Source organism: Pseudoxanthomonas suwonensis 11-1, assembly GCF_000185965.1.
Taxonomy (GTDB): domain Bacteria; phylum Pseudomonadota; class Gammaproteobacteria; order Xanthomonadales; family Xanthomonadaceae; genus Pseudoxanthomonas; species Pseudoxanthomonas suwonensis_A.
Map to the genome: position 1 here is coordinate 1,390,872 of NC_014924.1, position 114,681 is coordinate 1,505,552.

General features: G+C 69.9%; 89 protein-coding genes, 9 tRNA genes, 3 rRNA genes and 3 pseudogenes (2 of these 104 running past the window's edge). 59 read left to right on the forward strand and 45 right to left on the reverse strand.

From position 1 onward, the window contains the following. A protein-coding gene (ccmA, locus tag PSESU_RS06380; protein ID WP_013534949.1) for a heme ABC exporter ATP-binding protein CcmA crosses the window boundary here: on the reverse strand, window positions 1-493 show its 5' portion. The gene continues 146 nt to the left of window position 1, outside the view; only the first 493 of its 639 coding nucleotides appear in the window; the start codon lies at window positions 491-493; its stop codon lies beyond the left edge, outside the window. A gap of 271 nt (window positions 494-764) precedes the next feature. Beyond that, entirely contained in the window at window positions 765-1,262 is a 498-nt protein-coding gene (locus PSESU_RS06385) for a DUF3293 domain-containing protein (RefSeq protein ID WP_013534950.1), read from the reverse strand. Window positions 1,263-1,328: 66 nt separating this feature from the next. Here PSESU_RS06385 and PSESU_RS06390 point away from each other — a divergent pair, with 66 nt between their 5' ends. From PSESU_RS06390 to PSESU_RS06400, 3 genes are all read left to right on the forward strand, one after another. After that, window positions 1,329-2,486, forward strand: a complete 1,158-nt coding sequence (locus PSESU_RS06390; protein WP_013534951.1) for a pyridoxal phosphate-dependent aminotransferase — start codon at window positions 1,329-1,331, stop codon at window positions 2,484-2,486. 123 nt (window positions 2,487-2,609) lie between these two features. Continuing rightward, entirely contained in the window at window positions 2,610-3,419 is an 810-nt protein-coding gene (locus tag PSESU_RS06395) for an amidohydrolase (RefSeq protein ID WP_013534952.1), read from the forward strand. Between the two features lie 89 nt (window positions 3,420-3,508). Next, a complete protein-coding gene (locus PSESU_RS06400) occupies window positions 3,509-3,961 on the forward strand; it encodes a hypothetical protein (protein ID WP_041764584.1) in 453 nt (150 codons plus the stop codon). A 442-nt stretch (window positions 3,962-4,403) separates the two neighbouring features. On the opposite strand, the gene rluB is transcribed toward PSESU_RS06400, so the two are convergent. The 3 genes and pseudogenes from rluB to PSESU_RS06415 all read right to left on the reverse strand — a co-directional run bounded on the left by rluB (window position 4,404) and on the right by PSESU_RS06415 (window position 7,705). Further along, window positions 4,404-5,933 (reverse strand): 23S rRNA pseudouridine(2605) synthase RluB, encoded by a 1,530-nt coding sequence (gene rluB, locus PSESU_RS06405; RefSeq protein WP_013534954.1) that lies wholly within the window; start codon window positions 5,931-5,933, stop codon window positions 4,404-4,406. Window positions 5,934-5,958: 25 nt separating this feature from the next. Further along, window positions 5,959-6,750 (reverse strand): annotated as a pseudogene (gene scpB / locus PSESU_RS06410) (SMC-Scp complex subunit ScpB); the annotation flags it as partial. Window positions 6,751-6,787: 37 nt separating this feature from the next. Next, window positions 6,788-7,705 carry a segregation and condensation protein A gene (locus PSESU_RS06415; protein WP_013534956.1) on the reverse strand — a complete coding sequence of 306 codons (918 nt, stop codon included), beginning with the start codon at window positions 7,703-7,705 and terminating at the stop codon, window positions 6,788-6,790. Between the two features lie 402 nt (window positions 7,706-8,107). Here PSESU_RS06415 and PSESU_RS06420 point away from each other — a divergent pair, with 402 nt between their 5' ends. From PSESU_RS06420 to PSESU_RS06455, 8 genes are all read left to right on the forward strand, one after another. After that, complete coding sequence (locus tag PSESU_RS06420) at window positions 8,108-8,407, forward strand: YciI family protein (protein ID WP_013534957.1); 300 nt, start codon at window positions 8,108-8,110, stop codon at window positions 8,405-8,407. A 100-nt stretch (window positions 8,408-8,507) separates the two neighbouring features. Continuing rightward, window positions 8,508-9,578, forward strand: a complete 1,071-nt coding sequence (locus PSESU_RS06425) for a LacI family DNA-binding transcriptional regulator (RefSeq protein WP_013534958.1) — start codon at window positions 8,508-8,510, stop codon at window positions 9,576-9,578. A gap of 32 nt (window positions 9,579-9,610) precedes the next feature. Continuing rightward, window positions 9,611-12,577 carry a TonB-dependent receptor domain-containing protein gene (locus PSESU_RS06430; protein ID WP_013534959.1) on the forward strand — a complete coding sequence of 989 codons (2,967 nt, stop codon included), beginning with the start codon at window positions 9,611-9,613 and terminating at the stop codon, window positions 12,575-12,577. A 97-nt stretch (window positions 12,578-12,674) separates the two neighbouring features. Beyond that, the gene (locus PSESU_RS06435; RefSeq protein WP_013534960.1) at window positions 12,675-14,330 is read left to right on the forward strand and encodes a glucoamylase family protein; all 1,656 of its coding nucleotides are present in this window, start codon (window positions 12,675-12,677) and stop codon (window positions 14,328-14,330) included. Then, on the forward strand, window positions 14,330-15,619 hold the full coding sequence (locus PSESU_RS06440; RefSeq protein WP_013534961.1) for a sugar ABC transporter substrate-binding protein: 1,290 nt from the start codon (window positions 14,330-14,332) through the stop codon (window positions 15,617-15,619). The genes PSESU_RS06435 and PSESU_RS06440 overlap by 1 nt, the downstream gene beginning before the upstream one ends. After that, window positions 15,616-16,494: a carbohydrate ABC transporter permease gene (locus tag PSESU_RS06445; protein WP_013534962.1), complete on the forward strand. Its 879-nt coding sequence runs from the start codon at window positions 15,616-15,618 to the stop codon at window positions 16,492-16,494. The genes PSESU_RS06440 and PSESU_RS06445 overlap by 4 nt, the downstream gene beginning before the upstream one ends. A 14-nt stretch (window positions 16,495-16,508) precedes the next feature. Beyond that, window positions 16,509-17,345, forward strand: coding sequence for a carbohydrate ABC transporter permease (locus PSESU_RS06450; RefSeq protein ID WP_041764588.1), 837 nt, complete (start codon window positions 16,509-16,511; stop codon window positions 17,343-17,345). A gap of 206 nt (window positions 17,346-17,551) precedes the next feature. Then, on the forward strand, window positions 17,552-20,659 hold the full coding sequence (locus tag PSESU_RS06455; protein ID WP_041764591.1) for a discoidin domain-containing protein: 3,108 nt from the start codon (window positions 17,552-17,554) through the stop codon (window positions 20,657-20,659). A gap of 273 nt (window positions 20,660-20,932) precedes the next feature. On the opposite strand, the gene eda is transcribed toward PSESU_RS06455, so the two are convergent. The 5 genes from eda to zwf form a co-directional block, all read right to left on the reverse strand. Continuing rightward, window positions 20,933-21,592, reverse strand: a complete 660-nt coding sequence (gene eda, locus PSESU_RS06460) for a bifunctional 4-hydroxy-2-oxoglutarate aldolase/2-dehydro-3-deoxy-phosphogluconate aldolase (RefSeq protein WP_013534965.1) — start codon at window positions 21,590-21,592, stop codon at window positions 20,933-20,935. A 90-nt stretch (window positions 21,593-21,682) separates the two neighbouring features. Then, on the reverse strand, window positions 21,683-23,596 hold the full coding sequence (edd, locus tag PSESU_RS06465; protein WP_013534966.1) for a phosphogluconate dehydratase: 1,914 nt from the start codon (window positions 23,594-23,596) through the stop codon (window positions 21,683-21,685). Between the two features lie 118 nt (window positions 23,597-23,714). Next, window positions 23,715-24,428, reverse strand: a complete 714-nt coding sequence (gene pgl / locus PSESU_RS06470; protein ID WP_013534967.1) for a 6-phosphogluconolactonase — start codon at window positions 24,426-24,428, stop codon at window positions 23,715-23,717. Then, entirely contained in the window at window positions 24,425-25,417 is a 993-nt protein-coding gene (glk, locus tag PSESU_RS06475) for a glucokinase (RefSeq protein WP_013534968.1), read from the reverse strand. The genes pgl and glk overlap by 4 nt, the downstream gene beginning before the upstream one ends. 2 nt (window positions 25,418-25,419) lie before the next feature. After that, window positions 25,420-26,865, reverse strand: a complete 1,446-nt coding sequence (gene zwf / locus PSESU_RS06480; RefSeq protein ID WP_013534969.1) for a glucose-6-phosphate dehydrogenase — start codon at window positions 26,863-26,865, stop codon at window positions 25,420-25,422. A 346-nt stretch (window positions 26,866-27,211) separates the two neighbouring features. On the opposite strand from zwf, the gene PSESU_RS06485 reads away from it, so the two are divergent. Further along, the gene (locus PSESU_RS06485) at window positions 27,212-28,291 is read left to right on the forward strand and encodes an ABC transporter ATP-binding protein (protein ID WP_013534970.1); all 1,080 of its coding nucleotides are present in this window, start codon (window positions 27,212-27,214) and stop codon (window positions 28,289-28,291) included. A gap of 12 nt (window positions 28,292-28,303) precedes the next feature. Here PSESU_RS06485 and PSESU_RS06490 read toward each other — a convergent pair whose 3' ends face one another. Further along, window positions 28,304-29,107, reverse strand: coding sequence for a YgfZ/GcvT domain-containing protein (locus PSESU_RS06490; RefSeq protein ID WP_013534971.1), 804 nt, complete (start codon window positions 29,105-29,107; stop codon window positions 28,304-28,306). 110 nt (window positions 29,108-29,217) lie between these two features. Here PSESU_RS06490 and PSESU_RS15870 point away from each other — a divergent pair, with 110 nt between their 5' ends. The 11 genes from PSESU_RS15870 to PSESU_RS06540 all read left to right on the forward strand — a co-directional run bounded on the left by PSESU_RS15870 (window position 29,218) and on the right by PSESU_RS06540 (window position 39,534). Beyond that, window positions 29,218-29,388, forward strand: a complete 171-nt coding sequence (locus PSESU_RS15870) for a DUF1674 domain-containing protein (RefSeq protein WP_013534972.1) — start codon at window positions 29,218-29,220, stop codon at window positions 29,386-29,388. A gap of 65 nt (window positions 29,389-29,453) precedes the next feature. Then, window positions 29,454-29,846 (forward strand): succinate dehydrogenase, cytochrome b556 subunit, encoded by a 393-nt coding sequence (gene sdhC, locus PSESU_RS06495; RefSeq protein WP_013534973.1) that lies wholly within the window; start codon window positions 29,454-29,456, stop codon window positions 29,844-29,846. Continuing rightward, entirely contained in the window at window positions 29,843-30,226 is a 384-nt protein-coding gene (gene sdhD / locus PSESU_RS06500) for a succinate dehydrogenase, hydrophobic membrane anchor protein (RefSeq protein WP_013534974.1), read from the forward strand. The genes sdhC and sdhD overlap by 4 nt, the downstream gene beginning before the upstream one ends. A gap of 22 nt (window positions 30,227-30,248) precedes the next feature. Beyond that, window positions 30,249-32,042 (forward strand): succinate dehydrogenase flavoprotein subunit, encoded by a 1,794-nt coding sequence (sdhA, locus tag PSESU_RS06505; RefSeq protein ID WP_013534975.1) that lies wholly within the window; start codon window positions 30,249-30,251, stop codon window positions 32,040-32,042. 22 nt (window positions 32,043-32,064) lie between these two features. Continuing rightward, the gene (locus tag PSESU_RS06510; RefSeq protein WP_013534976.1) at window positions 32,065-32,850 is read left to right on the forward strand and encodes a succinate dehydrogenase iron-sulfur subunit; all 786 of its coding nucleotides are present in this window, start codon (window positions 32,065-32,067) and stop codon (window positions 32,848-32,850) included. Window positions 32,851-34,199: 1,349 nt separating this feature from the next. Next, a 16S ribosomal RNA gene (locus tag PSESU_RS06515) occupies window positions 34,200-35,743 on the forward strand. Window positions 35,744-35,838: 95 nt separating this feature from the next. Beyond that, window positions 35,839-35,914, forward strand: a tRNA-Ala gene (locus PSESU_RS06520). 18 nt (window positions 35,915-35,932) lie between these two features. Then, window positions 35,933-36,009, forward strand: a tRNA-Ile gene (locus PSESU_RS06525). A gap of 222 nt (window positions 36,010-36,231) precedes the next feature. Continuing rightward, window positions 36,232-39,107, forward strand: a 23S ribosomal RNA gene (locus PSESU_RS06530). 126 nt (window positions 39,108-39,233) lie between these two features. After that, window positions 39,234-39,347 (forward strand): 5S ribosomal RNA (gene rrf, locus PSESU_RS06535). The 16S, 23S and 5S rRNA genes sit together here with 3 tRNA genes alongside, the layout of an rRNA operon. 110 nt (window positions 39,348-39,457) lie before the next feature. After that, a tRNA-Met gene (locus PSESU_RS06540) sits at window positions 39,458-39,534 on the forward strand. 450 nt (window positions 39,535-39,984) lie between these two features. On the opposite strand, the pseudogene PSESU_RS06545 reads toward PSESU_RS06540, so the two are convergent. From PSESU_RS06545 to cyoA, 9 genes and pseudogenes are all read right to left on the reverse strand, one after another. Then, window positions 39,985-40,964: pseudogene (locus PSESU_RS06545) on the reverse strand (IS3 family transposase); the annotation flags it as partial. Then, a pseudogene (locus PSESU_RS16125) lies at window positions 40,956-41,339 on the reverse strand (integrase core domain-containing protein); the annotation flags it as partial. The pseudogenes PSESU_RS16125 and PSESU_RS06545, both read right to left, overlap by 9 nt. A 129-nt stretch (window positions 41,340-41,468) precedes the next feature. Further along, a complete protein-coding gene (locus PSESU_RS06555; protein ID WP_041763946.1) occupies window positions 41,469-42,017 on the reverse strand; it encodes a response regulator transcription factor in 549 nt (182 codons plus the stop codon). Continuing rightward, window positions 42,010-43,386 (reverse strand): ATP-binding protein, encoded by a 1,377-nt coding sequence (locus PSESU_RS06560; RefSeq protein ID WP_013534979.1) that lies wholly within the window; start codon window positions 43,384-43,386, stop codon window positions 42,010-42,012. The genes PSESU_RS06555 and PSESU_RS06560 overlap by 8 nt, the downstream gene beginning before the upstream one ends. Beyond that, on the reverse strand, window positions 43,343-44,158 hold the full coding sequence (locus PSESU_RS06565; RefSeq protein ID WP_013534980.1) for an SURF1 family protein: 816 nt from the start codon (window positions 44,156-44,158) through the stop codon (window positions 43,343-43,345). Before PSESU_RS06565 ends, PSESU_RS06560 begins: the two co-directional genes overlap by 44 nt. A gap of 63 nt (window positions 44,159-44,221) precedes the next feature. After that, on the reverse strand, window positions 44,222-44,641 hold the full coding sequence (cyoD, locus tag PSESU_RS06570) for a cytochrome o ubiquinol oxidase subunit IV (RefSeq protein ID WP_013534981.1): 420 nt from the start codon (window positions 44,639-44,641) through the stop codon (window positions 44,222-44,224). Next, complete coding sequence (gene cyoC / locus PSESU_RS06575) at window positions 44,638-45,273, reverse strand: cytochrome o ubiquinol oxidase subunit III (protein ID WP_013534982.1); 636 nt, start codon at window positions 45,271-45,273, stop codon at window positions 44,638-44,640. The genes cyoD and cyoC overlap by 4 nt, the downstream gene beginning before the upstream one ends. Further along, window positions 45,266-47,242 carry a cytochrome o ubiquinol oxidase subunit I gene (cyoB, locus tag PSESU_RS06580; RefSeq protein ID WP_041763948.1) on the reverse strand — a complete coding sequence of 659 codons (1,977 nt, stop codon included), beginning with the start codon at window positions 47,240-47,242 and terminating at the stop codon, window positions 45,266-45,268. Before cyoB ends, cyoC begins: the two co-directional genes overlap by 8 nt. 99 nt (window positions 47,243-47,341) lie before the next feature. After that, window positions 47,342-48,400: a ubiquinol oxidase subunit II gene (cyoA, locus tag PSESU_RS06585; RefSeq protein ID WP_013534984.1), complete on the reverse strand. Its 1,059-nt coding sequence runs from the start codon at window positions 48,398-48,400 to the stop codon at window positions 47,342-47,344. A 201-nt stretch (window positions 48,401-48,601) separates the two neighbouring features. On the opposite strand from cyoA, the gene PSESU_RS06590 reads away from it, so the two are divergent. From PSESU_RS06590 to lolD, 5 genes are all read left to right on the forward strand, one after another. After that, complete coding sequence (locus PSESU_RS06590) at window positions 48,602-49,933, forward strand: MFS transporter (RefSeq protein ID WP_013534985.1); 1,332 nt, start codon at window positions 48,602-48,604, stop codon at window positions 49,931-49,933. A gap of 151 nt (window positions 49,934-50,084) precedes the next feature. Further along, window positions 50,085-50,282: a succinate dehydrogenase assembly factor 2 gene (locus tag PSESU_RS06595; protein ID WP_233275280.1), complete on the forward strand. Its 198-nt coding sequence runs from the start codon at window positions 50,085-50,087 to the stop codon at window positions 50,280-50,282. Then, the gene (locus PSESU_RS06600) at window positions 50,233-50,682 is read left to right on the forward strand and encodes a protein YgfX (RefSeq protein ID WP_013534987.1); all 450 of its coding nucleotides are present in this window, start codon (window positions 50,233-50,235) and stop codon (window positions 50,680-50,682) included. Before PSESU_RS06595 ends, PSESU_RS06600 begins: the two co-directional genes overlap by 50 nt. A 41-nt stretch (window positions 50,683-50,723) precedes the next feature. After that, window positions 50,724-51,965: a lipoprotein-releasing ABC transporter permease subunit gene (locus tag PSESU_RS06605; protein ID WP_013534988.1), complete on the forward strand. Its 1,242-nt coding sequence runs from the start codon at window positions 50,724-50,726 to the stop codon at window positions 51,963-51,965. Next, window positions 51,958-52,665, forward strand: a complete 708-nt coding sequence (gene lolD, locus PSESU_RS06610) for a lipoprotein-releasing ABC transporter ATP-binding protein LolD (protein ID WP_013534989.1) — start codon at window positions 51,958-51,960, stop codon at window positions 52,663-52,665. The genes PSESU_RS06605 and lolD overlap by 8 nt, the downstream gene beginning before the upstream one ends. A 41-nt stretch (window positions 52,666-52,706) precedes the next feature. Here the strand turns inward: lolD and PSESU_RS06615 are convergent, their stop codons facing one another. After that, window positions 52,707-53,000, reverse strand: coding sequence for a SelT/SelW/SelH family protein (locus PSESU_RS06615; RefSeq protein ID WP_013534990.1), 294 nt, complete (start codon window positions 52,998-53,000; stop codon window positions 52,707-52,709). Window positions 53,001-53,240: 240 nt separating this feature from the next. Between PSESU_RS06615 and PSESU_RS06620 the strand changes: the two genes are divergently transcribed. The 13 genes from PSESU_RS06620 (at window position 53,241) to PSESU_RS06680 (ending at window position 65,313) form a co-directional block, all read left to right on the forward strand. After that, window positions 53,241-55,568, forward strand: coding sequence for a DNA internalization-related competence protein ComEC/Rec2 (locus PSESU_RS06620; protein ID WP_013534991.1), 2,328 nt, complete (start codon window positions 53,241-53,243; stop codon window positions 55,566-55,568). Window positions 55,569-55,689: 121 nt separating this feature from the next. Continuing rightward, on the forward strand, window positions 55,690-56,352 hold the full coding sequence (locus PSESU_RS06625) for a MotA/TolQ/ExbB proton channel family protein (RefSeq protein WP_013534992.1): 663 nt from the start codon (window positions 55,690-55,692) through the stop codon (window positions 56,350-56,352). A 9-nt stretch (window positions 56,353-56,361) separates the two neighbouring features. Continuing rightward, entirely contained in the window at window positions 56,362-56,781 is a 420-nt protein-coding gene (locus tag PSESU_RS06630; protein WP_013534993.1) for an ExbD/TolR family protein, read from the forward strand. After that, window positions 56,778-58,526, forward strand: coding sequence for a lipid A export permease/ATP-binding protein MsbA (gene msbA / locus PSESU_RS06635; RefSeq protein ID WP_013534994.1), 1,749 nt, complete (start codon window positions 56,778-56,780; stop codon window positions 58,524-58,526). Before PSESU_RS06630 ends, msbA begins: the two co-directional genes overlap by 4 nt. A 70-nt stretch (window positions 58,527-58,596) precedes the next feature. Continuing rightward, window positions 58,597-59,652, forward strand: a complete 1,056-nt coding sequence (gene lpxK / locus PSESU_RS06640) for a tetraacyldisaccharide 4'-kinase (RefSeq protein ID WP_013534995.1) — start codon at window positions 58,597-58,599, stop codon at window positions 59,650-59,652. A gap of 70 nt (window positions 59,653-59,722) precedes the next feature. Then, entirely contained in the window at window positions 59,723-60,499 is a 777-nt protein-coding gene (kdsB, locus tag PSESU_RS06645; protein ID WP_013534996.1) for a 3-deoxy-manno-octulosonate cytidylyltransferase, read from the forward strand. Then, a complete protein-coding gene (locus tag PSESU_RS06650; RefSeq protein ID WP_013534997.1) occupies window positions 60,496-60,993 on the forward strand; it encodes a low molecular weight protein-tyrosine-phosphatase in 498 nt (165 codons plus the stop codon). Before kdsB ends, PSESU_RS06650 begins: the two co-directional genes overlap by 4 nt. Further along, entirely contained in the window at window positions 60,990-62,399 is a 1,410-nt protein-coding gene (locus PSESU_RS06655; protein ID WP_013534998.1) for a redoxin domain-containing protein, read from the forward strand. The genes PSESU_RS06650 and PSESU_RS06655 overlap by 4 nt, the downstream gene beginning before the upstream one ends. Continuing rightward, complete coding sequence (gene uvrC / locus PSESU_RS06660; protein ID WP_013534999.1) at window positions 62,396-64,276, forward strand: excinuclease ABC subunit UvrC; 1,881 nt, start codon at window positions 62,396-62,398, stop codon at window positions 64,274-64,276. The genes PSESU_RS06655 and uvrC overlap by 4 nt, the downstream gene beginning before the upstream one ends. Next, entirely contained in the window at window positions 64,276-64,908 is a 633-nt protein-coding gene (gene pgsA, locus PSESU_RS06665) for a CDP-diacylglycerol--glycerol-3-phosphate 3-phosphatidyltransferase (RefSeq protein WP_013535000.1), read from the forward strand. Before uvrC ends, pgsA begins: the two co-directional genes overlap by 1 nt. A gap of 37 nt (window positions 64,909-64,945) precedes the next feature. After that, window positions 64,946-65,021: transfer RNA gene (locus tag PSESU_RS06670), tRNA-Gly, on the forward strand. A gap of 117 nt (window positions 65,022-65,138) precedes the next feature. Further along, window positions 65,139-65,212 (forward strand) — tRNA-Cys (locus tag PSESU_RS06675). A 25-nt stretch (window positions 65,213-65,237) separates the two neighbouring features. Then, window positions 65,238-65,313, forward strand: a tRNA-Gly gene (locus PSESU_RS06680). A 105-nt stretch (window positions 65,314-65,418) separates the two neighbouring features. On the opposite strand, the gene PSESU_RS06685 is transcribed toward PSESU_RS06680, so the two are convergent. Then, a complete protein-coding gene (locus PSESU_RS06685; RefSeq protein ID WP_013535001.1) occupies window positions 65,419-66,471 on the reverse strand; it encodes a LacI family DNA-binding transcriptional regulator in 1,053 nt (350 codons plus the stop codon). A gap of 74 nt (window positions 66,472-66,545) precedes the next feature. On the opposite strand from PSESU_RS06685, the gene PSESU_RS06690 reads away from it, so the two are divergent. The 8 genes from PSESU_RS06690 (at window position 66,546) to PSESU_RS06725 (ending at window position 78,770) form a co-directional block, all read left to right on the forward strand. Then, window positions 66,546-66,632: transfer RNA gene (locus tag PSESU_RS06690), tRNA-Leu, on the forward strand. Window positions 66,633-66,652: 20 nt separating this feature from the next. After that, on the forward strand, window positions 66,653-67,951 hold the full coding sequence (locus PSESU_RS06695; RefSeq protein ID WP_013535002.1) for a nucleotide sugar dehydrogenase: 1,299 nt from the start codon (window positions 66,653-66,655) through the stop codon (window positions 67,949-67,951). A 66-nt stretch (window positions 67,952-68,017) separates the two neighbouring features. Further along, complete coding sequence (locus PSESU_RS06700; protein WP_013535003.1) at window positions 68,018-69,643, forward strand: FMN-binding glutamate synthase family protein; 1,626 nt, start codon at window positions 68,018-68,020, stop codon at window positions 69,641-69,643. A 98-nt stretch (window positions 69,644-69,741) separates the two neighbouring features. Continuing rightward, window positions 69,742-69,816, forward strand: a tRNA-Val gene (locus tag PSESU_RS06705). 132 nt (window positions 69,817-69,948) lie between these two features. Next, on the forward strand, window positions 69,949-71,775 hold the full coding sequence (locus PSESU_RS06710; protein ID WP_013535004.1) for a sensor histidine kinase: 1,827 nt from the start codon (window positions 69,949-69,951) through the stop codon (window positions 71,773-71,775). Continuing rightward, on the forward strand, window positions 71,772-72,215 hold the full coding sequence (locus PSESU_RS06715; RefSeq protein WP_013535005.1) for a response regulator: 444 nt from the start codon (window positions 71,772-71,774) through the stop codon (window positions 72,213-72,215). Before PSESU_RS06710 ends, PSESU_RS06715 begins: the two co-directional genes overlap by 4 nt. 4 nt (window positions 72,216-72,219) lie before the next feature. Further along, the gene (locus PSESU_RS06720; protein WP_013535006.1) at window positions 72,220-73,731 is read left to right on the forward strand and encodes an ATP-binding protein; all 1,512 of its coding nucleotides are present in this window, start codon (window positions 72,220-72,222) and stop codon (window positions 73,729-73,731) included. A gap of 83 nt (window positions 73,732-73,814) precedes the next feature. After that, window positions 73,815-78,770 (forward strand): alpha-2-macroglobulin family protein, encoded by a 4,956-nt coding sequence (locus tag PSESU_RS06725; RefSeq protein ID WP_013535007.1) that lies wholly within the window; start codon window positions 73,815-73,817, stop codon window positions 78,768-78,770. Window positions 78,771-78,845: 75 nt separating this feature from the next. On the opposite strand, the gene PSESU_RS06730 is transcribed toward PSESU_RS06725, so the two are convergent. From PSESU_RS06730 to PSESU_RS06750, 5 genes are all read right to left on the reverse strand, one after another. Beyond that, window positions 78,846-79,052, reverse strand: coding sequence for a cold-shock protein (locus PSESU_RS06730; protein ID WP_013535008.1), 207 nt, complete (start codon window positions 79,050-79,052; stop codon window positions 78,846-78,848). Between the two features lie 122 nt (window positions 79,053-79,174). Beyond that, complete coding sequence (locus tag PSESU_RS06735; protein ID WP_013535009.1) at window positions 79,175-79,918, reverse strand: S-methyl-5'-thioinosine phosphorylase; 744 nt, start codon at window positions 79,916-79,918, stop codon at window positions 79,175-79,177. Window positions 79,919-79,922: 4 nt separating this feature from the next. Then, window positions 79,923-80,510, reverse strand: coding sequence for a hypoxanthine-guanine phosphoribosyltransferase (locus PSESU_RS06740; protein ID WP_013535010.1), 588 nt, complete (start codon window positions 80,508-80,510; stop codon window positions 79,923-79,925). Window positions 80,511-80,552: 42 nt separating this feature from the next. Beyond that, on the reverse strand, window positions 80,553-81,551 hold the full coding sequence (gene nagZ, locus PSESU_RS06745; protein WP_013535011.1) for a beta-N-acetylhexosaminidase: 999 nt from the start codon (window positions 81,549-81,551) through the stop codon (window positions 80,553-80,555). Between the two features lie 88 nt (window positions 81,552-81,639). Continuing rightward, window positions 81,640-82,155 (reverse strand): CYTH domain-containing protein, encoded by a 516-nt coding sequence (locus PSESU_RS06750; RefSeq protein WP_013535012.1) that lies wholly within the window; start codon window positions 82,153-82,155, stop codon window positions 81,640-81,642. A 144-nt stretch (window positions 82,156-82,299) separates the two neighbouring features. Between PSESU_RS06750 and PSESU_RS06755 the strand changes: the two genes are divergently transcribed. Both PSESU_RS06755 and PSESU_RS06760 read left to right on the forward strand, forming a co-directional pair. Continuing rightward, on the forward strand, window positions 82,300-84,366 hold the full coding sequence (locus tag PSESU_RS06755; RefSeq protein WP_013535013.1) for a GGDEF/EAL domain-containing response regulator: 2,067 nt from the start codon (window positions 82,300-82,302) through the stop codon (window positions 84,364-84,366). A gap of 55 nt (window positions 84,367-84,421) precedes the next feature. Further along, the gene (locus PSESU_RS06760; RefSeq protein ID WP_013535014.1) at window positions 84,422-86,056 is read left to right on the forward strand and encodes an acyl-CoA dehydrogenase family protein; all 1,635 of its coding nucleotides are present in this window, start codon (window positions 84,422-84,424) and stop codon (window positions 86,054-86,056) included. A 15-nt stretch (window positions 86,057-86,071) separates the two neighbouring features. On the opposite strand, the gene PSESU_RS06765 is transcribed toward PSESU_RS06760, so the two are convergent. The 4 genes from PSESU_RS06765 to PSESU_RS06780 are packed head-to-tail and all read right to left on the reverse strand — an operon-like array spanning window position 86,072 to window position 90,056. Then, window positions 86,072-87,835 carry an ABC transporter transmembrane domain-containing protein gene (locus tag PSESU_RS06765; protein WP_013535015.1) on the reverse strand — a complete coding sequence of 588 codons (1,764 nt, stop codon included), beginning with the start codon at window positions 87,833-87,835 and terminating at the stop codon, window positions 86,072-86,074. Next, the gene (locus PSESU_RS06770; protein ID WP_013535016.1) at window positions 87,832-88,437 is read right to left on the reverse strand and encodes an IMPACT family protein; all 606 of its coding nucleotides are present in this window, start codon (window positions 88,435-88,437) and stop codon (window positions 87,832-87,834) included. Before PSESU_RS06770 ends, PSESU_RS06765 begins: the two co-directional genes overlap by 4 nt. Before the next feature lie 33 nt (window positions 88,438-88,470). Next, window positions 88,471-89,502: a hypothetical protein gene (locus PSESU_RS06775; RefSeq protein WP_013535017.1), complete on the reverse strand. Its 1,032-nt coding sequence runs from the start codon at window positions 89,500-89,502 to the stop codon at window positions 88,471-88,473. Next, the gene (locus tag PSESU_RS06780; RefSeq protein ID WP_013535018.1) at window positions 89,499-90,056 is read right to left on the reverse strand and encodes an RNA polymerase sigma factor; all 558 of its coding nucleotides are present in this window, start codon (window positions 90,054-90,056) and stop codon (window positions 89,499-89,501) included. Before PSESU_RS06780 ends, PSESU_RS06775 begins: the two co-directional genes overlap by 4 nt. A 180-nt stretch (window positions 90,057-90,236) precedes the next feature. Here PSESU_RS06780 and PSESU_RS06785 point away from each other — a divergent pair, with 180 nt between their 5' ends. After that, the gene (locus tag PSESU_RS06785) at window positions 90,237-93,128 is read left to right on the forward strand and encodes an EAL domain-containing protein (RefSeq protein ID WP_233275259.1); all 2,892 of its coding nucleotides are present in this window, start codon (window positions 90,237-90,239) and stop codon (window positions 93,126-93,128) included. A 6-nt stretch (window positions 93,129-93,134) separates the two neighbouring features. Here the strand turns inward: PSESU_RS06785 and PSESU_RS06790 are convergent, their stop codons facing one another. After that, window positions 93,135-94,562 carry an aldehyde dehydrogenase family protein gene (locus tag PSESU_RS06790; protein ID WP_013535020.1) on the reverse strand — a complete coding sequence of 476 codons (1,428 nt, stop codon included), beginning with the start codon at window positions 94,560-94,562 and terminating at the stop codon, window positions 93,135-93,137. 135 nt (window positions 94,563-94,697) lie between these two features. Here PSESU_RS06790 and ispG point away from each other — a divergent pair, with 135 nt between their 5' ends. Both ispG and PSESU_RS06800 read left to right on the forward strand, forming a co-directional pair. Further along, window positions 94,698-95,966, forward strand: a complete 1,269-nt coding sequence (gene ispG / locus PSESU_RS06795; protein ID WP_013535021.1) for a flavodoxin-dependent (E)-4-hydroxy-3-methylbut-2-enyl-diphosphate synthase — start codon at window positions 94,698-94,700, stop codon at window positions 95,964-95,966. Further along, entirely contained in the window at window positions 95,947-96,645 is a 699-nt protein-coding gene (locus PSESU_RS06800; RefSeq protein WP_013535022.1) for a phosphatase PAP2 family protein, read from the forward strand. The genes ispG and PSESU_RS06800 overlap by 20 nt, the downstream gene beginning before the upstream one ends. A gap of 1 nt (window position 96,646) precedes the next feature. On the opposite strand, the gene PSESU_RS06805 is transcribed toward PSESU_RS06800, so the two are convergent. From PSESU_RS06805 to rnd, 7 genes are all read right to left on the reverse strand, one after another. Continuing rightward, window positions 96,647-97,759: an SGNH/GDSL hydrolase family protein gene (locus PSESU_RS06805; protein ID WP_013535023.1), complete on the reverse strand. Its 1,113-nt coding sequence runs from the start codon at window positions 97,757-97,759 to the stop codon at window positions 96,647-96,649. Window positions 97,760-97,853: 94 nt separating this feature from the next. After that, window positions 97,854-97,929 (reverse strand) — tRNA-Ala (locus PSESU_RS06810). 88 nt (window positions 97,930-98,017) lie between these two features. Next, window positions 98,018-98,647, reverse strand: a complete 630-nt coding sequence (locus PSESU_RS06815) for a DUF2894 domain-containing protein (RefSeq protein ID WP_013535024.1) — start codon at window positions 98,645-98,647, stop codon at window positions 98,018-98,020. Further along, on the reverse strand, window positions 98,637-99,287 hold the full coding sequence (locus tag PSESU_RS06820) for an OmpA family protein (RefSeq protein ID WP_013535025.1): 651 nt from the start codon (window positions 99,285-99,287) through the stop codon (window positions 98,637-98,639). The genes PSESU_RS06815 and PSESU_RS06820 overlap by 11 nt, the downstream gene beginning before the upstream one ends. Next, on the reverse strand, window positions 99,284-101,362 hold the full coding sequence (locus PSESU_RS06825) for a DUF802 domain-containing protein (RefSeq protein ID WP_013535026.1): 2,079 nt from the start codon (window positions 101,360-101,362) through the stop codon (window positions 99,284-99,286). The genes PSESU_RS06820 and PSESU_RS06825 overlap by 4 nt, the downstream gene beginning before the upstream one ends. Further along, on the reverse strand, window positions 101,343-102,053 hold the full coding sequence (locus tag PSESU_RS06830; RefSeq protein WP_013535027.1) for a DUF3348 domain-containing protein: 711 nt from the start codon (window positions 102,051-102,053) through the stop codon (window positions 101,343-101,345). Before PSESU_RS06830 ends, PSESU_RS06825 begins: the two co-directional genes overlap by 20 nt. A 211-nt stretch (window positions 102,054-102,264) precedes the next feature. Next, window positions 102,265-103,359, reverse strand: a complete 1,095-nt coding sequence (gene rnd, locus PSESU_RS06835) for a ribonuclease D (RefSeq protein WP_013535028.1) — start codon at window positions 103,357-103,359, stop codon at window positions 102,265-102,267. A 99-nt stretch (window positions 103,360-103,458) separates the two neighbouring features. On the opposite strand from rnd, the gene PSESU_RS06840 reads away from it, so the two are divergent. Together PSESU_RS06840 and PSESU_RS06845 are read left to right on the forward strand one after the other, a co-directional pair. Then, window positions 103,459-105,333, forward strand: a complete 1,875-nt coding sequence (locus PSESU_RS06840) for a formylglycine-generating enzyme family protein (RefSeq protein WP_013535029.1) — start codon at window positions 103,459-103,461, stop codon at window positions 105,331-105,333. A gap of 19 nt (window positions 105,334-105,352) precedes the next feature. Continuing rightward, a complete protein-coding gene (locus PSESU_RS06845) occupies window positions 105,353-106,240 on the forward strand; it encodes a M48 family metallopeptidase (RefSeq protein ID WP_013535030.1) in 888 nt (295 codons plus the stop codon). 18 nt (window positions 106,241-106,258) lie between these two features. Here the strand turns inward: PSESU_RS06845 and phaR are convergent, their stop codons facing one another. From phaR to gluQRS, 3 genes are all read right to left on the reverse strand, one after another. Further along, the gene (gene phaR / locus PSESU_RS06850; RefSeq protein ID WP_013535031.1) at window positions 106,259-106,756 is read right to left on the reverse strand and encodes a polyhydroxyalkanoate synthesis repressor PhaR; all 498 of its coding nucleotides are present in this window, start codon (window positions 106,754-106,756) and stop codon (window positions 106,259-106,261) included. A gap of 87 nt (window positions 106,757-106,843) precedes the next feature. Beyond that, the gene (locus tag PSESU_RS06855; RefSeq protein WP_013535032.1) at window positions 106,844-107,584 is read right to left on the reverse strand and encodes a beta-ketoacyl-ACP reductase; all 741 of its coding nucleotides are present in this window, start codon (window positions 107,582-107,584) and stop codon (window positions 106,844-106,846) included. Between the two features lie 20 nt (window positions 107,585-107,604). After that, window positions 107,605-108,528 carry a tRNA glutamyl-Q(34) synthetase GluQRS gene (gene gluQRS, locus PSESU_RS06860; RefSeq protein WP_013535033.1) on the reverse strand — a complete coding sequence of 308 codons (924 nt, stop codon included), beginning with the start codon at window positions 108,526-108,528 and terminating at the stop codon, window positions 107,605-107,607. Window positions 108,529-108,620: 92 nt separating this feature from the next. Here gluQRS and htpX point away from each other — a divergent pair, with 92 nt between their 5' ends. Then, window positions 108,621-109,496, forward strand: a complete 876-nt coding sequence (gene htpX, locus PSESU_RS06865; protein WP_013535034.1) for a protease HtpX — start codon at window positions 108,621-108,623, stop codon at window positions 109,494-109,496. Between the two features lie 66 nt (window positions 109,497-109,562). Here htpX and PSESU_RS15665 read toward each other — a convergent pair whose 3' ends face one another. From PSESU_RS15665 to PSESU_RS06880, 3 genes are all read right to left on the reverse strand, one after another. Continuing rightward, on the reverse strand, window positions 109,563-110,009 hold the full coding sequence (locus PSESU_RS15665; protein ID WP_013535035.1) for an MliC family protein: 447 nt from the start codon (window positions 110,007-110,009) through the stop codon (window positions 109,563-109,565). Further along, complete coding sequence (locus PSESU_RS06875) at window positions 110,006-110,572, reverse strand: type 1 glutamine amidotransferase domain-containing protein (RefSeq protein WP_013535036.1); 567 nt, start codon at window positions 110,570-110,572, stop codon at window positions 110,006-110,008. The genes PSESU_RS15665 and PSESU_RS06875 overlap by 4 nt, the downstream gene beginning before the upstream one ends. A 107-nt stretch (window positions 110,573-110,679) precedes the next feature. Beyond that, a complete protein-coding gene (locus tag PSESU_RS06880; RefSeq protein ID WP_013535037.1) occupies window positions 110,680-112,458 on the reverse strand; it encodes a M14 family metallopeptidase in 1,779 nt (592 codons plus the stop codon). Window positions 112,459-112,587: 129 nt separating this feature from the next. Between PSESU_RS06880 and PSESU_RS06885 the strand changes: the two genes are divergently transcribed. Further along, window positions 112,588-114,150 carry an oligopeptide:H+ symporter gene (locus PSESU_RS06885; protein ID WP_013535038.1) on the forward strand — a complete coding sequence of 521 codons (1,563 nt, stop codon included), beginning with the start codon at window positions 112,588-112,590 and terminating at the stop codon, window positions 114,148-114,150. A 9-nt stretch (window positions 114,151-114,159) separates the two neighbouring features. Beyond that, window positions 114,160-114,681, forward strand: the 5' portion of a protein-coding gene (locus tag PSESU_RS06890) for a rhomboid family intramembrane serine protease (protein WP_013535039.1). It continues 96 nt past the right edge of the window; the window shows 522 of its 618 coding nt (coding positions 1-522); its start codon is at window positions 114,160-114,162; the stop codon falls past the right edge of the window.

The window sequence follows — 114,681 nt, forward strand, 5'->3', positions numbered from 1 at the left end:
TGGCGTAGGGCTCGTCCAGCAGCCACAGCGGCGCCGGCGACAGCCACATGCGGGCCAGGGTAACGCGCTTCTTCTGTCCGGCCGAGAGCTGGCGGGCAGGGGCGTCCTCGTAGCCGGCCATGCCGGTGATCTCCAGCGCGGCCTCGATCCGCTGGCCCTCGCGGCGGCCGTGCAGGCCGCACAGGAAGTCGAGGTTCTCCAGCACCGTCAGCTCGCCCTTGAGCGCCGGCAGGTGGCCCAGGTAGGCCACGGCGCGGGCGCGCAGGTCGGCGGCGGCGGGCTTGCCCTGGACCAGGACCTGGCCCGAGTCGGCGCGCAACAGCCCGGCCAGCACCCGCAGCAGGGTGGTCTTGCCCGATCCGTTACTGCCCTGGACCAGCAGCGCCTCGCCGGCATCGACCGCGAAATCGAGCGGGCCGAACACCGGCTCCTCGTTGCGGGCGAACGCCAGGCCATGGGCGGCCAGCAGGGGGGCGTGGGCGGTGTCGGTCATCGGCGCGCATTGTAGCCGCGGGCGCCGCGGCGGCAGTTGCCCGGGCGCATTGCGCGGGGTGGGTGATGCGGGTAGGGGGGCGGCGCTTCTAGCCCCTCTCCCGGAGGGGCGACCTGTCTGCGTGACTGGCGCGCACGTGGTCGAACGACCGCCTCCCATGGACGTGGCCTGGGCCAAGGGATGGGGGTCGGGGGGTGCTGGCCAAGGGTTAGTACGAACCACGCCAGGTGCCAACCCTTTCCCAGCCCCTCTCCCGGAGGAGAGGGGCTGCTCACGACTTCGCGGCAATCCACTCCACCGGGCCGCCAAGGTCGGCCACTCCGTCCGGCGGCGTCAGATACATGCGCAGCCCAACCGGCTCCCCCGCACGCCAGTGCAGCACCGCCGCCTGGCCGAAGCGGCGTGCGAGGGCGTCCGCCCCGGTGGCAGGAAGGTTCGCGACCAGCCAGCCGGGCTCGGGCCAGTTGCCGTCGGCATCGCTGGCGAGGGTGGGCAGACGGCGCAGGCCCAGCCCGTCCAGCTCCGACTGGAGGGCGGCATCGGCATGCCGGCTTTCGGCCCGGGTGCAGACCTGCGAGCCTGGATTCCAGGCCGTGATCACGGTCCAGCACTCGCCAGGCAGGACTTCGGCAAGTCCCGCGGGCGCCATCTGGCCCGGCCGCAGCAGGAAGGTGCCGTCCGGGCCCCGCACTTCGTAGCGGGCCGCCAGATAGGCCGCCAGCAGCCTTCGGGTCGCGTCCACCGTCGCTGGAATGTGCTTATGCGCCATGTCCCATCATCCCCACGGGCGTCATTGCGTACACTCGCCCCCTCCCTCGCACGACCCGACGCCGAGATGCCGCTGCAGATCCCGCCGACCAAGCTGCCCCGGGTGGGCACCACCATCTTCACCGTGATGTCGCAGATGGCGGCAGAGCACGGTGCGGTCAACCTGGGCCAGGGTTTCCCCGATTTCCCGGTGCCGCAGCGACTGGTGGACGAGCTCGACCGCGCCATGCGCGAGGGCCACAACCAGTACGCGCCGATGACTGGTGCACCGGTGCTGCGCCAGGCGATCGCGTCCAAGGCGCTGCGCTGCTACGGCGCCACGGTCGACCCGGACAGCGAGATCACCGTCACCAGCGGTGCCACCGAGGCGATCTTCAACGCCATCCATGCGGTGGTGCGCCCGGGCGAGGAAGTGATCGTGCTCGACCCGGCCTACGACTGCTACGAGCCGGCGATCGAGCTGGCCGGCGCGCGTGCGGTGCACGTGCCGCTGGATCCGGCCACCTTCGCCGTGGACTGGGACCGGGTGCGTGCCGCGGTCACTCCGCGCACGCGCCTGCTGATGATCAACAGCCCGCACAACCCGTCCGGCGCGATGTTCAGCGCCGACGACATGCGCGAGCTGGCCGCGCTGCTGGACGGCACCGGCATCCTGCTGCTGTCCGACGAGGTCTACGAGCACATCGTGTTCGACGGCCGCCGGCACGAGTCGGTGCTGCGCTGGCCGCAGCTGCGCGAGCGCGCCTTCGTGGTCTCCAGCTTCGGCAAGACCTACCACTGCACCGGCTGGAAGGTGGGCTACGCCATCGCCCCGCCGGCGCTGAGCGCGGAGTTCCGCAAGGTCCACCAGTACAACGTGTTCTGCACCTTCGCCCCGGCCCAGCACGCGTTCGCGGCGATGATCCGCGACGAGCCGGAGCACGACGAAGAGCTGGGCGCGTTCTACCAGGCCAAGCGCGACCGCTTCCGGGAGCAGCTGCTGGGCACCCGGCTCAAGCCGCTGCCGGTGCCGGGCGGCTACTTCCAGCTGGTGGACTACTCGGAGGTCAGCGACCTGCCGGACCACGAGTTCGTGAAGTGGCTGACCATCGAGAAGGGCGTGGCCGCGATCCCGCTGTCCCCGTTCTACGAGAACCCGCCGGCCGCCCAGCGCCTGGCCCGCCTGTGCTTCGCCAAGAACGAGGCCACGCTGGATGCGGCAATTGAGCGCCTTATGGCGCTGTGATTCGGGATTGGTGATTCGTGATTCGAAAGAGCAGAAGCACGTGATCGCCATTCGGGTCCGACCCACGCCAGAAAGCACCCCTTTCGCCAATCACCAATCGCCAATTACGAATCACGACACGCCATGCAAGATCTCCGCATAAGCCTCGTCCAGGGCGACACCCGCTGGCATGACCCGGAGGCCAACCGCGAGTACTACGGCGCGCTGGTCGCGCCGCTGGCCGGACATGCCGACCTGGTCGTGCTGCCGGAAACCTTCACCAGCGGGTTCTCCAACGACGCCATCGACCGCGCCGAAGGCATGGACGGGCCTACCGTGGCCTGGATCCGCGAGCAGGCTCGCGCGCTGGACGCGGCGGTGACCGGTAGCGTGCAGCTGCGCACGGAGCACGGCGTCTTCAACCGCCTGCTGTGGGCCACGCCCGATGGCGGGCTGGCGCATTACGACAAGCGCCACCTGTTCCGCTATGCCGGCGAGCACAAGCGCTATGCGCCGGGCCGCGACCGGCTGACGGTGGAGTGGAAGGGCTGGCGCATCAATCCGCAGGTCTGCTACGACCTGCGCTTCCCGGTGTTCTGCCGCAACCGCCATGGCGTCGAGCGTCCGGGCGGGCTGGATTTCGACCTGCAGGTGTTCGTGGCCAACTGGCCGGCGCCACGCGCGCATGCGTGGAAGACCCTGGCGCGGGCGCGTGCGATCGAGAACCTCTGCTACGTGGCCGCGGTGAACCGCGTCGGTCGCGATGGCAACGGCCTGGACTACGACGGTGACAGCGCGCTGATCGACTTCCTCGGCCAGGCCCAGGTCGAGGCGCATGGCAGCGAGCAGGTGCTGACGACGACGCTTTCGGCAGCGGCGCTGGCCGCACACCGCGAACGTTTCCCGGCGATGCTGGACGCCGATCCGTTCGAGCTGCGCGATCCTGCTCCCTGAACGGATTGCCGACGGACGGTCGTGGAATGCACGGCAGCGCCACCGGGGCCTGCTATATGCTCCGGCGCAACATCCTGCTGGAGGCTGCCATGACCCGACGTCCGCGTTCCATCCCGCGTGTCCTGTCCACGAGCCTGGTGCTGCTGGGCCTTGCCGCCGTCGGCCTGCCCGAGGCGCGCGCGGGCGAGGTGGACTGCAAGCTGCGCTTCAACCTGGAAGGCTGGTCGGTGTTCTACAAGACCGCTTCCGGCACCGGCACCATCACCTGCGACAACGGCTCCAGCCGCGCGGTGAAGATCACCGCCAAGGGCGGCGGCCTGACGGTCGGCAAGTCCAAGATCGAGAACGGCGTGGGCGAGTTCTCCGGCGTCAACAGCATCGCCGAGACGCTGGGCACCTATGTCACCGCCGAGGCCCACGCCGGTGCGGTGAAGTCGAGCAAGGCCCAGGTCATGACCAAGGGCGAGGTCTCGCTGGCACTGGCCGGCACCGGCAAGGGCTGGGACCTGGGCGTGGCGTTCGGGAAATTCGTGATTGAGTAATTCGTGATTCGTGATTGGTGATTCGTGATTGGTGATTCGTGATTGGTGATTCGTGATTCGTGATTCGCGAGTCGCGTGATCCGGATCTGGCGAAGGGGCTGGTTGCCTGTCTGGGCACCGGCCCTTTGTTTTTTGGGCGGGCTTGATCGAGACCATGCCCTGCATGTGGCGCGGAGCTTGGACGTGAGGTCGGGCCGTTCCACGCGCTGACGCGTAGAGGGGGCTGGTTCCCGCGGGCAGGCATTCGTCAGCTGAAAATGCGCCGGGACGACGTGGAGGAATGCGCTGCCGCCTGATGGTGGGGTGCCCTGGCTCGCCCGGCGCTGGCGGGCAAACGCACGGGTCGCGCATCAGCGGCCTTTTCCAGGCTCCGGAAACAAACCTGCCCGCGTTGGCGGGCAGGTCGGGCGACTCCGTGGAGTCGCGATTGCTTCGGCGGGGCTCAGCCCTGGCGCGGGCCGCGGCCACCGCCGCCGGGACGGCCACCACCGCCCGGACGGCCGCCGCCACCGGGGCGACCGCCACCACCCGGACGGCCAGCGCCGCCGGGACGACCGCCAGCGCGGTTGCCCGCCGGACGGTTGCCGGTGTTGCCGCGCGGACCGCGGTCCGCACCCGGGGTGGCGTGGTCGGACGGGAAGTGCACCGCGTTGCCCGGATGGCCATACGGACGTGCCGCCTTGCGTGCGCCCTGTCCGGCGCCGGCACCACTGGGGCGACCGCCGCCACCGGGGCGTGGGCCGCCGGGCTTGCTGCCCGGACGCGGCTTGCCACCGGGGCCGGCGTTGCGATGGCCGCTCGGACCGGTGCTGACGCCTTCCGGCACGTACCAGGTGCGGAACGCGGCCGGATTGCCATCCGGCAGCGGCTTGAGGCCGCCCTTCTGCGCGCGCTGCTTGAACGGCTTCTGCGACTGCTTGGCCGCCATCTCGCCGCTGACGGTCAGGCCGCCGTGCGGCTTCTTGCCGCCACGGCCGCCGCGACGGTCCTCGCGCACGTGGTCGAAGCGGCGCAGCTCGCGGCCTTCGTCGGCGGTGTTGTGGCCGTTGACATAGGCCTGGCCGCCCTGGCCGACGCGCACCGCGGTCTTGGTCGCGCGACGCTGGCCGATCACCGGCTGCAGGGTCAGGGTGGAGGCGGCGCTGTCCTCGAGCTTGAGCTCCTTGCGCAGCGCCTCGACCTGCTCCTGCGGCAGCTCCTGCGACTGCCCACGCAGCAGCTCGCGCGGGAGGCTGACCTTGCCGTAGCGCACGCGCTTGAGGCGGCTGACCTGGCAACCCTGCGATTCCCACAGGCGACGCACTTCGCGGTTGCGGCCTTCCTTGACCACGACCTTGAACCAGTCGTGGGAGTCGGTGCCGCCGATGCGCTCGATCTGGTCGAACTTCGCCGGGCCGTCCTCCAGCGCCACGCCGCGGGCGAGGCGGTCGACGATGTTGTCCGGCACGCTCTCCTGGCCTTCCGGGGCGCGCACGCGCACCACGTACTCGCGCTCGACCTCGTACGACGGATGCATCATCGCGTTGGCGATCTCGCCGTCGGTGGTCAGCAGCAGCAGGCCGGTGGTGTTGATGTCGAGGCGGCCGATCGCGATCCAGCGCGCACCCTTCAGGCGCGGCAGCGATTCGAAGATGGTCGGGCGGCCCTCGGGATCCTCGCGGGTGGTGACCTCGCCCTCGGGCTTGTTGTAGACGAGCACGCGCGCCGGCTCGGTCAGGGCCGAGGCGACGAAGGCCTTGCCGTCGAGCTCGACGCGGTCGCCCGAGCGGATGCTCTGGCCGACCTGGGCGACCTCGCCGTTGACCTTCACCAGGCCGTCGGCGATGCGCTGCTCGAGCGCGCGGCGGGAGCCGAGTCCGGCCTGGGCGAGCACCTTGTGCAGGCGCTCCTCGATCCTGGCGGCCGGGGCGGCGTCTTCGCTGCGCTTGAGCGAGAGCTTGCCGAGGGTCTTGCGTGGGGTTGAATCAGTCATGGGTATTGCTCCGGCCATCGGTATCGTCCGCGGCCTGGGTTGCGGGCCCTTCGGCCGGATCGGCCTCGGGGGAGTCAGGGGTGTCTTCGTTGGCGGCGTCGTTGGACCCGCTGGCCGTATCGGCCGGGGCGGGTTCATCCGCGTCGCTGTCGGAATCGTGGGGACCAGCGTCGCCGTCGTTGGCGGCGGCCGCCTCGTCCTGCGGCTGGGCGTCGCCGGATGCGTTGGCGGCGATGCCGGCGGCGGCCGGGGCGGCGTCCGGGTCCAGCGGCAGCTGGGGCTCCAGCTCGCCGATGTCCTTCAGTTCGGACAATGGCGGCAGTTCGTCCAGGCGCTTGAGGCCGAAGTAGTCCAGGAACTGCTTCGTGGTGCCGTACAGCGCCGGGCGGCCCGGGACGTCGCGGTGGCCGACCACGCGGATCCACTCGCGCTCTTCCAGGGCCTGGATGATGTTGCTGCTGACCGCCACGCCGCGGACCTGCTCGATCTCGCCGCGGGTGATCGGCTGGCGGTAGGCGATCAGGGCCAGGGTCTCGAGGGTGGCGCGGGTGTAACGGGTCTTGCGCTCGGTCCACAGCCGCGCGACCCATGGGTGGACCTCGGCCTTGACCTGGTAGCGGAAGCCGGAGGCGACCTCGACCAGTTCCACGCCGCGGTCGGCGCAGGCTTCGCGCAGCTGTTCCAGCGCGGTCTCCACGCTGCCCGGCGGAACCGGTTCGTCCTCGGGGAACAATCCGCGCAGCTGCGCCAGCGGCAGCGGCTGGTTGGCCGCCAGCAGGGCAGCCTCGACGATGCGGGTGATCAGCGCCTGGTCCATGGATCTCGCAGGGTCGTTTGCAAAGGGTGGGGCGGGCCTACGCTTCCGCCGGGGCGGAAGGGGCTTCGTCGCCCTCGTCGAACTCGCTGTGGAATTCGAGCGGGGCATTGGTGTTGCCGATCGCCAGCGACTTGACGTAGATCGGCGCCAGCGGAGCGTCCTGGACGATGTCCAGCAGCTGCTCCTTGGCCAGTTCCAGCAGCGAGAGGAAGGTCACCAGCACGCCGAGGCGGCCTTCCTCGGCGGTGAACAGCGACTCGAAGCGGTGGAAGCGGCCGTCGTCCAGCCGCTGCAGCACTTCGCCCATCCGTTGGCGGACGCTCAGGGCCTCGCGGCGGATCGCGTGGCCGCTGAACAGTTCGGCCCGGCGCAGCACGTCGTTGAGCGCCATCAGCATCTCGCGCAGGTCCACCGGCGGCGGCAGGCGCACGGCCTGGCGGTCCGGCACGTGGGCCTGCACCGGCAGGGTGTCGCGCTCCATGCGCGGCAGCGCGTCGATGTCCTCGGCGGCCTGCTTGAAGCGCTCGTACTCCTGCAGGCGGCGCACCAGCTCGGCGCGCGGGTCGGCCTCGTCGCCGTCCTCGCTGACCGGCCGCGGCAGCAGCATCCGCGACTTCACCTCGGCCAGGATCGCGGCCATGACCAGGTACTCGGCGGCCAGCTCGAACCGCAGGTCCTGCATCACGTTTATGTAGTCCACGTACTGCCGGGTGATCTCGGCGACGGGGATGTCCAGGATGTCCAGGTTCTGGCGGCGGATCAGGTACAGCAGCAGGTCAAGCGGGCCCTCGAACGCGTCGAGGATGACTTCCAGCGCATCCGGCGGGATGTAGAGGTCCTGCGGGATCTGCAGCAGCGGCTGGCCATGCACCACCGCCAGCGGCATTTCCTGCTGCTGCGGGGCGGACGGCTGCTGCGTTTGCAGGTTCGCGTCTTGCGCGGGTTCGGAACTCATCTGCTCGGAAAGCCATGCCCGGATAGGGGCGCACGCATCGCTCGAAGGGCCGGGAGCGCGGTGCCACCTGCGGATGACGGCCGTCGCCGGGATACGGGACGGGCGCCAGTAAGCACATCAATACAGGCCCAGGTCGCGCCAGGTGGCGTCCGGGTGCCGGGGAGGTCGTCTGCGTGGCGGTACGCGGTCAGCGGGTCGGTCGTCGGTCGGACATCGGGCGGGAGCCCGGGCCCGGATTCCCCTGTGGGCCTGCCAGGCCTTGCAGATTGGAGCCGACGGGCCGCTGATGCACGGCCGCATGTGGTGCCAAGGGTAAGCGCTGGCTGGCGGCCTGTCCAGCATCGACTGCCGGCGCGGACAGCTGGCGGATACAATCGCCCCACGCACGCCGGGGAGCCAGCCATGTGGTACGTGATCGAGGGACATGACGCCGAGGGCGCGCTGCCGCGCCGGCGCGAGGCGCGCCCGGCACACCTGGCCCGGCTGCAGGCCCTGCGCGACGCGGGGCGGCTGCTGGTCGCCGGTCCCTGTCCGGCGATCGATGCCGAGGATCCCGGTCCGGCCGGTTTCAGCGGCAGCGTGGTGATCGCCCGGTTCGACTCGCTGGCCGAGGCGCGTGCCTGGGCCGATGCGGATCCCTACGTCGCCGCAGGCGTATATATGCTTACCGACGTGCGCCCGTTCCTGCCCGTGCTGCGCTAGCCCGGCACAGGCATCCGCCGTTTGTGCGGGGCAGCTTGGCGGGTCGGCTGGAAACGTTTACATTCCGGCCGCGGCCCATGGTGGGCCAGGAGACGGATGGATGCAGCGCCAGGCGATCACGATCCGTGACGTCGCCCGCGAAGCCGGGGTCTCGGTGGCGACGGTCTCGCGTGCGCTCAACGGCCACGCCAATGTCGCCGAGCCGGTGCGCAGGCTGGTCCACGAGGTGGCGCAGCGCCTGCGCTACAGCCCGCACGGGGCGGCGCGCAGCCTCAGCAGCCGCAGTACCCAGACCATTGGCGTGGTCCTGCCGGACCTGCACGGCGAATTCTTCTCCGAACTGATCCGCGGCATCGGCGCCGGGGCGCGTGCGCGTCGCCGGCACATGCTGCTGTCCAGCTACCACGGCGACCGCGAACAGCAGGCCGCCGCGCTGCGCGCGATGCGCGGGCGGGTCGATGGCCTGCTGGTGATGTCGCCGTTCGCCGACCAGCCCGGCTTCCTGGAGGAGAACCTGCCGCCGCTGCCGACGGTACTGGTCAACACCCAGCAGGCCGAGGTGGCCTGGCCGGCGTTCGAGATCGACAACCATGCCGGTGCGGTGGCGATGACGAACCACCTGCTGTCGCTGGGTCATCGCCGCATCGCCTTCATAGCCGGACCGGCGCACAACTACGATGCGCGCGAACGCCTTCGCGGCTTCCGCGAGGCGATCGCCGCCCATCCCGGTGCGCAGGGCAGCGAGTACGAGGGCGAGTTCGACGAGGCCTCCGGCCATCGCGCCGGCCGCCGGATCCTTGCCGGCGACGCGCGTCCGGACGCGGTGTTCGCGGCCAACGACATGATGGCGCTGGGCTGCCTCTACGCATTCGCGCAGGCCGGCGTGCGGGTGCCGCAGGACATCGCGCTTGCAGGCTTCGACGACATTCCGCTGGCGCGTTTCGTTCACCCGTCCTTGACCACGATGCGAGTGAGTATCGCGCAACTCGGAGGACGTGCTGTCGAACGTCTGCTCGACCAGATCGAAACCGGCGCGGATGCGAACGGCCCTGCATCGGCAAGCGATGCGGACCGCCAGGTGATGGTGCCGGAACTGGTGGTGCGTGCGTCCTGCGGTGGCCCGGAACATCCCGCGTCCGGCACTGAACCGAGGGAGAACACGAAAGCCTGAGCCATCAGGCCCGTCCGTCCTGGGAGGGAGCGATGAAACGCCTTGCAACCGATCGTCCCGCGCGCAGCGCACTGAGCATCGCGCTGGCCGGGTGCCTGCTGCTGGGAAGCGGCGCGGCCATGGCACAGAGCACCGGCGCCACCATCCGTGGCCAGGTCAATGCCGACTCGGCGCCCGCGGCAGGCGCCACCATCACCGCGGTCAACACCGCCACCGGCCTGCGCCGCACCGTGCAGGCCTCGCCCGAAGGACGCTACTCGCTGGCAGGCCTGCCGCCCGGCACCTACCGGGTGCAGGTGGACGCCAACGGCCAGAGCGCCTCGCAGGAACTGACCGTGCAGGTCGGCCAGACCGCGACCGTCGACCTCGGCGTGGGTGGCCTGCCGGAGAGCGGGCCGACGGGCGAGGCGACCACGATGGAGACCGTGCAGGTCACCGCCCAGGCGGCCGTGGAGACCCGTACCTCCGAGGTGGCCAGCTACGTCAGCCAGAAGCAGATCCAGGCGCTGCCGCAGAACACCCGCAACTTCCTGGCCTTCGCCGATACCGCACCGGGCGTGCAGTTCATTTCCGACGCCAGCGGCAATACCCGCATCCGTTCCGGCGCGCAGAGCGCCAACGCGGTCAACGTGTTCATCGACGGCGTCGGCCAGAAGAACTACGTGACCACCGGCGGCATCAGCGGCCAGGACACCAGCCGCGGCAACCCGTTCCCGCAGTCGGCGATCGGCGAGTACAAGGTCATCACCCAGAACTACAAGGCCGAGTTCGACCAGCTCAGCAGCGCCGCGATCGTGGCCGCCACCCGCTCGGGCAGCAACGAATTCGAGGGCGGCTTCTTCTGGGACCGCACCAGCACCGACTGGCGCGCGCGCAGCCGCTTCGAGGAGCGCGAGGGCGCGACCAAGGCCGAGAGCAAGCAGGAGCAGTACGGCATCAGCTTCGGCGGCCCGATCATCCGCGACGTGGCCCACTTCTTCATCGCCTACGAGGCCAAGGAGTACGAGAGCCCGCGCACCTTCCGGCTGGGCCGCGGCTTCACCCCGGACCAGCTGCCGGCGGGGCTGCGCGAGGAGTACGGCACCGGCACCTACACCTCGCCGTTCAAGGAGGACCTGTACTTCGGCAAGGTCGACTGGCTGATCGGCGAGAACCACTACTTCGAGCTGACCGCCAAGTACCGCGACGAGAGCGAGACCATCCAGGTGCAGGACCAGCGCCTGCCGCCGGCCGCGACCCTCAACACCAACGAGGAGACCCGCGTCGACCTGCGCTACCAGCTGACCGCGGGCGACTGGCTCAATGACGCGCACATCACCTACGAGGACGCGTTCTGGAGCCCGCGGCCGGAGAACTTCATCCCCGGCTACTTCCTCAGCGACGGCAACTGGACCGACACCATCGTCCGCGCCGGCGGCAGCGAGAACTACCAGGACAAGGGCCAGAAGGGCTGGTCGTTCCAGAACGACCTGACCTTCAGCGGCTGGGCCGGCCACACCCTGAAGATGGGCGTGAAGTTCAAGAAGGTCGACCTGCAGACCCTGGAGCAGAACAAGTACAACCCGGTCTTCTACTACGACATCCACGAGAGCCTGGACGTGCCGGTGCACGTGGAGTTCGGCGCGCCGGTGGCCGGCTTCGGCGACGGCACCGCGTCCTCCGGCAACCGGCAGTTCGGCGTCTACATCCAGGACGACTGGGAGGTCAACGACAAGCTGACCGTGAACCTGGGCGTGCGCTGGGACTACGAGCAGACCCCGGCCTACGAGGCCTACGTCACCCCGGCCGAGGTGGTGACCGCGCTGCGCGCCTCCAACGCCGCGCTGCCGGGTTCCAGCGTCGACGTCGAGGACTACATCAGCACCGGAAGCAACCGCAAGGCGGACAAGGACAACTGGGCGCCGCGCCTGGGCTTCTCCTACGACTTCTTCGGCGACCAGCGCCACGTGCTGTTCGGCGGCGCCGGCCGGTCCTACGACCGCAACCTGTTCGACTACCTGCAGAACGAGCGGTCCAAGGCCAGCTGGGGCCAGTACGTCTACGACTTCAACACCCCGGCCCATCCCTGCGACACCGCCACCGCGGCGACCTGCCGCGAGTGGGATCCGCGCTACCTGGATCCGGAGTTCCTGCGTGCGTCCTCGGTCGCCGGCTCGCGCGAGGTGTTCCTCAACAGCAACGACCTGGAAGTGCCGTATTCGGACCAGTTCAGCCTGGGCATCCGCAACACCTGGGAAGTGGGCGGGCATGACTGGAGCACGGAGCTGACCGCCTCGTACGTGCGCAGCCACGACGGCATCGCCTTCGTGCTCGGCAACCGCCGCGACGACGGCAGCTTCTTCCCGTCCGATCCGCCGGGTGCGACCGATCCGCCGCCGTGGGGTATTGGCTTCGCGCCGTTCTCCAACCTGATCCTGGCCCAGAACGCGCTGGAGACCCGCACCCGCTCGGTCTACCTGAAGGTGGAGAAGCCCTATACCCGGTCCTCGCCCTGGGGCGTGACCCTGGCCTACACCTGGACCGACTCGGAGCAGAACAGCCCGCTGGACGGCTGGCCCGGCGGCTTCAATGCCGAAACCATCGCCGACTATGGCTGGTTCCCGGGCAAGGTCCCGGAGAACAGGGTGGTGCTGACCGGCATCTGGGACGGGCCCTGGGGCACGACCTTCTCGGGCAAGGGCACCTGGGCCGACGCGACCCCGCGCTACTACCAGAACTGCAACGTCTCGGCCTGGGCGTACTGCTATTTCGACAGCTACACGCCGGGCGAGGACTTCAAGCAGGTGGACCTGGCGCTGGAGAAGGTCTGGGATACCGGCGGCGGCATCAGCTTCCGCGTGCGCGGCGACCTGCTCAACGTCTTCAACTGGTCCAACTACGATGGCTACGAGGACTGGCGCGGCGGGGCGGGCGAGCCGCAGAATCCCGCATGGGGCACGCCGACGTCGATCGCCCTGCCGACGCGTACGTTCAAGCTGACGTTCGGCGTGGACTGGTGAGCATGGCCATGCCGCCGCCGGGGCGGGTCCCCAGTGGCGGCGTGGCACGCGCGCCAGGGGCGCGGTCCGGCCGCTGGCGGCTGTAAAGGAGAGTGGTTTGAAACGGTGGCACTGGCATCGCTGCATCATCGCCCTGGCGGGCGCGCTGTTCCTCCTGGCCGGCTGCAGCCGGGAGGCGCCGCAGGTCGACGCCGAACTGCCGCCACCGCCCAAGCCCGACGTGATCCTGATCGAGCCCGTGCTGCCCGAGCGACCGCCGCGTCCGGAACTGCCGCCGCTGTTCCGCGACATCGAGCGCCGCACCTTCCAGTTCTTCTGGGACACCACCAACGAGCAGAACGGGCTGACCCCGGACCGCTATCCTTCGCGCCCGTTCGCCAGCGTGGCCTCGATCGGCTATGCCCTGACCGCGTACCCGATCGGCATCGAGAACGGCTGGGTCAGCCGCACCCAGGCGGTGGACCGCACCCTGACCACGCTGCGCTTCCTGCGTGACATCCCCCAGGGCCCGCAGGCCACCGGCAAGGGCGCGTACAAGGGCTTCTACTACCACTTCCTGGACATGCAGCAGGGCCACCGCTACGACAGCTGGGTCGAGCTGTCGAGCGTGGACACCGCGCTGCTGATGATGGGCGTGCTGTTCGCCCAGGCCTATTACGACGGCGAGGACGAGCGCGAGCAGGAGATCCGCAAGCTGGCCGACCAGCTGTACCGCCGGGTCGACTGGAAGTGGCTGCAGGTGCGCAAGCCGCTGGTGTCGATGGGCTGGTTCCCGGAGAGCGGCTTCATCCAGCACGACTGGATGGGCTACAACGAGGCGATGCTGCTGTACATCCTGGCCCTGGGCTCGCCCACCCACGCGGTGGAGCCGGAGGCCTGGACGGTCTGGACCCGCACCTACAACAACGACTGGGGCGTGTACTACGGCCAGGAGTACCTGAGCTTCGGCCCCCTGTTCGGACACCAGTACAGCCATGTCTGGATCGACTTCCGCGACATCCAGGACCAGTACATGCGCGAACGCGGGATCGACTACTTCCTCAACAGCCGCCGCGCCGCGCTGGCCCAGCGCGAGTACGCCATCGCCAACCCGATGAAGTGGAAGGACTACGGCGAGAACGTCTGGGGCCTGACCGCCGGCGACGGCCCGCAGAACACCCGCCAGATCTACCGCGGGGAGGAGCGCGAGTTCCGCCACTATTCCTCGCGCGGTGCCGGCCTGCGCGAGAACTTCGACGACGGCACCATCGTCCCGACCGCGGCGATCTCCTCGATCGTGTTCGCGCCGGAGGTGGTGATCCCGGCCACCGAGGAGATGCACCGCCGCTACGGCGACTACCTGTATTCCAGCTACGGCTTCCTGGACTCGTTCAACCCCAGCTTCAACTACGACATCCCGCTCAAGACCGGGCGCATCGTCCCCGGCAAGGGCTGGGTGGCCAGCGACTACATCGGCATCGACCAGGGCCCCATCCTTGCGATGATCGCCAACTACCGCAACGAGTTCGTGTGGTCGGTGATGAAGAAGAGCCCCTACATCCGCACCGGCCTGGAGCGGGCCGGCTTCATGGGCGGCTGGCTGTCGCCGGAGGAGGAGGAAGACGAGCGCATGCACGTCGATGCCCGCGCCGCCGATGCACGCGCGCTGGGCATGGCCGAGTCCCGTGCCGCCGCCGCGGAGGCGCAGCTGAAGGCCCAGCAGCGCAAGGACGAGCCGTCCGCGGCCAACCGCGCGCAGCCGCCGAGGCAGTGATGGCCGGCCTGCGCCTGCTGCGCGCCTGCCTGCTGCCGACGCTGCTGCTGGCGTCATTGGCCGGTTGCGGCGGCGATCCGGCGCAGGAGCCGGTGCGCTTCTGGGCCATGGGCCGCGAGGCCGAGGTGGTGGCCGAGCTGGTCCCTGAGTTCGAGCGCGAGACCGGGATCCGGGTCGAGATCCAGCAGATCCCGTGGACCGCCGCGCACGAGAAGCTGCTGACCGCGTTCGCCGCCGAGGGCCTGCCGGACGTGTGCCAGCTGGGCAACACCTGGATCCCGGAGTTCGCCCAGCTGGGCGCGCTGCAACCGCTGCAGGCACGGGTCGATGCTTCGGCCACGGTCGACCAGGACGACTACTTCCCCGGCATCTGGGACACCGCGGTGGTCGACGGCGAACTGGTCGGCGTACCCTGGTATGTGGATACCCGCCTGTTGTACTACCGCAAGGACCTGCTGCGCGAGGCCGGGATCGATACGCCGCCACGCGACTGGGCCGAGTGGGAGCGGGCGATGGCGGCGGTGGTCGCCAGCAAGCCCGGGCGCCACGCCATCCTGATGCCCCTCAACGAGTTCGAGCAGCAGCTGTCCTTCGCCCTGCAGCAGGACGATCCGCTGCTGCGCGACGGCGATACCCGCGGCAACTTCGAAAGCCCCGGCTTCCGGCGCGCGCTGGCGTTCTACGCCAACATCTTCGAACAGGGCTGGGCGCCGAAGGTCTCCGAGACCCAGATCTCCAACGTGTGGGACGAGTTCTTCCGCGGCTCGTACGTGTTCTACCTGTCCGGCCCCTGGAACATCCGCGAGTTCCGCCGCCGCCAGCCGCCGGAGCTGGAAGGGCAGTGGGGCACGATGCCGCTGCCCGGGCCCGACGGGCCCGGTGCCGGCATCGCCGGTGGCACCAGCCTGGTCCTGTTCCGCGGCTCGCCGCGTTCGGACCAGGCTTGGCAGCTGGTGGAGTTCCTGTCGCGTCCGGACATCCAGCAGCGCTTCCACGCGATGATCGGCGACCTGCCGCCGCGGCGCAGTGCCTGGGAGCACCCGGAACTGGCCGGCGATCCGCTTTCGGCCGCATTCCGCGACCAGCTGGAGCGGGTGAAGCCAGCGCCCAAGGTGCTGGAGTGGGAGCGGATCGTGCAGGAGATGCGCCTGGTCACCGAGCGGGTGGTGCGCGGCGGCCTGGCCCAGGACGCCGCCGTGCGCGAACTCGACCAGCGGGTGGACCGTATCCTCGCCAAGCGCCGCTGGATCCATGAGCGCGACGCCGCAACCGAAGGAGCAGGGCCATGAGCGCACGGCTGGCCGGCTGGATGTTCGTCGCCCCGGCGCTGATCGTGCTGGGTGTGTTCTTCGCCCTGCCGGTGCTCTCGGCGCTGGCGCTGAGCCTGACCGATTTCGATCTTTACGCGCTGGCCGATGCCGGCAACCTGCGCTTCGTCGGGTTGCAGAACTATTGGGAACTGTTGCAGACGCCGATGTTCTGGAAGGCGCTGTGGAACACCACCTACTTCGTGGTGGTGGGCGTGCCGCTGTCGGTAGCGGTCTCGCTGGGCGCGGCGCTGCTGCTCAATGCGCCGGTCGCGCGATTCCGCGCGCTGTTCCGCACCGCACTGTTCGCGCCGGTGGTGACCACCCTGGTCGCGGTGGCGGTGATCTGGCGCTACCTGTTCCACACCAGCTACGGCCTGGTGAACTGGGCGTTGGGCCATGTCGGCATCAGCCCGGTGGACTGGCTGGGCGATCCACGCTGGGCGATGCCGACCATCATCCTGTTCGCGGTGTGGAAGAACTTCGGCTACAACATGGTGATCTTCCTCGCCGGCCTGCAGGCCATCCCGCGCGACCTGTACGAGGCCGCGCGCATAGACGGCGCCTCGCGCTGGCAGCAGTTCCGCCACATCACCCTCCCGCAGCTGGGGCCGGTGCTGCTGGTGGTGGGCGTGATCACCGTGTCCGGCTATTTCCAGCTGTTCGCCGAGCCCTATGTGATGACCCGCGGCGATCCGCTGCAGAGCACGGTCAGCGTGCTGTATTTCATGTTCGAGGAAGGCTTCAAGTGGTGGAACCTCGGCCGTGCCTCGGCCGTGGCCTTCCTGCTGTTCGTGGTCATCCTGGCGGTGACCACGCTGATGCTGCGCCTGGGCCGGCGGCGGGGGATGGTATGAGCGCAGGACAGTCCATCGGTCGCGAGGTCGGGCAATCGCGCCTGCATGCGCTGCTGGTCAACGGCGCGCTGCTGCTGCTGGCGATGGTCAGCCTGGCGCCGCTGCTGTGGATGGTGTCGGTATCGTTCATGCCTACCGGCGAGGCGGCGAGCTTCCCTCCGCCGCTGCTGCCCTCGGCGGTGACGGCCGACAACTACCATGCGCTGTTCAGCCGCACCGGCATGGGCCGCAACTTCGTCAACAGCCTGCTGGTGGCCGGCGCGATCACGCTCGGCTCGCTGCTGGTCAACACCCTGGCCGGTTATGCCTTCGCCAAGCTGCGCTTCCGCGGCCGCGAGCGGATGTTCCAGCTGCTGCTGGCCGCGCTCGTGGTGCCGGCGCAGGTGGCGATGCTGCCGCTGTTCCTGCTGATGAAGCAACTGGGGCTGGTCAATACCTATGGCGGCGTGGTGATCCCGGCGCTGGCCAGCGTGTTCGGCATCTTCCTGGTCCGCCAGTACGCGCGCTCGATCCCGGACGAGCTGCTGGAGGCGGCACGCATCGACGGGGCAGGGGAGTGGCGGATCTTCTTCTCCATCGTCCTGCCCATGCTCAAGCCGGTGCTGGTGACGCTGGCGATCTTCTCCTTCATGGCCGCGTGGAACGACTTCATGTGGCCGCTGATCGTGCTTACCGACCAGGAGCACTACACCCTGCCGGTGGCCCTGGCCACTCTGTCGCGCGAGCACATCATGGACGTGGAGATGATGATGGCCGGCGCGGTGGTCACCGTGATCCCGGTGCTGCTGCTGTTCCTGCTGCTGCAGCGCTACTACATCCAGGGCCTGCTGCTGGGCAGCGTCAAGGGATAGGAGGAACGATGCGACTCGCCAACCGGGAGCGCGGAATTGCCGGTGGAGACGCGCCAGCCACCTTTGCGGGCGCGGCCTGTTCCCTTCGCGCGGTAGACGCCGTGGATCCCTCCATGGAGGGTCGGGCGCGCCATCCACGGCGCGCACGGTTCCGCCCAGGGTCGACAGGCCACGTCCCCGGCGTACCCGGGGCTGCAGTGGTCGCGCTGCTTCTTTCCGCCGCTGCGGGCCCGGCAGTCGCAGCCCCCCAGCTGCTGGACGGCTTCGAGGATCCGGCGCCATGGCGGGTGGTCGTCTCCGACCAGGTCAGCGGTTCGATCCGCCGGGTCGAGGGCGTGCAGGGCGGGGCGCTGTGCCTGGACTACGACTTCAACGGTGTGTCCGGCTACGCAGGCATCCAGCGCGACCTGCCGCTGGAGTACCCGGAGAACTACCGTTTCTCCTTCCGCATGCGCGGCGACTCGCCGGCCAACGACCTGCAGTTCAAGCTGGTCGACGCCAGCGGCGACAACGTGTGGTGGGTGAACCGCCCGCGTTACGGGTTCCCCACCGGGTGGACCGAGGTGCGCTACCGCACCCGGCATATCGACAAGGCCTGGGGGCCGGACCCCGACAAGGTCCTGCGCCGCAGCCAGAAGCTCGAGTTCACCATCTACAACAATGCCGGCGGGCGCGGCAGCGTGTGCTTCGACGAGCTCTCGCTGGAGCCGCTGCCGGCGGAGCCCGATGCGCCCCCGGCCGCGGTGGCGGTCGAGGCCAGCGCGGCGCCAGGCAGCGCATCCCGCGTCATCGACGGCGACAGCGCCACGGTGTGGAAGGCCAGTGGCCGCCAGGGCTTGGTGCTGGACCTGGGCCAGGAGCGCGAGTTCGGTGGCCTGGTCCTGCGCTGGGCCGATGCCCGCCAGCGTCCGCAGCGCTACGTGGTGGAGCTGGAAGGTGCCGATGGCCAGTGGCGCCCGGTGCGCGCGGTCGAGCAGGGTCGCGGCGCCAGCGACTGGCTTTCCCTGCCCGAATCGGAAGCGCGCCGCATCGCACTGCGCCTTGAAGGCGGACGCTACGCGCTGGCCGAGGCGCAGGTGCAGCCGCTCGGCTTCTCGGCGCATCCCAACGATTTCATCAAGGCGCTGGCGCAGGAGCTGCCCCGTGGCTGGCTGCCCCGTGGCTTCAGCGGCGAGCAGCCGTACTGGACCATCATCGGCGTCGACGGCGGCCACCAGCAGGGCCTGGTCGGCGAGGATGGCGCGGTCGAGCTGTCGCGGGGCGGCTTCAGCATCGAGCCCTTCGTGCTCGATGGCGATCGCCTGGTCAGCTGGGCCGATGTGAAGCCCGTCCAGCGCCTGCCCGGCCAGGGCCTGCCGATGCCGGAGGTGGAGTGGACCGCGGCCGGTGGCGCGGATGCGCCCGCGTTGCAGGTTTCCGCTTTCGCCCACGGCAGCGCCGGGGATTCGCGCGTGGTCGCGCGCTACCGCCTGCGCAATCCGCATCCACGGTCGCGCGAGTACGTGCTGGCCTTGGCAGTGCGGCCCCTGCAGGTCAATCCGCCGGCGCAGTTCCTCAACACCATCGGCGGGGTCAGCCCGATCCGCTCGCTGGCGATCGACGGTGGCACGGTCACGGTGGACGGCAGGCCGCGGATCTTCGCGACGCAGTCGCCGGACCAGGCATTCGCCACGCCGTTCGATGCGGGGCTGGACGTGCAGCGCCTGGCCTCGGGCGATATCCCGGAGGACACCGCGGTCGAGGATCCGACCGGCCTGGCCTCGGGCATGCTCCTGTACCGCTGGCGGCTGGCACCCGGCGAGGAACGCGAGGTGGCGCTGGTCGCGCCGCTGGATGGCGAGACCGCGCCCCAGCCCGGCTTCGACGCCGCGCGTGCCGCGGAGGAAACCACGGCGCGCTGGCAGGAGCTGCTGGGCCAGGTGGAGCTGCAGCTGCCGGAGCAGGGCCGCGACTTCGCCGCGACCGTTCGCACCGCGCTGGCGCACATGCTGGTCTCGCGCGTCGGCCCCAGCCTGCAGCCGGGCACGCGCTCGTACTCGCGCAGCTGGATCCGCGACGGGGCGATGATTTCCGAAGGCCTGCTGCGCCTGGGGCGGCCGGAGGTCGTGCGCCAGTACCTGGAGTGGTACGCGCCCTACCAGTTCGAGAACGGCAAGGTGCCGTGCTGCGTCGATGCCCGCGGCAGCGATCCGGTCCCTGAGAACGACAGCCACGGCGAGCTGATATTCAACATCGCCGAGTACTGGCGCTTCACCGGCGACCGCGAATTCCTGGAGCGCATGTGGCCGCATGTGCGCGGCGCGTTCGACTACATGGAGCGGCTGCGGGCCAGCGAGCGCACCGAGGAGAACCGCCGGCGCGACCCGGCCTTCTACGGGATGATGCCGGTGTCGATCAGCCACGAGGGCTATTCGGCGAAGCCGATGCATTCGTACTGGGACAACTTCTGGGCGCTGCGCGGCTACAAGGACGCGGTGGAAGTGGCCCAGGCGCTGGGCCTGCGCGAGGAGGCGCGCCGCATGGCGGCCGCGCGCGACCAGTTCCGCGCCGACCTCGCTGCATCGCTGCGTGCCGCCACCGCCCGCCACGGCATCGACTACCTGCCGGGCGCCGCGGAGCTGGGCGACTTCGATCCCACCTCGACCACCATCGCCCTGGCCCCGGGCGGCGAGCAGGACTGGCTGCCGCGCGACCTGCTGGAAAACACCTTCGAGCGTTACTGGCAGCACTTCACCGACCGCCGCGACGGCCGCCGCGAGTGGAAGGACTACACGCCCTACGAGTGGCGCAACGTGGCCGCGTTCGTGCGCCTGGGCTGGCGCGACCGCGCGTGGCAGGCGACCGACTACTTCTTCGCCGACCGCGCGCCGCAGGCCTGGAACCAGTGGGCCGAGGTGGTGTCGTCCACGCCACGCAAGCCGTTCTTCGTCGGCGACCTGCCGCATGCCTGGGTGGCATCGGACTTCGTGCGTTCGGCGCTGGACATGTTCGCCTACCGCCGCGAGCGCGACGACAGCCTGGTGCTGGCGGCCGGCGTTCCGCTGGATTGGCTGGAAGGCGAGGGCATCCGCGTCCGTGGCCTGCATACCGCGCATGGTCGCATTGGTTACGCGCTGCGCCGCGCGGACGGGCAGCTGCAGCTGGACGTGGCCGATGACGCCGGCCTGCCGCCGGGCGGACTGGTGCTGCAGTGGCCATACGAAGGGCAGCCAGGCGCGACGACGGTCGATGGCCGGGCGGCGAAGTGGTCGAACGGCGAGTTGCGGATCAGCCGGCCGGGCGCGAAGGTGCGGGTCGAGGTCCGCAACCCGTAATCCATTGGGGCGCTCTTCTTCCTTCTCCTTCCGGGAGAGGGGCAGGGTGAAGGTCGGGGACCCGGCATCAACTGGGCGCCGACCTTCCTCCAACCCTCGTCACGAGGCGAAGCGTCGTACCCGTAGCCCGGATAAGCCAAGCGCATCCGGGTCGGAAGTATGGAACGGGTGGATCCTGTCGATCCCGGATGCGACCTACGGCCTTGTGCGGCTACGACAATAAAAAAGCCGGGCATTGCTGCCCGGCCTTTTTTCCTCGCACGGATGCGCCTATCAGCCCGCGCGTGCCGCCGCCACGATCCCGGCGGCCTTGGCCGCGCTGGCCTCGACCTTGTCCCACTCGCCGGCCTTGAGCCAGGGCTTGGGCACCATCCACGAGCCGCCGATGCAGACCACGTTCGGCTGGGCCAGGTACTCGGCCGCGGTGTCCTCGCTGATGCCGCCGGTGGGGCAGATCTTCAGCTCGCCCATCGGGCCGGCCAGGCCCTTGAGCATGGCCAGGCCGCCGACCGCGTTGGCCGGGAACAGCTTGCACACGCGGAAGCCCCGCGCCATCAGCGACAGGAACTCGGTCGGGGTGGCGCCGCCCGGGACGGCCGGGATCGGAGCCTTGGCCAGCGCATCGGCCAACTCCGGCGGCGTACCCGGGGTGACCAGGAAGTCCGCGCCCAGCTCGATGCACTTCTCCATCTGCTCGATGGTCAGCACCGTGCCCATGCCGACGGCGATGCCGGGCAGTTCCTTCTTCAGCGCGACCAGCGCATCCAGCGCGCAGGGCGTGCGCAGGGTCAGCTCGATCGCGGTCAGGCCGCCCTTGAGCAGCGCGGAGGAGAGCTTGCGCGCCTCGTCGACGCTGTCGGCGGTGACCACCGGCAGGATTCCGGCCTGGCGCAGCAGCTGTTCGGCCTTGGCCTGGGTCTGGGCGATGCTCATGGATCGTGTGGCTCCGTGGCTTGGGTCGCGGCCCGCGGGCCGCGCCTGTTATGGGGGAAAGGCCACCACGCCGGGCGTGGTGGCCAAGGGTCAGTTGTCCTTCTCGGCGTGCGGTGCCAGCGCCGCCCCGGCCTCGCCGCCGAGCTCGTACTCGGCGTCGTAGTCCCAGGCAGAGCCGTCGTGCGCCGGCGGACCACAGGAGATCGACACCGCACCCTGGTCGGCCGGGCCGACGTTGGCGCGGTTGAACGCGAACAGGTTGCGGCCGAGGTCGTGCGCCGGACGGGTGGTGTTGGCCGCGACCTCGCGCGCGTTCCACTCATCTGCGTCGACCAGTACTTCGAGCACGCCGGCCTCGCTGTCCAGGCGCACGATGTCGCCGTCGCGGACCTTGCCGATCGGGCCGCCACGCGCGGCTTCCGGGGTGACGTGGATCGCCGCCGGGATCTTGCCGGAGGCGCCGGACAGGCGGCCGTCGGTGACCAGCGCCACCTTGCGGCCCTGGTTCTGCAGCATGCCCAGCAGCGGTGCCAGCGAGTGCAGTTCCGGCATGCCGTTGGCCTGCGGGCCCTGGTAGGTCACCACGGCGACGAAGTCGCGCGGCAGCACGCCGGCGGCGTGCAGCTTGTTGAGCTTCTGCGGCGCGTCCACCACCACCGCCTGCGCCTCGACGTAGCGATGCTCCGGCTTGACCGCCGACAGCTTGATCAGGCCGCGGCCGATGTTGCCGCGGAGCAGCCGCAGGCCGCCCTGGGCCTCGAACGGGGCGGCGACGGTGCGCACCACGCTCTCGTCGGCCGACACCGTGGCCGACGGCACCGAGGCCAGCTGCCCGTCCTCCAGGCGCGGCTCGCGGGTGAAGGCGCGCATGCCTTCCGGCACCACGGTGGTGAGGTCGTGCATCAGCCCCGCGTCCAGCAGCTCGCGGAACACGAAGGGCACGCCGCCGGCCGCCTGGAAGCGGTTCACGTCGGCCTCGCCGTTGGGGTACACGCGGGCCAGCAGCGGCACCACCTGCGAGATCTGGTCCATGTCGTCCCAGGTCAGGACGACGCCGGCGGCGCGCGCCACCGCGATCCAGTGGATGGTGTGGTTGGTCGAGCCGCCGGTGGCCATCAGCGCGACGATCGCGTTGACGATGGCGCGCTCGTCGATCAGCCGGCCCAGCGGCCGGTAGTCGTCGCCCAGCGCGGTCATCTGCAGCACGCGGCGCACGGCCTCGTCGTCCAGGGCCTTGCGCAGCGGGGTGCCCGGGTTGATGAACGAGCTGCCCGGCAGCTGCACGCCCATGGCCTCCAGCAGCACCTGGTTGGAATTGGCGGTGCCGTAGAAGGTGCAGGTGCCGGCCGAGTGGTAGGACTGCGACTCGACCTCCAGCAGCTCCTCGCGGGTGGCCTCGCCGGCGGCGTAGCGCTCGCGAACCTCGGCCTTCTTCTTGTTGGGGATGCCGGGCGGCATCGGGCCGGCCGGCACGAACAGCGCCGGCAGGTGGCCGAAGGCCAGCGCGCCGATCAGCAGGCCCGGCACGATCTTGTCGCAGATGCCCAGGTACAGGGCCGCGTCGAAGGCGTCGTGGCTGAGGCCGATGGCGGTGGCCTGGGCGATCACGTCGCGGGAGAACAGCGACAGCTCCATGCCGCCGCGGCCCTGGGTGACGCCGTCGCACATCGCCGGCACGCCGCCGGCGACCTGCGCGGTGGCGCCCAGCTCGCGGGCCAGGGCGCGGATCCGCTCCGGGTAGTGCTCGTACGGCTGGTGCGCCGAGAGCATGTCGTTGTAGGCGGTGATGATGCCCAGGTTCGGCGTGGCGCCGCCGCGCAGGCGGGCCTTGTCGTGTTCGCCGCAGGCGGCGAACACGTGCGCCAGGTTGGCGCAGCTCAGCGGGGTGCGGTTGGGACCGTTGCGGACCGCCTCGTCGATGCCGGCCAGGTAGGCGGCACGCGAAGGGGCGCTGCGCTGGCGGATGCGCTCGGTGACGGCTTCGATCTTGGGATGCAGGCTCATGGCGTTCCAGTGGGGCGGAGCTGGCGCCGCTGAAGGGCGCGAACGGGCTGCGGAAGCAGGACGGCGACGCGGGGCGTGCCGCCCCGGTATCAGAGAGGTGCGGGCGGAGGACCGCGCATCAAGCGCACCAGTGGACGCGCAGTGGGCTGGCGCTCAGGCCCAGCACCGCGCGGATCGGCATTTCACGCACGTCGTCGCCGGCCAGGGCGCGCTCCAGCACCTCGCGCTTGGCCTCGCCGCGCAGCAGCAGCAGGTGCTGGCGGCAGCGGGCCAGGCCGGCGCGGGTGAGGGTGATGCGCGTGGTCCATTCGGCCGCGACCGGGCAGCCGGTGGCGTCGAGCACGGCGTAGTCGTCCTGCGAGGCCAGCGCGGCGTCGAGGTCGACCGAGCCGGGGAACAGCGAGGCGGTATGGCCGTCGTTGCCCATGCCCAGCACCGCCACGCAGGGATCCTGCCCACCGGCCGAATCGCGGTTGGCGGCCTCGACGCAGGCGGCGGCCGACAGGCCTTCACGCACCAGCGGCTCGAAATGCAGGCCCGCGGCGCGTTCCAGCAGGCTCTCGCGGATCAGCTTGGTGTTGCTGGCCGGATGGTCGGCGGGCACGAAGCGGTCGTCGACCAGGCCGACGCTCACCTTCGACCAGTCCAGCGGCGCCTGCGCCAGGCGGCTGTAGGCCGGCGCCGGGGTGGTGCCGCCGGAGAGCAGGGCGCGGGCGCTGCCGCTGGCTGCCAGGTTGGCTTCGATCGCGGCCTGGAGATCGGCCGCGATGGCCTCGCCCCAGGCCTCGACGCTGGCATGCTCGAGCCACTCGATGCGCGGATCGACGATCACGCCGACGCCTCCCGGCGGACCAGGTCCACCGCGTAGGCGGCCGCGCCGAGCAGCCCGGCCTGCGGATGCAGCACGGCGAGCGAGGGCACCCGCGCCATGGTCGGCGAGAAGCGGCCCTTGTACTCGAAGCGCTGGCGGAAGCCGGAGTGGCGCAGCGAATCCAGCATCTTCGGTACCAGGCCGCCGGTGAGGAACACGCCGTCCCAGGCACCGATGGTCAGCACCAGGTCGCCGGAGATCGCGCCGAACACCGCGCAGAACACGTCGACCGCGCGCATGCACAGCGGATCGCCGGCGGCGGCGCGGGCGGTGACGTCCTTGGGCTCGAGCAGGCCGGGGTCGTGGCCGGCGATCTCGCACAGGGCGCGGTGGATGTTCACCAGGCCCGGGCCGCAGATCAGGCGCTCGTTGGAGACGCGGCCGAACTGCGCCGACAGGATCTCCAGGATGCGGATCTCCTCCGGCGTGCCGGGCGGGAAGCTGACGTGGCCGCCCTCGGTCTCCAGCGGATAGCAGCGGCCGTCACGCACCACCAGGCCGCCCACGCCCAGGCCGGTACCCGGGCCGAGCACGGCATAGGTGCGCGGCTCGCCGGCGGGCGCCGGGGTCCAGGGCACGCCGCCGATCGGCACCACGTCCTCGGCCCGGTACAGGCTGATGGCCATGGCCTGGGCGGCGAAGTCGTTGATCAGGTAGACCTGGTCGAAGCCCAGCATCTCGCGGGTGCGAGGACGCGAGATCACCCACGGATGGTTGGTGATGCGCGCCTCGTCGCCGTCCACGCGGCCGGCCACGGCGAACACGCCGCAGCGGGCGCTGGCCTGGGCCTGGTCGAGGTAGTGGCGCGCGGCCTCGGCCAGCGACGGGAACTCGGCGACGGCGAACTCGCGCACGCTGTCCTCGAGCAGCGGCGTCTGCGCGCTGGTGTCGGCCAGCGCGAAGCGCGCGTTGGTGCCGCCGATGTCGGCGATCAGGAACAGGTCGGACATGCTCACCGCCCGTCGCGGGACGGACGCGCCACGGCGTCGAAACGTTCCGGCAGGAACACGGTCGCGTCCTCCGGGCCCCAGCTGCCTGCCGGGTAGGGCTGCAGCGGCGAATTGTCCTCGCGCCAGGCGTCGACCACGCTGTCGATCCAGGCCCACGCGGCCTCGACCTCGTCGTTGCGCACGAACAGGGCGTGGTTGCCGTGGAAGGCGTCCAGGAACAGGCGCTCGTAGGCGATGCGGCGGTTCTGGCCGGTCTCGGAGGACAGCTCCAGCTCCAGCGGCTGCAGTTCCAGGGTGCCCCATTCCGGGCCGGCCAGGCTGCTCATCAGGCCCAGCTCGATGTCCTCCTGCGGCTGCAGGCGGAAGGTCAGGCGGTTGGGCACGGCGTTGCTGCGGTCCGGGCGCTCGAACAACCAGTGGGTGACCGGCTTGAGGGTCACGGTGACCACGGTCGAGCGGTCGGCCATGCGCTTGCCGGTGCACAGGTGGAACGGAACCCCCGCCCAGCGCCAGTTGTCGATGTGCGCGGTGACGCCGACGAAGGTTTCGACATCGCTGTCATCCGGCGGCGAATAGGCCTGGACCGGCTCGCCATTGATCGTCCCGGCGGTGTAGCGGCCGCGCACGCTGTGACGGCGGGCCTCCTTGGCGCAGAACGGGCGCAGGGCGCGCAGCACCTTGACCTTCTCGTCGCGGATGCGGTCGGCCTCCAGCGAGGCCGGCGGCTCCATCGCCACCAGGCACAGCAGCTGCAGGATGTGGCTCTGGACCATGTCGCGCAGCGCGCCGGAGCGGGCGTAATAGGAGTTGCGGCCGTCCACGCCCTCGCTCTCGGACACCAGGATGTGCACCGAGTCGATGTAGTTGCGGTTCCACACCGCTTCCAGCAGGGCGTTGCCGAAGCGCAGCGCCAGCAGGTTCTGCACCGCCGCCTTGCCCAGGTAATGGTCGATGCGGAAGATCCGGTCCTCGTCGATCAGGCGGCCGATGGTCGCGTTGATCTCGCGGGCCGAGGCCAGGTCGGCGCCGATCGGCTTCTCCAGCATCAGCCGGCTCGGCGCGGCGAAGGCGCCGCCCAGGGCCAGGCCCTCGCAGGTGCTCATGTACAGGCCCGGCGGGATCGACAGGTAGCTCACGCAGGGGCGGTCGGCCAGGTCGCGCACGGCGTCGGCTACCGAAGCCGGGGTGCGCATGTCGACCGAGCGGTAGTCCACCCGCTCCAGGAAGGCCTCGACCTGCTCGGCGGTCGGCGTGTAGTGCGACAGGCTGGCGAAGCGCTCGCGCAAGATGCCGCGGAACTTATCCGTGTCGTGCGGCGACAGCGCCAGCGCACGGACGCGGAAGCCCTCCGGCAGCAGGCCGTCGCCCATCAGGCGCAGCAGCGAGGGGAACAGGTAACGCTGGGCCAGGTCGCCGGTGGCGCCGAACAGCAGCAGGGTGTCATGCATCCGGTGGGCTTCCGTGGGGTGGGGCATCGGTTCGGTGGCTTCTCTTGGGGATCGCACCCGCGCGGCGGGTGGAAAGGTGGGCAGATAACCGCAGGTAATGCGTGAAACCTCCGAAATATGGCCGCCGGCATGGATAATGTCCAGTGGCCGGGACGGTGTCCGGGGAAACCACCAGCGCAATGCTGCGGCGTATGTTTCACGGCCTGGAAGGCGGTTCGCACGTCCCGGCGCGGCCGGATCCGCTACACCGCTTGCACCGCCGGGCGTGACATCATCGACGACCCGGATCGGCGGCGGCCGCAGTCGCGGCGTGCGCTCCGGGTTGAATACGTATGCGGAGACGCGGATGGCGGACGTCCAGCTGGAGCAGGTGCGCAAGGTCTATGGCAACGGCCAGGTCGCCGTGCACGAGGCCTCGTTCACGATCGGCGACGGCGAGCTGGTGGTGCTGGTCGGGCCTTCGGGCTGTGGCAAGTCGACCCTGTTGCGTATGGTCGCCGGGCTGGAGGAGATCACCTCCGGCACCCTGCGCATCGGCGGCCGGGTGGTGAACGACATCGCCCCGCGCGACCGCGACATCGCCATGGTGTTCCAGAGCTACGCGCTCTATCCGCACATGACCGTGGCCGAGAACCTGGCCTTCGGGCTCAAGCTGCGCGGCGCCCCGCGCGGCGAGGTCGAGCGGCGGGTGTCCTCGGCCGCCGGGATGCTGGGCCTGGAGGGCATGCTGGACAAGCGTCCGGCCGAACTGTCGGGCGGCCAGCGCCAGCGCGTGGCCCTGGGCCGGGCGCTGGTGCGCGAGCCGGAGGTGTTCCTGCTCGACGAGCCGCTGTCCAACCTCGACGCCAAGTTGCGCCACAGCACCCGTACCGAGATCGCCCGCCTGCACCAGCGGCTGGGCACCACCATGGTCTACGTCACCCACGACCAGGTCGAGGCCATGACCCTGGGCCAGCGCATCGTGGTGCTGGAAGGCGGCCGGGTGCAGCAGATCGACACCCCGATGGCGCTCTACGATCGCCCGGCCAACCTGTTCGTGGCCGGTTTCCTCGGCAGCCCGGCGATGAACGTGCTGCGCGGCCGGCTCCGTGCCGGCGACGGCCTGCAGCTGGAGACCGTGCAGGGCAGCCGGGTGCCGCTGCCGGGCGTATCGGTGCCCGATCCCTGGCTGGAGCGGGAGCTGGTGCTGGGCATCCGCCCCGAGCACCTGCTGCCGGTGGACGAGGGCGGCCTGGAGGCGAGGGTGGAGGTGGTCGAGGCGGTCGGCAGCGAAGCCTACCTGCACCTCGATTTCGCCGGCCAGCCGCTGGTCTCGCGGCTGCCGCCCACCGACCTGCCGGCGCCGGGTGACCTCATCCGCCTGCGCCCGGATCCCGCGCGCGTGCACTTCTTCGATGCCGGGAGCGGGCTGCGGCTGCAGCCCTGACCCGCCTGGCGGTCAGGCGGCGGCTACTTCCGACAGCGGCTCGATGCGCACCGGCTGGCCATCGACCAGCAATGGCGACTCCGCCAGCTCCAGCGGCAGCACTGCCAGCGCCCAGCGCGGCGCCTTGCCGGCGACCGCGACCACGGTACCCATGGCGCGCTCGTCCTGGACCACCTCGCTGCCGGGCGCGACCGCGTCGGCAACCTGCAGCAGCGCCAGCTGGCGCTTGGCCTTCCCGAGGAAATGGGTCCTGGCCACGATTTCCTGGCCCGGGTAGCAGCCCTTGCTGACGCTGTAGGCCTGCAGCCGCTCCAGGCCCAGCTGCTGCGGGGTCCACTGCTCGACCTGGGCTTCGCCCAGGCGCGGGATGCCGGCGCGCAGGTCGGCCACGTTCCAGGCCGCCAGAGCGGCGGTGGATTCCACCGCGGGCGCGCCGCCCAGGCGCAGCGTGCGTCCCGGGCTGATGGCAAGGCGCAAGCCCTCGTCCGAATCTTCCGTGCCGACAAGGACCCGGTTACCTGCCTCCAGCGATGCGAACGCGCCGGCAATGGACAGTTCCGCCAGTGGTGTGAGCGTTACCTTGCGACGGAACACGAACTTCCGCAGGGTATCGCCGACCAACGTCGCATTTGCATCCGGCAGCACCAGCCTCAAGCTCTGCGCGCCGGTGCGCAGCAGTGCGAACAGGGCTATGACTCGGCCCTTCGGGTTGAGCCAGGTGCTCCACTGCCAGCTGCCGATCTCGAGCGCCTTCACGTCGCTGGCGAACTGGGCATGCGCGAACTCGACGGCGTCGGGGCCCTCGAGCGCGAGCACCGTCCATCCGGGAAGGGCGAAAAACTCCCCGTGATTCAAGGTGCTTGGAAGGGGCTGGTTGTCAGTCACGTTAACCCCGGCTTAAACTTTTGTGCATTGCAAGGACTCCCATGATAGGTCAAACCCCCGAGGTTCCAGAGCACGAGGACGCGCCGGAAGGCGTGCCATCGCTGGAGCAGGACGCCGGCAAGCCGACGCCGCGCGAGATCGGCGGGCGCGAGGGTCCGGAGCCGACCCGCTACGGGGACTGGGAAAAGAACGGACGCTGCATCGATTTCTGAGTCGATTGCAGCGTCCCTGAGCCACGTGGGCACACGCCCGCACAGCCGAGACTAAGAGCCAGCGAATGAGCAGCCGCGAACGCCCCCTGTCACCCCACCTGCAGGTGTACCGCTGGCAGGTCCAGATGGTGACCTCGATCCTGCACCGCGCCACGGGCATCGTGCTCGCCGGCGGTGCCCTGGTCCTCGCCGGCGGCCTGCTGGCATTGATGGTCGGCCCCGAGAGCTGGGCCTGCTTCACCGGCCACGCCGGCGCCTGGTACGGCAAGGTCTTCCTGCTCGGCTGGACCTGGGCCTTTGCCTACCACCTGTGCAACGGCATCCGCCACGTCGCTCAGGACTTCGCCCACGGCTACGCCATCCCGGATTTCGTCCGCAACAGCTGGCTGTCCATCGCCGGCAGCCTGGTGATCACCGCGATCGTGTGGGCCCTTGCGCTGAACGGAGGTGCCGCGTGAGCCGTTACCGTACCCCCCTGAAGAACGTGCGCGGCCTTGGCACCGCCAAGACCGGCACCGACCACTTCGTCCACCAGCGCCTGACCGCCACCGCGCTGGTCTTCCTGTCGCTGTGGTTCGTCTACTTCGTCCTCGGCCTGGTCGGCAGCGACTACATGGCCGCCACCGACGCCGTGTCCAAGCCGTGGAACGCCGTGCTGCTGGTCGGCTTCCTGGTCGCCATGTTCTGGCACGCCCAGCTGGGCCTGCAAGTGGTCCTCGAGGACTACGTCCACAACTCGCTGGTCGCCCTGGCGCTCCAGGTCAGCGTGAAGTTCATCGCGGTGCTTGGCGCGATCGTCAGCATCTTCGCCGTCGCCCGCATCGCGCTGGCCGGCTGAGCGCGCAAAGGAAACAGACTCGATGTCCGCCTACAAGATCACCGAACACAAGTACGACATGGTCGTCGTCGGCGCCGGTGGCGCCGGCCTGCGCGCCACCTTCGGCCTGGCCCAGAAGGGCCTGCAGACGGTGTGCCTGACCAAGGTCTTCCCGACCCGTTCCCACACCGTGGCGGCGCAGGGCGGCATCTCCGCCGCGCTGGCCAACATGGGCGAGGACGACTGGCGCTACCACTTCTACGACACCATCAAGGGGTCGGACTGGCTGGGCGACCAGGACGCCATCGAGTACATGTGCCGCGAGGCCATCCCGGCCATCATCGAGCTGGAGCACTACGGCGTGCCGTTCTCCCGCACCGAGGACGGCAAGATCTACCAGCGCCCGTTCGGCGGCATGACCACCCGCTACGGCGAAGGCCCGTCGGCGCAGCGCACCTGCGCGGCCGCCGACCGCACCGGCCACGCCATCCTGCACACCCTGTACCAGCAGTCGCTGGCGCACAACGCCCGCTTCATGATCGAGTACTTCGCGCTCGACCTGATCATGGACGAGGAGGGCGTGTGCCGCGGCGTGCTGGCGCTGGACATGGCCGAGGGCACCCTGCACCTGTTCCGCGCCCACGGCGTGGTGCTGGCCACCGGCGGCTACGGCCGCGCCTACTTCAGCGCGACCTCCGCGCACACCTGCACCGGCGACGGCGGCGGCCTCGTGGCCCGTGCCGGCCTGCCGCTGCAGGACATGGAGTTCGTGCAGTTCCACCCGACCGGCATCTACGGCGCCGGCTGCCTGATCACCGAGGGCGTCCGCGGCGAAGGCGGCATCCTGCGCAACTCCAACGGCGAGCGCTTCATGGAGCGCTACGCCCCGCACTACAAGGACCTGGCCTCGCGCGACGTGGTCAGCCGTTCGATGACCATCGAGATCCGCGAAGGCCGCGGCGTCGGCGAGCACAAGGACCACATCCTGCTCGACCTGACCCACCTGGGCCCGGGCGTGATCGACGAGAAGCTGCCGGGCATCGCCGAGAGCGCCCGCATCTTCGCCGGCGTCGACGTGCACAAGCAGCCGATCCCGGTGATCCCGACCGTCCACTACAATATGGGCGGCATCCCGACCAACTACCACGGCGAAGTCGTGCGCAAGGTCGGCGACAACCCCGATGCGGTGGTCCCGGGCCTGTACGCGATCGGCGAGGCCGCCTGCGTGTCGGTGCACGGCGCCAACCGCCTGGGTTCCAACTCGTTGCTGGACTTGGTCGTGTTCGGTCGCGCTGTGGCCAACCGCTGCGCCGAGACCATCAAGAAGAACGCCCCGCACAAGCCGCTGGCCTCCGATGCCTGCGACAAGGCCCTGTCGCAGCTGGACAAGCTGCGCAACGCCAACGGCGACACCCCGACCGCGGTCATCCGCGACCGGATGCAGCGCACCATGCAGGCCGACGCCGCGGTGTTCCGCACCAGCAAGACCCTGCAGGAAGGCTGCGAGAAGATGTCGCAGATCTTCGACAGCTTCCAGGACGTGAAGGTCTCCGACCGCTCGCTGGTCTGGAACTCCGACCTGATCGAGACCTACGAGCTGCATAACCTGCTGCTCAACGCCGTCGCCACCATCAACTCGGCCGAGCAGCGCAAGGAAAGCCGCGGCGCCCACGCGCACGAGGACTACCCGGATCGCGACGACGCCAACTGGCAGAAGCACACCCTGGTGACCGTGGACGCGGAAACCGGCAAGACCAGCTTCGACTACCGTCCGGTGCACATGTACACCCTGAGCAAGGATGTGGATGTGGTGCCGCCCAAGCCACGCGTGTACTGAGCCAGGGCGAGAGAAAGACAAAATGGCAGAGTTCGCACTCCCCAAGAATTCCCGCATCACCAAGGGCAAGCACTTCCCCGCGCCGGCCGGCGCGAAGAACGTGCGCACCTTCAAGGTATACCGCTGGAGCCCTGACGACGGCGCCAACCCGCGCACCGACACCTACGAGCTCGACCTCGACAAGTGCGGCCCGATGGTCCTGGACGCGCTGATCAAGATCAAGAACGAGGTTGACCCGACCCTGACCTTCCGGCGCTCCTGCCGCGAGGGCATCTGCGGTTCGTGCGCGATGAACATCGACGGCACGAACACCCTGGCCTGCACCCGCGCCATCGCGGACTGCCAGAAGGCCGAGGTGCCGATCTACCCGCTGCCGCACATGAGCGTGGTCAAGGACCTGGTCCCGGACCTGACCCACTTCTACGCGCAGTACGCCTCGATCAAGCCGTGGATCCGCACCCAGACCCCGGCTCCGCCGGACCGCGAGCGCCTGCAGTCCCCCGAGGACCGCAAGAAGCTGGACGGCCTGTACGAGTGCATCCTGTGCGCCTGCTGCTCGACCAGCTGCCCGAGCTACTGGTGGAACGGCGAGCGTTACCTGGGCCCGGCGATCCTGCTGCAGGCCTACCGCTGGATCATCGACTCGCGCGACGAGGACACCGGCGCCCGCCTGGACGACCTCGAGGATCCCTTCAAGCTGTACCGCTGCCACACCATCATGAACTGCGCGCGCACCTGCCCGAAGGGCCTGAACCCGGCCCTGGCGATCGCGGAGATCAAGAAGCTGATGATGGCGCGCCGCGCCTGACCGCTCCGGTCAGCAGCAACACGGGAAGCCCGGCCAATGGCCGGGCTTTTTCGTTATGCCGGCGCGTTCGTGTGCTGGCCGTCATGCAAGTGGGGTAGGGCATCGCCGGCCAGGCCTGTAGCAGGCGCGGTTCGCCACGCAGCCCGCCCAGCACCCGCGGTAGCCCTCGGCCACCTCGCGGTAGGCGCCGCGTCCCAGTTCGACGAAGCAGTCCACGCTCGCGCGCGCATCTGCCAGGACAGGGTCGGCTCTCAATCCACCCTCGTCCTCTCGCCACGCGGTACGGGGCAACATCGCCTACTTCATCTGGGAGGAGGGCGTGCTTACGCGGGCCGGTATCCGGGGTGACGTACCGCGGACCTCTGGCTTCCCCTTCCTTCGGCTGCCAGGGCGCTGGCACTGCCACGCCTCGTGCAACACGCAGGAAGCCGGGACCCTCCGGACTGGAGGCTCACTCCGTTGGATAAAGCCTGTTGAGGCCGCCAGCCACAGCCACAGCGATGCAGGGCCAGCGTGGCTTTGGTGATTGCATCGAGTGGCCAGGCGTCCGTGTGCGCATAGGTGTGCTGCTCCGGAAGGGCGTGACGCGGCTGGCTGCTTCCGCACTGTTCCGGCCGCGGGCGTATTTAAGGCGTAGAAGGCTGCTACCCGGCAGCGGAAGCACGGAGCGCGTTTCCGGGCTCGGCCGGTGCTTTCACCAGCGGCCCGCCACGTGTGAAATCGCTGGAGAGACTGCTACATCTACGTCTGCGGACGAGTAGTGCTGCGACGCGAAAAATTTTTCGCGAAACCCCTTCCCAAAAATTTCCGACCGGCGCACAATGCGCGCCCTCCCGACGACTCACCGAGTTGTTCGAGGGGTCCGGAAACGGAGTCGCTTCTTCACGAAGTACTTGCGGTTTTACGGAAGTCGCCTATACTGGGCGGCTCGCTCACCAGGAACGCTTCGGCGCTCCGGTGAGGGGTTCGAAAACTTCCTCTTAACGAGGTGTTGACGAAGCCGAAACGAGCTGCCAGAATGTGCGGCTCACCTCGCTGAAGCGGCCTTGGCCACGAAGCGAGGCGGTTCGAAAACTTCCTCCTCACGAGGGGTTGACGAAACGAAAACGAGCTGCCAGAATGAGCGGCTCACCTCGACGGAAACGTCGGGACACGGAGGAAGGCGCTGAGGCCGACTCCGAGGCTCTTTGAGAATGTGCGCAGGAAATTTGTGCGGACGCCTGCAGGAAGGATGACTGTCCATCTTGCAGACGTTTTAACAGCAACAAGTCAATTGCTTTAAGCAAGCGATTCGTAGCTGGGTAGGACTTCTGCAGCTAAAAGCTTTATGCCTTAGGGCATTGCAGTTTTAAGTGAAGAGTTTGATCCTGGCTCAGAGTGAACGCTGGCGGTAGGCCTAACACATGCAAGTCGAACGGCAGCACAGGAGAGCTTGCTCTCTGGGTGGCGAGTGGCGGACGGGTGAGGAATACATCGGAATCTACTCTGTCGTGGGGGATAACGTAGGGAAACTTACGCTAATACCGCATACGACCTACGGGTGAAAGTGGGGGACCGCAAGGCCTCACGCGATAGAATGAGCCGATGTCGGATTAGCTAGTTGGCGGGGTAAAGGCCCACCAAGGCGACGATCCGTAGCTGGTCTGAGAGGATGATCAGCCACACTGGAACTGAGACACGGTCCAGACTCCTACGGGAGGCAGCAGTGGGGAATATTGGACAATGGGCGCAAGCCTGATCCAGCCATACCGCGTGAGTGAAGAAGGCCCTCGGGTTGTAAAGCTCTTTTGTTGGGAAAGAAATCCTGTTGGCTAATACCCGGCAGGGATGACGGTACCCAAAGAATAAGCACCGGCTAACTTCGTGCCAGCAGCCGCGGTAATACGAAGGTGCAAGCGTTACTCGGAATTACTGGGCGTAAAGCGTGCGTAGGTGGTGGTTTAAGTCTGTTGTGAAAGCCCTGGGCTCAACCTGGGAATTGCAGTGGATACTGGATCACTAGAGTGTGGTAGAGGGTGGCGGAATTCCCGGTGTAGCAGTGAAATGCGTAGAGATCGGGAGGAACATCCGTGGCGAAGGCGGCCACCTGGGCCAACACTGACACTGAGGCACGAAAGCGTGGGGAGCAAACAGGATTAGATACCCTGGTAGTCCACGCCCTAAACGATGCGAACTGGATGTTGGGTTCAACTTGGAACCCAGTATCGAAGCTAACGCGTTAAGTTCGCCGCCTGGGGAGTACGGTCGCAAGACTGAAACTCAAAGGAATTGACGGGGGCCCGCACAAGCGGTGGAGTATGTGGTTTAATTCGATGCAACGCGAAGAACCTTACCTGGTCTTGACATCCACGGAACTTTCCAGAGATGGATTGGTGCCTTCGGGAACCGTGAGACAGGTGCTGCATGGCTGTCGTCAGCTCGTGTCGTGAGATGTTGGGTTAAGTCCCGCAACGAGCGCAACCCTTGTCCTTAGTTGCCAGCACGTAATGGTGGGAACTCTAAGGAGACCGCCGGTGACAAACCGGAGGAAGGTGGGGATGACGTCAAGTCATCATGGCCCTTACGACCAGGGCTACACACGTACTACAATGGTGGGGACAGAGGGCTGCAATCCCGCGAGGGTGAGCCAATCCCAGAAACCCTATCTCAGTCCGGATCGGAGTCTGCAACTCGACTCCGTGAAGTCGGAATCGCTAGTAATCGCAGATCAGCATTGCTGCGGTGAATACGTTCCCGGGCCTTGTACACACCGCCCGTCACACCATGGGAGTTTGTTGCACCAGAAGCAGGTAGCTTAACCTTCGGGAGGGCGCTTGCCACGGTGTGGCCGATGACTGGGGTGAAGTCGTAACAAGGTAGCCGTATCGGAAGGTGCGGCTGGATCACCTCCTTTTGAGCAAGACAGCATCGTCCTGTCGGGCGTCCTCACAAGTTTCCTGCATTCAGAGTTCCTGGTCAGCCATCGGGCGGCTAGGCGAGTCCCTTCAAGGGGCCTTAGCTCAGCTGGGAGAGCACCTGCTTTGCAAGCAGGGGGTCGTCGGTTCGATCCCGACAGGCTCCACCAAATGAGTAATCGATCTTTGGGTCTGTAGCTCAGGTGGTTAGAGCGCACCCCTGATAAGGGTGAGGTCGGTGGTTCGAGTCCTCCCAGACCCACCACTCTGGATGTTAGAGCGCACATCTTGATATACGCATCGGGCGTTGAGGCCTGGTACGTGTTCTTTTAAAACTTGTGATGTAGCGAGCGTTTGAGATGACTATCTCGACGTGTCGTTGAGGCTAAGGCGGGGACGAAAGTCCCTGAAAATTGAGTCGTTGCAATTCGCGTCCGGGATTTGTACCCCCGGGCACAGGCGACCCCGAGGCGACTTGGGGTTATATGGTCAAGCGAATAAGCGCACACGGTGGATGCCTTGGCGGTCAGAGGCGATGAAGGACGTGACAGCCTGCGAAAAGCGCGGGGGAGCTGGCAATAAGCTTTGATCCCGCGATGTCCGAATGGGGAAACCCACTGCTTCGGCAGTATCCTGCAGTGAATACATAGCTGCTGGAAGCGAACCCGGTGAACTGAAATATCTAAGTAACCGGAGGAAAAGAAATCAACTGAGATTCCCTAAGTAGCGACGAGCGAACGGGGACTAGCCCTTAAGCTGGGATGGTTCTAGGAAAACAACCTGGAAAGGTTGGCCATAGAAGGTGATAGCCCTGTATTCGAAAGGGCCACTCCAGTGAAGACGAGTAGGGCGGGGCACGTGAAACCCTGTCTGAACATGGGGGGACCATCCTCCAAGGCTAAATACTCCTGACCGACCGATAGTGAACCAGTACCGTGAGGGAAAGGCGAAAAGAACCCCGGAGAGGGGAGTGAAATAGACCCTGAAACCGTGTGCGTACAAGCAGTAGGAGCCCGCAAGGGTGACTGCGTACCTTTTGTATAATGGGTCAGCGACTTACAGTTCGTGGCAAGCTTAACCGTATAGGGGAGGCGAAGGGAAACCGAGTCTGAATAGGGCGCATAGTCGCGGGCTGTAGACCCGAAACCGGGTGATCTAGTCATGCCCAGGGTGAAGGTGCGGTAACACGCACTGGAGGCCCGAACCCACTCCCGTTGCAAAGGTAGGGGATGAGGTGTGATTAGGAGTGAAAAGCTAATCGAACCCGGAGATAGCTGGTTCTCCTCGAAAGCTATTTAGGTAGCGCCTCATATGTATCCTCTCGGGGGTAGAGCACTGTTATGGCTAGGGGGTCATCGCGACTTACCAAACCATTGCAAACTCCGAATACCGAGACGGACTGTATGGGAGACACACGGCGGGTGCTAACGTCCGTCGTGAAAAGGGAAACAACCCAGACCCACAGCTAAGGTCCCAAATTACCGCTAAGTGGGAAACGATGTGGAAAGGCACAGACAGCCAGGAGGTTGGCTTAGAAGCAGCCACCCTTTAAAGAAAGCGTAATAGCTCACTGGTCGAGTCGGTCTGCGCGGAAGATTTAACGGGGCTAAGCGGTAAACCGAAGCTTGGGGTGCATCACTTCGTGATGCGCGGTAGAGGAGCGTTCCGTAAGCCTGCGAAGGTGGATTGAGAAGTCCGCTGGAGGTATCGGAAGTGCGAATGCTGACATGAGTAACGATAATGCGGGTGAAAAGCCCGCACGCCGAAAGCCCAAGGTTTCCTTGCGCAACGTTAATCGGCGCAGGGTGAGTCGGCCCCTAAGGCGAGGGCGAAAGCCGTAGTCGATGGGAAGCTGGTTAATATTCCAGCACCTCGCGTGAGTGCGATGGGGGGACGGAGAAGGTTAGGTCTACCGGGCGTTGGTTGTCCCGGGGAAAGGCGGTAGGTGGATCTCTTTGGCAAATCCGGGAGGTCAACACCGAGCACCGAGACGAGCCCTTTAGGGCGAAGTGACTGATACCACGCTTCCAGGAAAAGCCCCTAAGCTTCAGCTCACGCAGACCGTACCGTAAACCGACACAGGTGGGTAGGATGAGAATTCTCAGGCGCTTGAGAGAACTCGGGTGAAGGAACTAGGCAACATGGCACCGTAACTTCGGGAGAAGGTGCGCCCTTTTTGGTGGCCCATGCGGGCTATAGCTGAAGAGGGCCGCAGTAACCAGGCCGCTGCGACTGTTTATCAAAAACACAGCACTCTGCAAACACGAAAGTGGACGTATAGGGTGTGACGCCTGCCCGGTGCCGGAAGGTTAATTGATGGGGTCAGCCGCAAGGCGAAGCTCTTGATCGAAGCCCCGGTAAACGGCGGCCGTAACTATAACGGTCCTAAGGTAGCGAAATTCCTTGTCGGGTAAGTTCCGACCTGCACGAATGGCGTAACGACAGCGGCGCTGTCTCCACCCGAGACTCAGTGAAATTGAAATCGCTGTGAAGATGCAGCGTTCCCGTGGCAAGACGGAAAGACCCCGTGAACCTTTACTATAGCTTTACACTGAACGTTGAGTTCGTCTGTGTAGGATAGGTGGGAGGCTATGAAGTGCCGGCGCCAGCTGGCATGGAGCCATCCTTGAAATACCACCCTGACGTGCTTGACGTTCTAACCTGGGCCCGTAATCCGGGTCGGGGACCGTGTATGGTGGGTAGTTTGACTGGGGCGGTCTCCTCCTAAAGAGTAACGGAGGAGCTCGAAGGTACGCTCAGCGCGGTCGGACATCGCGCACTGTGTGCAAAGGCATAAGCGTGCTTGACTGCAAGATCGACGGATCAAGCAGGTACGAAAGTAGGACTTAGTGATCCGGTGGTTCTGTATGGAAGGGCCATCGCTCAACGGATAAAAGGTACTCCGGGGATAACAGGCTGATACCGCCCAAGAGTTCATATCGACGGCGGTGTTTGGCACCTCGATGTCGGCTCATCACATCCTGGGGCTGTAGTCGGTCCCAAGGGTATGGCTGTTCGCCATTTAAAGTGGTACGCGAGCTGGGTTCAGAACGTCGTGAGACAGTTCGGTCCCTATCTGCCATGGGCGTTGGAGATTTGAGAGGGGCTGCTCCTAGTACGAGAGGACCGGAGTGGACGAACCTCTGGTGTTCCGGTTGTCACGCCAGTGGCATTGCCGGGTAGCTATGTTCGGAAGCGATAACCGCTGAAAGCATCTAAGCGGGAAGCGCGCCTCAAGATGAGATCTCCCGGGACACAAGTCCCCTAAAGGAACCATCAAGACCAGGTGGTTGATAGGTCAGGTGTGTAAGCGCAGCAATGCGTTGAGCTAACTGATACTAATGATCCGTGCGGCTTGACCATATAACCTCAAGTGGCCTTGGACTCGACGACAACGTCGATAGCCATCCGCCGCTCACTACATCACAAGTACTTATGCGAGACGGTGCGGTACCCGTTCACGGGACACCAGCACGCTCCAACCGTCTCCCTGGTGAAATTAGCGTTGTGGAACCACCCGATCCCATCCCGAACTCGGAAGTGAAACGCAACAGCGCCGATGGTAGTGTGGGTCTCCCATGCGAGAGTAGGTCATCGCCAGGGTTTTATCCCGGAAGCCCCCAGCAAGCGCTGGGGGCTTCTTCTTTTCCCGGACACCCCCGTGTCCAACGCCGGTTACCAGGCCAAACCTGGCCGGCCGCCAGTTACCCCGGTGCGGGGTGGAGCAGTCTGGCAGCTCGTCGGGCTCATAACCCGAAGGTCGCAGGTTCAAATCCTGCCCCCGCTACCAAGCTTTGCACGCAAACGGCGACCCCGCAGGGTCGCCGTTTTGCGTTGGGATTGGGGATTCGTGATTGGTGATTGGGAATTCGTAATTCGTAATTCGTAACTCGTAGGGTGCGTGCGACCGGCATTGCCGGAAAAGTCGCCGGCGATGCGTAAGCCGGATAGGGGCCCGGGCAGAATCCGGTGTGGGGCGCGGACCGGGCATGCATCCACCTGGGTGCGCTGCGCTTGGCAGGTGATGGGCTCCGCCCAGATGGTCCGCTGGATGCTTGCCCGGTTCGGACGTCTTGGCACAGTGGCGCATATCAGGGCCGAGGACAGATGAGACAAAAAAGGCCGGTCGCTTGCGCGACCGGCCTTTTGTTTGTGTGTGCGTTCTTGCAGGTTTACTGCGCGGCGGGAGTGGCCGGCTGGCGGGCCTGCGACGTCCCCCCGCTTTCAGTAGCGGGGCTCTTTAGAGTCCGGGTTTCATCGTAGCGGCTTTGGCCGCCAACTGTTCGGCATAAGCGGCCGGCGTCAGACCGCCCAAGGTCTTCTTCGGTCGTTCCTCGTTGTACTCCCGGCGCCAGGTTTCGATCTCGGTGCGGGCGTGCAGCAGCGTCGGGAACCAGTGCTCGTTGAGGCATTCGTCCCGTAGGCGGCCGTTGAAGCTCTCGATGTAGGCGTTCTGGTTCGGCTTGCCTGGCTGGATCAGGCGCAACTGCACACCGCGCTCGTGGGCCCACGCCACCATCGTCTTGCCGCAGAACTCCTTGCCGTTGTCGGTACGGATCACCTGCGGCAGGCCGCGGGTCAGCGCCAGCCGATCCAGCACCCGGGCCACGCCGTGGCCGGAGATGGCCCGCTCCACCTCGATCGCCACCGCCTCGTGCGTGGCATCGTCGACGATGGTCAACGCCTTGAGCACACGCCCCTCGGCGGTGCGGTCGAACACGAAGTCCATCGACCAGACCTGGTTGGCGGCTTCCGGCCGCAGCAACGGTTGGCGCTCGCCCAGCAACACCTTCTTCCGCTTGCGCCGGCGCACCTGCAACCTGGCCTCCTGATACAGCCGTTCCACCCGCTTGTAGTTCACCGGCCACTGCTCCTGCCGCAGCTTCAGATAGATCATCCCGACGCCATAGCGCTTGTGTCGCTGCGCCAGCGCCAGGATCCGCTCACGCAGCTCGACGTTGCCATCCGGGCGCGGGACGTAGCGCAGCGCGCTGGCGCTCATCCGCACCATCGCCAGCGCCCGTCGCTCACTCAGCCCCCGATCCACCAGATGCCGCACCAGCGTCCTGCGCGCCGGTGCGGTCACCACTTTTTTCGCAGGGCGTCCTTGATGACGTCGTTCTCGAACAGCTGCTCGGCCAGCAGCTTCTTCAACCGCGTGTTCTCGGACTCCAGCTCCTTGAGCCGCTTGGCCTCTGGCACGCTCATGCCGCGGCGCCAGGTTTCGATCTCGGTGCGGGCGTGCAGCAGCGTCGGGAACCAGTGCTCGTTGAGGCATTCGTCCCGTAGGCGGCCGTTGAAGCTCTCGATGTAGGCGTTCTGGTTCGGCTTGCCTGGCTGGATCAGGCGCAACTGCACACCGCGCTCGTGGGCCCACGCCACCATCGTCTTGCCGCAGAACTCCTTGCCGTTGTCGGTTCGGATCATCTGCGGCAGGCCGCGGGTCAGCGCCAGCCGATCCAGCACCCGGGCCACGCCGTGGCCGGAGATGGCCCGCTCCACCTCGATCGCCACCGCCTCGTGCGTGGCATCGTCGATGATGGTCAACGCCTTGAGCACACGCCCCTCGGCAGTGCGGTCGAACACGAAGTCCATCCGGCATAGGCTTCGGAAACAGCCTTATCCGAGCTACGCGCTGCCGCGTGATTCGTGGGGTGCCGATGCGCCACGCCCGAATCACCAATCACCAGTCCCGAATCCCGCATCCCCCCGGCGCGTCGGGGTTTACTTGACCTGCTGCTTGCCCAGCTTGCGGGCCAGGGTGCGGCGGTGCATGCCCAGGCGGCGGGCGGTTTCGGAGACGTTGAAGCCGGTTTCCGCGAGGACCTCGTGGATCCGCTCCCATTCCAGGGTCTTGATCGAGGTCGGGCGCTCGCCCAGGCCGACCTCGGCGTTGCCTTCGGCCTTGCCGAAGGCGGCCTCGATGTCGTCGGTGTTGGAGGGCTTGGCCAGGTAGTGGCAGGCACCGAGCTTGATGGCCTCCACCGCGGTGGCGATGCTGGCGTAGCCGGTGAGGACCACGATCAACATTTCCGGGTCGTGCGCGTGCAGGGCCTGCACGCAGGCCAGGCCGGAGCTGCCGCCGGCCAGCTTCAGGTCGACCACCGCGTAGCCCGGCTCGAAGTCGGCTAGTACCGCTTCCAGTTCCGCCTGGCCGGGAACATGCCTGACCTGGTAACCGCGGCGCTCGAACGAGCGCACCAGGGTGCGGGCGAAGGCTTCGTCGTCCTCGACGACCAGCAGCCTGCGCGGCTGCGCAACGGAATCATTCATCGTCATCGGCATCCGGATCGGGTGGCTCGGGCTGTGGCGGGGCCAGGGCCGAAAGCGGCAGTTCCAGCACCACCTTCGCGCCGCGCGGGCTGCGGTTGGCGGCACTGAGGCGCCCGCCGAGGCTGCGTGCCACGTTGAGCGAGAGGAACAGTCCAAGGCCACCGCCCGGGCGGCCCTTGGTCGAATTGTACGGCTTGCCGAAGTTGGCCAAAGTCTGCTCGCTGAAGCCCGGGCCTTCGTCGCTGACGGCGAGCACCAGCAGCTGGCCGTCGTCGCCTTCCAGCGTGACTTCCATGCCTACCCATTCCGGCGAGGCCTCGAGCGCGTTGTCGAGGATGTTGCCGATCATCTGCTTGAGCCCGGAGTCGGAAATGATCGGGACGTCGGTATCCAGGTGGCGCCGGTAGTCGAGAGTGCGCACCGGACGGGTGGCGTTCCACTCGCTCACCAGGCCATCGAGGAAGGTGGCCAGGGTGGTGGGCTCGGGGGCCTCGCCGCGCGCGTCGCCGGCCGACAGCAGGATGCCGGTGACGATGGACTTGCAGCGGCCGAGCTGGGCCTGCATCTCGTCCAGGTCCTGCTGCAGGTCCGGGTGCTCGGTGAACGGCGCCATCCGCCGCCAGTCGCCCAGCAACACCGACAGCGTGGCAAGTGGCGTGCCCAGCTCGTGCGCGGCGCCGGAGGCCAGCAGGCCCATGCGCACGATGTGCTCCTCCTCGACCGCCTGCTGCCGCAGCGCGGCCAGGCGCGCATCGCGGTCGCGCAGGATGCGCGCGATGCGGCCGATGAACAGCGCCGCCAGGCTGGCGGTGAGCAGGAAGCAGGCCAGCAGGCCCTGCACGTAGGGATCCGCGATGCCGCGCGCCGGGTTGGCCTGGATGGTCACCGGGCCGGGAAACATGATCATGCCCAGCACGCCGGCGCAGGTCGCGGCGACCACCACCCAGCTGGCCCAGGCCGGCAGCAGCACCGCGCCCAGTGCTACCTGCAGCAGGTACAGGAACACGAAGGGATTGCTGATGCCGCCGCTGAGGTAGAGCTGTGCACTCAACGCGCCCACGTCCACCAGCAGGCCGGCGAGCAGGGCGAGGTCGCCGATCTCCTGGCGTGGCCGCCAGAACACCAGGCTGGCGAGGTTGAAGGCGGCCAGGCAGCCGGCGATGCCGAGCATGTTGACCAGCGGCAGCTCGATGCCCAGGGCGAAGTGGACGAAGCCGATCGTCGCCATCTGCCCGACGATGGCGTACCAGCGCAGCTCGATGAGCTGCTGCATGTTGCGCAGCCCGGCGCCGTGGGCGCGCTCGTCGTGCGCCGGTTCGGACAGGTCAGGACTGGCGGGCGTCGCCGCCACGGGACTGCGGGGATCCATCCATCGACTCCATGCTTCGCCAGCGGCGGCGGATGCGCCGTTCCTCCAGCGCGAAGCGCCAGCCGCCGAAGGCCACCAGCAGGGCGAGCGCGAACCAGGTCAGCGCATAGCCCAGGTGGTTGTCGCGGAACCGTACCACCGTCAGGCCACCGCGCGGCCACGGCGTGCCGGCCTGGACGGCGGAATCCGCATCGGCATCGATGAAGTAGGGCAGGGCATTGGCCAGGTCGCGGTGGGCGGCGATGGCCGCGACGTCGCGCGAGTACCAGCGCTCCTGCGCCGGCGCGTTGCGGCGCAGGAAGCCGCCGGTGGGCTCGGTCAGGCGCAGCAGGCCGGTGACCTCGGCGGCAGCGTCGACGTCGGGTGCCTGCACATCCCAGCCTTCCGGGATGAAGCCGAGGTTGACCAGCACCACGCTGCCGTCCTCGCGACGCAGCGGGCGCAGCAGCCAGTAGCCGGCGCCTGCCTCGCTGAGGGCCTGGGTGCGGGTGTCCAGTCCGGCCAGCCAGCGGCCGCGAACGGTTACGCGTCGGTACTCGTGGTCCAGCGGCGCGGAGGCCTGCCAGGCGGATGCATCCGGCGCAGGGACGGGATCGGCGTGGACGCGCGCATCCACGCGCGCGACCAGGTCGTGCTTCCAGCCCAAGCGCTGGACCTGCCAGGCGCCGAGGGAGAGGAAAAGCAGGAACCCGGAAACGAAAGCCACCGCCAGGATGGCGGTGGCGATCGAGCCGTGCGGCCGCCGTGGGGCGGCCTCAGGCTGGCTGTTCATGGCGGTGGACCTTGGAGCGGATGTCCATGGGGCCAGCGTAACAGCCGCGGCACGAAGCCGGCGTCAGGGCATGACCCGCGCGTCGTGGGTGGAGATGTGCGGCATCATGTTCGCGTTCATGTGGTGCATGACCCACAGCGAACCGGCCAGGACGATGACCACCAGGACCACGGTGAACATCAGCGCGAGCATGTTCCAGCCGCCTTCCGAACGCGCGTTCATGTGCAGGAAGTAGACCATCTGCACGACGATCTGGACCACGGCGAAGCCGAGGATCACCAGCGCGGTGGTGCCCTGGTCCTGGATCACGTTGCCCATTACCAGCCAGAACGGGATGGCGGTCAGGATCACCGACAGGACGAAACCGATGACGTAGTCGCGCATGCTGCCGTGCGCGCCTTCGTCGTGGGCGTGGTGCTCGCCGCCGTGCTCGTCGTGGGAATGGCCGTGGGCCATGGCGTGGGTGTCGTGGGGCTGGCTCATGGCAGCACTCCCATCAGGTAGACGAAGGTGAAGACGCCGATCCAGACGACGTCCAGGAAGTGCCAGAACAGCGACAGGCACATCAGGCGGCGGCGGTTGGCCTCGTGCAGGCCATGGCGCTGCACCTGGACCATCAGCACCACCAGCCAGACGATGCCGAAGGCCACGTGCAGGCCGTGGGTGCCGACCAGGGCGAAGAACGAGGACAGGAACGCGCTGCGCTGCGGACCGGCACCCTCATGGATCAGGTGCGAGAACTCGTACAGCTCCAGGCCCAGGAAGGCCAGGCCGAACAGGCCGGTCACCGCCAGCCAGCCGAGCACGCCGGCGGTGTTGCGACGCTGCATGGACAGCATCGCGAAGCCGTAGGTGATCGACGACAGCAGCAGCATCGCGGTGTTGACCGCCACCAGCGGCAGGTCGAACAGGTCCGCGCCGGTCGGGCCGGCCGCGTAACTGCGGCCGAGCACGCCGTAGACCGCGAACAGGCAGGCGAAGATGAGCAGGTCGCTCATGAGGTACAGCCAGAACCCCAGCAGGGTGCCGTTCTGCGGGTGGTGGTGGCCGCCGGTGTCGTAGAACCGGTTGGGATCGCCGGCGAGCGGCGAGGAGGCGAGGGCGGCGTCAGACATTGGCGTTCTTCAGCAGTTCGGTACGGGCGGCTTCGGTCTCGGCCACGGTTTCGGCCGGGATGTGGTAGTCGCGCTTGTAGTTGAAGGTATGCACGATCGAGGCGACCACGGTCGCGGCGAAGGCCGCTCCCGCCAGCCACCAGATGTGCCAGATCAGGCCGAAGGCGCAGGCGGTGCTGAGGCCGGCGATGACCACGCCCGCCGCGGTGTTCTTCGGCATGTGGATCGGGATGAAGCCGGACAGGGGACGCTTGGCGCCACGCTGCTTCATGTCCCACCACGCGTCGTTGTCGTGCACCACCGGGGTGAAGGCGAAGTTGTACTCCGGCGGCGGCGAGGAGGTGGACCATTCCAGGCTGCGGGCGTCCCACGGATCGCCGGTCACGTCGCGCAGCTTCTCGCGGTCGCGGAAACTCACGAAGATGCAGATCAGGAAGCAGGCGATGCCGATGGCGATCAGGACCGCGCCGAAGGCGGCGACCTGGAACCAGATCTGCAGCGACGGGTCGGTGAAGTGGCTCATGCGGCGGGTGACGCCCATCAGGCCCAGCACGTAGAGCGGGGTGAAGGCGAACCAGTAGCCGGCCAGCCAGAACCAGAACGACATCTTCCCCCAGAAGTCGTTGAGCTTGAAGCCGAACGCCTTCGGGAACCAGAAGGTCATGCCGGCGAACAGGCCGAACACGACGCCGCCGATGATCACGTTGTGGAAGTGGGCGATCAGGAACAGGCTGTTGTGCAGCACGAAGTCGGCCGGCGGGACGGCCAGCAGCACGCCGGTCATGCCGCCCACCACGAAGGTGACCATGAAGCCCACCGTCCACAGCATCGGCACCTCGAAGCGGATGCGACCGCGGTACATGGTGAACAGCCAGTTGAAGATCTTCGCGCCGGTGGGGATCGAGATGATCATCGTGGTGATGCCGAAGAACGAGTTGACGCTCGCGCCCGACCCCATGGTGAAGAAGTGGTGCAGCCACACCAGGTACGACAGGATGGTGATGCACACGGTCGCGTAGACCATCGAGCTGTAGCCGAACAGGCGCTTGCCCGAGTAGGTCGACACGATCTCCGAGAAGATGCCGAACACCGGCAGGATCAGGATGTAGACCTCCGGGTGGCCCCAGATCCAGATCAGGTTCACGTACATCATCGGGTTGCCGCCGAGGTCGTTCGTGAAGAAGTTCGTCCCCACGTAGCGGTCCAGCGACAGCAGCGCCAGGACGGCGGTCAGCACCGGGAAACTGACCACGATCAGCACGTTGGTGCACAGCGCGGTCCAGGTGAACACCGGCATCTTCATCAGGGTCATGCCCGGCGCGCGCATCTTGACGATGGTCACGATCAGGTTGACGCCCGACAACAAGGTACCGACGCCTGCTATCTGCAGGGCCCAGATGTAGTAGTCCATGCCCACGTCGGGGCTGTAGTCGATGCCCGACAGCGGCGGGTAGGCCAGCCAGCCGGTCTTGGCGAACTCGCCCACGAACAGCGACAGCATGACCAGCACCGCGCCGGCGGTGGTCATCCAGAAGCTGAAGTTGTTGAGGAACGGGAAGGCGACGTCGCGGGTGCCGATCTGCAGCGGCACCAGGTAGTTCATCAGGCCCGTGACCAGCGGCATGGCCACGAAGAAGATCATGATCACGCCGTGGGCGGTGAACACCTGGTCGTAGTGGTGCGGCGGCAGGTAGCCCAGGTTGTCACCGAAGGCGATCGCCTGCTGGGCGCGCATCATCAGCGCGTCGGCGAAGCCGCGCAGCAGCATCACCAGGCCCACCACCATGTACATGATGCCGATCTTCTTGTGGTCGATGCTGGTGAACCAGTCGCGCCACAGGGTGCCCCACAGCTTGTACTTGGTGATCACGGCCAGCAGGGCCAGGCCGGCCACGCAGGTGCCGATGAAGGCCGACAGGATCACCGGGTCGTGCAGCGGGAACGATTCCCAGCCCAGGTAGCCGGTCAACGGGTTGTAGGGAGCCGAGGTGGAATGCGGGGAGGACATGTTTCGGGACTTCCGTCGTCAGGCCGCCGCGCCGCTGTGCGGACGCGGCGACGGACCGCTTCAGGGAGCGGAGCGGGAGAGGGTGGTGACCAGGCCGGCGGCCGGGGCGTCGCCGGAGGCGCACATGGCCGACTGCACGTAGTCGCGGCCACGCAGGTCGCCGCGGCTGCGGGCCTCCAGGCCCTCCATGCGGGTGCGGCCGGAGCCGTTGCCGGCGTCGATGGCCATCATCTCGTGCATGCACATGCGGCGCGGGTCGACGCAGCGGTTGAGCACGGCGTCGTACAGGGTCGGGTCGACGCTGGCGAAGTGGCGGGCCGGCTCGCGCTCGCTGGGCTTCTCGAGCTCCAGGTAGCCGTCGCGGCCCAGTTCCTGGCCGCTTGCGCGGACCTTGGCGACCCACTCGCCGAAGCCGGACTCGTCCAGGGCATGGAAGCGGAAGCGCATGCCGGAGAAGCCGGCGCCGCTGTAGTTGGAGGAGAAGCCCTCGTACTCGCCCTCGGTGCCGATGACCGCGTTCAGCTCGGTCTGCATGCCCGGCATGGTGTAGATCATGCCGGCCAGGGCGGGGACGTAGAACGCGTTCATCACCGTCGAGGAGGTGAGCTTGAAGTGGATCGGGCGATCCACCGGGGCGGCCAGCTCGTTCACGGTGGCGATACCCTGCTCCGGGTAAATGAACAGCCACTTCCAGTCGAGCGAAACCACCTCCACCACCAGCGGTTCCACGCCTTCCGGCACCGGCTTGCCTTCCGCGATGCGGTCCAGCGGACGGTACGGGTCGAGGGTATGGGTGCTGATCCAGGTGATCGAGCCCAGGGCGATGATGATCAGCAGCGGCGCCGACCACACCACCAGTTCCAACTGCAGGGAGTGGTCCCAGTCGGGCTTGTAGGTCGCCCGGGTGTTCGAGGCCCGGTAGCGCCAGGCGAAGAACAGGGTCAGGGCGATCACCGGGACGATGATGATCAGCATCAGCACCGTGGAGATGATGATGAGGTTGCCCTGCTGGCGGGCGACGTCGCCCGGGGCGTTGAGCAGGATCGTGTTGCAGCCGCCCAGCAACAGGGCCAGGCTGGCGGCCGCCAGGAGGCGGCACAGGGTCTTCGGAAGGGACATCGTGCTAGTTTTCGCGCTTGGCGGGGGTGCGCTGCACCGCGCACTCTACTCCTCGCCGTGTGTGGAGGGCGATTGGACGTTTTGTCCCATGGCCGCGCCATGGGTTTGGTGTCACCCTGAGCGGGCCGGGTTGTACAGCCGGCCGTGGCCGTGCGACCTTGGCCGCAGCGACACCTTTTCCCGCCGCTTGCACAGTTGCAGATGACCTCGATCCCCGCCTCCAGCCATACCGTCTCCGTCCACGGCCAGCATGCCGCCCAGCATGAGGTCGCGCCCGGCGAGATCGCCGTCGGCGTGGTCATCGGCCGGGCCTCGGAGTACTTCGACTTCTTCGTCTACGGCATCGCCTCGGCCCTGGTGTTCCCGAAGGTGTTCTTCCCCTTCGCCGAGCCGCTGCAGGCGACCCTGTATTCATTCGCCATCTTCGCCCTGGCGTTCATCTCGCGGCCGCTGGGCACCGCGCTGTTCATGCGCATCCAGGCGCGCTGGAGCCGCGGCACCAAGATGACCGCGGCCCTGTTCCTGCTGGGCACGGCCACCGCCGGCATCGCCTTCCTGCCCGGGTACGCCCGGCTGGGCGCCGCGGCGATCGTCCTGCTGGCCCTGTTCCGCCTGGCCCAGGGCGTGGCCATGGGCGGCTCCTGGGACGGCCTGCCGTCGCTGCTGGCGCTGAACGCGCCCAAGGAGCGCCGCGGCTGGTACGCCATGCTCGGCCAGCTCGGCGCCCCGGTCGGCTTCATCGTCGCCGCCGGCTTGTTCGCCTTCCTGCTGGCCAGCCTGTCCACCGAGGATTTCTACGCCTGGGGCTGGCGCTATCCGTTCTTCGCCGCCTTCGCCATCAACGTGGTGGCGCTGTTCGCCCGCCTGCGCCTGGTGGTGACCCACGAGTACGAGCAGGAGATCCGCCAGCACGAGCTGGAACCGGTGCCGCTGGGCGAGCTGTTCCGCGAGAAGGGCCGGCACGTGGTCATCGGCGCCTTCGCCCCGCTGGCCAGCTACGCGCTGTTCCACATCGTCACCATCTTCCCGATCTCCTGGATCCTGCTGTTCTCCGGTCAGCCGATCACCAGCGTCCTGCTGGTCCAGGTGGTGGGCGGCTTCCTGGCCATCGGCGGCGTGCTGGCCTCGGGCCTGATCGCCGACCGCTTCGGCCGGGTCCCGACCCTGGGCGCGCTGGCGCTGGCGATCGCCATGTTCAGCGGCTTCGCCCCGACCCTGCTGGGCGGCGGCCAGGTGGCGCAGTCGGCCTTCCTGCTGGTGGGCTTCGTGCTGCTGGGCCTGTCCTACGGCCAGTCCTCCGGCGCGGTGACCCGCAACTTCGGCTCGCGCTACCGCTATACCGGCGCCGCCCTGACCTCGGACTTCGCCTGGCTGATCGGCGCCGCCTTCGCCCCGCTGGTGGCGCTGGGCCTGTGCGCCCACTTCGGCCTGGCCTACATGGGCGCCTACCTGCTGTCCGGCGCACTCTCCACCCTGCTGGCCCTGCTGGTGCACCGCTGGCTGAAGCAGCGGGAGTCCGGCGCGGCCGCCTGAGCCGCCGCGGCCTGCGCCCCGCGTCCGGCGACGGAGCGGGGGTGCCGCGGCTAGAATGGCCGCCTTCCTGCAGCAACCGATCGCCGTGACCGTTCCCGATACCGATCCCGAGGTCCAGCTGCGCCGGATCCGCTGGCGCTGCCGCCGTGGCATGCGTGAGCTGGACCAGCTGTTCGAACGCTGGCTGGCGCACCGCTGGGAGCAGGCTTCCGACAGCGAACGTGCAGTATTCCTACGGATGCTGGACTGCGAAGACGATAGGCTCTGGCGCTGGTTCATGGGTTACGAGGCCTGTCCGGATGCCGAGCTCGCCGGGCTCATCGCCAGCATCCGCGCCATTCCGGCTTGAGTGGCGCCCCTCGCGCTGGCCGCTGCTGGCGCTGCTGATCCTTGGCCCGCTGGCGGCGGCGTGCGTGCTTCTGTCCGCGATTCCGCCGCTGCCTGGGCGGCTGCTGGCGCTGGCTGCCTTCGCCTGGGGGCTGTGGCAGGCCCGGGCACATGCGCGCAGGGCCAGGCGCGAGCTGGTGATCGACGCCCAAGGCACCGCCTTCCTCGACGGGGAGGCGGCGCAGGCGTGGATGATCCGCTGGCGTGGCCCGCTGGCGGTGGTGCAGCTGGTCGACCATGGCGGCCGCCGCCAGGACCTGGCCTGGTGGCCGGACACCCTGCCGCCACCGGCACGGCGTGAACTGCGACTGGCCGCCGCGCGCGACCATGCTTCGCTGCACACACGGGCGATGGCACCATAGCGGCCCCAAGCACCGGGTCCCCGGTGCATCCCCAGGGCCTCATGTTCAGACCGGTACCCGTCGCCATCGGCCTGCGTTACCTGCGTGCCAAACGCCGCAACGCCTTCATTTCCTTCATTTCCCTGGCTTCCATCATCGGCATCGCGCTCGGCGTGACCGTGCTCATCACCACCATGGCGGTGATGAGCGGGTTCCAGAAGGAGATCCGTGACCGTCTGCTGCAGTTCGCCGCACATGCCACGGTGTCGGCGAGCGGTGAGCCGATGCGCGAGTGGCAACAGGCGCTGGACGTGGCCTCGCGCGATCCGCGCGTGGCCGGCGCCGCACCCTACGTGGAGACCGAGGCGCTGCTGTCCGGTCCACGCAAGCAGCCGGCGATGGTCCGCGGCGTGACACCGGCACTGGAAGACACGGTCTCGGAGATCGGGCACAAGCTCAAGAGCGGCGAGGAGGATTCGCTGGCGCCGGGTTCCTACAACATCCTGCTCGGCCAGGAGCTGGCGCTGTGGCTGGGTGTGGAGGTTGGCGACCCGGTGCTGGTGATGCTGCCGGAGTTCCAGGGCTCGCCGATGGGCGCGATGCCGCGCTACAAGCGCTTCATCGTCAGCGGCATCTTCGAGGCCGGTCACAACGAGATCGACCGCGGCCTGGCGGTGGTCCACATGGAAGACCTGCAGCGCGTGCTGCGGATGGACGGGGTCACCGGCGTGCGCCTGAAGCTGCACGACCTCAACCAGTCGTACGCGGTCGCGCGCGACCTGGCGCTGCAGCTGCCGGGCTTCTACCGGGTCAGCGACTGGATGCAGGAGAACGCCAACCTGTACCACTCGCTGAAGATGGAAAAGACGGTGATGGGCATCCTGCTGTCCCTGATCATCCTGATGGGCGCCTTCACCCTGGTGAACTCGCAGGTGATGCTGGTGATCGACAAGCAGGCCGACATCGCCATCCTGCGCACGCTCGGCCTGACGCCCGGGGGGGTCATGCTGGTGTTCATGGTCCAGGGCACCCTGATCGGCATCGTCGGCACCGTGCTGGGCCTGGTCGGCGGCGTCACCCTGACCTGGAACCTGCAGCGCATCCTCAATGCGATCGAATCGCTGTTCAACATCACCCTGCTCCCGAGCGACGTCTACTACATCACCGGCCTGCCCACCGACATGCAGACCGGCGACGTGGCGGCCACCCTGGTCGTGGCGCTGGTGATGAGCATCCTCGCGACCCTTTACCCGGCGTGGCGCGCGTCGCGCACCCAGCCGGCGGAGGCGCTGCGCTATGAATGAGGCCAACCCCATGGACGAGGCGCTGCGCGCCGAGGGCCTCGGCAAGACCTACGCCGAGGGCAAGCTCAGGACCCGCGTGTTCGACAACCTGGACCTGCGGGTGGCGGCTGGCGAGACGGTGGCCATCGTCGGCGCTTCCGGTGCCGGCAAGAGCACGCTGCTGCACCTGCTGGGCGGGCTGGACATGCCCACCGCCGGCGAGGTCTACGTCGCCGGGCAGAAGATGTCGGCGCTGTCCGACGGCCAGCGTGGCCGCCTGCGCAATCGCGCGCTGGGCTTCGTCTACCAGTTCCACCACCTCCTGCCGGAATTCACCGCGCTGGAGAACGTGATGATGCCGGTGCTGCTGGCCGGCGGCGATCCGGCCGAGGCCACCAGCCGCGCGACCGCGCTGCTGGAAGCGGTGGGCCTGGCCAAGCGCCTGGACCACAAGCCGGGCGAGCTGTCCGGCGGCGAGCGCCAGCGCGCCGCGGTGGCGCGTGCCCTGGTCAACCGACCGGCCTGCGTGCTCGGCGACGAGCCGACCGGCAACCTCGACGAGAAGACCGCGGCGACGGTATTCGACCTGATGCTCGAGCTCAACCGCGCCCAGCGCACCAGCCTGGTCCTGGTCACCCATGACCGCCGCCTGGCCGGGCGCCTGGACCGGGTGCTGGAGCTGCACGAAGGCCGGCTGCGCGAGATCACCGCGGCCGTCTGAGTGGGGTGGGGCGCTTGTCTCCGCCCGACCGGCCTTCGGCTTCAGTCCGGTGCGCTGCCAGCGTGGCGGTCGACGTGGCCGAGGTCGCGTCCGGGCGCGATGCGGTCGCGCACCCGCTGCTTGAGCACGGCGATCTCCGGGAAGCCGCCGTCCCCGGCGCGCGACCAGATCCGCTCGCCATCCACATGGACCTCGAACACGCCGCCGGTGCCGGGGACCAGCGACAGCCGCGCCAGCTCGTTCTGGAACGTGGACAGCAGCTCCTGAGCCATCCAGCCGGCGCGCAGCAGCCAGCGGCAGCGAGTGCAGTAGTGGATCTCGACGTGGTGGTCCAAGGCGGTCCTCCGGGCGGGATGCGCAGTATCGCGCGGGTCGCCACGTCGCGGGCCTGGTAGCGGGCGAATTCCTACACGTAAGCGCGGATGCCGCCGATGGCGTGGTGCGCGCGCGTGGCTAGGCTGGACCGGGTGACCGCGCATGGCGATACCAGCACGTTGACCGGGGAAGAGCGTCGGCCCGCGCCGCCGGTGCCAGCGAACTGCGTGCCCGTTGAAAGCGCCGGGGGTGTCGCGCGGATGGTCGCGCGACCCGCCGGCCTGGCCTGCGCCGCGGCCCTGCTGGCTGGCGTGACCGGATGCCTGTTCCTGCCGGCCCTGGCGCCCGCGCCGCTGCGCTGGCTGGCGCTGCTTGCCGGCTTGCTGGCCTGGGCCTGGCCGTGGCGGGGCCGCGCCCTTGGTGCGCTGCTGCTGGGATTCGGCTGGGCCGGACTGCATGCGGGCTGGGGCCTGGCGGCACAGCTGCCGGAAGCACTGGATGGGCGCGACGCGCGGGTGGAGGGCAGGGTGGTGGGCCTGCCGGAACACGAGGCGCGCCGTACCCGGTTCCTGCTGCGGGTGGGCGAGCAGGCCCCGCCGGAACTGCGCGGCCGGCTGCTCCAGCTGTCCTGGTACGACGACTTCGGTGCGCAGGAACCGGGCGCGCGGCTGCAGCTGCAGGCCGGCGCGACCTGGAGCATGCATGCCCACCTGCGCGCGCCGCGCGGCCTGGCCAATCCCGGCGGTTTCGATGCCGGGCGCCACGCCCTGGCCCAGCGTATCGCCGCGACCGGCTACCTGCGTGCACCGCAGCTGGCGCGTCCGCTGGCGCCTGCGCGCGGCATCGATGCCTGGCGTGGCCGCATGGCCGGGCGGATCGATGCCGCGGTGGCTTCGCCGGCGGCGCGCTTCGTGCGCGCGCTGGCGCTGGGCGACACCCGCGGCCTGCAGGACCCGGACTGGGCGGTGTTACGTGCGGTGGGCCTGACCCACCTGATCGCGATCTCCGGTTTCCATGTCGGCCTGGCCGCTGGTTTCGGCGCCTGGCTGGTGCTGGGACTGTGGTGGCTGCTGCCCGGCCTGGCCCGGCGCATTCCGCGTCCGCAGGCGGCGGCGCTGGCGGCGGTGGTCGCGGCCACCGGCTATGCCGCGGTGGCCGGGTTCGCGCTGCCGACCGTGCGTACGGTGTTGATGATCGCAGTGGTGGCACTGGCGCGCCTGGCACGGCGCGCGCAGGGACCGTGGGAAGGCCTGGCGCTGGCCCTGCTGGCGGTGCTGCTGGCCGATCCGCTGTCGGTGCTGCAGGCCGGGTTCTGGCTCAGCTTCGCCGGCGTGGCCTGGCTGGTCTGGTGCCTGCCGGTCGAAGGCGGCAGCCACTGGCTGCGCGATTTCCTGCGCGCCCAGGGCGTGGCCACCCTGGGCCTGCTGCCACTGGGTGCGGTGCTGTTCCAGCAGGCTTCGCTGGCGGGGCCGCTGGCCAACCTGCTGGCAATCCCGTGGTGGAGCCTGGTGGTGGTGCCCTTGAGCCTGGTCGGCACCCTGCTCGAGGCATTGCACGGCGGAGCGGGGGGCTGGGCCTGGCGCCTGGCCGCGGCCTGTTTCGATCCCAGCTGGCGCCTGTTCGAGGGCATGGCTGGCAGCCCCTTCGCGCTGTGGTGGCTGCCGGAGGCGCGCGGCTGGGCGGTGCTGCCGGCCCTGGCCGGGGCGTTCTGGCTGATGCTGCCGCGCGGGGTGCCGGGCAAGCCGCTGGCATTGCTGCTGTGGCTGCCCCTGCTGCTGCCGGACCGGGAGCTGCCGCCGCCCGGCGGGGTGGAACTGCACGTGTTCGACGTTGGCCAAGGGCTGTCGGCGCTGGTACGCACCCGCCACCACAGCCTGCTGTACGACGCCGGGCCGGCGGTGCGCGATGGCTACGACGCTGGCGAACGCGCGGTGCTCCCGGCGCTGCGCGCGCTGGGCGTGCACCACCTGGACCGCATGGTGGTCAGCCACGCCGACCAGGACCACGCAGGGGGCTGGCCCGCGGTGCGGGAGGCGGTGCCGGTGGACCTGGCGCTGGCGCCGGAGGGTGCGCCGCTGGAGGTCGATGGTCCCTGCGAGAGGGGGATGGGCTGGGAATGGGACGGGGTCCGTTTCCGCTTCCTGCACCCATCCGCGTACTTCCCCTACCTGCGCAACGAGGCCAGTTGCGTGCTGCGGATCGAGTCGGTGCATGGGGCGATCCTGCTGCCGGGCGATATCGGCGAGGTGATCGAGCAGCGCCTCCTGCGCAGCCCGGACGAGCTGCGCGCGGACGTGGTGGTGCTGCCCCACCACGGCAGCGGCGGCAGCTCCTCGCCGGGCTTCGTGGCCGCCACGGGTGCGCGCCTGGCCCTGGTGGCTGCCGGCCACCGCAACCGCTTCGGCCATCCGCACGGGGTCGTGGTCCGGCGCTGGCGGCACCATGGCGCCGAGGTCCTGGCCACGCCCGCCTCGGGCGCGATCCGGGTCTGGCTGGACGGGGAGGGCGTGGCGGTGCGCGAGCGCCGCGCCTGGCGCCGGCGGCTGTGGGACCGGCCGGTGCCGCAGCCCGGCGAGCCGGATGGATAGCGCGCCGGCGCGACATGCGCTCCTTCACATGCGCCGGCGTGCGGTGGGCTGGCGCCGCGCAGGCGTTTGCCGTCATCCTTACGCCCCTGTGCATGACGGCCGCAGGCCGGAGGTGGTTCAGGTGTGGGAACTGGTGAAGGCCGGCGGCTGGCCGATGCTGCCGTTGATCCTGTTGGGGCTCGTGGCACTGGCGATCATCATCGAGCGGCTGTGGAGCCTGCGCCGGGTCGAGGTGATGCCGCCGCGCCTGGGCGAGGAGGTCCGTAACTGGGCCGCCCGTGGCGAGCTCGAGCCTGCCCACATCGAATCGCTGCGGCGCAATTCGCCTCTCGGCGCCCTGCTGGCCGCCGCGCTGGACGTGCGCCAACGCCCGCGCGAGCTGATCCGCGAGCGCCTGGAAGACACCGGCCGCCACCTGGTGCACCGCATGGAGCGCTTCCTCAACGCCCTCGGCACCATCGCCTCGGCCGGCCCGCTACTGGGCCTGCTGGGTACCGTGGTCGGCATGATCCAGATGTTCCTGGGCATCCTCGACCACGGCCTGGGCGACGTGAACCAGCTCGCCGGCGGCATCGGCAAGGCCCTGGTCTGCACCGCCACCGGCATGATCGTGGCGATCCCGGCGCTGGCCTTCCACCGCTTCTTCCGCAGCCGCATCGCCGGCTACGTGATCGAGATGGAGGAGGAGGCCACCGCGCTGCTGGACGCGATCGAGCGTAGCCCGGCCGCCACGCCGGCCAAGCCGGCGCGCGCGCCGCAGCGCCCGGCGCCGGTGCGCGGCTGAGGACCGGCCATGCGGATCCGCGACCAGCGCGCCCATGACGAACCCGGCATCGACCTGGTGCCGCTGATCGACGTCATCCTGGTGCTGATCATCTTCTTCGTGATCACCACCACCTTCGACGTGCGCTCGACCCTGCAGCTGCAACTGCCGGTGGCCAGCGCGCAGCAGCCGGCGCCGCCGAAGACGATCAACATCCTGGTCAATGCCGACGGCCGCTACTTCGTCGGCGAGCAGGAGGTGCTGCGCACCGACGTGGAGGCGGTCAAGCAGGCCATCGCCGCGGTCGCCGGCGACGACCGCGAGCTGCCAGTGATGCTGCGCGCCGACGCCCGCACCCCGTACCAGGCGGTGGTCACCGCCCAGGACGCCCTGGCCCAGCTGGGCTTCCGCCGCATCGCCATCGCCACCGCACCGGAGCCGCAGTCTTGAGCCGTACCCCCCGGCAACCGGTCTGGCCGATCTACCGGCGCCTGCTCGGTTACACCCGCGCCTACTGGATGTTCCTGGCCGCCGCGCTGGTCGCCATGGCGGTCGAGGCGATCGCCGGCGCCGGTTTCGTGCGCCTTATGAAGCCGCTGACCAACAACTTCGTGCAGCCCACCGCCGAGGACGCGGTGTTCCTGCCGCTGGCCATCGTCGGCCTGTTCGTGCTGCGCAGCGTGGCGACCTTCGTCACCGACTACGGCATGGCACGCACCGGCCGCAGCGTGGTCCGCGACCTGCGCGAGCAGGTGCTGGCCAAGTACCTGCGCCTGCCTTCGGCGCACTTCGATGCCGAATCCACCCCGGTGATGGTCAGCCGCCTGAACTTCGATACCGAGCAGGTCACCGCCGCCAGCTCCGAGGCGCTCAAGACCTTGGTGACCGACAGCCTCACCATCGTCGGCCTGCTGGGCATCATGCTATGGGCGAGCGTCAAGGTGACCTTCGCCATGCTGCTGATCACCCCGCTGATCGGCGTGATCGTCTGGTACGTGGGCAGGCGCTACCGCCGCATCAGCGGCGGCATCCAGGACGGCATGGGGCGGATGGCCGCCAGCGCCGAGCAGTCGCTGGCCGCGCAGCAGGACGTCAAGATCCACGGCGCGCAATCGCTGGAAACCGGCCGTTACGCCGGCCTGGCCAACCGCATCCTCGGCCTCAACATGAAGGTCGAGAGCACCCGCGCCGGCGCCTCGGCGATGGTCCAGCTGCTGGCGGCGCTGGCGCTGGCGGCGATCGTGTGGGTGGCCGCGCGCGAGGCCCTGCAGGGCCGCCTCGACGCCGGCGACTTCGTGATGCTGATGACCGCGATGATGGCGATCATCCCCTCGCTGCGGCGCGTGACCAGCGTGCAGACCGCGGTGTCGCGCGGCGTGTCCGCGGCCGAGCGCCTGTTCCAGATCCTCGACAGCGAGGAAGAGGCCGACACCGGCAGCCGCGCCATCGGCCGCGCCCGCGGCGACCTGGCGTTCGAGCATGTCAGCCTGCGCTACCGCGACCAGCCGGGCTTCGCCCTGGACGATGTCAGCTTCGTCGCCCGCCCGGGCACGGTGACCGCGATCGTCGGCCGCTCCGGCTCCGGCAAGACCAGCCTGGTACGGCTGGTGCCGCGCTTCTACGAGCCCAGTTCCGGGCGCATCACCCTGGACGGGGTGCCGCTGCACGAATACCGCATGGCCGACCTGCGCCGGCAGATCGCCCTGGTCGGGCAGAAGGTGATGCTGTTCGACGACACCGTCGCCGCCAACATCGCCTACGGCTCCGATGCCGACCATGCCGCGATCCGTGCCGCGGCCGAGGCGGCCAACGCCTGGGAGTTCATCGAGCGGCTGCCCCAAGGCCTGGATACGCCGATCGGCGAGAATGGCTCGCTGCTGTCCGGCGGCCAGCGCCAGCGCCTGGCGATCGCCCGCGCGATCCTGCGCGACGCCCCGGTCCTGATCCTGGACGAGGCCACCGCGGCCCTGGACAACGAGTCCGAGCGCCTGGTGCAGGATGCGCTGCAGCGGCTGATGCCCGAGCGTACGACCCTGGTCATCGCGCACCGCCTGTCGACCATCGAGCACGCCGACCAGGTGCTGGTGCTGGACCAGGGCCGGATCGTCGAGCACGGTACCCACGCCGAGCTGGTCGCCGCCGGCGGCCTCTACGCCCACCTGCACAGCGCCCAGTTCCGCGAGCCCCAGGCGTGATGGAAACCGGCAAGGACACGAAGCGGCCGGTCGCAACGGCGGTCGCCCGCATGCATGTCGAGGGATGGCGATGAGCCGCGGTGCCCCGAAGACCCCGTCCTGGTGGTTCGACGGCAGCCCGGTGCCGCTGCCGGCACGGCTGCTGGCGCCGGTGTATGCCGGCGCGATCGCCCTGCGCCAGAGGCTTTACCGCATGGGCCTGCTGCGCAAGGAGAGCGTGCCGGTGCCGGTGATCGTGGTCGGCAACCTCGCCGCCGGCGGCGCCGGCAAGACCCCGCTGACCCTGGCCCTGGTCGAGCGCCTGCGCCAGGCGGGCTGGCGTCCGGGCGTGGCCAGCCGCGGCTACGGCCGCGCCGACACCGCGCCGCGCTGGGTGCTGCCCGAAACCCCGGTGGAGCAGGGCGGCGACGAGCCGGTGCTGATCGCGCGCCGCGCCGCGGTCCCGGTGCGGGTGGACGGCAACCGCGTTGCCGCCGCGCGCGCGCTGGTCGAGGCCGGCTGCGACGTGGTCGTGTGCGACGACGGCCTGCAGCACTACCGGCTCGAGCGCGACATCGAGATCGAGGTGATCGACGGCACCCGCCGCTACGGCAACGGCCGCATGCTGCCGGCAGGTCCCCTGCGCGAGCCGGCCGAGCGTGGGCGCCGCTGCGACTTCCGGGTGGTCAACCTGGGCCACGGCGGCACCGCGGCGAGCACCCCGGGTACCGGCCGTGCCGCCGAGCGTGCCGCCACCTGCGAGACCGGCTTCGGCGAATGGCCCATGCACCTGCGCACCCGCAACGTGCTGCCGCTGGCCGGCGGCCGGCCGCGCCCGCTGGCGACCTTCGCCGGGCTGCGCGTGCACGCGGTGGCCGGTATCGGCAACCCGGGCCGGTTCTTCGACACCTTGCGCGCGGCCGGGATCGGCGTGGTGCCGCATGCCTTCGCCGACCACCACGCCTACCAGCCGTCCGACCTGGACTTCGGCAACGACCTGCCGGTGCTGATGACCGAGAAGGATGCGGTCAAGTGCGCCGGCTTCGCCGACGAGCGCTGCCACGCGGTGCCGGTGGACGCCGAGTTGCCTGCCGCGTTCTGGATCGCACTGCTGGACCGCCTCGGCCCGCGTCCGCCGCAGGACTGAGTCGCCGCGGCCTTCGCTGGCCGCCGTCGCCGGTCCTCCTACAATGCCCCCGTCCGATCGGAGAGAGCGCATGTCGCAACTGGATTTCGTGGTCGCGGTGCCGGCCCGCTACGCCGCCAGCCGCCTGCCGGGCAAGCCGCTGCGCCCGCTCGGCGGCGAGCCGCTCGTGCTGCACGTGGCGCGACGCGCGCTGGCCGCCGGCGCGCGCGAGGTGTGGCTGGCCACCGACGACCAGCGCGTGGCCGAGGCAGTGGGCAACGAGCCCGGCGTGCGCGTGGCCATGACCTCGCCCGAACATGCCTCCGGCACCGACCGCCTGGCCGAGTGCGCCGCGATCGCCGGCTGGAGCGACGACACCCTGGTGGTGAACCTGCAGGGCGACGAACCCTTCGCTCCGGCCAGCGGCATCCGCGAGGTGGCACGCATCCTGGCCGACAGCGGTGCCGCCATGGCCACCCTGGCCGCGCCGGTGGAGGAGGCCGAGGTCCTGTTCGACCCCAACACCGTCAAGCTGGTGCGTGCCGCCGGCGGTGATGCCCTGTACTTCAGCCGCGCACCAATCCCGTGGCCGCGCGATGCCTTCGCCCGCGACCGCGGCATGCTGCCGGAGGGCGGGCACTGGCTGCGCCATATCGGCATCTATGCCTACCGTGCCGGTTTCCTGCGCGCGTTCGCGGCGATGCCGCCGGGCGTGCTGGAGCGGATCGAGTCGCTGGAGCAGCTGCGCGTGCTCGAGGCCGGCCACCGCATCGCCGTGGGCCTGACCCCGGAACCGTTCCCGCCGGGCGTGGACACCCCCGAGGACCTGGAGCGCGCCGAGGCCCGCCTGCGCGGAATCCGCGCATGAGCACCACCCGCATCCTGGTCGTGTGCCTGGGCAACATCTGCCGCTCGCCGATGGCCGAGGGCGCGCTGCGGGCGCGGATCGCCGCCTCGCACCTCGACGGCCGGGTGGAGGTCGACTCGGCCGGCACCGGCGGCTGGCACGCCGGCGAGCCGCCGGACCGCCGCGCCATCGCCTGTGCCCGCCGCCACGGCGTGGACATCGGCGGCCTGCGCGCGCGCCAGGTCCGCAGCCGCGATTTCGAGGACTTCGACTGGCTGCTGTGCGCCGATGCCGACAACCTGCGCGACGTGCGCCGGCTGGCCCCGGTGGAAGCCCGCCACAAGGTCGCCCTGCTGCTGGACTGGGCCGGGACCGTGCCCGGCGGGGAGGTGCCGGATCCCTACTACGGCGGGGACGACCACTTCGAGGAAACCTGGTCCCTGGTGGACGCCGCGGCCCTCGCCGCGGTCGAACGGCTTTCCACGCGCGCCGGCTTGGGCATAATCGTCCCATGAACGCGGCGACCCTACAGGAACTGCCCGCCGGGCTGGACTGGCTCAATGCCACCCCGGCCTCGCTCAACGATCTGCGCGGCCGCCCGGTCGTGCTGGCCTTCGTCAACGCCGCCTCTGCCTGGTGCACCCAGCGCCTGCAGGAGCTGGCGAACTGGCAGGCCCGCAACCCGGGACGCCTGCACGTGCTGGTGCTGCAGGTGCCGCGCTTCGACTGCGAGCGCCAGCCGCAGCGTTCGCTGAAGCTGCTGCGGCGCCACGGCAACGCCTTCCCGGCGCTGCTGGACGCTGACTGGGCGGCCTGGCAGCGCTACGGCATCGAGTCCTGGCCAACCCTGCTGCTGGTCGACGCCGAGGGTCGCGAGCGCGAGCGCATCGTCGGCCTGAACGGCGACCTGGACCGCGCGCTGTCCGCCCTGGCCGAGAACGTCGCCCCGCATCCGGACGGCGGACGCCTGGTGGAGACGGTGCCCGAGCCGCGCCTGTCGCTGCGCTTCCCGTCCGCGGTCGCGGCCAGCGCCGACCGCCTGTTCATCGCCGACAGCGGCCACCACCGCATCCTCGAGTGCACCCATTCGGGCCGCGTCCTGCGCCAGTTCGGCCTGGGCACCGCCGATTCGATGGATGGCCCGCACGACCAGGCCGCGTTCAACCGGCCCCAGGGCCTGGCGCTGGAGCGCGAGGTCCTCTACGTGGCCGACACCGGCAACCACTCGCTGCGCCGGATCAACCTGCTCAATGGCACGGTCGACACCCTGTGCGGCAATGGCCGCGCCGGCGACCCGCTGGAAGGCCCGGTAGCCGGCACCAACACCTCGCTCAACCATCCGGTCTCGCTGGCCATCGCCGCCAACCAGGTGCACATCGCCTGCGCCGGCGACAACCGCCTGTGGAGCTACGACCTCGGCCGCGGCGAGCTATCGCTGCGCGCCGGCACCGGCCGCCTGGAGATGCGCGACGGCAACGCCCGCACCATCGCCGCGTTTGCCCAGCCGACCGGCCTGGCCGCGGTGCAGCAGGTGCTGTACGTGTGCGATGCGCTGGGTTCGGCGATCCGCTCGCTGCAGCTGCGCAGCGACCTGGTCCAGACCTTGGTGGGGCAGGGCATGTGGGACTTCGGTGACGCCGATGGTCCGCGCGCCAGCGCCCGCCTTCAGCATCCGCTGGGCATCGCCCTGAGCGCGGACGCGCCGCTGCTGTGGATCGCCGACAGCGGCAACGGCAGCCTGCGCACCCTGCGCCTGGGCGGCGGCGAGCTGACCACGGTGAGCCTGCCGCGGCGCCTGCACGGACCGACCGGCCTGGCCATCGCCGGTGGTGCGGTGTGGATCGCCGAGACCGACGCCCATGCCGTGCTGCGCTATGACATCGTCACCGGTGAACTGGGCGACGTGACCATCAGCGAATGAGCAGTCCAGCGGTGCCGGAGTTCGATGGCAAGGCCTTCGTCTCCGGCCTGAGCACGGCCCCGGGCGTGTACCGCATGTACGCGGCCGACGGCAGCCTGCTGTACGTCGGCAAGGCCGGCGCGCTCAAGCGCCGCGTCGCCAGCTACTTCAGCAACACGCCCAAGAGCCCGCGCATCCACTCGATGGTCGCGCAGATCGCGCGCATGGAGGTCACGGTCACCCGCACCGAGGCCGAGGCGCTGCTGCTCGAGAACCAGCTGATCAAGTCGCTGTCGCCGCGTTACAACGTCTCGCTGCGCGACGACAAGAGCTATCCCTACGTGCTGCTGACCCGCGAGGAATGGCCGCGGCTGGCCTTCCACCGGGGCCCGCGCGCGGTGCCCGGGCGTTACTTCGGTCCCTATGCCAGCGCCAGCGCCGTGCGCGAGACCATGAACCTGATGCACAAGCTGTTCCGCCTGCGCAGCTGCGAGGACAGCGTGTTCCGCAACCGCAGCCGGCCCTGCCTGCAGTACCAGATCGGCCGCTGCAGCGCGCCCTGCGTGGACCTGGTCGCGGCGGACGACTACGCCGAGTCCGTGCGCCGCGCCTCGCTGTTCCTGGAAGGACGCAGCGACGAGCTGGGCAAAGAACTGTCAGCGGCAATGGAGAAGGCCGGCCAGGCGCTGGAATTCGAGGAGGCAGCGCGCCTGCGCGACCTGCTGGCGCAGCTGCGCGGCATGCAGGCGCGCCAGTACGTGGACGGCCATGCCGCCAACCTCGACGTGATCGCCTGCGAGATGCAGGGCAGCCACGCCTGCGTGCTGCTGCTGGCGTTCCGCGACGGCCGCAACCTCGGCACCCGCGCCTTCTTCCCGCGTACCAACGGCGAGGACAGCGCGGAGGAAGTGCTGGCCGCGTTCGTGTCGCAGTACTACGCCGAGCAGCCGGCGCCGCCGGAGATCGTACTGGACCGTGCCATCCCCGACGCCGACCTGATCGAACTGGCGCTGGCCGAGGGCGCCGGGCGCAAGGTCGTGCTCAAGTCCAGCGTGCGTGGCGAACGCGCCGGCTACCTGGAACTGGCGCGGCGCAACGCCAAGGTCGCCCTGGCCAGCGAAATGGCCAGCCGCAACGCGCAGCAGCTGCGCAGCGACGCCCTGCGCGAACTGCTGGGGCTGGAGGAGGCGCCGTCGCGGGTCGAGTGCTTCGACATCAGCCATACCCTGGGCGAGGCCACCGTGGCCTCGTGCGTGGTGTTCGACCCGGCCGGTCCGGTGCGCAACCAGTACCGTCGCTACAACATCAGCGGGATCGAGCCGGGCGACGACTACGCGGCCATGCGCCAGGCCATCGAGCGCCGCTTCCGCCGCGCGATGGAGGCCGAGGCCGGCGTGGCCCCGCCGGGTGCGAACTCGGTGCTGCCGGACGTGCTGCTGATCGACGGCGGGGCAGGGCAGCTGGCCCAGGCACGCGAGGTGCTGGCCGACCTGGGCGTGGAGAACGTGCTGCTGGTCGGCGTGGCCAAGGGCGAGCAGCGTCGCGCCGGCGACGAGACCCTGGTCTTCCCCGACGGCCGCGAGGTGCGCCCGGGCGCGGCCTCGCCGGCGCTGCAGTTCATCCAGCAGGTGCGCGACGAGGCCCACCGCTTCGCCATCACCGGCCACCGCGGCCGGCGGCAGAAGGCGCGCACCAGCAGCCGCCTGGAGGACATCCCCGGCATCGGCCCGCGCCGCCGCGCCGCCCTGCTCAAGCATTTCGGCGGCCTTGGCGGGCTCAAAGCGGCGGGCGAGGAGGAGATCGCCCGGGTCGAAGGGATCAACGCGGCCCTTGCCACCCGCATCTACGCTACCCTGCACGGGCTGCCCGTGCCCGGCACCGATTCCCAGCAAGACTGATGACCCTGACTGTTCCCACCTGGCTGACCCTGCTGCGGATCCTGATGATCCCGGTGCTCGTCCTGGTGTTCTATCTGCCCTACAGGTGGACCAATTTCGCCGCCGCCGGAGTGTTCATCCTCGCCGCCGTGACCGACTGGCTGGATGGCTGGGTCGCACGCCGTTACGGCATGCACTCGGCCTTCGGTGCCTTCCTCGACCCGGTGGCCGACAAGCTGATGGTGGCCGTGGCCCTGTTCCTGATCGTCCAGGGCCATCCGACCCCGTGGATGGCGTTCTGGGCGGCGGTGATCGTCGGCCGCGAGATCGCGGTCTCGGCCCTGCGCGAGTGGATGGCCGAGCTGGGCCAGCGGGCCACGGTGAAGGTGGCCATGATCGGCAAGGTGAAGACCACCGCGCAGATGGTCGCGCTGTCCTGCCTGCTGTATTCGGTCAGCCCCAACCGGCAGACCGCGGGCATCTGGATGGGCGAGCCGGTGTTCCATATCGGCGACTGGCTGCTGGCCATCGCCGCGCTGCTGACCCTGTGGTCGGGCTTCCAGTACCTGCATGCGGCATGGCCGGCATTGGCCGAGGACGAGCAGGCTTCGGCCGCGCGCAGGAAGGCCAAGAAAATGCACGGGACCAGTTGACAGGTTTCGTGAAAACCCTAAAATGCGCGTCTCCCAAGCGGGAATAGCTCAGTTGGTAGAGCGCAACCTTGCCAAGGTTGAGGTCGCGAGTTCGAGTCTCGTTTCCCGCTCCAGATCGATGGTCGTGGCGAACCCCCGAAGGGGTTGGGCAGCGACTCGACAAGGCCCCGGAGACGGGGTTTTGTTTTGAGGGTCTCTCCGGCGGTTTTCCGCTGGCGGTACCGGTCACCGGCCTGGTGGCAGAGTGGTTATGCAGCGGACTGCAAATCCGCGTACGCCGGTTCAATTCCGACCCAGGCCTCCATCGGTACCGGCGCTGAAAAACTTATGCGGGAATAGCTCAGTTGGTAGAGCGCAACCTTGCCAAGGTTGAGGTCGCGAGTTCGAGTCTCGTTTCCCGCTCCAATCCGCCAGCCACCCCACGGTGGCAGGCAGCCAAGGCCCCGGGTAACCGGGGCTTTGCCGTTTCCGGGGTACGGGGTTCGCGAAAGCGACGGACCGCAGGCCCGCTCAGCGGGCCGGGGCGGGGCCGGTCGAATGGCGCAGCTGCAGCTGGTAGGGCACGCGCACCATGTGCGCGGGGCCGTGGCCGTCGATGGCGGTGATCAGCTGCTGGGCGGCTATCCGGCCCATCTCGCGGCTGGGCTGGCGCACGGTGGTCAGGCTGGGCCACACCTGGCGCGAGATCGGGGTGTCGTCGAAACCGAACACCGACAGCTGCGCCGGTACCGCAAGGCCGCGCGCGGCCGCCTCGTAGAGCACGCCGCAGGCGGTGTCGTCGTTGGCGGCGAAGATCGCGGTCGGCGGATCGTCCATGTCCAGCAGCTGGCGCGCGCCGGCGATGCCCGATTCGAACGAGAACTCGCCTTCCACCACCAGGTCCGGATCCGGCTCGATCCCGGCCTGGCGCAGGCCGTCGAGGTAGCCGGCCAGGCGCCAGGCGCGGCCGCCGTGGCTGCGGTGGCCGGTGATGTGGCCGATGCGGCGGTGCCCGAGCGCGATCACGTGGGCCATCATGTCCGCCGCCGCGGCGCGCTCGTCGAGGATGGTGCCTATGCCGCCGTTGTCGCGCTTGGCCGAGATGGTCGCGTAGCGCACGTTGAGTTCGCGCAGGCGCTTGACCAGGGCGGCGTCGTCGGACAGCGGCGGGGTGAGGATGAGGCCGTCGGGACGGTACTGGGCGACCAGGGTCTCGACCGATTCGACGTGGCCGCGCTGGCCGAAGTCCACCGGGCGCAGGGTCAGGCCGTAATGCGACTGCTCGCAGGCGGTCAGCACGCCCTCGATCACTTCCATGATGTAGCTGGGCGAGGGGTTGTCGTACAGCAGCGACACCAGGTACGAGCGGCGCCCGGCGAGGCTGCGCGCGGAGGTGTTGGGCCGGTACTTCAGCTGGCGCGCGGCTTCCTCGACCCGCAGGCGGGTTTCCTCGCGGACATTCGGTTCGCGGTTGAACACCCGCGAGACCGTCTTCATGGATACGCCCGCAGCGGCGGCGACGTCCTCGATCCTGGCTCGCACTGCATCTCCCCTGGCCCGCGACTGGAGCGGGTGGCAGGCCATTCTAGCGGAGCGGGCGGCGTGCAGCCCTTGGCCGATGGCACAATGCGCGCGGTGCCCTGCACCGGACCTGCCCCGCCCGGGTGGTGAAACTGGTAGACACAGGAGACTTAAAATCTTCCGGCCGCAAGGCCTTGCGGGTTCGATTCCCGCCCCGGGCACCATTCAACGCCGCTGGAGCCATATGCAGGCGACCGACATCGAAGTCCCCCTTCCCGCGGATGACGCCCGCGTCGCGGTCATTGGGCTGGGGTACGTGGGTTTGCCCCTTGCGGTGGCTTTCGGGGCGCGCAGGCGGGTCCTGGGCTTCGACGTCGATGCGGCGCGTGTGGCGGAACTGCGCGCCGGCCATGACCGCACCCGCGAACTAGCGGCCGACGCGCTGGCCTCGGCCGGCGGGCTGGAGCTGGGTTCCGATCCGGCGGGCCTGCGCAGCTGCGCGATCTTCATCGTTGCCGTGCCGACGCCGATCGACAGTTTCCGCGAGCCGGACCTGGAGCCGCTGCGCCAGGCCACCAGGCTGGTGGCCGCCGCGCTGAAGCCGGGCGACCTGGTGATCTACGAATCCACGGTCTATCCCGGCACCACCGAGGAGATCTGCGTACCGATCCTGGAAGAGGGTTCGGGACTGCGCTTCAACGTCGATTTCAGCTGCGGTTACAGCCCCGAGCGGGTCAGCCCGGGCGACCACCATCGGCGCCTGGCCGACATCCGCAAGATCACCTCCGGCTCGCATCCGGCTGCCGCGCGCGCCGTGGACGCGCTGTACCGTTCGATCATCACCGCGGGCACTTGGCCGGCGCCCTCGATCCGCGTGGCCGAGGCGGCCAAGGTGGTCGAGAACATCCAGCGCGACGTCAACATCGCCCTGGTCAACGAACTGGCGCTGGTGTTCGACCGGCTGGGCATCGACACCGGCGATGTGCTGGAAGCGGCCGGGACCAAGTGGAACTTCCTGCCGTTCCGCCCAGGCCTGGTCGGCGGCCACTGCATCGGCGTGGATCCGTACTACCTGCTGCACAGGTCGCGCAACGCCGGTTTCCATCCCGAGCTGATCCACACCGCGCGCGAGGTCAACGAGCGGGTGGTCGGCCACGTGGTCGGCAAGGTGCTGTCCCTGCTGCGCGAGCGCGGGCGGGAGCCGGCGCAGTCGCGGGTGCTGGTGCTGGGCGTGACCTTCAAGGAGAACTGCCCGGACCTGCGCAACAGCCGCGCGCTGGACCTGGTGCGCGAGCTGGCCGCCTCCGGCGCCCGGGTCGATGCGGTCGACCCATGGGCCAGTCCGGACGAGTCGGCCGCGCTTGGCGTGCCGCTGCAGGACGAGCCGGAGCAGGGCGCCTACGACGCCATCGTGCTGGCCGTGGTCCACGGCCAGTTCCGCGACTGGGACGCGGGGCGCATCCGCGCGCTGGGCCGGCCCGGCGTGGTGGTCTACGACGTCAAGTCGGCGTGGCCGCGCGAAGTGGTTGACGCGCGCCTGTAGGCGTGTTCGCCCCGCCGCTGCGCGGGGCTGGCTAGACTCAAGGACACCGTACCGCGAGGAGCCATGATGCACCGCTATCTCGGCTATGCCGCCGCCTGGGCCCTGTTGCTGGCCTCGATCCCGCTGGCCCTGCGCTGGCCCAGCTGGGGCTGGGGCGTGGGCATCGGCCTGGTCCTGGTCGCGGTCGGCAGCTGGGACCTGCTGCAGGCGCGCAGCACGCTGCGCCGCAACTACCCGCTGCTGGCCCACTTCCGCTACGGGCTGGAATCGATCGGGCCGGAGATCCGCCAGTACTTCGTCCAGGCCGACACCGACCGGGTACCGTTCTCGCGCCAGCAGCGCGAGCTGGTCTACCGGCGCTCGAAGAACGTCATGGACGTGCTGCCGTTCGGGACCCTGCAGGACACCTACGCCAACGACTACGAGTGGATCAACCACTCGCTGGTCCCGACGAAGATCGCCGACCACGACTTCCGCATCACCGTCGGCCCGGATACCGCGCAGCCGTACCGCGCCAGCGTGTTCAACATCTCGGCGATGAGCTTCGGCTCGCTGTCGGCCAATGCGGTCCGCGCGCTCAACGAGGGTGCCAAACGCGGAGGCTTCTACCACGACACCGGCGAAGGCTCGATCTCGCCCTACCACCTGGAGAAGGGCGGCGACCTGGTCTGGGAACTGGGCTCGGGCTACTTCGGCTGCCGCGACGCCAACGGGCGCTTCGACCCGCAACGCTTCGCCGAGCAGGCCGCGCGGCCGCAGGTGAAGATGATCGAGGTCAAGCTGTCGCAGGGTGCCAAGCCCGGCCACGGCGGGGTGCTGCCGGCGGCCAAGGTCAGCGCCGAGATCGCGGCCACCCGTGGCGTGCCGATGGGCGCGGACTGCGTATCCCCGGCCAGCCACCCGGAATTCGATACGCCGCTGGGGCTGCTGGAGTTCGTGGCCCGGCTGCGCGAGCTGTCCGGCGGCAAGCCGGTCGGCTTCAAGCTGGCGATCGGCCACCCCTGGGAATGGTTCGCCATCGCCAAGGCCATGCACCGGAGCGGGCTGCTGCCGGACTTCATCGTGGTCGATGGCGCCGAGGGCGGCACCGGCGCCGCACCGGTGGAGTTCATGGACCATATCGGCGTACCGATGCACGAGGCGCTGATGCTGGTCCACAACACCCTGGTCGGCTTGGGCCTGCGCGACCGCATCCGCCTGGCCGGGGCAGGGCGGATCACCAGCGCCTTCGACATCGCCCGCACCCTGGCCATGGGCGCGGACTGGTGCAACGCCGGGCGCGCCTTCATGTTCTCGCTGGGCTGCATCCAGTCGCTGAGCTGCCACAACGACCGCTGCCCGACCGGCATCGCCACCCAGGACCCCCGCCGCTGGCGCAACCTGGACCCGGAGGACAAGGCGACCCGGGTCTACCAGTTCCACCTCAACACCGTGAGGGCGCTGCGCGACCTGCTGTGCGCGGCCGGGCTCAACCATCCGTCCGAGCTGGGGCCGGAGCACATCGTGCGCCGGGTCTCGCCGACCGAGATCCGTTCGCTGTCGGCGCTGTATCGTTTCCTGCGTCCGGGCGAGCTGCTCGCCGGGAGCCTGCCGGAGCACGCGGTGTTCCGCGACTTCTGGGAGGACGCCAGCCCGGACAGCTTCGGTCCGCCGGCGCGGCTGGCGGCGCTGCGTGCCACCAAGAACTGCTGAGGTTGGGACCGGCGATGCGGTACCGGAAGCAAAACCGTTGACCTCTTCGCCACGTCCCATTAACATGCGCAGCCCGCACTGACCCGTGCGGGCTTACCGGGCGGTTAGCTCAGCGGTAGAGCATTGCCTTCACACGGCAAGGGTCGCAGGTTCGATCCCTGCACCGCCCACCAGAATCCAGAAAGGCCGGCTTCCAAGCCGGCCTTTTTGCATGCGGCTTTCACGCGCGGTTGCTTAACAATGTGTCGATTTGGCCGCATTATCAGCGCCTTGCGCGATGCGGTTCCGCGAACAGGGAGTCGAACTTGCCGGGAGCAGTCCCCCCCAGGTACATACGCTGGCGCCTGCCGCTGCTGGTTTCCGCGGCTGTCCTGATCCTGCTGGTGCCGTTCCTGCTGGTCCGGGAATGGACCGATTACAGCGACGATGCCGACGAGCACGTCCAGCACAGCCTGCAGGTCGAAGCCACCAGCCAGCGCCTGCATGCCCTGGTCCGCGAGATCGACTCGCTGGCTTTCGCGATCAGCGGCGGTTCGGACACCCCGCCGCTGCGCCGCCGCCTCATGCTCGACATGGCCGAGCTGGATCCGGCGGTCGAGCGGTTGGCCGAACTGACCCGGGACAACCCGGAACAGCAGCAGCTGATCGGTCGCATGCGCACCCTCCTGCGCCAGCGCGAGGACCTGGTGCGGACCCTGGTCAGCGGCAACGCCACGCCCGAACAGCGCACCGCGGCCGCCAACGAGATGTACGGGCGCTACCAGGTCCGCGACCTGTTCCTGGAGTTCATCCAGAACGAATACACCCTGCTGACCGAGCGCTCCCACTACGCCGACGTGCAGCGCGCCCGCGCGCGCTGGCTGGCGCTGGCGGCGCTGCTGGGCCAGGTGTTGCTGACCGGTGGCGTGATCTTCCTGCTGTACCGCCAGGAAGCCCGGCGCTCGGCCTCGGAGGAGGAACTGGCCCGCGCCAGCGCCCGCGCCCTGGCCGTGCTGCAGACCGTGCGCGAGCCGATCGTGCTGCTGGACCGCGAGCAGCGGGTGCTGATGCACAACACCGCGTTCTCCGAGCTGTACGGCGACACCGGCGACGAGGACAGCCACCACGAGCCGCTGCGCGAGGTCGGTGACGGGGCCTGGGACGACCAGGTGGTGCTGCAGCGCCTGTCCGACGTGCTCAGCCGCGGCCGCGAGCTGTGGGACTACGAGCACGTGCAGCGCACCACCGACGGCCAGGTCCGGACCATGCTCATCAACGCCCGGCGGATGACCCTGCCGGACCGATCCGACGACGTGGTCCTGATGACGGTCAGCGACATCAGCGCGCAGAAGGCGGCGCAGCAGCGCATCGCCGACCTCAACCGCCAGCTCGAGGGCAAGGTCGCCCAGGTCTCGGAGGTCAACCGCGAGCTGGAGGCCTTCAGCTACTCGGTCTCGCACGACCTGCGCGCGCCGCTGCGCCACGTCGCCGGTTTCGCCGACAAGCTCTCGCGCCACCTCGGCGACTCGCTCGACGATCGCGGCCGCCACTACCTGGACGTGATCAGCAACTCGGCGCGGCGGATGTCCTCGCTGATCGACGACCTTCTGGTGTACTCGCGCCTGGGGCGCAGCGCGCTGAAGCTGCAGGCGGTGGACATGCAGTCGCTGGCCGAGGAGGCCAGGTCGGTGCTGGACACCAACCGCATCACCGACGCCGAGGAGAGCGGCCGCACGCTGCACCGGATCGAGTGGCGGATCGCGCCGCTGCCGGTGCTGGTGGCCGACGAGAACATGATGCGCCAGCTGTGGCTCAACCTGCTGGGCAACGCGGTCAAGTATTCGTCCAACAGCGAACCGGCGATCGTCGAGGTGGGCTACGAGACCACCGCCGACGGCAGCCACCATTTCACCGTCCGCGACAACGGCGTCGGCTTCGACATGGCCTACGCCGGCAAGCTGTTCGGGGTGTTCCAGCGCCTGCACAAGGCCAGCGAGTACCCGGGCACCGGCATCGGCCTGGCCAGCGTGCGCCGCGTCCTGGCGCGCCACGGCGGCCGGATCTGGGCCGAGTCCGAACCCGGCAACGGTGCTACCTTCCATTTCGTCCTGCCAGGGCAGGATTCCGCAACCTCCGGGAGCTTCGACGCATGAGCGCCATCCGTACCATCCTGCTGGCCGAAGACAGCGCCGCCGACGCCGAAATGGCGATCGACGCGCTGCGCGAGGCCAACCTCGCCAACCCCATCGTCCATGTCGAGGACGGGGTCGAGGCCATGGAGTACCTGGAGCGCACCGGCAAGTTCGCCGACCGTGCCGACGAGAACCCGTCGGTCCTGCTGCTGGACATCAAGATGCCGCGGATGGACGGCCTGGAAGTGCTGCAGCGGATCCGTGCCAGCGAGAAGCTCCGGCGCCTGCCGGTGGTGATCCTGTCGTCCTCGCGCGAGGAGAGCGACCTGGCGCGCAGCTGGGACCTGGGGGTCAACGCCTACGTGGTCAAGCCGGTCGACATCGACCAGTTCTTCGGCGCGGTCAAGACGCTCGGCCAGTTCTGGGCGGTGATCAACGCCATCCCGGACTTCGAAGGCTGAGCCCATGCCGCTGCGTGCCATAAGCCGTGACGCGCAGGTCCGGGTCCTCTTCATCGAGGACTCCCCGGAGGATGCGGACCTGATCCGTTTCCAGCTGGAGGATGCGCACCTGGACGCCGAGTACCACCGGGTCGAGGACGAGGAGAGCCTGCGCGAGGCGCTGGCCGGGTTCAAGCCGGACATCGTGCTGTCGGACCTGAGCATGCCGGGCTTCTCCGGCCACGATGCGCTGCGCATCGTGCGCGAGCATTCGCCGCAGGTCCCCTTCATCTTCGTCTCCGGCACCATCGGCGAGGACGTGGCGGTGGCGGCGTTGCGCGAGGGCGCCAGCGACTACATCCTCAAGAACAGCAGCGCCCGCCTGCCGGCGGCGGTCGAGCGCGCCCTGCGCGAGGCACGCACCGAGGCCGACCGCCAGCGCGCCGAGCGCGAGCTGATGCGCACCCAGCGCCTGGAGAGCCTGTCGCTGCTGGCCGCCGGCCTCAGCCACGACCTGCGCAACATCCTGCAGCCGCTGCTGATCGTGCCGGACCTGATCGCCCAGCGCAGCGACGATCCGCGGCTGAAGCAGCTGGCGGCGGTGGTGGCCGAGTGCGGGCGCCGCGGCCACGAGATGGCCGAATCCATGCTGTCCTTCGTGCGCGGGTCGCGCCGGGCCGCCGAGCGTTTCCGGGTGGCCGACCTGTTCCATGCGGTGGAGCTGCTGCTCAAGGGCAGCCTGCCGCGCAACGTGCAGTTCGAACGCCGCCTGGAAGCGGCCGATGCCGAACTGCATGGCAACTACACCGAGCTGCAGCAGTGCCTGCTCAACCTGTGCCTCAACGCGGTCCAAGCCATGCCCGATGGCGGCCGCCTGGAGCTGGTGGGGCGGCTTGAAGGCGAGCAGGTGGTCCTGACCGTGGCCGACAGCGGCGTGGGCATGGACCAGCGCACCCTGGAGCAGCTGTTCACCCCGTTCTTCACCACCAAGAGCGACGGCACCGGACTCGGCCTGGTTTCCTGCCGCCGCATCGTCGAAGGCCTGGGCGGCCAGATCAGCGTGCACAGCGTGCCGGGCGAGGGCACACGCTTCGACGTGCGCCTGCCGGTGCCCTCCGAGCCGGCCGAGGACGAGTTCGGCATGGCGTCGGCCGTGCCCGGCCAGGGCGAACGCATCCTGATCGTGTTCCGCGATGGCACCCGCCTGTCGCTGCTCGGCAACGCCCTGGGCAGCCAGGGTTACGTCACCGAGCTGGCCAGCGACGGCGCCGCGGCGCTGCGTTCGTTCGCCGAAGCCGGCGAGCCCGACGTGCTGGTGGTGGACGACAGCATCGCCCTGTTCCCGGCGACCGCGCTGCTGTCGACCATGTACGAGGCCGGCTACCGCGGCCCGACCATCCTGGTCGGCGACGCCGAGAAGTTCGACCGCTCGGTGGTGCCGGAGGGCGTGGTGCTGGAGATCCTGCCGCAGCCGCTGGACATGCACCGCCTGTTTGCCGCGGTTGCCGGCGTGCTGGCCAGGCGCAACGCCCGCTGAGCGTCCCGCCATGGGGCGACGCGCGGCACCGCGCGCCGCGATGGAGCCCGCCTATACTCCCGCCATCTGCCAAGGGAGGCTGTATGGGGATCACGGCGCGGCGCCGTTTCGGCGTGCTTGGGGCGATTGTGGTCGTACTGGCGGGCCTGCTGGCCTCCGGATGCGGCCGTGATCCGGGTGGGCAGCTGCCCCAGGTGGGCGGCGAGAAGCTGCAGGCCACGCGCGAGGAGGTCACCGGCTTCGGCCTGGTCCGCGCCTGGGCCGACCAGCACGAGGGCAGCCTTGCCCTGGCCCTGGAGTTCTCGCAGCCGCTGGTCGGCACCCAGGACTTCGATGCGTTGCTGCAGGTCGAGCCCGCGGGCACCGGCAGCGACGGCAGCGGCTGGACCCTGTCCGACGACGGCAAGGTGCTGCGCTATCCGTTCGTGGAGGCCGCGCGCGACTACACCGTGACCCTCACCGGCACGCTGCAGGCCGCCGCCGGCGACAGCCTGGCCCCGCCGCTGCAGAAGACGGTCCACACCGGCGAACTGGAAGCGGCCGCCGGCTTCGCCTCGCAGGGCAGCGTGCTGCCGGCGCGAGAGAGCCGCGGCCTGCCGGTGGTGTCGGTCAACGTCGACGAGGTCGATGTCGAGTTCCTGCGTGTGCGCGAGGACGCGCTGCCGCGCTTCTTCGCCCAGTTCCAGCGCGGCGGCCGCCGCGGCGGCTGGGAACTGGACAACGACTACGGCGAGGGCGCGCCGCTGCGCGAGCTGGCCGAACCGGCCTACCTCAACCGCTTCGTGCTCGGCGGCGAGCGCAACCAGCGGGTGGTGAGCCACCTGCCGGTGCAGGACATTGCCGAGCTGCAGCAGCCGGGCCTGTACTTCGCGGTGATGCGCCGGGTTGGTCGCTATTCGGATTCCTACGACACCGCGTTCTTCACCGTCAGCGACATCGGCCTGCACGCGCGCGCCTATGGCGAGACCATGTACGTGCACACCGCCTCGCTGCGCGACGGCGCGCCGCTGAAGGGCGTGGAGCTGCGGGTGCTGGATGCCAAGGGCCAGCCGATCCTCAAGTCGGCCACCGACGGCAACGGCAACGCGCTGCTGGACTACCGGCTCGATGCCGGGCACGTGCTGGTCGCGCGCCGCGGCAAGGACGTCTCGCTGCTGCCGTTCAACCAGCCCGCGCTGGACCTGTCCGAGTTCCCGGTCGCGGGCCGCGCGCAGGCGCCGTTCGACGTGTTCGCCTGGTCCGGCCGCGACCTGTACAGGCCCGGCGAGACCCTGCGCATCTCCGCGCTGCTGCGCGACTTCGACGGTCGCGCCATGCCCGCGCCGAAGGATGGTGCCGGGCAGCCGCTGTTCCTGCGCCTGAAGCAGCCGGACGGGCGGGTGTTCCGCGAGAGCCGCCTGGACGCGGGCGAGCAGGGCTACTACGCCTTCGAGCAGGTGATCCCGGACGACGCGCCCACCGGCCGCTGGCAGGTGGAGTTCCGCACCGGCCCGGCCAAGGGCCAGGCGGTGCAGGGCATGACCCTGCGCATCGAGGAGTTCCTGCCGGAGCGGCTGAAGCTGGACCTGTCCACCTCAAGCGCCGGCGAGGCCCTGGCCCCGGGCAAGCCGCTGCAGCTGCGCGCCGAGGCCGCCTACCTCTACGGCGCGCCGGCGGCGGGCAACCGTTTCACCGCGCGCATGGCCCTTGCGGTGGCGCGCGAGCCGGTGGTCGGCTGGCCGGGCTACGCCTTTGGCGATGCCACCGTGGACCTGCCGCGCGATCCGCGCGACGTGCTCGACACGGAGTTCGACGCCAACGGCCGCCTCGAGGCCGACCTCGAGCTGCCGGAGGAAGCGGCGCGGGCGAAGACCCCGGTCAAGGTCACCGTGCTGGGCGAAGTGCACGAGAGCGGCGGGCGCCCGGTCAGCCGCAGCCTGCAGCGCGTGCTGTGGCCGGCCCCAGCCCTGGTCGGCGTGCGTCCGCTGTTCGAGCCGGCCGATGGCGCGCCGGCCGAGTCCAATGCGGGTTTCGAGCTGGTGCGCGTGGATGCGCAGGGCAAGCCGCAGCCCGCCAGGGGCCTGGAACTGACCCTGGTGCGCGAGCTGCGCGACTACCACTGGCGCCGCGACGACAGCGGCGGCTGGAACCATGACTTCACCCGCCGCTTCGAGAATGTCGAGACGCGCAAGCTCGACGCCGGCACCAGCCCGGTGCGCTTCGACGTGCCGGTAGCCTGGGGCGAGTACCGGATCGACGTGTTCGATCCGGCCACCGGCCTGACCATGCGCTATCCGTTCCATGCCGGTTGGAGCTGGGGCGACGACAACCGCGGCGCCGATGCGCGCCCGGACAAGGTCAAGCTGGCCCTGGACCGCACCGCCTACCGCGCCGGCGACACGTTAAAGGTCACGGTGACCCCGCCGCAGGGCGGACGCGGCGTGCTGCTGGTCGAGAGCGACCGGCTGCTGCACGTGCAGGACATCGAGGTGCGCGGCCAGGCCGGCAAGGCCGCCGCCACCTTCGAGATCCCGGTGACCGGGGACTGGGAGCGGCACGACGTGTACGTCACCGCGCTGGTGTTCCGTCCCTCGGCGGTCGATTCGCTGGTCGCCCCGGCGCGCGCGGTGGGCGTGGTCCACGTGCCGATGCGCCGCGACGAACGCCGGGTCGCGGTCGGCCTCAAGGTGCCCGGCCAGATCCGTCCGCAGCAGGACCTGCCGGTCACGGTCAGCGTGCCGCAGCTGGCCGGCAAGCGCGCCCACGTGACCGTCTCGGCGGTGGACGCGGGCATCATCAACATCACCCGCTTCCCGGTGCCGGATGCGGCCGCGCAGTTCTTCGGCCAGCGTCGCCTCGGCAGCGATGCCTACGACGTCTACGGCCGGGTGATCGGCAGCTACGAGGGCGGCACCGCGCGCCTGCGTTTCGGCGGCGACATGGCGCTGCAGGCGCTGCCGCAGGCACGCCGGCCCACCGCACGGGTGCAGACCGTGGACCTGTTCTCCGGTCCGGTGCAGCTGGATGCGAAGGGCAATGCGCGCCTGGACCTGCCGCTGCCGGACTTCAACGGCACCGTGCGCGTGTCTGCCCTGGTGTACGCCGACGCGCACTACGGCAAGCGCGATGCCGAGGTGGTGGTGCGCGCGCCGGTGGTGGCCGAGGCGGGCATGCCGCGGGTGCTGGCCCCGGGCGACCGCGGCACGGTCAGCCTGGACGTGCAGAACTTCAGTGGCAGCGCCGGCGAGTTCCGGGTGCGGGTGGAGGGCGAAGGCCCGCTGGATGTCGGCAATGGCGAACGCCGCATCCGCCTGGAGGACGGCGCCAAGGCCACGCTGGAATTCCCGCTGGCCGCGCGCCCGGGCAGCACCGTGGCCAAGGTCCGCGTACGCGTGGACGGCGGCAGCTACGTGGTCGACCGCCGCTACGACCTGCCCGTGCGTCCGGCCTGGCCGGGCGTGCTGCGCGCCCAGACCCGGGTGCTGGAGGACGGGGCGACGCTGTCGCTGGACGGCTCCCTGGCCGAGGGCCTGATCGGCGACACCGTGGACCTGCGCCTGCGCATCACCACCACGCCGCCAATCCCGTATGCCAGCGCGCTGAGTGGCCTGCTCGACTATCCCTACGGCTGCGCCGAGCAGACCACCAGCAAGGGCTACGCGGCGCTACTGATGGAGCCGGGCACCGCGGCCCGGCTTGGCGGTCCCTCGCTGCCGACCGGGCAGCGGCGCGCGCGCGTGGAAGGCGCGATCGGGCGCCTGGTCGCGATGCAGGGCGCCAGCGGCCACTTCTCGATGTGGGGCGGGCAGGGCGACACCGAGCCGGCGCTGACCCCGTACATCGCCGAGTTCCTGCTGGATGCGCGCGAGGCTGGCTTCGTGGTCCCGGCCAATGCCCTGCAGAAGGCGCTGGACCGCCTCTCGGAGGACCTGCTCTCCGGCGATCCGCAGTTCTACGGGCGCGACCACCGCGAGCACCTGCGCTTCGCCTACCGCGCCCATGCCGGCTACGTGCTGGCGCGGGTCAACCGCGCGCCGCTGGGTACGCTGCGCGCGCTGTACGACCAGGAAAAGGGACGCAGCCTCACCGGCCTGCCGCTGGTGCGGCTGGGACTGGCGCTGGCGCTGCAGGGCGACGTGCGTCGCGGCGATGCCGCGATCGCCGACGGCTTCGCCCTGGATCCGGGCAAGCGCCCGCGCTGGCTGGGCGACTACAGCAGCGCGATCCGCGACGACGCGCTGATGGTCGCGCTGCTGCACGAGCGCGAGCGTGCCGTGGCGAAGTTCGACGCACGGGCCATGGAGCTTTCGCGCGCGCTGCAGTCGCGGCGGTCGGCTGATGGCAGCGGACGCTTGTGGCTGAGCACCCAGGAGCAGATGGCGATCGCGCGCCTGGGCCGCGCGTTGCAGGCCGGCGATGGCCGGCAAGTCGCCGGCCAGTGGCGGGCAGGGCAGGTGGCCGAGGAGGTCGGTTCCACCGTGTTCGCGCGCGCGCTGGACATGGCGGCACTGGCTTCCGGTGCGCGTTTCCAGGCCCACGGCGGGCCGTATTACGCCAGCATCGAGGTGGCCGGCGTGCCGCGCCAGCCGCCGGCCGAGGACCGCAGCGTGGCCAGCGTGCGCCGCGACTGGTTCTGGCCCGACGGCCGCCGCTGGAGCGGCGGCACGCTCAAGGAAGGCCAGGTGCTGGTGGCCCGGCTGAGCGTGGAGGCGGACCAGCCGATGCCTGACGCGCTGGTCACCGACCTGCTGCCTGCCGGCCTGGAGGCGGAGAACCTCAACCTCGGCGACCCCGCGCAATGGGAAGGCATCAGCATCGACGGCGTGTCGTTGTCCGAACGCGGCGGCGAGGCATCGATCCGCCACGAGGAATACCGCGACGACCGCTACGTGGCGGCGATCACGCTGCGCGGCGGCATCGCGCGCCTGTACTACCTGGTGCGCGCGGTCACGCCCGGTACCTACGTCGTGCCGCCGCCGCAGGTGGAGGACATGTACCAGCCGACGCTGCGCGGCACCGGCGTGGCGCGGCCGGAGCAGATCACCGTGACCCCGCCCTGAGCGGCGGGTCGCGGGAATAGAAAAACCCCGCCGTGAGGCGGGGTTTTCTTCAAGGCTTAATCCCCTTGTGGGGAATCAGTCCAGCGGGGTGATATTGGAGGCCTGCGCGCCCTTCGGGCCCTGGGTGACCTCGTAGCTCACGCGCTGGCCTTCCCTCAGCGAGCGGAAGCCCTTGGCATTGATCGCGGAAAAGTGCGCGAAAACGTCCGCGCTCCCGTCTTCCGGCGAGATGAAGCCAAATCCCTTGGCGTCGTTGAACCACTTGACGGTACCGTTGGCCATGATGCTGCTTAATCCTTGCGTTTAGATGGAGATGCGGCGGCCGCCGCGAGCGCGAGTATGCAAATACATGCGCCGGCTGACAATCAGTTTCGTCAATCAGTTTCTGCTGTTACCGGTAACTTTCAGCTCGCGTTTACCAGGCTGCGAACCAGGCCCGGAATCCCCGCCGAAGCGGCAGCGACATTCGCGAGCACCTCGTCGAGCGTGATCTCGGCGGCATCGCCGCAGCCGGCCGCCCAGTTGGCGACGATCGCGAGGCAGGCGTATTCCAGGCCCAGTTCGCGCGCCAGCGCCGCTTCCGGCATGCCGGTCATTCCCACCAGGTCGCAGCCGTCGCGGCGCATGCGCGCGATCTCGGCATTGGTTTCCAGGCGCGGGCCCTGGGTGGCGCCGTAGCAGCCGCCATCGACCAGCTCCAGCCCCGTCCCCGCCGCCGCTGCAAGTACCTCGCTACGCAGCCCTGGGCTGTACGGCTGGCCGAAATCCACGTGCAGCGGTTCGCCTTCGCCGTCCCAGAAGGTCGAGTCGCGTCCCCAGGTGTAGTCGATCAGCTGGTCCGGGCAAGCGAGCACGCGCGGGCCATACGCATCGGTGATGCCGCCGACGGTGTTGAGCGCCAGCACTCGGCGCACGCCGGCCTGGTGCAGGGCGTGCAGGTTGGCGCGGTAGTTCACCCGGTGCGGCGGCAGCGCGTGGCCCTCGCCGTGGCGGGCGAGGAAGGCGACGCGCGCATCGCCCAGGCGGCCGATGCGCACCGGGCCGGACGGCGGACCGTACGGCGTGTCGAAGCTGCGGGTCTGGACGTCTTCCAGGGCGGCCAGGCGGTACACGCCGGTGCCGCCGATCACGGCAAGGGCCAGCTCCACCGGATCAGTCCTTGAGCGCGTAGATGGCCGGCAGGTTGCGGCCCTGCTCGTAGTAGTCCATGCCGAAGCCGAACACGTAGCGGTCGGGCAGGTGCAGGCCTTCGTAGTTGGCGCGCACGCCGTCGACGCAGCGGTCGTGGTCCTTGACCGTCAGCGCGGCGATGCGCACGTCGGTGGCGCCCTGTTCGATGCACCAGCGGCGCACTTCCTTCAGGGTCTGGCCCTCGTCGAGGATGTCGTCGGCGATGAGCACGCGGCGGCCGTACAGCGAGGTGGCCGGGCGGTGCTTCCACACCAGCTCGCCGCCCTGGTTCTGGCCGCGGTAGCGGGTGGCGTGCATGTAGTCGAACTGCAGGTCCAGGCCGCGCTTGCCCAGTTCGAGCGCGAGCTGGCCGGCGAACAGCATGCCGCCGTGCATCACGGTCAGGAACACGGGGACGAAGCTGTCGCCCATGCGGTCGGCGGGGACGTCGCCGATGTAGTCGCGGGCGATCTCGTCGGCCATGCGGGAGATGGTGGCGTCGATGGTGGGCCGGTCGACCAGCAGGTCGGACTTGGCCAGGACTTCGGAAATGATGAGCGGAGTGGACATCGGATCAGGCTACAGGATGGGAAGACGGATGTGTTGTCGCGGTCAGGCGGCGGAAGGGGGCAGGCGGCCGCGGGCGCTGGCGTGGCGCGCGTCGGCCAGCAGGCCATCCCAGCCGAGGGCGCCGCGGCCGACCAGGCCGAGCAGGGCGGCGGTGTTGAGGCGGCGGTCGCGGACAGCCTCCAGCGATTCGGCGACCAGTTCCGGATGGCAGACCAGCACCACGTCGCAGCCGGCATCCAGGTGCGCCAGCACGCGGGTGCGGACCCCGCCCACGCCGTGCGCGGCGGCCATGCCGATGTCATCGGAGAACACTACCCCGCGGAAACCGAGTTCGCCGCGCAGGAACCGTCCGATCCAGAACGGCGAGTAGCCTGCCGGTTCCGGGGCGATCGCCGGGTACTGCACGTGGCCCATCATCACCGCGTCGGCGCCGGCCTCGATCCCGGCCACGAACGGCACCAGGTCCTCGGCGCGCAGCGCTTCCAGCGGGCGCGGGTCCACCGCGTGGTCGAAGTGGGTGTCCTCGAGCACGGTGCCGTGCCCGGGGAAATGCTTGAGGGTGGCGCCCATGCCCACCGAATGCATGCCGCGCACGTAGGCACGGGTGAGCTCGGCCACCACCTGCGGCTCGGCGGCGAAGGCGCGGTCGCCGATGGCACGGTTGCCGCGGCCCAGGTCGACCACCGGGGCGAAGCTCAGGTCCACGCCGCTGGCGCGGATCTCGCTGGCCATCAGCCAGGCGTGCTCCTCGGCCAGGGCCAGGGCGGCCTGCGGGTCGCGGGCGTACAGCTCGCCGAGGCGCTGCAGCGGCGGCAGCTCGCTGTAACCCTCGCGGAAACGCTGCACGCGGCCGCCTTCCTGGTCCACGCAGACCAGCTGCGGACGCGGGGCGGCCTCGCGGATGGCGGAGGCCAGTTCGGCGACCTGCGCGCGCGAGGCGAAATTGCGCTTGAACAGGATCACGCCGGCGACTGCATCGTGCTGCAGCCAGTCGCGCTCCTGCGCGGTCAGTTCGGTGCCGGCGACGCCGATCACGAGCATGCGGGGGAACTCCAGGGCGCGCGGGGAAGCGCGGCGGGCATTGTCGCAGATAGGGGGCAAAGGCCGCGACGAGGCCGGGGCAGGGAGCTCAGGCGTCGGCGCCCGCGCGCTCGGCCTCGCTCCACTGCGAATACGGGCGGTCGGCCAGGGCCAGGTTGTAGTAGCGGCGCAGCTCGGTGACCTCGGCGCCCAGCCAGTCCGGGCAGGCGAAGGCCTCGTCCACAGCGTCCAGCTCGATCTCGGCCACCACCAGGCCGGCGTTCTCGCCCTCGAACTCGTCGATCTCCCACAGGTGGCCGCCATGGCGCACGTAATGGCGCTGCTTGCGCACCAGGCCGCCCACGCACAGGTCCAGCAGCTGGCGGGCGTCCTCCACCGGTACCGGGTAGTCGAACTCCAGCCGGCTGGGCCCGGCCTGGGCCGACTTGATGTTGAGGAAGGCGGCCTCGCCCTCGATCCGGACCCGGATCGAGGCCTTCTGCCCGCCACCGGCCAGCACGTCCAGGTCGTTGAGGTAGCCCTGGGCCATGGCCTGGGTGCGTTCCACCGCCGCGCGCCAGCCGTCGCCGGCCAGCAGGAACTTGCGTTCGATCTCCACGCCCATGGCGGCGCGACTCCTGGGTTGGGGGGCGACATGATGCCAGCGACGGCCTTCGGCGGGGCCACGAGGCCGCCTGGATCATGGACGCTCCGGGCCCGGTTCGTGTATTAAACCCGCTGCCCTTGCTTCCGGACCCCGGACTGCCGCATGCAGAAAGACAGCACGATCCGCCTGCTCATCGTCGACGATCGCGTGGAGGATGCGGAGGCGGTCGTCACCGCCCTGCGCAACGGCGGCATCGCGGTGCGGCCCCTGCGCCCGCAGGGCCCGGCCGAGCTGGCGCAGATGGTGGCCGGGCAGCTGGTGGACCTGGTGCTGGCGAGCAATTCCACCAGCATGCCGCTGGAGCAGGTCTGCGCCCAGGTCGCCGCCAGCGGCAAGGACCTGCCGCTGCTGGCCCTGGTGGACCGGATCGACGATGCCGCGGTGCTGTCCAGCCTCGGCAACGGCGTGCGCGCCCTGGTGCTGCGCTACCGTGCCGAGCACCTGCTGGCGACCATCCGCCGCGAGTGGTCCGACCTGGAGGCGCGCCGCGGCCTGCGCCGGCTGGAGGCCCAGCTGCGCGAGACCGAGCGTCGCTGCGACGCCCTGATCGCCTCCTCGCGCGACCCTGTGGCCTACATCCACGAGGGCATGCACATCCGCGCCAACGATGCGTACCTGGAGATGTTCGGGTTCGAGACGTTCGAGGACGTGGAGGGCATGTCGCTGCTGGACCTGGTCGCGGCCCAGCACATCGACGGCTTCAAGCAGCTGCTCAAGTCGCTGTCGCGCGGCGAGCCGCCGCCGGCCGAATACCTGATGGAGGCGCGCCACCTCGATGGCACGACCTTCCCGGCGAAGATGGAGTTCGCCACCGCCACCTACGAAGGCGAGGCCTGCGTGCAGGTGGTGTTCCGCCGCCGCGAGGAGCTGGACCCGGAGCTGGCGCGCGAGGTCGAGGAACTGCGCCAGCGCGACCAGGTCACCGGCCTGCTCAACCGCCCGACCTTCATGCGCCTGCTCGAGGATGCGGTGGCCCGGGTCGGCCGCGACGGCGGCCAGTACGGCTTCCTGCTGCTGGAGCCGGACCACTACGCCCGCCTGCTGCCGGACATCGGCCTGGATTCGGCGGACAACCTGATCGCGGCCTTTGCCGAGCGCCTGCGCAGCACCCTGGACCCGGAAGTGCCGGTGGCGCGTTTTGGCGAGCACAGCTTCGCGGTGCTGGTCGATGGCAACCACGCCCGCACCCGCGCCGTGGCCGAGGCCCTGCGCGACGCGATCGCCACCCACGTGTTCAGCGTCGGCGCGCGTTCGGTCGCGGTGACCGCCAGCATCGGCGGCGTGCAGGTCGGCGAGAAGATCGCCAGCGTGCCGCAGATCCTGTCCAAGGGCAGCCACTGCCTGCACGCCTCGGTGGAGATGGGCGGCAACAGCGTCCAGGTGTTCGACCCGGGCGCGGCCGACCGTGCCGAGGAAGAGCGCATCGCGCGCTGGGTCGAGCGCCTGCGCGAGGCCCTGGCCGGCGACGGCTTCGTCCTGCACTACCTGCCGGTGCTCGGCCTGCAGGGCGACGGCGGCGAGCTGTACGAGGCGCACCTGCGGATCGAGGTCAACGGCGAGCTGGTACGGCCCTCGGCCTTCGCCGCGATCGCCGAGGAGCACGGCCTGCTGGGCGAGATCGACCGCTGGGTCGTGCGCCAGGCGATCGCCACCCTGGGCGAGCGCGACCGCGCCGGCCGCAACACCCGCATCCTGGTGCGGATGTGCCCGGACTCGTTCGCCGGCGACGGCATGGCCACCCTGATCCGCACCGAGCTGGCCGCCAACGGCGTATCCGGCGACCGCCTGTGGCTGGAGGCGCCGGAAGCCAAGGTGTTCACCCACCTGCGCGATGCCCAGCAGTTCCTGTCTGCGGTATCGGCGCTGGGCTGCCGCGTGGGCCTGGAGCAGTTCGGCTCGGGCCTGGACTCGTTCCAGCTGCTGGCGCACTTCCGCCCGGCCTTCCTCAAGATCGACCCGGACCTGACCGAGGACCTGTCCAAGGCCGGCGGGGCGCTGGACAAGGTGCGCGAGATCACCGCCCGGGCCCAGGCCGACGGCATGGCCACCCTGGCCGAGCAGGTCGGCGATGCCCACGCCATGAGCCAGCTGTTCACCCTCGGCGTGGACTATGTGTCCGGTGACTTCGTCGCGCCGGTGGGCCCGGCGATGAACTTCGAGTTCGGCTGACCGCAGGCGCTGCCTGCGGCCAGCCACCACCACCACCAGGGTGGAGGAGGACCGCATGCAGCCGTCGCGTTTCGAAACCCACGTCGTCGAAAACCAGCCGCCCGCGTTCGCCCCGCGCGACCTGTGGGGCGACGACCTCGCCCTGCGCGAGGCGGTGGTACGCGGAGGTGCCGGCGCCTTCACCGCGCGCCTGCAGGCCTACGGCGCCCTGGCCGGGGACGAGCTGTACCGGCTCGGGTTCGACGCCAACCGCGACCGGCCACGCCTGCGCACCCATGATGCCCAGGGCCGGCGTATCGACCTGGTCGAGTTCCACCCGGCATACCACCGCCTCATGGAGCTGGCCAAGGCGCACGGCGTGGCCGGCCTGTCCTGGCACGAGCCCGTGCCCGGCGCGCAGGTGGCGCGCGCGGCGCTGGCCTACCTGCACCACCAGGCCGAGGCCGGCACCAGCTGTCCGCTGACCATGACCCATGCCGCCGTGCCGGTGCTGCGCCAGGCGCCGGCACTCGCGCAGTGGGCGCGCCTGGCCGCGGCGCCGGCCTACGACCCGCGCGACGTGCCGATGGCGGCCAAGACCGGGCTCACCCTGGGGATGGGGATGACCGAGAAGCAGGGCGGCTCGGACGTGCGCGGCAACACCACCACCGCCACGCCGCTGCCCGGCAGGGAGGGCTGGCGGCTGGTCGGGCACAAGTGGTTCTTCTCCGCGCCGATGTCCGACGGTTTCCTGGTGCTGGCGCAGACACCCGACGGCCTCGGCTGCTTCCTGCTGCCGCGGCGCCTGCCCGATGGATCGAAGAACGCGTTCCGGCTGATGCGGCTGAAGGACAAGCTGGGCGACTGGTCCAACGCCTCGTCCGAGGTCGAGTTCTGCGACGCCCTGGCCTGGCCGGTGGGCGAACCCGGTCGCGGCGTGGCCACGATCATCCCGATGGTGATGCTCACCCGTCTGGACTGCATGCTCGCGGCCGCGGCGCAGGCGCGCATGGCCATGGCCCAGGCCGTCCACCACGCCCGCCATCGCGTCACCTTTGGCCGGGTGCTGGTCGGGCATCCGCTGATGGCCAACGTGCTGGCCGACCTGGCGATCGAGTCGGAAGCGGCCACCGTGTTGGCGCTGGACGTGGCCGCGGCGGTGGAGGCGGGGCAGGGCGATGCCGGGGCCGCCGCCTACGCACGGGTGGCGACGGCCGTGGGCAAGTACTGGCTGTGCCGGCGCGCGCCGGCACTGGTCAACGAGGCGCAGGAATGCCTGGGTGGCGCCGGCTATGTCGAGGAATCGCTGCTGCCGCGGCTGTACCGGCAGGCGCCGCTGAACTCGATCTGGGAAGGCAGCGGCAACATCCAGTGCCTGGACGTGCTGCGCGCGCTGGCGCGCGAACCACAGGTGGCGCAGGCGCTGCGCGGGGCGCTGGAGCGGGCCGCGGGGTTCGATCCGGTGCTGGCGCGTGAAGCCGAAGCGATCGGGCGGCAGCTGGCCGCGCCGGCGGCGGAGCTGGAGGTGCGTGCGCGCTATCTGGTCGAACGCATCGCCCTGGTGCTGCAGGGCGCGGCCCTGCATGCGGCGGGCAGCCCGGTGGCCGAAGCGTTCGTGCGCAGCCGCCTGGACGGTGCCCACGGACTGGCCATGGGCACGCTGCCGGTTGATGTGGATTTCGCTTCGGTGCTGGAGCGGGCGCTGCCGTAGCCGCGCCCGCGTACCTCAGTCGAGGAACTGCAGCTTCGCCAGCTCGGCGTAGAGCCCGCCCTGGGCCAGCAGCTGTTCGTGGGTCCCCTCGGCCACGATCCGGCCCTGGTCCATCACCACGATGCGGTCGGCCTGCAGCACGGTGGCCAGGCGATGCGCGACCACCAGGGTGGTGCGGCCGCGCATCAGGTTCTGCAGGGCGTGCTGCACCGCGCGCTCGCTCTGCGCGTCCAGCGCACTGGTGGCCTCGTCGAGCAGCAGCACCGGCGCATCCTTGAGCAGGGCACGGGCGATGGCCACGCGCTGCTGCTGGCCGCCGGACAGGCGCGCACCGCGCTCGCCCAGCTCGCTGTCGTAACCCTGGGGCAGGGCGGTGATGAAGCCGTCGGCCTCGGCCGCCACGGCGGCGGAACGCACCTCGTCGTCGCTGGCCTCGAGCCGGCCGTAGCGGATGTTGTCCATCGCGCTGGAGGCGAACAGCACCGGCTGCTGCGGCACCAGCGCGACATTGGCGCGCAGTTCGGCCGGATCCAGTTCACGCAGGTCGACGCCGTCCAGGCATACCCGGCCGGACTGCGGATCGTGGAAGCGCAGCAGCAGCGACAGCACCGTGCTCTTGCCCGCGCCCGAGGGGCCGACCAGGGCCACGGTCTCGCCCGGGCGCACCTCCAGGTCGAACCCGTCCAGCGCCGGCGCAACCTCGCGCCCGGCGTAGTGGAAGCGGACGTCCTCGAAGCGGATCGCGCCGCGCACCGGCTGCGGCAGCGGCTTCGGACTGGCGGGCGCGGCCACCGCCGGCTGCTCGTGCAGCAGTTCGGAGATGCGGCCCATGCCCCCGGCCGCTCGCTGCAGTTCGTTCCAGACCTCGGCCAGGGCGCCGACCGAGCCGCCGCCGATCAGCGCGTACAGCACGAACTGGCCCAGGGTGCCGGCGCTCATGGTGCCGGCGACCACGTCGTGCGCGCCGGACCAGAGCACCAGCACGATCGCGCCGAAGATCAGCACGATGGCCGCGGCGGTCACCATCGACTGCGCGGCGATGCGCCGGCGCGCGGTCGCCACCGCGATCCGCAGCGCCTCGCCGAAACGCTCGCGCTCGTACGGCTCGCGTGCATAGGCCTGGACCGTGCGCACCGCGCCCAGGCTCTCGGCGGCCAGCGCGTTGGCGTCGGCGACCCGGTCCTGGCTGGCACGCGAGGCCTTGGACAGGCGTCGCGCGCCGAGCACGATCGGCAGCACCGACAGCGGGATGCCGACCAGCGAGTACATGGCCAGGCGCGGGCTGGTGACGAACAGCATGGCCAGGCTGCCGACCACGGTGACGCTGCTGCGCAGGGCCACGGACATGGTCGTGCCGATCACGCTGCGCAGCAGCTCGGCGTCGGCCGACAGGCGCGAGACCAGCTCGCCGCTGCGGCTGCGGTCGTGGAAGGCCGGGTCAAGCCCGATCAGGTGCCCGTACAGGCGCTGGCGCAGGTCGGCCACCACCCGCTCGCCGAGCAGGGACACGAAGAAGAAGCGCGCGGCGGTGGCCAGGGCCAGCGCCACCGCGACCACGAACAGCACCGCGAAGGCCTGGTTGATCGACTCGCCGCCGCTGAAGCCGCGGTCGATCATGTGCCGCACCGCCACCGGCAGGCTCAGGGTCGCGGCCGAGGACAGCGCCAGCGCGAACAGCCAGGCGACGAACAGGCCGCGGTGGCGGGCCAGGAACGGCCACAGCGTGCGCAGGCTGCCAAGCCGCTGCAGGCGGCTCTCCGAAGAGGGGGTTTCGCTCACTGGATGGCTCCGGGGACGGCGACGCGCACGCGGTCGCGGGTGGCGTCGCGCAGGCGCGCGCGCAGGGATGTGGCCTGGTCGGCCGGCAGGCGCAGGCCGAGCCGGGCGCCGTCGGCGACGAAGCTCTCGGAGGTCTTCTCCGCCGCATGCGCCGCCAGCGCGGCGTGCACCGCGCCGAGGGTGTCGAACGGGCACTCGACCTCGAGCTCGACCATCTCCACCAGCGGCTGGCGCGGCGCCACGCGCAGGCACTCGGCGGCGGCACCGCCATAGGCGCGCACCAGGCCGCCGGCACCGAGCTTGATCCCGCCGAACCAGCGGGTCACCACCACCGCCACCCGGTCGTAGCCCTGGCCATCGATCGCGGCCAGGATCGGGCGCCCGGCGGTGCCCGCCGGCTCGCCGTCGTCGCTGGAGCGGTAGTCCTGGCCGATGCGGTACGCCCAGCAGTTGTGGGTGGCGTCGGCGTGGGAGACGGAGGCTACGAAGCCGAGCGCCTGTTCCGGCGAGGCGACGGGCGCGGCGTTGGCGAGGAACCGGCTGTGCTTGACCTCGAGCAGGTGGCTGGCCGGCGCGGCGAGGGTATCGGTCATCGCCGCCATTCTAACCGGCGGCTGCAAGGGCACCGTCGTGGTTCAGTCCGTTTGCGGCAGCAGCGGGCGCAGGTCGTCCGGGACTTCCAGCTGCGGGTAATCGCGCACGAACCATTCCAGGCTGGCGCGCGCGCCCGCGATGTCACCCTGGGCCTGCAGGTCGCGGATCCACTCCAGCCAGGCCTGCGGATCGTGTGGGAAAGCCACGACCACGCCGGATGGCGGTGGCTGGGCCTCGTGCACCGGCGCAAGCGCCGGTGCAGGCAGGGCTTGCGCAGGCGCCGCCACCGCAGTGGCCGGACGCGCCGCGCGCAGTTCGCGCTGCTGCCGGGCACGCCGGGCATGTTCGCGCTCGCTGTCCCGGGCCTCGCGGGCACGGTCCTGCTGCTCCTCCGCCATGCGCGCGGCCTCGGCGTAGCCGGCGACCTCCGCGGGCTGCGGCGCGGGCGGGGCGGGTGGCGAGGGAAGCGGTACCACCTCGTCGGCGACGGCTGCGAAAGGCGGCGGGGGAGGCGGAGGAGGCGGAGGTGCGGGCGGCTCGAACGACGCCGCGCCAGAGGCGAGCGGCGGTGGCGTTTGCAGCTCGTTCCTGACCTTGGCCGAGGCCCCGCCTGCGGAGCGATCCGTGCCGTCGTTGCCGGCGGTGGCCGGCATGGCCTGCGCGGCCTCTTCGGCCTGAGGCGATGCATCCTCCAGCACCGCCGACTCCGCCGCCCCAGCGGATTCCGCTGGCAGCGGCGTGGCAGCCGGCTGCGCCGGCGCCGACGTGCCGGCCTGTTCTCTGACCGGCAGCATCTGCCCGGGCCTCGGCGGTTCGCGCAGCTGCCAGGCCACGCCGAAGGCCAGCACCAGCGAGGCCGCCAGGCCAAGCGGCGCGATCCAGCGGCGCGGGCGGCGCCGGTGCTGGGCCGCGGACCGTGCGGCAGGCGCCGTCGTGGCAGGGCATGCGGGCTGCGCGCGCGCCGCGGCAAGGATGCGCGCGTCGATCCCGGGCGACGGGCCGGGACCAGCGGTGGCCTCCAGCTGGCGCTGCAGCTCCAGTTCCTCCGGCGTCAGCGGCTCGCGGCGGCTCATGCCTCAAGCCTCCCACGCAGGCGGTCCATCGCATAGCGAAGCCGCGACTTCACCGTCTCCCGGCCGACCCCGGTGATGCGTCCGATCTCCTCCAGCGGCAGCTCGCCATGCAGGCGCAGCAGGACCGCCTCGCGCTGTTCCGGTGGCAGTTCGTCCAGCGCCCGGTACAGGCGCGCGGATTCCTCGACCTGGCTGGCATGGCGCTCGGGATCGTCGCCGGAAGCCAGTGCCGCGGTGCGCTGGTCGGCGTCCAGCGGCGCCGGCGGGCGGTGCTTCTGCGCCCGCCAGTGGTCGGCCAGCCGGTTGTGGGCGATGCGGTACAGCCAGGCACCGAACGGCGCGTCCGGGTGCCAGCCATCGCGCGCGGCGATCACCCGCTGCCAGACGTCCTGGAACAGCTCCTCGGCCAGTGCGCGGTCGCGTACGTGGCCCTGCAGGAAACGGAACAGCGGCAGGCGGTGGCGCGCGTACAGCGCCTCGAACGCGGAGGCGTCGCCGCCGGCCCAGGCCTGCATCAGGGTTTCGTCGCCGTGTGGCTCAGCCGCCTGGTCCATGCCCAGCACCCTACCTTGGCCGTGGCCCGGTGCAAGCCGCAGCGCGGCAGGCGGGCAGGGCATTGGCAGGGCGGCGGGCAGGCTCATGCCCGGTACAACGCACGGGCGGGCGAAAAGGGGTCGAGCGGCAGCGGCGCAGGCGCTATGCTGGCCGCCGCTGTAAAGGTTTCCACGGAGCCGATGACCCCAATCCGTCGCCTCGATGCAGTGGCGTCCGCCGCGGGCATGCGCGCGCCCGTGGCACAGGATCGCCTGCATGCGGCCCTGCGGGAGCTGCTGCCGGAGGCGGACTGGATCGCCGCGGGCTGGCGTTGCCCGGACGCGCCCGGCATGGCCGAGGGCGGTGACGGGGACGCACCGGGATTGCTGCAGCGTGCGCTGGACGACGAAGCCGGGCTGCCGCCCGATGTGCTGGTCGAATCCTGGGACGAGGGCGATGCCCGCCTGGTGGTGCTGGCGCGCTGCAAAACGCCGCCGCCCGCGCAACGACTGCAGGCCTGGCGCGTGGCCGCCCGCAGCCTGGTGGAAAGCGGGCTGCAGGCCGCGCGCCTGCAGGCGCGCCTGCAGGCCCTGGAGCAGTCGCGGCGCCTGCAGAAGGCGCTGTACGAGATCGCGGACCTGGCCGGTGGCGAGGTCGAGATGCAGGAGATGCTGGCGCGCCTGCACGGCATCATCGGCTCGCTGATGTACGCGCCCAGCTGCTACATCGTCGAATACGACGACCAGCGCGACACCCTGCGTTTCCTGTACTTCGCCGACGACCGCGATCCCTTCCTCACCCAGGGCACGCGGGAGTGGTCGTCCGACGAGATGGCGGGCACGCTGACCCTGGCCCTGCTCAGGCATGGCCAGGCGCTGCGCGGTCCGTCGCGCACGATCCGCCAGCCGCTTGGCCTGCCCCTGGCCAAGGAGGGGCATGGTTCGGAAAGCCTCGACTGGCTGGGCGTGCCGATGCGCCGCGGCGACCGCGTGTGCGGCGCGATCGTGGTGCAGAGCTACGACCGCGCCGACTGCTATACAGAAGAGGATCGCGCGCTGCTGGGCTTCGTCGCCCAGCACGTGCAGACAACCCTGGACCGGCGCCAGGCCCAGGCCGAGCTTGAGCGGCGCGTGCTGGAGCGCACCCTGGACCTGGAGCGCGCCAACCGCGAGCTGCAGGACGAGGTGGTCGAGCGCCAGCGCGCCGAGCGCCTGCAGCACGCGCTGTACCGCATCGCCGAGATGGCGGTCAGTTCCGAGAGCCCGGCGCAGTACTACGCCAAGGTCCACGCCGCGGTGGCGGACCTGCTGTACGCGCGCAACTTCTACATCGCCCTGCTGGGCGACGACCGCCGCTCGATCGAGTTCGTGTACTCGGTGGACGAGGCCGGCGAAGAACGCCCGCCGCGGCTCCTCGGCAAGGGCCTGACCGAGTACGTGATCCGCACCGGCCGCACCCTGCTGGCGCACCGCGGCGACATCGACGCGCTGATCGCCGACGGCGAGGTGCATGGCCCGGGCAAGGTCCGCGCCAGCAGCTGGCTGGGCGTGCCGCTGCGGCTGGACGGCGAGGTGGTCGGCGTGATCGCGGTGCAGAGCTACGAGCCGGCGATCCGCTTCAGCCGCGACGACGAGCGCCTGCTGTCGTTCGTGGCCCACAACATCGGTACCGGCCTCGGCCGGCAGGCGGCGCAGGAACGCCTTCGCCTGGCCCACGCCGACCTGGAGCGGCGCGTCGGCGAACGCACCGGCGAGCTGGAGCGGGCCAACGAACAGCTGCTGGCGCAGATCGGCGAGCGCCTGCGCGCCGAGCAGCGGCTGACCCACCAGGCCCTGCACGACGCCCTGACCGGCTTGCCCAACCGCAGCTGCCTGCTCGACTCGCTGGCCTCGGCGCTGGAGCGCGCCAGCGACATGGCCGGCGACGTCCCGGGCTTCGCCGTGCTGTTCCTGGACCTGGACCGCTTCAAGGTGGTCAACGACAGCATCGGCCACGCCGCCGGCGACGACCTGCTGGTGGCGGTCGCGCGTCGGCTGGTGTCGGCGGTGGGCAACGACGCGGTGGTCGCGCGCCTGGGCGGCGACGAGTTCGCGGTGCTGGCGTCCTGCAAAGACGGTATCGACGGCGTGCACGAACTGGCCCGGCACCTGCTGTCGGTGATCGGGCAGCCGCTGTGGGTCGCCGGGCGCGAGCTGTTCCCCTCGGCCAGCATGGGCATTGCGCTATGGCATCCGCGCTACCGCAGCGGCGAGGAGCTGCTGCGCGATGCCGACGCGGCCATGTACCGGGCCAAGAACGAGGGTCGCGACCGCTTCGCCGTGTTCGACGAGGCCATGCGCGAGCAGGCCGTGCGCAGCCTGGACCTGGAGGCGGACCTGCGCCGCGCCATCCAGCGCCGCGAGTTCATCCCGTACTACCAGCCGATCGTGCGCCTGGAGGACGGCGTGGTGGCCGGCCACGAGGCCCTGCTGCGCTGGCGCCACGAGAAGCGCGGCCTGCTCTCGCCGGCGGCATTCATCGCCCTGGGCGAGGAGAGCGGGCTGATCGAGCAGGTCGACTGGCTGCTGTACGAGCAGGTCATCGAGGAACTGGCGCGCGGCGGCAGCGACTACATCTCGGTCAACGTCTCGCCGCGCCACTTCCGTTCGCCGGATTTCGCCCGCCGCCTGCTCGGCCTGCTGGACGATGCCGGCGCCGACCCGGCACGGCTGCGCCTGGAGATCACCGAGGTGGCGCTGATGGACGATGCGCCGCGCACCCGGCGCATGCTCGACAGGCTGCGCGACCGTGGCGTGCGCGCGGTGCTGGACGACTTCGGCACCGGCTTCTCGGCGCTGTCCTACCTGCACCGGTTCCCGATCCTGGGACTGAAGATCGACCGCAGCTTCGTCGCCGGCCTGGATGCCGAGGGTGGACGCGAGGAAAGCCTGGCCCTGGTGCGCGCGATCCTGGCGCTGTCGCGCAGCCTGGGCATGGACACGGTGGGCGAGGGTATCGAGACCGAGGCCCAGCGCGACACCCTGCTGCAGCTGGGCTGCAGTGCCGGCCAGGGCTACCTGCTCGGCCGCCCCGCCTCGTGCCGGCGCCGCTGAAGCGGCTCAGCTGCGGATCACCAGCAGCCGCACCTCGCTCATGTCCTCGATGGCGTACTTCACGCCCTCGCGTCCGAAGCCGGAATCCTTGACCCCGCCGTAGGGCATGTTGTCCATGCGGAAGCTGGGCACGTCGCCGACCACCACGCCGCCGACCTCGAGCCTGTCCCAGGCGCGCATGGCATGGGACAGGCTGTCGGTGAACACGCCGGCCTGCAGGCCGAAGTCCGAATCGTTGATGGTGGCGAGCGCCGCGTCGAAATCCTCGAAGCGCTCCATGAGCGCAACGGGGCCGAACGCCTCCTGGCGCTGCAGCTCGCAGTCGCGCGGCACGTCCTCGAGCAGGGTGGCCTCGAGCATGTTGGCCTTGCGGCTGCCGCCGGCGAGCACCTTGGCACCGGCCTTGCGCGCGGATCCGATCCAGCCTTCCAGCCGGCGCGCGGCGTCCTCGTCGATCATCGGGCCGATGAAGGTCTTCTCGTCCTTCGGATCCCCGGCGACGAAGCCGGAGATCTTCGCCACCAGCTTCTCCTTGAGGGCGTCGTAGACGTCGGCATGGGCCAGGATCCGCTGCACGCTGATGCAGCTCTGCCCGGACTGGTAGTAGGTGCCGAAGGCCAGGCGCTCGACCACGTGGTCCAGGCGCCCGCCCTGGTCGGCATCGACGATGCACGCGGCATTGCCGCCCAGCTCAAGGGTGACCTTCTTGCGCCCGGCGCGGGCCTTGAAGTCCCAACCGATCAGCCCGCCGGTGAAGGACAGCAGCTTGATCCGGTCGTCCTCGACCAGCGGGCTGGCCACGTCGTTGTCGCAGGCGAACACCGAGAACGCGCCCTTCGGCAGGTCGGTCTCGGCCAGGACCTCGGCGATGATCAACGCGCCGACCGGGGTCTTGCCGGCCGGCTTGAGCACGAACGGGCAGCCGGCGGCGATCGCCGGGGCGACCTTGTGGGCGACCAGGTTGAGCGGGAAGTTGAACGGGGTGATGAAGCTGCAGGGGCCGATCGGCACGCGCTTCCAGATGCCACGGTAGCCGCGGCCACGCTCGGAGATCTCCAGGTCGACGGTCTGGCCCTCGATCCGGGTGGCCTCCTCGGCGGCGATGCGGAAGGTGTCGATCAGCCGGGTGACCTCGCCGCGGGCGTCCTTGATCGGCTTGCCGGCCTCGATGCACAGGGCCTCGGCCAGTTCCCCGGCGCGCTCGCGGAAGCGGGCGATGCAGTGCTCGAGGATGGCCTGGCGGCGGTAGGCGCGCAGGGCGGCCATCGCCGGGGCGGCCTCGGCCGCGGCGGCGATTGCCCGCTCGACCGTGGCCGCGTCGGCCATGGCCACCCGGGTCGCGACCTCGCCGCTGTACTTGTCGCGGACTTCCAGGTCGGCATTGGGGGATTCGGCGACGTTGGCGACGTAGAGCGGGTAGGTCGGCTTGAGCATGGGGCTGTCCTGGGCAAGGCGGGCAGGTGGCCGGAGTATGCCGCGGCCGGCGGGAAGGGCGCGTGGGCGGCCCTGCCGGGACGCCGGTTCGGCGCTGTTAGGCCACGTCCGGCCCCGGGCGTCTAGAATGCGCACATGCAGCACGATGCCGTCACCCAGCCCACGCCGCCCGCCTCCATCGGACCCTGGCCGCGCCGTCCCACCCGCCAGGTCGACATCGGCGGGGTGGCCGTCGGCGGCGGTGCCCCGGTGGTGGTCCAGTCCATGACCAATACCGACACCGCCGACGTGGCCGGGTCGGTCAAGCAGGTGGCCGAACTGTGGCGCGCCGGTTCGGAGCTGGTGCGGCTGACCGTCAATACGCCGGAAGCGGCCGCGGCGATCCCGCGGATCCGCGAGAAGCTGCTGATGATGGGCATCGACGTGCCCCTGATCGGCGACTTCCACTACAACGGCCACCAGCTGCTGGCAGGCGAGCCGGCCTGCGCCGAGGCCCTGGCCAAGTACCGGATCAACCCGGGCAACGTCGGCTTCGGCAAGAAGAAGGACACCCAGTTCGCCTCGATCATCGAGAAGGCGATCGAGTACGGCAAGCCGGTGCGCATTGGCGCGAACTGGGGCTCGCTGGACCAGGCCCTGGCCGCGCGCCTGATGGACGAGAACAGCCAGCGCGCCGAGCCCTGGGATGCCGGGCGCGTGCTGCGCGAGGCGCTGATCCGCTCGGCGCTGGATTCGGCCGACCGCGCGGTGGAGCTGGGCCTGCCCGCCGGGCGCATCGTGCTCAGCTGCAAGGTCAGTGGCGTGCAGGAGCTGATCGCGGTGTACCGCGACCTGGCCTCGCGCAGCGACTACGCCCTGCACCTGGGCCTGACCGAGGCCGGCATCGGCAGCAAGGGCATCGTCGCCTCCAGCGCGGCGCTGGCGGTGCTGCTGCAGGAGGGCATCGGCGACACCATCCGCATCTCGCTGACCCCGGAACCGGGCCAGCCGCGCACCGCCGAGGTGGTGGTCGCGCAGGAGCTGCTGCAGACCACCGGCCAGCGCGCCTTCACCCCGATGGTCACCGCCTGCCCGGGCTGCGGCCGCACCACCAGCACCTTCTTCCAGGAACTGGCCAAGACGGTGCAGGAGCACGTGCGGGCGAAGATGCCGGAATGGCGCATCTCGCACCCGGGTGCCGAGAACCTGTCGTTGGCGGTGATGGGCTGCGTGGTCAATGGCCCCGGCGAGTCGCGCCACGCCGATATCGGCATCTCCCTGCCGGGCACCGGCGAGGCGCCGTCGGCGCCGGTGTTCGTCGATGGCGAGAAGAAGGTCACGCTCAAGGGCGAGAACATCGCCGCCGAGTTCGTGGCCCTGATCGACGAGTACGTCGAGACCCGTTATGCCCGCAAGGCCGGCTGAGCCGGCCACGGACGATCCGACGGCGCCGGCGTTGCCGCGCCGCAGGCTGGGCCTGCTGCTGTTGCTGTTCCTCGGCGTGCTGGCACCGCTGTGGCTGTTCGCCGAGCTGGCCGACGAGATCCATGAGTTCGAGCAGATGGTGGAGCTGGACGAGGCCGTGCTGCACTGGTTCAACGGCCTGGCAGGGCCGCGCCTGGACGCGTTCTTCGTCGCCGCCAGCCATGCCGGCTACGAGTACGGCGTGATCCCGGCGGACGTGCTGCTGTCGCTGGTGCTGCTGCTGAAGAAGAAATGGCGCGAGGCGATCTTCGCCAGCGTGTCCTTCGTCGGCTCGGCCCTGCTCAACATGGCGGCCAAGCACGGCTTCCGGCGCGAGCGTCCCTCGCTGTGGGAATCGATCGCCCCGGAGACCACCTTCAGCTTCCCCAGCGGCCACGCCATGGGTTCGATGACCCTGGCGATGGTCGCCGTGCTGCTGGCCTGGCGTACCCGCTGGCGCTGGCCGGTGCTTTCGGCCGCGCTGGTGTTCGTGCTGCTGGTGGGTCTGTCGCGCCTGTACCTGGGCGTGCATTACCCCTCCGACGTCATGGCCGGCTGGGCCGCGGGCCTGGCCTGGGTCGCGGGCACCTACCTGGTGCTGTTCCGCGCGCGCCGGCCGTGGCGCAGGCGCCTGCGCTGAGTCAGTCGCCGGCCGTTCCCCAGGGCGAGGGCAGGGCATCGATGTGCGCCACCAGCGCGTCGCGCAGGCGGACATGGTCGGCCGCGGAGGGGTGCCAGTGGCAGGCCTGCATGTCCAGGCCATCGACCGGCAGGAAGCTGATCCGGCGGTCGCCCTCGCCAAGCAGCTTCGTGGCGACCTGGCGCGCGTGGTCGCGGATCTCGCCGTCGACCGCATCGGTGGCCCACAGCACGAAGTGCGCACCGGGCCAGCGTGCGCGCAGCTGGCGCACGAAGCGCGTGTAGCCGTGCACGTAGTCCGCGCGCAGGGCGGCGCGGTCGGCCCAGGGCTCGCCCTCGTTCAACGCGGTGGAGAAATCGTTGGTCCCCAGGGCCACCACCACCACCTGTGGCTGCCACGAGGTGTCGCTGTCGACGTGTTCGTGCGACAGCAGCAGGTACGGCCAGGCGGTGGGCACGGTGTCGCCATCGTGGCCGCTGTAGTTGCGCACGATGCCGCGGCCGGAGATCGCGTTGATCCGGTAGTCGGCGTTGTAATGCTTCGCCACCTGCGGGCCGAACGCGGCGCTGGTGTCCGTGGTCATGTCGACCTCCTCGCCACTGCACTCGCGCGTGGTGGAGACGCTGCCGTAGCCGACGGTGTGCGAGTCGCCGATGAACTCGATCCTGCGCTCCCGCCGTGGCAGCTCCGCCGGGCTGGAACCCGGCGGCAACAGGAAGCCGCCGAAGACGTGCGCGGCGGACTGGCTCTCGCTGGCGGTTTCCAGGCGCAGCGCGTGCGTGCCCGGATCCATTCCATCGATGCGGTAGCGCCCCGGCGACGGCTTGCGCAGGCTGGCCACGCGCTGGCCGTCCACTTCCACGTGCACGGTCAGCGGCGGCTCGACCAGCTCGAACCCGGCTGCGCTGCCCTCGAACGCGGTCTCGAAGTACACGCCGGGCCATTGGTGGGCGAGGCCGCGTGGATGGGCGACGGTGCGGCCGCCCGTGGCGACCGGCGCGGGCGTGGCCTGCAGCGCCGGATCGGCGGCGACCCGCACCTGCGCATGCACGGGGGCGACCAGCGCCAGCAGCAGGACGAAGGCTAAGGAATCGAAGCGGAGGCGGCGTGCCATGCATGTCCTTGCGGCTCCAGCGGGAGCGCGAGGATGGCAGCGGGGGCCTGGAAAGAACAAGGCCCGGGGGTTGCCCGGGCCTTGTCTGGAATATTGGTGGAGCCAGGGAGGATCGAACTCCCGACCTCGTCATTGCGAACGACGCGCTCTCCCAGCTGAGCTATGGCCCCACGGTCTGACGGTGACGTCAGGCCGCGCATTCTAGCGCGGGCTTCCGGCTTCGCCAAGCACCCCGTCGCGCTGGATCGCGGTGCGGCTTCAAACGGCGCTGGTGGCGCGCTTGCGGGTGCGCTTGCGTGCGGGCGTGGCCTTGGCGGCCTTGCCGGCCTTCTCCGCGGGGCGCGGCGCCGGCGCTTCGACCTGGCCGATCCAGGCGAGGGTGTCGAGGTGGGCGAGGAAATGGCGCAGGTATTGCGGCGAGAGCCCGCCCATCAGGTTCAGCGCGCGGTGCACCAGCTTGCCCGAGTTGAGCGGGCCGGCATCCTCGGGCAGGTCCTGCAGCGAGCGCCGCAGCTGGCTCTCGCTGCGTACCTGCGCCCACAACCGGCGCAGCTCGCCGAGCATGGCCATCTCCTGCACCTCGCCGGCGGAGGTGGTGCCGTGGCGCTGGCGGGCGATGCCGGCCAGCCGCGCCGTGACTTCCGCCAGCGGACCGGCGGTGGCCGACGCGGTGTTCCCCTGGGGGGAAGCCACCGCCGCATCGAGGTCCGCCGCGTAGCGTTCCAGCAGTCGCGCCAGGCGTTCCTCGATCCGTGCGCGCGCCAGGCCCTGTTGGGCCTGGGCACGCCGGGCCAGCGCCTCCAGCGCGGCGAAGCGCAGCGGCTGGGCGCGGTCGGCACCGGCCGCACGCCAGCGCGCGAGGCAGGCCTGGATCTCCTCAATCGGCATCGCTGGCTTCCTCCTTGCGCGCGGGCCGGGGGATGGGCGCGATCTCCACGCGGCGGTTGCGCGCGCGGCCCTCCTCGTCGTCGTTCGGGCTGACCGGCTGCTGCGCGCCGAACGCGGCGGCGAACACCGAATCGGCCGGCACGCCTTCCTCGATCAGGGCGCGGGTGACGGTCAGGGCGCGCTGCGCCGAGAGTTCCCAGTTGTCGGCGAAGCGGCGGTTGCCCTCGTGCACGGGACGGTCGTCGGTGAAGCCGCTGACCATCAGCACCTGTTCGCCGGCCTCCAGGTAGCGCGCCAGCGGCGCGGCCAGCGAGCGCAGCACCTGGCGGCCCTCCGGCTGCAGCTGGTCGGAGTTGAGCGCGAACAGCACGTTGCCGCGGATGCCGATGCGGCCATCGACAAGGGTCACGCGGCCGTCGGCCAGCGGCACAGCCAGCGCCTGTTCCAGCGCGTGGCGCTGTTTCGCCTCGGCCTGGCGCTGGCGCACTTCCTCGTCCAGCCGCGCCGACAGCTGCAACTGCACCCCGATCACACAGACCAGGATCAGCACGAACACGCCCAGCAGCACCGCCATCAGGTCGGCGAACGCCGCCCAGACCGGTGCGGCCAGCCCGTCCTCGTCGCCGGCCTGGTCGATCATGCCGCGCTCCGCGCCGACAGGCGCTGCAGGTCCTCGACGATCTGCTTCTGGCTGAGCATGCCGAGGTCGATCACCTCGCGGGCCTGGGCCACGTAGTAGGCCAGCTGCTCGTCGCTACGGCTGGCGGCCTTCTCCAGCGCCGCCTCGATCTGCTGCATGCGCTCCACCAGCAGGGCGTTGCCCTGGGCGAAGGCCTCGACCGCGGCGCCGAAGGCCTCGGCCAGGCTGGCGACCTCGGCGGCGCCGGCGGCCACCTGGGCGCCGGCTTCCTGCAGCTGCTCGCCGCGGCTGTGGACCTGCTCCTCGAAGCGGGCGCCGGTGCGCTCGAGCAGGGCAGCGGTGGATTCAACCAGCGACTCCAGCGCGGCGCGCTGCTCACCGGAGGCACGGTTCACGCCTTCCAGCAGCTGGCCGAACATGGCCATGTGCTGGCTGCGCTCCTCCAGCAGGGCGGTGTCGCGGGCCAGGCTCTCGGAGAGCTGGCGGCGCACCTCGGTGATGACCTCGGCCGCGGCCTGCGGCGCCTCGGCGGCGGTGCGGGCCAGCTGCGAGATCTCGGCGATGGTCGCCTCGGCCTGGGCCTGGGTACGTTCGCTGATCTGCGCCGCGGTGCTGGCGAGGGTGTCGCACACCGCCTGCTGGCGCGCGGCGGCCTCGTCGCCGGCCTGCTGCCACTGCTCGCGCAGGGCGGTGCCGGCGGTTTCCAGGGTGGCGCTCCAGCGGGCCAGGCGCTCATCCTCCTGGCTGGCGAAGGCCGCCTGCAGCTGGGCATGGGCCTGTTCCAGCGAGGCCAGCAGGGCGGCGGACTGGCGCTCGATCGCGCTGGCGGCCTCGGCCAGGGCCTGGCGCTGCTGCGCGGCGGCTTCGTGGTTGGCTTCCTCCTGGCGCGACAGCACCTGCTCCCAGCCGGCGGCCAGGCTGCTGCCGGCCTGCCCGAGCTGGGCGCCGATGCGCTCGACCAGGGTTTCGGCATGGGTGCCCATGGTCGCGGCCAGCTGTTCCTGGCCGCCGCGCAGGTCCTGCAGCAGGGCGTCGCCGGCCTCGCGCTGGGCCTGCAGGGCGACGCTCCACTGGCCGGCGATCTCCGTGCCGAGGGCGCGCAGGGCCTCGCCGCTGCCCTCGAGGTGGCGCTGGACCGCGCCGGTGACGCTGTCGCGGGTGGACTCGGCATGGCTGGCGATCGCCGCCAGGGTCGATTCCAGCACCGGCTGCACCGCGGCGCGGGCCTCGCGCGCGCTGCTGGCGACGCTGTCGGACAGGGTGGCCTGCACGGCACCGGCCAGCTCGCGGAAGGTGGCCTCGGTGCGGGCGTGGAAGGCTTCCTGCTGCGCGAGCTGGCGCTCGGCGCCGGCGGCGTCGCGCTGCTCCAGCGCCGTCGCCATCTGCTCCAGGCGCTCGACCAGGGCAGGCAGCAAGCCGGCCTGGGCCTGCAGCAGCTGCACGGTCTGCTCGCGCTGGTACGCCTGCGACCAGGGGCGCAGGGTGGTGGCGGTTCGGGCATCCAGCTGCTGCGCGGCGCGGGCGCGGGCGCGACGGCTGAGGGCCGAAAGCAGGCCCAGCGCGGCCGAGGCGGCCACGCCGGCGATCGAGGTGCCGAAGGCGAAGCCCAGGCCGCGTACCGGCGCGGCCAGCGCGTCGCGGATCGCGTCCAGTTCGGCCGTGCCTTCCAGGGCCACGCCGGTGCCGCGCAGGGTGGTCATCATGCCCAGCAGGGTGCCGAGCATGCCCAGCAGCACCAGCAGGCCGACCAGGTACGGCACCAGGGCCGGGCCCGGCAGCGGCAGGCGGCCACCCTCGATGCGGATCCGCACCGGCTCGCGCAGGCCCGGATCCAGCTGCGCCAGCCAGCCTTCGAGGCTGGACGGCGTCGCCTCCAGCCCGGACAGCGCGCGCTCCAGGCCCAGGGTGGCCTGGCGGTAGCGGTACAGCTCCAGCACGCCGACCAGGTAGAAGGCCAGCACCAGCAGGGTGAACAGCAGGGCAAGCGGGTGCCCGGCGGCGTAGCCGGCGCCGATCCAGAGCACGGCGGCCAGGCCGGCGAGGAAGGTGGCCAGTTCAGGAAGGATTCGTTGCATGGGGTCCAGTCGGGGCGGGGCCGAGGGCGGCAAGCAGGCCTTCGGCGGGTTGCAGGCGGATGTCCAGTTCGGCGAGCAGCAGCTCGCGCATGTCATGGCGGAAGCTGTCCAGCCAGGCCGGGGCCGCGGCGGAGGCCGATGCCTCCTGGTTCTCTGGCGACAGTTCGCGGAAACGGTGTTCCAGCACCGGGGTGGCGCGGGCCAGCAGGCTGCGGGTAGGACGGGCCAGGGACTGCTCCATCACCGCGTCCACCGCCGCCAGCCGCGCAAGCGCGGGCGAGCGCGCGGCCAGGTGCTGGCGCAGGGACTCGCGCAGGCGGCCGGTGCCGCTCTCCAGCAGGTGCTGCAGGGCCATGTGCCGCTGCTGGAAATAGGTCCACTCGAATGGCGGGCGCGGACCGTCCGGCGGCGCGGCGAAGGCGCGGTCGCGGGCGATGGACTGGGCCAGCGAGGCACGGGCCTGGGCCAGCTCGGCCGCCGCGTCGCCGGTTTCGCCGGCCACGGTCCCGGTGGCGTCCCCGGCAGGCGCATCCAGTACCCGCGCCAGTGCCACCGCCTGCTTCCATTCCAGCCAGTGGCTGAGCAGCTGCGACAACGGGTGGCTCGGGGCGTCCACGCCCGTACCCGCCAGCTGGGCGAGCTGGCGGACGAAACGGGGGCCGCTGGGCGTGGTGCGGGACGGGGACTGCATCGGGCGGAAGGTGTTCTCTCGACCGGGCGGGGCCGCGACCTGCCGCTGGACCGGCGCGACGCCGGAACGGGGGCGGGCGGGGGTTCCTGCGGTGAGCGACTCCGGCGACGGACCTGGGGCCGGGCTGCGGCCAATGGCTCCAGCGCGGGCCGGCAGGCGGCCCGGTTACGGGCGGGGCCGGGGCGTGGCCCGCCCGGAAAGGCCCGCGATTCTAGCCCGCGGCGCCAGTGCGGGCCAGCAAGGGCTGCAGCACCGGCTCCAGCTCGCGCTGGCGCCAGCCATGCAGCGGCTGCGGCCAGTCGCCGCTTTCCAGCAGGGCTTCCAGGTGCTTGCGCGAGGCCAGCACGCCATCCGGCAGGCCCAGCGCGGCGCTGTGGCGGGCAACCGCGTCCTGCAGCTTGCGCACGGCGTTGCGGTCGGGTTCGGCGGCGATCGCGGGCATTTCCGCTTCGTCGCCGAGGGGGGTGGTCAGGGCCTGCCACAGGGCCTTGCCCAGCTTGCGCGGGGCCTTGGGGGTGGAATCCAGGCGGGCCTGCAGGTCGGTGCCATCGGCCGGCGGGTTGCGGGCCAGGTCCAGGGCCAGGTCGTTGTCCAGGATCCAGCTGCGCGGATTGTCCTGGGCGCGGGCCTGCTGCTCGCGCCAGCGCAGCAGGCGCAGCAGGCGGCGCTGGCCGGCGGCGTCGAGGAACTGGCCGGCGCGCATGGCCAGGTGCGGCCAGCGCTCGGGTTCGTCGTGGGAGGCCTGCTCCACGGTGCGGGCCATGTCCTCGTCCAGCCATGCCTCGCGGCCGAGCTCGCGCAGGCGGGCGAGGGTGGCCTGGTAGACCGCATCGAGATGGCGCACGTCGTCGGCGGCGTATTCCAGCTGGGCCGGGCTCAGCGGGCGGCGCATCCAGTCCGAGCGGGTCTCGCCCTTGGCCAAGGTGGTGCCGGTGACCTGGGCGACCAGGCGCTGGTAGCCCATGCCGGCGCCGAAACCGGCAAGGGCGGCGGCGACCTGGGTGTCGTACATCGGCCGCGGCACGGTGCCGCAGGCGCAGCGGAAGGTCACCAGGTCCTCGCTGGCGCTGTGCATCACCTTGAGCACATGCGGGGCATCCAGCCAGGCGGCGATGGCCTCGGGCATGCCCGGGACCAGGGCGTCGACCAGCAGCACGTCACCGCCCACGGCCATCTGCACCAGGGCCAGGCGCGGCCAGAAGGTGCGTTCGCGGATGAACTCGGTATCCAGGCCGATGCGGGAGGGGGCGGACTGCAGGCGGCGCAGCAGTTCGGCGGGCTGGTCGATCCAGAGGACTTCTGACACGTGGGGGATCCGGTCTTGCGTTGGTCTTGCGCGTATTGGCTGGGATAGCCTAACGGCAAACCCGCCCATGGGCGGCATGGTTTCTTCAAGGGAGGCGTCTTGCGCGCGAGTGGCCGGGCATTGCTGTGGACGGGAGTGCTGGTGGGCCTGGTGGCCTGCGGCGGTCCGCAGCCGCCGGAGCCCGGCGACGCGGCGGCCGCGGACGGGGCGCCGGCGTCGAAGCTGGATATCTCCCTGCCCAGCGTGACCGTCAGCGGCGACGAGAGCGCCCAGGTGGTCGAGGCCTGGACCCCGCCCGAGGTCCCGATCGACGACGACACCGATCGCGCCGCCCTGCGCCGCCAGGCCGAGGCCGCGCTGCGCCGGGGCGACCTGTACGAGGACGCGGAGGCCGCCGCGCCGATCTACCTGGCCCTGGTGCGCAGCGATGGCGACGACCGCCTGGCCCGCGACGGCCTGCGCCGTACCACCGCGGCGGTGCTGGCCGCGGCCGACCGCGCACTGGACGCGGCCGCGATCGACCCGCAGTCCGGCGCCCTGGCCCAGGCCGTGGCCCTGGCCGCGGTGGCGCGCGCGCTGGCGACCGACGATGCCAAGGTGCGCGAGCTGCAGGCGCGGGTGGAACTGGCGCGGCGGGCCGCGGCCCTGGTCCATGCCGGCCGCGAGGACCTGCGCGCCGGAGTGCTGGATGGCAGCGGAGCGCTGGGCTGGTTCCAGGAGGCGCTGGCGCTGTCGCCGGGCCACCGCGACGCGCGCCAGGGCCTGGCGGCGGTCGAGAGCGCCCTGATCGACCGCGCCCAGTCCGCCGCCGACGCGGTGGAGTTCGATGCCGCCGGGCGCTGGCTGGACCAGGCCGCCAGCGTGCGCGGCGACGGGGCAGGCGCGGTCGCCGATGCGCGGGCGCGGATCGAGGCCCAGCGCGCGCGCAACATCGCCGGCCTGCGCGATGCCGCGCTGCGCGACCTGCTGCGCCCCAACGGCCTGCGCGACGCCCGCGTGCGCCTGGCCGAGGTGCTGCGCATCGCCCACCCGGGCGATCCGGTGGCGGCCAACCTGCGCGAGCGCATCGACCTGGTGACCTACTACGGCCCGTTCCGTCCCGGCCAGGTGTTCACCGACGCCCTGGCAGACGGCAGCCGCGGCCCGCAGATGGTGGTGGTGCCGCACGGCGGCTTCCGCATGGGCGCGGAAGAGACCGATCCGCTGGCTTCGGACGCCGAGAAGCCGGCCCACTACGTGCGCTTCAACCGCGGCTTCGCCATGTCCCTGACCGAGGTGACGGTGGCCGAGTTCGGCCGCTTCGTGGCCTCCGCCGGCGCCCGCCCGCGCGCCACCCGGCGCGGCAACTCGCTGGTCTACGACGAGCGCAGCGGCAACTTCGTGCGCCGCAGCGGGGTGGACTGGCGTTCCGGCTACGACGGCCGCCCGGCCGGGCCTGGCGATCCGGTGCTGCACGTCAGCGTGCGCGACGCCGAGGCCTACGCGGCCTGGCTTTCGGAGCAGACCGGGCGCCACTACCGGCTGCCCAGCGAGGCCGAGTTCGAGTACGCCATGCGTGCCGGCAACCCGGGCCGCTATCCCTGGGGCGACGCCGGCGTGCCGCCGCCGGACAGCGGCAACTTCACCGGCGGTAACGACATGTCGCCCAGCGGCCGGACCTGGAACAACGCCTTCGTCGGCTATGGCGACGGCTACTGGGGCGTGGCCCCGGCCGGACGCTTCAAGCCCAATGCATGGGGCCTTCACGACATGGCCGGCAATGTCGCCGAATGGGTTGCCGACTGCTGGCACGCGAGCTACAAACGCGCCCCGGCCGACGGTGCCGCCTGGTTCAACCCCGGGTGCCGCGCGCGCGTGGTGCGCGGCGGTTCCTGGGCAGGCTCGCCGGCCCAGACCCGGGCGGCGTTCCGCCTGCGGGTGGATTCGGACGTGACCAGCGCGCGCATCGGCTTCCGCGTGGTGCGTGGTATCTGACTAGGGAGAGGGACAGGCGATGCGCATGGATCCACAACGCGGGCAGACGACCCGCAGGCGTGGCGGTGGCTTCGGTGGCGGGTTGCGGATACTGGTGGTGCTTGGCTTCCTGGTCTACGGAGGCTGCTACTACCTGTCCAACCGCACCCAGGACCCCTACACCGGCGAGACGGTGCTGATCGACAGCAACCTCGGCCCCGAGCAGGAACGCGCGCTGGGCCTGCAGGCCTACGAGGAGATCCTCGGCCAGGAGCCGCCGCTGCCACGCTCGGATCCGGCGGCGCAGCAGGTCACGCGCATCGCGCAGCGGCTGATCGACAAGGTCGACGAGGTCACTGCGGAGCTGGCGGCCGGGCACGGCCTGGAAGCGCCCACCCACTGGCAGCAGTTCGACTGGGACGTCAACGTGATCCAGTCCGACCAGGCCAATGCCTTCTGCCTGCCGGGCGGGAAGATGGCGGTCTACACCGGCCTGTTCCCGGTGGCCCAGAGCGAGGACGCGCTGGCAGTGGTGATGGGCCACGAGATCGCCCATGCGCTGTTGCGCCATGGCGCCCAGCGCATGAGCCAGCAGAAGCTGACCCAGATCGGGCAGATGGCCGGTGCCGCCGGCGGCCTGGATCCGCAACAGCAGCAGATGGTGATGGCGGCGATGGGCTACGGCTACCTGCTGCCCTACGCGCGCAGCCACGAAACCCAGGCCGACGAGGTCGGGCTGATGCTGGCGGCGGCGGCCTGCTACGACCCCAACGAGGCGATCGGGCTGTGGGAGCGGATGTCCGCCAGCGGCGGCGAGGCGCCGCCGGAGTTCGCCTCCACCCATCCCAATCCGGGCACGCGCATCCAGACCCTGCAGGCACTGATGCCCAGGGCGATGGAGTACCGGGAGAAGTTCTGCCGGCAGTGATGCCGGCAGTCGTTGCACTCAGCGGCGCGGCTTGCCGGGCGGCGGAGTCGTGGTGTCGGGGCGGCCGGTCGGGCGGCCCAGGCTGCCGGCCAGCCCACGCTGGAATTCCTGCCACAGCTCGAGGTTGCGCTCGGTCAGCTGGTTCATGGCCGTCCATGGGGTCTGGCCCAGCAGGTTCCCCATCTGCTGGCGGAAGGTCTGCTGCTGCTCGAGGAACAGCTGCATGCTGCGCTCGAGGTAGTTGCCCATGAAGCCCTGCAGCGAGTCGCCGTAGAAACGGATGATCTGGCTCAGCAGCTGGGTGGAGAGCATCGGCTCGCCGTCCTGTTCCTGCTCGGCGATGATCTGCAGCAGGACCGAACGGGTCAGGTCCTCGCCGCTCTTGGCGTCACGGACCTCGAAGGACTCCCCGTCGAGGATGAGCTGGCGCACGTCCTCGATGGTGATGTAGCTGGAAATCTCGGTGTCGTACAGCCGGCGGTTCGGGTACTTCTTGATGATGCGGGTGGCAGCCATCTAGAGCGCTCACTCGGGGTTTCAATGTGTACCCGAGCATGGCGCACTGCAGCACCGCTTGCAACTGCCGTCCGTCCTGCCGGTGGGCTACCAGCCCATGTGGTGGCCGCCGTTGATGTCCAGGTTGGAGCCGGTGATCCAGGCCGCTTCCTCGGCGACCAGGAAGCCGACCGCGTAGGCGATCTCCTCCGGACGGCCCAGGCGGCCGGTGGGGATGTCGGCCACGATCTTGGCGCGGACCTCCTCCGGCACCGCCATGACCATGTCGGTGGCCACGTAGCCGGGGGACACGGTGTTGACGGTGATGCCCAGGCGGGCGTTCTCGCGCGCCAGCGAAATGGTGAAGCCGTGCATGCCGGCCTTGGCGGCGGCGTAGTTGGCCTGGCCGTACTGGCCTTTCAGGCCGTTGATCGAGCTGATCTGGATGACCCGGCCCCACTTGCGCTCGCGCATGCCGTCGATGACCGGACGGGTGACGTTGAACACCGAGTTGAGGTTGGTGTTGATGACCTCGTGCCACTGCTCGGCGGTCATGCGGTGGAAGGTCGTGTCGCGGGTGATGCCGGCGTTGTTGACCAGGATCTCGACCGGACCCAGCGCCTGCTCGACGCCGCGCACGAGGTCAGCGGCGCCTTCCGGGGTGCCGACGTCGCCGGGGACGAGGGTGATGTCATAACCCTCGGCCTTCATCTGCTGCTGCCAGGCGCGGGCCTTTTCCTCGTTGCGGTAGTTGGTCGCGACCCGGTGGCCCATGTCCGCCAGGCGTTTGCAGATAGCGGTACCAATTCCGCCGGTGCCACCAGTGACAAGTGCGACGCGACTGCTCATGGGGTTCCTTGCCGGCTCGGCTATTCAGACAGTTCCGGGCCAGTTGTAGTGAGCGCTTCGTGAAAGTGCAAGCGCGCCGGAAGCCGTGCACGCTCGAAGTGCATGATCGCGCGCCGAAGTAGTGCGTCGACCTTGTTCTGGCCCCGTAATGGTGCCGGGTCCTGTCCGAGCAGGGACCAGCAATGTTGCAGTGCAGGAACCGGATCCGCCGGATCCACGGGCAGCGCGGCGCTGGACTTGGACAGTTTGTGGCCGTCGGCATCCAGCAGCAGCGGCAGGTGCAGGTAGCGCGGGGTGGGCAGGCCGAGCGCGCGCTGGAGCAGGATCTGGCGCGGGGTGGAGTCGAGCAGGTCGGCGCCACGCACCACATCGGTGACGCCCTGTTCGGCGTCGTCGACCACCACCGCCAGCTGGTAGGCCCAGAAGCCGTCGGCGCGCAGCAGCACGAAGTCGCCGACCGCGCGGTCCACGTCCTGGGCGTAGCGTCCCTGCAGGCCGTCCTCGAATTCCACACGGCTGCCATCGGCCACCCGCAGCCGCACCGCCGGATGCGGTCGGGGCACGGTGGTGACGCAGCGGCGATGGATACCGCCGGCGGCGGCCAGCTCGCTGCGGCTGCAGGAACAGGGGAAGGCCATGCCCGAGGCGAGCAGGCGGTCGAGCGCATCCCGATAGATCGCGCCGCGGTCGCTCTGCCGCACCACCGGCAGGTCGGACTCCATGCCGAACGCGGCCAGCGCGGCCAGCTGCGCATCGGCCGCGCCGGGCACTTCGCGCGGGCGGTCCACGTCTTCGATGCGCACCAGCCACTGGCCACCGGCGACCCGCGCCAGCAGCCAGCTGCCCAGCGCGGCGACCAGCGATCCGGCGTGCAGCGGCCCGGTGGGCGAGGGTGCGAAGCGGCCGCGGTAGGGAACGTCGGATGCCTGGGATTCTTGCGCCATCGGCGCATGGTCGCGGCGCGGCGGGCTTGATTTCAAGGGTGGCGGCATCCATCTGCCGGATGTCCCCAACGAACAATCCCGGAGCCTGCAGAGTGTTCAGCCGTATCGCCCTGTTCCTTGCCACCAACCTCGCGGTGCTGTTCCTGGCCAGCATCGTGATGTCGCTGCTGGGCGTCAGCCCCGACCAGATGGCCGGCCTGCTGGTGCTGGGCGCCATGTTCGGCTTTGGCGGCTCGCTGATTTCGCTGCTGACTTCCAAGTGGATGGCCAAGCGCGCCACCGGCGCCCAGGTCATCACCCAGCCGCGCAACGAGGCCGAGCGCTGGCTGCTGCAGACGGTGCGCCGCCAGGCCGAGGCCGCCGGCATCGGCATGCCCGAGGTGGCGGTGTACGACGCGCCGGAGATCAACGCCTTCGCCACCGGCGCCAACCGCAACAATGCGCTGGTGGCGGTGTCCACCGGCCTGCTGCGCAACATGAGCGCCGACGAGGCCGAGGCCGTGCTGGGCCACGAGGTCGCGCACGTGGCCAACGGCGACATGGTGACCATGGCCCTGCTGCAGGGCGTGCTCAATACCTTCGTGATCGTGCTTGCGCGCGTGGTCGGCGGCATCGTCGACACCTACCTGTCCGGCAACCGCGAGGGCGAGGGCCGCGGCATGGCCTACTTCGCGATCGTGCTGGTGCTGGAGATGGTGTTCGGCCTGTTCGCGACCATGATCGCGATGTGGTTCTCGCGTCGCCGCGAGTTCCGCGCCGACGCCGGCGGCGCGCAGCTGGCCGGTCGCCACAAGATGATCGCCGCGCTGGAGCGGCTCTCGCTCAACCATGGCCAGAGCACGCTGCCGAACCAGATCGCCGCCTTCGGTATCTCCGGCGGCATCGGCGAGGGCCTGCGCAGGCTGTTCCTGAGCCATCCGCCGCTGGCGGAGCGGATCGCGGCGCTGCGCGCCTCGACCGCGGCCTGATCCGGTCGACCGGAAGCAAACGGCCCGCCAATGGCGGGCCGTTTCCGTTGCAGGCCGCGGCACGGGTCAGCCGGCAGCGCCGGGAACCTGCTGGCACTGCACCGGCTCCTGGCCGGACTGGGTCAGGGTGGCTTCGTTGCCCTTGTTCCAGAATTCGTTGCCGTTGGCGTCCGCGTAGCGCGCGCCGGAAGCGGAGCGCGCCTGCATCAGCACCAGTTCGCCGCGGTCATGGACCAGGGTGACGGTGCCGGCGCCATTGTCGAAACGCGCGGAGAGGCGCTGTTCGCCGCACTGGAAGGCGCTCTGGACGATGTCTTCGTTGATCGCGCCGGACATGGCCGGATCGAGCTCGGCGCTGGAGGGATCGCCAGCGGTTACCGCCGCCGCATCGCCGGCCGGGGGCGGTGCGGCGCCGGGGTCGGTGGCCGGCTCTCCCGGTTCCGCGTCGCGCTGGCACGCCGCCAGCGCCACCACCATCAGCAGCGGGGCGATGGCATGGATGGATCTGTTCATGCGGAACGCTCCTGGCCCTTGTGGCGACCTTCGGCGATTTCCTCGACCAGCTTGGAGCAGAAGGCCGGCAGGTCGTCGGGGGTGCGGCTGGTGACCAGGCCCTGGTCGACCACGACCTCGCGGTCGACCCAGCGGGCGCCGGCGTTCTCCAGGTCGCGCTGGATGTTCTGCACCGAGGTCAGCTCGCGCTTGCCCACCACGTCGGCATTCACCAGCACCCAGGGGCCATGGCAGATCGCGCCGACCGGCTTGCCTGCCTGGAAGAAGGCGCGGGTGAAGCGGACGGCGTTGTCGTCTGCGCGCAGGGCGTCCGGATTGAACAGGCCGCCCGGGATCACCAGGGCGTCGTAGTCGGAGGCGTCGGCATCGGCCAGGGCCTGGTCGACGTCGACCTTCTCGCCCTTGTCGAAGTGGCGCATGCCCTGGATCGAGCCCTTCTCGGGCGACACCACGTCGACCTCGGCGCCGCTCTCGCGCAGGGCGCGCAACGGCTCGAGCAGTTCGGATTCCTCGAAACCGTTGCTGGCCAGGATGGCGACGCGCTTGCCGGAAAGCTTGCTCATGGGGGCTCCTTGCGGGGGAATGGGGAGCGCCCACGATAGGTGCCACCCTGCGCCGCAGGCGCGAAGGTGGCGTGGTCGAAACATTAAGCGCCGACCGTCGTTCAGCCTCAGCGCGGCGCCTGCTCCAGCCGCAGCACCGGGTACAGGCCATGGCGCTGGTCCCAGGCTGGATGCCGGCGGTAGAAGAACTCCAGCCGCGCCGCCGGGTCGGCCGCGAAGGCCTCGTCTTCGGCCAGGCGCCGCTCGAATTCGCCGCGCACCGCCGGATCGCGCAGCATCTCCCGCGCGACCTGTTCGGCGACGTAGTCCTCCATGTACTCCTTGCGCTCGAAGGCGTTGTTGAAGCTGCCCCAGGCCACCAGCGAGTCCGGCGCCCGTGGCTCGAGCAGCGCCAGCACCACGCGGGCCAGCGGTTGCGCGACCGGCACGTACAGTGCGCCGGCGCGCACGTCATGGCGCTCGCGCTGCCAGTCGCCCTGCAGTTGCAGGCCTTGGCGGCCCTCGAACGATCCGTCGGCAAAACCGATCATGGTGGCGCGGAAGGCATCGGCCTCCACGCCTTCGAGCGGCTGGTCCAGTCGCCGGTACTGCACGCCGTGGGTGTCCAGCACGCGCTGCACCTGCGCCGCCCATGCCGGCGGCACCAGGTAGCCCCCCGCCGGCACCTTGACTTCCACGCTGGGTACCAGCTGGTAGCGCAGCGGCAGCTTCCAGACCTGCGGGGTGGTCTCGTCGTAGCGGGTCATCAGCGCGCCGGATACGTCCGACGGCGTGCGGGCGTAGGCGTAGCCGCGGAAATCGATCGTACGGGTCGCGTCGGTGGCATCCCAGGCCAGCGCCTCGACCTTGCCAGCCAGGCGCGCGGCGCGCGCATCGGCGGCATCGGCCTCGGCACGCCAGCGTGCGCCATGCCGGGCGATCTGCTCCAGCACCGCGACCACGGTGTTGCGGGTGGTGCGCACGCGCTCGGGATAGGTGCGCCAGGAATGGGTCTCGACCAGCATGCCCAGGCGGTTGCGCAGCACGAAATAGCCGTGGGAGAAGCGCGGCGGCGGCACGTCGTCGGCGAACCCGGTGGAGGGGTCGTCCTCGACCAGGAACGAGGGATAGAAGTCCAGCGGCAGCGAGCCGGCCTTCGCCAGGTCGGCGATCACCGCGTCGCGCCACCGGCGGCCGGCCTTGCGCAGGACCGCATCGCCGGAATGCAGCGGCTCGACCTGGATGGAGACGTCGTGCTCGAACTGGGCGCCGTCGGTGGCGTGCAGGTCGACCATCGCCAGCGGATCCCATTCGCGCACCAGGGCCAGCATGGCCTGCATCTCGGGCGAATCTGCCTTCAGGTAGTCGCGGTTGAGGTTGTAGCCCTGGGCCGTGGTGCGCCAGCCGGTTTCCTCCGGGCCGCGCTGGTTGGGACGGTTCCACGCGCCGAAGCGCTCGTGGCCATCGACGTTGAACACCGGCACGAACAGCCACACCACCTTGTCCAGCACGCCAGGCGCCGCCTTGCCTTCCAGCACCTCGCGCAGGGCCAGGAAGCCCGCGTCCTTGCCGTCCACCTCGCCGGCGTGGATGCCACCCTGGACCAGCACCACCGGCAGCTTGCGGCGGCGGGCCTCGGCGGGATCGAACGCACCGGTCGCGGTGACCACCAGCAGCTGCATCGGCCGGCCCTCGGGCGTGGTGCCGAACTGCAGGGCGCGGACCCGGTCGGGCCAGCGCTGCTGGAACGCGCCTGCCAGGGCCGGGACCTCGTCGTAGCGGCCGGTGCGCAGGAAGCCGGAGCGCTCGGCCACCGTGGCCAGCGGCTCGACGGGCTGGGCGGAGGCGGGCAGGGCGGGCGTGGCGGCGAGCAGGCAGGCCAGGAGCAGGCGGGAGCGGAGCGTCATTGATCGGGCCAGGGCGGAAAGCGGACATGATGCCAGCGGCGTCTGGTCGCGGCAGCCGCACGATCCCCTCGGGTACCGGCCGCGATGCGGGATCAGGTACCCTCCGTTTCTTTTGTGACGGTACCCGGGATGAGCACGACCACCGCCGGACAGGGGCGCATGCCCCGGCAGATCCCCTTCATCATCGGCAACGAGGCCTGCGAGCGCTTCAGCTTCTACGGGATGCGCAACATCCTGGTGCAGTTCCTGATCACCTCGACCCTGCTGCAGCACATCATGGCCGGGCAGGAGCGGGAGCTGGCCGCCAAGGACCTGATGCACAGCTTCATGATCGGGGTGTACTTCTTCCCGCTGCTGGGCGGCTGGCTGTCCGACCGCTTCTTCGGCAAGTACAACACGATCCTCTGGTTCTCCCTGGTGTACTGCGCCGGCCATGCCTGCCTGGCGCTGTTCGAGGACAACCGCGCCGGCTTCTTCACCGGCCTGGGCCTGATCGCGCTGGGTGCCGGCGGCATCAAGCCGCTGGTGGCCTCGTTCATGGGCGACCAGTTCGACAGGACGAACAAGCACCTGGCGCGGGTCGTGTTCGACGCCTTTTACTGGATCATCAACTTCGGTTCGCTGTTCGCCTCGCTGCTGATGCCGCTGTTCCTGAAGAACTTCGGTCCCTCGGTGGCGTTCGGCATTCCCGGCCTGCTGATGTTCGTGGCCACCCTGGTGTTCTGGCTGGGTCGCAAGCGCTACGTGCTGGTGCCGCCGCAGCGGGTGGTGGACCAGCACGCCTTCTCCCGGGTCATCCGTACCGCGCTGCTGGCGCAGGCGCCGGGGCAGGGCAGGGCCGGCCTGTGGCTGGCCTGGATTGGCGTGGCACTGGCGGTGGCCTCGTTTGGCCTCATGCCCTCCCTGGGCTTCGTGATCTCGTTCTGCGTTGCGCTGGTGGTGCTGCTGGCAGGCGTCGGCGGCGGTGCCTGGATGCAGCTGGAGCGCGCGCGTGGCGTGCATCCGGACGAGGCGGTGGACGGTGCGCGTTCGGTGCTGCGGGTGCTGGTGATCTTCGCCCTGACCACGCCGTTCTTCTCGCTGTTCGACCAGAAGGCCTCCACCTGGGTGATCCAGGGCAACGAGATGACCAAGCCGGAATGGTTCGTGTCCTCGCAGATGCAGGCACTGAACCCGGCGCTGGTGATGATCCTGATCCCGTTCAACAACCTGGTGCTGTACCCGGCGCTGCGCCGCTTCGGCTGGGAGCCCACCGCGCTGCGCCGGATGACCGCGGGCATCGCCTTCAGCGGCCTGGCCTGGATCGTGATCGGCGGCATCCAGGTGGTGATGGATGGTGGCGAGCCGATGTCCATCGTCTGGCAGGTGCTGCCGTACGCGCTGCTGACCTTCGGCGAGGTGCTGGTCTCGGCCACCGGCCTGGAGTTCGCCTACAGCCAGGCGCCGGCGGCGATGAAGGGCGTGGTCATGAGCTTCTGGAACCTGACCACCACCATCGGCAACCTGTGGGTGCTGCTGGCCAACGCTGCGGTGCGCAACGACACGGTCACCGGCAGCATCGCCACGACCGGGCTCAGCACCACCGCCTTCCAGATGTTCTTCTTCGCCGTGTTCGCCCTGGTCGCCGCCCTGGTGTTCGGCATGTACGCGCGCAGTTACCGCATGGTCGACAACTACCGCGCCGCCGCCTGAGGAGCACCGATGCTGCAACCCGTGACCCTGGCCCTGATCGCCATCACCGCACTGGTGTCGTGGCGGGCCTTCAGCGACCGCCGCCTGCTGGACCGCATGATCCTGTGGCCGCCGGCGGTCGCGCGGCAGCGCGAGTACTGGCGCCTGCTGACCCATGGTTTCCTGCATGCGGATTTCCCGCACCTGCTGTTCAACATGTTCACCCTGTTCTTCTTCGGTGGCCTGATCGAGCGGCTGATGACGGGCATCACCGGCAGCCGGTTGACCTTCCTGCTGTTCTACCTGTCGGCGATCGTGGTGGCGATCCTGCCCAGCTACCTGAAGAACATCGGCAACCCGCGCTACTTCAGCCTGGGGGCGTCGGGCGCGGTGTCGGCGGTGCTGTTCGCCTTCATCATGGTCAAGCCGTGGTCGCTGATCCTGGTGTTCTTCGTGCCGATGCCGGCGATCGTCTACGCCGTGTTCTACGTCGGCTACAGCATCTGGATGGACCGCCGCGGTGGCGGCAACATCAACCACAGCGCGCACCTG

Excerpts from the sequence above, each read along its gene's own strand:
- PSESU_RS06445 (WP_013534962.1), top strand. The coding sequence starts at position 15,616 with ATGAGCGCACGGCTGGCCGGCTGGATGTTCGTCGCCCCGGCGCTGATC.
- PSESU_RS06750 (WP_013535012.1), bottom strand. The coding sequence starts at position 82,155 with ATGGGCGTGGAGATCGAACGCAAGTTCCTGCTGGCCGGCGACGGCTGG.
- nagZ (WP_013535011.1), bottom strand. The coding sequence starts at position 81,551 with ATGCTCGTGATCGGCGTCGCCGGCACCGAACTGACCGCGCAGGAGCGC.
- PSESU_RS15665 (WP_013535035.1), bottom strand. The coding sequence starts at position 110,009 with ATGAACAGATCCATCCATGCCATCGCCCCGCTGCTGATGGTGGTGGCG.
- rluB (WP_013534954.1), bottom strand. The coding sequence starts at position 5,933 with ATGACTGATTCAACCCCACGCAAGACCCTCGGCAAGCTCTCGCTCAAG.
- PSESU_RS06485 (WP_013534970.1), top strand. The coding sequence starts at position 27,212 with ATGGCGGACGTCCAGCTGGAGCAGGTGCGCAAGGTCTATGGCAACGGC.
- PSESU_RS06780 (WP_013535018.1), bottom strand. The coding sequence starts at position 90,056 with ATGGACCAGGCGGCTGAGCCACACGGCGACGAAACCCTGATGCAGGCC.
- pgsA (WP_013535000.1), top strand. The coding sequence starts at position 64,276 with ATGACCCTGACTGTTCCCACCTGGCTGACCCTGCTGCGGATCCTGATG.
- phaR (WP_013535031.1), bottom strand. The coding sequence starts at position 106,756 with ATGGCTGCCACCCGCATCATCAAGAAGTACCCGAACCGCCGGCTGTAC.
- PSESU_RS06620 (WP_013534991.1), top strand. The coding sequence starts at position 53,241 with ATGGTCGCGCGACCCGCCGGCCTGGCCTGCGCCGCGGCCCTGCTGGCT.
- PSESU_RS06815 (WP_013535024.1), bottom strand. The coding sequence starts at position 98,647 with ATGCCGATTGAGGAGATCCAGGCCTGCCTCGCGCGCTGGCGTGCGGCC.
- PSESU_RS06775 (WP_013535017.1), bottom strand. The coding sequence starts at position 89,502 with ATGAGCCGCCGCGAGCCGCTGACGCCGGAGGAACTGGAGCTGCAGCGC.
- kdsB (WP_013534996.1), top strand. The coding sequence starts at position 59,723 with ATGTCGCAACTGGATTTCGTGGTCGCGGTGCCGGCCCGCTACGCCGCC.
- lpxK (WP_013534995.1), top strand. The coding sequence starts at position 58,597 with ATGAGCCGCGGTGCCCCGAAGACCCCGTCCTGGTGGTTCGACGGCAGC.
- PSESU_RS06725 (WP_013535007.1), top strand. The coding sequence starts at position 73,815 with ATGGGGATCACGGCGCGGCGCCGTTTCGGCGTGCTTGGGGCGATTGTG.
- PSESU_RS06740 (WP_013535010.1), bottom strand. The coding sequence starts at position 80,510 with ATGTCCACTCCGCTCATCATTTCCGAAGTCCTGGCCAAGTCCGACCTG.
- PSESU_RS06685 (WP_013535001.1), bottom strand. The coding sequence starts at position 66,471 with ATGGCCTGCCACCCGCTCCAGTCGCGGGCCAGGGGAGATGCAGTGCGA.
- PSESU_RS06760 (WP_013535014.1), top strand. The coding sequence starts at position 84,422 with ATGCAGCCGTCGCGTTTCGAAACCCACGTCGTCGAAAACCAGCCGCCC.
- gluQRS (WP_013535033.1), bottom strand. The coding sequence starts at position 108,528 with ATGGCGCAAGAATCCCAGGCATCCGACGTTCCCTACCGCGGCCGCTTC.
- cyoA (WP_013534984.1), bottom strand. The coding sequence starts at position 48,400 with ATGTCCCTTCCGAAGACCCTGTGCCGCCTCCTGGCGGCCGCCAGCCTG.
- PSESU_RS06820 (WP_013535025.1), bottom strand. The coding sequence starts at position 99,287 with ATGATCGACCAGGCCGGCGACGAGGACGGGCTGGCCGCACCGGTCTGG.
- PSESU_RS06630 (WP_013534993.1), top strand. The coding sequence starts at position 56,362 with ATGCGGATCCGCGACCAGCGCGCCCATGACGAACCCGGCATCGACCTG.
- PSESU_RS06825 (WP_013535026.1), bottom strand. The coding sequence starts at position 101,362 with ATGCAACGAATCCTTCCTGAACTGGCCACCTTCCTCGCCGGCCTGGCC.
- PSESU_RS06595 (WP_233275280.1), top strand. The coding sequence starts at position 50,085 with ATGCGTGAGCTGGACCAGCTGTTCGAACGCTGGCTGGCGCACCGCTGG.
- PSESU_RS06790 (WP_013535020.1), bottom strand. The coding sequence starts at position 94,562 with ATGCTCAAGCCGACCTACCCGCTCTACGTCGCCAACGTCGCCGAATCC.
- PSESU_RS06565 (WP_013534980.1), bottom strand. The coding sequence starts at position 44,158 with ATGAACAGCCAGCCTGAGGCCGCCCCACGGCGGCCGCACGGCTCGATC.
- PSESU_RS06880 (WP_013535037.1), bottom strand. The coding sequence starts at position 112,458 with ATGACGCTCCGCTCCCGCCTGCTCCTGGCCTGCCTGCTCGCCGCCACG.
- PSESU_RS06805 (WP_013535023.1), bottom strand. The coding sequence starts at position 97,759 with ATGGCACGCCGCCTCCGCTTCGATTCCTTAGCCTTCGTCCTGCTGCTG.
- PSESU_RS06385 (WP_013534950.1), bottom strand. The coding sequence starts at position 1,262 with ATGGCGCATAAGCACATTCCAGCGACGGTGGACGCGACCCGAAGGCTG.
- PSESU_RS06730 (WP_013535008.1), bottom strand. The coding sequence starts at position 79,052 with ATGGCCAACGGTACCGTCAAGTGGTTCAACGACGCCAAGGGATTTGGC.
- lolD (WP_013534989.1), top strand. The coding sequence starts at position 51,958 with ATGAATGAGGCCAACCCCATGGACGAGGCGCTGCGCGCCGAGGGCCTC.
- PSESU_RS06655 (WP_013534998.1), top strand. The coding sequence starts at position 60,990 with ATGAACGCGGCGACCCTACAGGAACTGCCCGCCGGGCTGGACTGGCTC.
- PSESU_RS06715 (WP_013535005.1), top strand. The coding sequence starts at position 71,772 with ATGAGCGCCATCCGTACCATCCTGCTGGCCGAAGACAGCGCCGCCGAC.
- PSESU_RS15870 (WP_013534972.1), top strand. The coding sequence starts at position 29,218 with ATGATAGGTCAAACCCCCGAGGTTCCAGAGCACGAGGACGCGCCGGAA.
- PSESU_RS06390 (WP_013534951.1), top strand. The coding sequence starts at position 1,329 with ATGCCGCTGCAGATCCCGCCGACCAAGCTGCCCCGGGTGGGCACCACC.
- PSESU_RS06885 (WP_013535038.1), top strand. The coding sequence starts at position 112,588 with ATGAGCACGACCACCGCCGGACAGGGGCGCATGCCCCGGCAGATCCCC.
- PSESU_RS06845 (WP_013535030.1), top strand. The coding sequence starts at position 105,353 with ATGCGCATGGATCCACAACGCGGGCAGACGACCCGCAGGCGTGGCGGT.
- PSESU_RS06555 (WP_041763946.1), bottom strand. The coding sequence starts at position 42,017 with ATGAATGATTCCGTTGCGCAGCCGCGCAGGCTGCTGGTCGTCGAGGAC.
- PSESU_RS06875 (WP_013535036.1), bottom strand. The coding sequence starts at position 110,572 with ATGAGCAAGCTTTCCGGCAAGCGCGTCGCCATCCTGGCCAGCAACGGT.
- cyoC (WP_013534982.1), bottom strand. The coding sequence starts at position 45,273 with ATGTCTGACGCCGCCCTCGCCTCCTCGCCGCTCGCCGGCGATCCCAAC.
- PSESU_RS06415 (WP_013534956.1), bottom strand. The coding sequence starts at position 7,705 with ATGAGTTCCGAACCCGCGCAAGACGCGAACCTGCAAACGCAGCAGCCG.
- PSESU_RS06425 (WP_013534958.1), top strand. The coding sequence starts at position 8,508 with ATGCAGCGCCAGGCGATCACGATCCGTGACGTCGCCCGCGAAGCCGGG.
- PSESU_RS06855 (WP_013535032.1), bottom strand. The coding sequence starts at position 107,584 with ATGAGCAGTCGCGTCGCACTTGTCACTGGTGGCACCGGCGGAATTGGT.
- PSESU_RS06510 (WP_013534976.1), top strand. The coding sequence starts at position 32,065 with ATGGCAGAGTTCGCACTCCCCAAGAATTCCCGCATCACCAAGGGCAAG.
- PSESU_RS06605 (WP_013534988.1), top strand. The coding sequence starts at position 50,724 with ATGTTCAGACCGGTACCCGTCGCCATCGGCCTGCGTTACCTGCGTGCC.
- sdhA (WP_013534975.1), top strand. The coding sequence starts at position 30,249 with ATGTCCGCCTACAAGATCACCGAACACAAGTACGACATGGTCGTCGTC.
- PSESU_RS06695 (WP_013535002.1), top strand. The coding sequence starts at position 66,653 with ATGCAGGCGACCGACATCGAAGTCCCCCTTCCCGCGGATGACGCCCGC.
- glk (WP_013534968.1), bottom strand. The coding sequence starts at position 25,417 with ATGTCCGACCTGTTCCTGATCGCCGACATCGGCGGCACCAACGCGCGC.
- PSESU_RS06700 (WP_013535003.1), top strand. The coding sequence starts at position 68,018 with ATGCACCGCTATCTCGGCTATGCCGCCGCCTGGGCCCTGTTGCTGGCC.
- sdhC (WP_013534973.1), top strand. The coding sequence starts at position 29,454 with ATGAGCAGCCGCGAACGCCCCCTGTCACCCCACCTGCAGGTGTACCGC.
- PSESU_RS06830 (WP_013535027.1), bottom strand. The coding sequence starts at position 102,053 with ATGCAGTCCCCGTCCCGCACCACGCCCAGCGGCCCCCGTTTCGTCCGC.
- PSESU_RS06755 (WP_013535013.1), top strand. The coding sequence starts at position 82,300 with ATGCAGAAAGACAGCACGATCCGCCTGCTCATCGTCGACGATCGCGTG.
- PSESU_RS06600 (WP_013534987.1), top strand. The coding sequence starts at position 50,233 with ATGCCGAGCTCGCCGGGCTCATCGCCAGCATCCGCGCCATTCCGGCTT.
- PSESU_RS06420 (WP_013534957.1), top strand. The coding sequence starts at position 8,108 with ATGTGGTACGTGATCGAGGGACATGACGCCGAGGGCGCGCTGCCGCGC.
- PSESU_RS06770 (WP_013535016.1), bottom strand. The coding sequence starts at position 88,437 with ATGGCGGCGATGACCGATACCCTCGCCGCGCCGGCCAGCCACCTGCTC.
- PSESU_RS06395 (WP_013534952.1), top strand. The coding sequence starts at position 2,610 with ATGCAAGATCTCCGCATAAGCCTCGTCCAGGGCGACACCCGCTGGCAT.
- ispG (WP_013535021.1), top strand. The coding sequence starts at position 94,698 with ATGCAGCACGATGCCGTCACCCAGCCCACGCCGCCCGCCTCCATCGGA.
- edd (WP_013534966.1), bottom strand. The coding sequence starts at position 23,596 with ATGAGCCTGCATCCCAAGATCGAAGCCGTCACCGAGCGCATCCGCCAG.
- PSESU_RS06720 (WP_013535006.1), top strand. The coding sequence starts at position 72,220 with ATGCCGCTGCGTGCCATAAGCCGTGACGCGCAGGTCCGGGTCCTCTTC.
- PSESU_RS06800 (WP_013535022.1), top strand. The coding sequence starts at position 95,947 with ATGCCCGCAAGGCCGGCTGAGCCGGCCACGGACGATCCGACGGCGCCG.
- eda (WP_013534965.1), bottom strand. The coding sequence starts at position 21,592 with ATGAGCATCGCCCAGACCCAGGCCAAGGCCGAACAGCTGCTGCGCCAG.
- PSESU_RS06440 (WP_013534961.1), top strand. The coding sequence starts at position 14,330 with ATGGCCGGCCTGCGCCTGCTGCGCGCCTGCCTGCTGCCGACGCTGCTG.
- uvrC (WP_013534999.1), top strand. The coding sequence starts at position 62,396 with ATGAGCAGTCCAGCGGTGCCGGAGTTCGATGGCAAGGCCTTCGTCTCC.
- zwf (WP_013534969.1), bottom strand. The coding sequence starts at position 26,865 with ATGCATGACACCCTGCTGCTGTTCGGCGCCACCGGCGACCTGGCCCAG.
- cyoD (WP_013534981.1), bottom strand. The coding sequence starts at position 44,641 with ATGAGCCAGCCCCACGACACCCACGCCATGGCCCACGGCCATTCCCAC.
- PSESU_RS06430 (WP_013534959.1), top strand. The coding sequence starts at position 9,611 with ATGAAACGCCTTGCAACCGATCGTCCCGCGCGCAGCGCACTGAGCATC.
- PSESU_RS06560 (WP_013534979.1), bottom strand. The coding sequence starts at position 43,386 with ATGGATCCCCGCAGTCCCGTGGCGGCGACGCCCGCCAGTCCTGACCTG.
- PSESU_RS06590 (WP_013534985.1), top strand. The coding sequence starts at position 48,602 with ATGACCTCGATCCCCGCCTCCAGCCATACCGTCTCCGTCCACGGCCAG.
- PSESU_RS06785 (WP_233275259.1), top strand. The coding sequence starts at position 90,237 with ATGACCCCAATCCGTCGCCTCGATGCAGTGGCGTCCGCCGCGGGCATG.
- PSESU_RS06650 (WP_013534997.1), top strand. The coding sequence starts at position 60,496 with ATGAGCACCACCCGCATCCTGGTCGTGTGCCTGGGCAACATCTGCCGC.
- PSESU_RS06400 (WP_041764584.1), top strand. The coding sequence starts at position 3,509 with ATGACCCGACGTCCGCGTTCCATCCCGCGTGTCCTGTCCACGAGCCTG.